This is a genomic window from Streptomyces caeruleatus (assembly GCF_001514235.1).
Classification (GTDB): Bacteria; Actinomycetota; Actinomycetes; order Streptomycetales; family Streptomycetaceae; genus Streptomyces; species Streptomyces caeruleatus.
The window spans coordinates 302027-414554 of sequence record NZ_KQ948932.1 but is presented as its reverse complement, the minus strand read 5'-3'; the positions used below and the strand labels follow the sequence as shown (position 1 = coordinate 414554).

104 protein-coding genes and 2 pseudogenes (1 of these 106 only partly in view) are annotated in these 112528 nt (G+C 70.6%); 52 read left to right on the top strand and 54 right to left on the bottom strand.

Features of this window, described 5'->3' with window-relative positions; translation table 11 throughout:
- Nucleotides 1-1315, bottom strand: the 5' portion of a protein-coding gene (locus AQJ67_RS27665) for a thioredoxin domain-containing protein (RefSeq protein WP_062721998.1). Its footprint begins 719 nt before the window's first position; 1315 of the gene's 2034 nt are visible here — the first part of the coding sequence; the start codon lies at nucleotides 1313-1315; the stop codon falls past the left edge of the window.
- A gap of 153 nt (nucleotides 1316-1468) precedes the next feature.
- On the opposite strand from AQJ67_RS27665, the gene AQJ67_RS27660 reads away from it, so the two are divergent.
- The gene (locus AQJ67_RS27660; protein WP_062721997.1) at nucleotides 1469-4678 is read left to right on the top strand and encodes a tetratricopeptide repeat protein; all 3210 of its coding nucleotides are present in this window, start codon (nucleotides 1469-1471) and stop codon (nucleotides 4676-4678) included.
- Nucleotides 4679-4778: 100 nt separating this feature from the next.
- On the top strand, nucleotides 4779-5402 hold the full coding sequence (locus AQJ67_RS27655; protein WP_244190614.1) for a hypothetical protein: 624 nt from the start codon (nucleotides 4779-4781) through the stop codon (nucleotides 5400-5402).
- A gap of 21 nt (nucleotides 5403-5423) precedes the next feature.
- Here the strand turns inward: AQJ67_RS27655 and AQJ67_RS27650 are convergent, their stop codons facing one another.
- The 3 genes from AQJ67_RS27650 to mca all read right to left on the bottom strand — a co-directional run bounded on the left by AQJ67_RS27650 (nucleotide 5424) and on the right by mca (nucleotide 7722).
- Nucleotides 5424-6563: a Fic family protein gene (locus AQJ67_RS27650; RefSeq protein WP_062721996.1), complete on the bottom strand. Its 1140-nt coding sequence runs from the start codon at nucleotides 6561-6563 to the stop codon at nucleotides 5424-5426.
- A gap of 63 nt (nucleotides 6564-6626) precedes the next feature.
- Nucleotides 6627-6869 carry a hypothetical protein gene (locus AQJ67_RS27645; protein WP_079056208.1) on the bottom strand — a complete coding sequence of 81 codons (243 nt, stop codon included), beginning with the start codon at nucleotides 6867-6869 and terminating at the stop codon, nucleotides 6627-6629.
- The gene (gene mca / locus AQJ67_RS27640) at nucleotides 6862-7722 is read right to left on the bottom strand and encodes a mycothiol conjugate amidase Mca (protein ID WP_062721994.1); all 861 of its coding nucleotides are present in this window, start codon (nucleotides 7720-7722) and stop codon (nucleotides 6862-6864) included. Before mca ends, AQJ67_RS27645 begins: the two co-directional genes overlap by 8 nt.
- Before the next feature lie 171 nt (nucleotides 7723-7893).
- On the opposite strand from mca, the gene AQJ67_RS27635 reads away from it, so the two are divergent.
- Nucleotides 7894-8292, top strand: coding sequence for a DUF4307 domain-containing protein (locus AQJ67_RS27635; RefSeq protein WP_062721993.1), 399 nt, complete (start codon nucleotides 7894-7896; stop codon nucleotides 8290-8292).
- Between the two features lie 255 nt (nucleotides 8293-8547).
- Nucleotides 8548-9048: a transcription elongation factor GreA gene (gene greA, locus AQJ67_RS27630; RefSeq protein WP_062721992.1), complete on the top strand. Its 501-nt coding sequence runs from the start codon at nucleotides 8548-8550 to the stop codon at nucleotides 9046-9048.
- Nucleotides 9049-9118: 70 nt separating this feature from the next.
- On the opposite strand, the gene AQJ67_RS27625 is transcribed toward greA, so the two are convergent.
- From AQJ67_RS27625 to ilvA, 4 genes are all read right to left on the bottom strand, one after another.
- Nucleotides 9119-9925 (bottom strand): ABC transporter permease, encoded by an 807-nt coding sequence (locus AQJ67_RS27625; RefSeq protein WP_062721991.1) that lies wholly within the window; start codon nucleotides 9923-9925, stop codon nucleotides 9119-9121.
- Nucleotides 9922-10125: an integral membrane transport protein gene (locus AQJ67_RS50790; RefSeq protein WP_079056207.1), complete on the bottom strand. Its 204-nt coding sequence runs from the start codon at nucleotides 10123-10125 to the stop codon at nucleotides 9922-9924. Before AQJ67_RS50790 ends, AQJ67_RS27625 begins: the two co-directional genes overlap by 4 nt.
- Nucleotides 10122-11102, bottom strand: a complete 981-nt coding sequence (locus tag AQJ67_RS27620; RefSeq protein ID WP_062721990.1) for an ATP-binding cassette domain-containing protein — start codon at nucleotides 11100-11102, stop codon at nucleotides 10122-10124. The genes AQJ67_RS50790 and AQJ67_RS27620 overlap by 4 nt, the downstream gene beginning before the upstream one ends.
- 175 nt (nucleotides 11103-11277) lie before the next feature.
- Nucleotides 11278-12507 carry a threonine ammonia-lyase gene (ilvA, locus tag AQJ67_RS27615; RefSeq protein WP_062721989.1) on the bottom strand — a complete coding sequence of 410 codons (1230 nt, stop codon included), beginning with the start codon at nucleotides 12505-12507 and terminating at the stop codon, nucleotides 11278-11280.
- Nucleotides 12508-12670: 163 nt separating this feature from the next.
- Here ilvA and AQJ67_RS27610 point away from each other — a divergent pair, with 163 nt between their 5' ends.
- The 3 genes from AQJ67_RS27610 to AQJ67_RS27600 all read left to right on the top strand — a co-directional run bounded on the left by AQJ67_RS27610 (nucleotide 12671) and on the right by AQJ67_RS27600 (nucleotide 14014).
- Nucleotides 12671-13177: a MarR family winged helix-turn-helix transcriptional regulator gene (locus AQJ67_RS27610; protein ID WP_079056206.1), complete on the top strand. Its 507-nt coding sequence runs from the start codon at nucleotides 12671-12673 to the stop codon at nucleotides 13175-13177.
- A 109-nt stretch (nucleotides 13178-13286) separates the two neighbouring features.
- The gene (locus tag AQJ67_RS27605) at nucleotides 13287-13769 is read left to right on the top strand and encodes a sigma factor-like helix-turn-helix DNA-binding protein (RefSeq protein ID WP_062721988.1); all 483 of its coding nucleotides are present in this window, start codon (nucleotides 13287-13289) and stop codon (nucleotides 13767-13769) included.
- Nucleotides 13766-14014, top strand: a complete 249-nt coding sequence (locus tag AQJ67_RS27600) for a hypothetical protein (RefSeq protein WP_062721987.1) — start codon at nucleotides 13766-13768, stop codon at nucleotides 14012-14014. The genes AQJ67_RS27605 and AQJ67_RS27600 overlap by 4 nt, the downstream gene beginning before the upstream one ends.
- 10 nt (nucleotides 14015-14024) lie before the next feature.
- Here the strand turns inward: AQJ67_RS27600 and AQJ67_RS27595 are convergent, their stop codons facing one another.
- Entirely contained in the window at nucleotides 14025-15179 is a 1155-nt protein-coding gene (locus AQJ67_RS27595; protein ID WP_062721986.1) for a cystathionine gamma-synthase, read from the bottom strand.
- A 154-nt stretch (nucleotides 15180-15333) separates the two neighbouring features.
- On the opposite strand from AQJ67_RS27595, the gene AQJ67_RS27590 reads away from it, so the two are divergent.
- From AQJ67_RS27590 to AQJ67_RS27580, 3 genes and pseudogenes are all read left to right on the top strand, one after another.
- Nucleotides 15334-16452 (top strand): hypothetical protein, encoded by a 1119-nt coding sequence (locus tag AQJ67_RS27590; protein WP_062721985.1) that lies wholly within the window; start codon nucleotides 15334-15336, stop codon nucleotides 16450-16452.
- 137 nt (nucleotides 16453-16589) lie between these two features.
- Complete coding sequence (gene msrA / locus AQJ67_RS27585; RefSeq protein ID WP_062721984.1) at nucleotides 16590-17255, top strand: peptide-methionine (S)-S-oxide reductase MsrA; 666 nt, start codon at nucleotides 16590-16592, stop codon at nucleotides 17253-17255.
- Nucleotides 17256-17355: 100 nt separating this feature from the next.
- A pseudogene (locus AQJ67_RS27580) lies at nucleotides 17356-17820 on the top strand (SRPBCC family protein).
- 126 nt (nucleotides 17821-17946) lie between these two features.
- Here the strand turns inward: AQJ67_RS27580 and AQJ67_RS27575 are convergent.
- Nucleotides 17947-18891, bottom strand: coding sequence for a helix-turn-helix domain-containing protein (locus AQJ67_RS27575; protein ID WP_062721983.1), 945 nt, complete (start codon nucleotides 18889-18891; stop codon nucleotides 17947-17949).
- Nucleotides 18892-19063: 172 nt separating this feature from the next.
- On the opposite strand from AQJ67_RS27575, the gene AQJ67_RS27570 reads away from it, so the two are divergent.
- Complete coding sequence (locus tag AQJ67_RS27570; RefSeq protein ID WP_062721982.1) at nucleotides 19064-20104, top strand: NAD(P)-dependent alcohol dehydrogenase; 1041 nt, start codon at nucleotides 19064-19066, stop codon at nucleotides 20102-20104.
- Nucleotides 20105-20152: 48 nt separating this feature from the next.
- Here AQJ67_RS27570 and AQJ67_RS27565 read toward each other — a convergent pair whose 3' ends face one another.
- The 3 genes from AQJ67_RS27565 to AQJ67_RS27555 are packed head-to-tail and all read right to left on the bottom strand — an operon-like array spanning nucleotide 20153 to nucleotide 23225.
- Nucleotides 20153-21187, bottom strand: a complete 1035-nt coding sequence (locus tag AQJ67_RS27565) for a FecCD family ABC transporter permease (RefSeq protein WP_062721981.1) — start codon at nucleotides 21185-21187, stop codon at nucleotides 20153-20155.
- Nucleotides 21184-22170: a FecCD family ABC transporter permease gene (locus AQJ67_RS27560; protein ID WP_062721980.1), complete on the bottom strand. Its 987-nt coding sequence runs from the start codon at nucleotides 22168-22170 to the stop codon at nucleotides 21184-21186. Before AQJ67_RS27560 ends, AQJ67_RS27565 begins: the two co-directional genes overlap by 4 nt.
- Nucleotides 22167-23225 carry an ABC transporter substrate-binding protein gene (locus tag AQJ67_RS27555; protein WP_062721979.1) on the bottom strand — a complete coding sequence of 353 codons (1059 nt, stop codon included), beginning with the start codon at nucleotides 23223-23225 and terminating at the stop codon, nucleotides 22167-22169. The genes AQJ67_RS27560 and AQJ67_RS27555 overlap by 4 nt, the downstream gene beginning before the upstream one ends.
- Before the next feature lie 214 nt (nucleotides 23226-23439).
- Here AQJ67_RS27555 and AQJ67_RS27550 point away from each other — a divergent pair, with 214 nt between their 5' ends.
- Nucleotides 23440-23823, top strand: a complete 384-nt coding sequence (locus tag AQJ67_RS27550; protein ID WP_062721978.1) for a VOC family protein — start codon at nucleotides 23440-23442, stop codon at nucleotides 23821-23823.
- A gap of 21 nt (nucleotides 23824-23844) precedes the next feature.
- On the opposite strand, the gene AQJ67_RS27545 is transcribed toward AQJ67_RS27550, so the two are convergent.
- Nucleotides 23845-24615 (bottom strand): group II truncated hemoglobin, encoded by a 771-nt coding sequence (locus AQJ67_RS27545; RefSeq protein ID WP_062721977.1) that lies wholly within the window; start codon nucleotides 24613-24615, stop codon nucleotides 23845-23847.
- Nucleotides 24616-24677: 62 nt separating this feature from the next.
- Complete coding sequence (locus tag AQJ67_RS27540; protein WP_062721976.1) at nucleotides 24678-27947, bottom strand: S8 family peptidase; 3270 nt, start codon at nucleotides 27945-27947, stop codon at nucleotides 24678-24680.
- Nucleotides 27948-28455: 508 nt separating this feature from the next.
- On the opposite strand from AQJ67_RS27540, the gene AQJ67_RS27535 reads away from it, so the two are divergent.
- On the top strand, nucleotides 28456-32940 hold the full coding sequence (locus AQJ67_RS27535) for an nSTAND1 domain-containing NTPase (protein WP_063807375.1): 4485 nt from the start codon (nucleotides 28456-28458) through the stop codon (nucleotides 32938-32940).
- Here AQJ67_RS27535 and AQJ67_RS27530 read toward each other — a convergent pair.
- Nucleotides 32925-33293, bottom strand: coding sequence for an ATP-binding protein (locus AQJ67_RS27530; RefSeq protein ID WP_062721974.1), 369 nt, complete (start codon nucleotides 33291-33293; stop codon nucleotides 32925-32927). The two genes, AQJ67_RS27535 and AQJ67_RS27530, sit on opposite strands and share 16 nt — an antisense overlap.
- Nucleotides 33290-33499, bottom strand: a complete 210-nt coding sequence (locus AQJ67_RS27525; protein WP_062721973.1) for a hypothetical protein — start codon at nucleotides 33497-33499, stop codon at nucleotides 33290-33292. Before AQJ67_RS27525 ends, AQJ67_RS27530 begins: the two co-directional genes overlap by 4 nt.
- A 119-nt stretch (nucleotides 33500-33618) precedes the next feature.
- Between AQJ67_RS27525 and AQJ67_RS27520 the strand changes: the two genes are divergently transcribed.
- Complete coding sequence (locus tag AQJ67_RS27520; RefSeq protein WP_208615053.1) at nucleotides 33619-34482, top strand: helix-turn-helix domain-containing protein; 864 nt, start codon at nucleotides 33619-33621, stop codon at nucleotides 34480-34482.
- A complete protein-coding gene (locus AQJ67_RS27515) occupies nucleotides 34454-34747 on the top strand; it encodes a DUF397 domain-containing protein (RefSeq protein ID WP_062721972.1) in 294 nt (97 codons plus the stop codon). The genes AQJ67_RS27520 and AQJ67_RS27515 overlap by 29 nt, the downstream gene beginning before the upstream one ends.
- A gap of 540 nt (nucleotides 34748-35287) precedes the next feature.
- On the opposite strand, the gene AQJ67_RS27510 is transcribed toward AQJ67_RS27515, so the two are convergent.
- A complete protein-coding gene (locus AQJ67_RS27510; RefSeq protein WP_062721971.1) occupies nucleotides 35288-36538 on the bottom strand; it encodes a L,D-transpeptidase in 1251 nt (416 codons plus the stop codon).
- Between the two features lie 220 nt (nucleotides 36539-36758).
- The gene (locus AQJ67_RS27505; RefSeq protein ID WP_062721970.1) at nucleotides 36759-37112 is read right to left on the bottom strand and encodes a hypothetical protein; all 354 of its coding nucleotides are present in this window, start codon (nucleotides 37110-37112) and stop codon (nucleotides 36759-36761) included.
- Between the two features lie 151 nt (nucleotides 37113-37263).
- On the opposite strand from AQJ67_RS27505, the gene AQJ67_RS27500 reads away from it, so the two are divergent.
- Entirely contained in the window at nucleotides 37264-37560 is a 297-nt protein-coding gene (locus AQJ67_RS27500; protein ID WP_062722078.1) for a hypothetical protein, read from the top strand.
- Between the two features lie 42 nt (nucleotides 37561-37602).
- A complete protein-coding gene (locus AQJ67_RS27495) occupies nucleotides 37603-38364 on the top strand; it encodes a hypothetical protein (RefSeq protein WP_208615052.1) in 762 nt (253 codons plus the stop codon).
- Between the two features lie 55 nt (nucleotides 38365-38419).
- Here AQJ67_RS27495 and hutH read toward each other — a convergent pair whose 3' ends face one another.
- From hutH to AQJ67_RS27480, 4 genes and pseudogenes are all read right to left on the bottom strand, one after another.
- On the bottom strand, nucleotides 38420-39958 hold the full coding sequence (gene hutH / locus AQJ67_RS27490) for a histidine ammonia-lyase (RefSeq protein ID WP_062721968.1): 1539 nt from the start codon (nucleotides 39956-39958) through the stop codon (nucleotides 38420-38422).
- Nucleotides 39959-40219: 261 nt separating this feature from the next.
- A pseudogene (locus AQJ67_RS50785) lies at nucleotides 40220-40417 on the bottom strand (cobyrinate a,c-diamide synthase); the annotation flags it as partial.
- Nucleotides 40327-41472 carry a GGDEF domain-containing protein gene (locus AQJ67_RS27485; RefSeq protein ID WP_062721967.1) on the bottom strand — a complete coding sequence of 382 codons (1146 nt, stop codon included), beginning with the start codon at nucleotides 41470-41472 and terminating at the stop codon, nucleotides 40327-40329. The gene AQJ67_RS27485 and the pseudogene AQJ67_RS50785, both read right to left, overlap by 91 nt.
- Nucleotides 41473-41579: 107 nt before the next feature.
- Entirely contained in the window at nucleotides 41580-42386 is an 807-nt protein-coding gene (locus tag AQJ67_RS27480; RefSeq protein ID WP_062721966.1) for an enoyl-CoA hydratase/isomerase family protein, read from the bottom strand.
- 215 nt (nucleotides 42387-42601) lie between these two features.
- Here AQJ67_RS27480 and AQJ67_RS27475 point away from each other — a divergent pair, with 215 nt between their 5' ends.
- On the top strand, nucleotides 42602-43219 hold the full coding sequence (locus tag AQJ67_RS27475; protein WP_062721965.1) for a hypothetical protein: 618 nt from the start codon (nucleotides 42602-42604) through the stop codon (nucleotides 43217-43219).
- 106 nt (nucleotides 43220-43325) lie between these two features.
- Here AQJ67_RS27475 and AQJ67_RS27470 read toward each other — a convergent pair whose 3' ends face one another.
- Both AQJ67_RS27470 and AQJ67_RS27465 read right to left on the bottom strand, forming a co-directional pair.
- The gene (locus AQJ67_RS27470) at nucleotides 43326-44459 is read right to left on the bottom strand and encodes an adenylate/guanylate cyclase domain-containing protein (RefSeq protein ID WP_062721964.1); all 1134 of its coding nucleotides are present in this window, start codon (nucleotides 44457-44459) and stop codon (nucleotides 43326-43328) included.
- A 113-nt stretch (nucleotides 44460-44572) separates the two neighbouring features.
- Nucleotides 44573-45433 (bottom strand): biotin--[acetyl-CoA-carboxylase] ligase, encoded by an 861-nt coding sequence (locus tag AQJ67_RS27465; RefSeq protein ID WP_062721963.1) that lies wholly within the window; start codon nucleotides 45431-45433, stop codon nucleotides 44573-44575.
- 110 nt (nucleotides 45434-45543) lie between these two features.
- Between AQJ67_RS27465 and AQJ67_RS27460 the strand changes: the two genes are divergently transcribed.
- Together AQJ67_RS27460 and AQJ67_RS27455 are read left to right on the top strand one after the other, a co-directional pair.
- Complete coding sequence (locus tag AQJ67_RS27460; RefSeq protein WP_062721962.1) at nucleotides 45544-47157, top strand: acyl-CoA carboxylase subunit beta; 1614 nt, start codon at nucleotides 45544-45546, stop codon at nucleotides 47155-47157.
- A 17-nt stretch (nucleotides 47158-47174) separates the two neighbouring features.
- Nucleotides 47175-47384, top strand: coding sequence for an acyl-CoA carboxylase epsilon subunit (locus AQJ67_RS27455; RefSeq protein ID WP_062721961.1), 210 nt, complete (start codon nucleotides 47175-47177; stop codon nucleotides 47382-47384).
- A gap of 14 nt (nucleotides 47385-47398) precedes the next feature.
- Here the strand turns inward: AQJ67_RS27455 and AQJ67_RS27450 are convergent, their stop codons facing one another.
- Nucleotides 47399-48610, bottom strand: a complete 1212-nt coding sequence (locus AQJ67_RS27450; protein WP_062721960.1) for a GDSL-type esterase/lipase family protein — start codon at nucleotides 48608-48610, stop codon at nucleotides 47399-47401.
- 120 nt (nucleotides 48611-48730) lie between these two features.
- Between AQJ67_RS27450 and mmpB the strand changes: the two genes are divergently transcribed.
- Both mmpB and AQJ67_RS27445 read left to right on the top strand, forming a co-directional pair.
- Complete coding sequence (mmpB, locus tag AQJ67_RS50240; RefSeq protein WP_093747104.1) at nucleotides 48731-48859, top strand: morphogenic membrane protein MmpB; 129 nt, start codon at nucleotides 48731-48733, stop codon at nucleotides 48857-48859.
- Between the two features lie 31 nt (nucleotides 48860-48890).
- Nucleotides 48891-49511, top strand: coding sequence for a Maf family protein (locus AQJ67_RS27445; protein WP_062721959.1), 621 nt, complete (start codon nucleotides 48891-48893; stop codon nucleotides 49509-49511).
- On the opposite strand, the gene AQJ67_RS27440 is transcribed toward AQJ67_RS27445, so the two are convergent.
- The gene (locus AQJ67_RS27440; protein ID WP_062721958.1) at nucleotides 49480-49986 is read right to left on the bottom strand and encodes a hypothetical protein; all 507 of its coding nucleotides are present in this window, start codon (nucleotides 49984-49986) and stop codon (nucleotides 49480-49482) included. The two genes, AQJ67_RS27445 and AQJ67_RS27440, sit on opposite strands and share 32 nt — an antisense overlap.
- A gap of 360 nt (nucleotides 49987-50346) precedes the next feature.
- Between AQJ67_RS27440 and AQJ67_RS27435 the strand changes: the two genes are divergently transcribed.
- Both AQJ67_RS27435 and AQJ67_RS27430 read left to right on the top strand, forming a co-directional pair.
- Entirely contained in the window at nucleotides 50347-52119 is a 1773-nt protein-coding gene (locus AQJ67_RS27435; protein WP_062721957.1) for an acetyl/propionyl/methylcrotonyl-CoA carboxylase subunit alpha, read from the top strand.
- Nucleotides 52120-52298: 179 nt separating this feature from the next.
- Nucleotides 52299-52946, top strand: coding sequence for a TetR/AcrR family transcriptional regulator (locus tag AQJ67_RS27430; protein WP_062722077.1), 648 nt, complete (start codon nucleotides 52299-52301; stop codon nucleotides 52944-52946).
- On the opposite strand, the gene AQJ67_RS27425 is transcribed toward AQJ67_RS27430, so the two are convergent.
- Complete coding sequence (locus tag AQJ67_RS27425; RefSeq protein ID WP_079056203.1) at nucleotides 52943-53884, bottom strand: DeoR/GlpR family DNA-binding transcription regulator; 942 nt, start codon at nucleotides 53882-53884, stop codon at nucleotides 52943-52945. The two genes, AQJ67_RS27430 and AQJ67_RS27425, sit on opposite strands and share 4 nt — an antisense overlap.
- 166 nt (nucleotides 53885-54050) lie before the next feature.
- Nucleotides 54051-55514, bottom strand: a complete 1464-nt coding sequence (locus AQJ67_RS27420) for an NAD(P)H-quinone dehydrogenase (protein ID WP_279616904.1) — start codon at nucleotides 55512-55514, stop codon at nucleotides 54051-54053.
- 81 nt (nucleotides 55515-55595) lie between these two features.
- On the opposite strand from AQJ67_RS27420, the gene AQJ67_RS27415 reads away from it, so the two are divergent.
- From AQJ67_RS27415 to AQJ67_RS27395, 5 genes are all read left to right on the top strand, one after another.
- Nucleotides 55596-56033 carry a gamma-glutamylcyclotransferase family protein gene (locus AQJ67_RS27415; RefSeq protein WP_062721955.1) on the top strand — a complete coding sequence of 146 codons (438 nt, stop codon included), beginning with the start codon at nucleotides 55596-55598 and terminating at the stop codon, nucleotides 56031-56033.
- A 6-nt stretch (nucleotides 56034-56039) separates the two neighbouring features.
- Nucleotides 56040-56351: a hypothetical protein gene (locus AQJ67_RS27410; RefSeq protein WP_062721954.1), complete on the top strand. Its 312-nt coding sequence runs from the start codon at nucleotides 56040-56042 to the stop codon at nucleotides 56349-56351.
- A gap of 104 nt (nucleotides 56352-56455) precedes the next feature.
- Nucleotides 56456-57280, top strand: coding sequence for a purine-nucleoside phosphorylase (locus AQJ67_RS27405; RefSeq protein WP_062721953.1), 825 nt, complete (start codon nucleotides 56456-56458; stop codon nucleotides 57278-57280).
- Between the two features lie 413 nt (nucleotides 57281-57693).
- Complete coding sequence (locus AQJ67_RS27400) at nucleotides 57694-59325, top strand: phospho-sugar mutase (protein ID WP_062722076.1); 1632 nt, start codon at nucleotides 57694-57696, stop codon at nucleotides 59323-59325.
- 183 nt (nucleotides 59326-59508) lie between these two features.
- Complete coding sequence (locus AQJ67_RS27395) at nucleotides 59509-60693, top strand: hypothetical protein (protein WP_062721952.1); 1185 nt, start codon at nucleotides 59509-59511, stop codon at nucleotides 60691-60693.
- Between the two features lie 40 nt (nucleotides 60694-60733).
- On the opposite strand, the gene AQJ67_RS27390 is transcribed toward AQJ67_RS27395, so the two are convergent.
- A complete protein-coding gene (locus AQJ67_RS27390; RefSeq protein WP_062721951.1) occupies nucleotides 60734-61411 on the bottom strand; it encodes a PH domain-containing protein in 678 nt (225 codons plus the stop codon).
- A 342-nt stretch (nucleotides 61412-61753) separates the two neighbouring features.
- Here AQJ67_RS27390 and deoC point away from each other — a divergent pair, with 342 nt between their 5' ends.
- Genes deoC through AQJ67_RS27375 form a run of 3 tightly spaced genes read left to right on the top strand, consistent with a single transcriptional unit; the run spans nucleotide 61754 to nucleotide 65044 of the window.
- Nucleotides 61754-62716 carry a deoxyribose-phosphate aldolase gene (gene deoC / locus AQJ67_RS27385; RefSeq protein ID WP_062721950.1) on the top strand — a complete coding sequence of 321 codons (963 nt, stop codon included), beginning with the start codon at nucleotides 61754-61756 and terminating at the stop codon, nucleotides 62714-62716.
- 5 nt (nucleotides 62717-62721) lie between these two features.
- On the top strand, nucleotides 62722-64158 hold the full coding sequence (locus AQJ67_RS27380) for an aldehyde dehydrogenase family protein (protein WP_062721949.1): 1437 nt from the start codon (nucleotides 62722-62724) through the stop codon (nucleotides 64156-64158).
- The gene (locus AQJ67_RS27375; RefSeq protein WP_062721948.1) at nucleotides 64151-65044 is read left to right on the top strand and encodes an aldehyde dehydrogenase family protein; all 894 of its coding nucleotides are present in this window, start codon (nucleotides 64151-64153) and stop codon (nucleotides 65042-65044) included. The genes AQJ67_RS27380 and AQJ67_RS27375 overlap by 8 nt, the downstream gene beginning before the upstream one ends.
- A 124-nt stretch (nucleotides 65045-65168) precedes the next feature.
- Here the strand turns inward: AQJ67_RS27375 and AQJ67_RS27370 are convergent, their stop codons facing one another.
- On the bottom strand, nucleotides 65169-65906 hold the full coding sequence (locus AQJ67_RS27370; RefSeq protein ID WP_062721947.1) for a TetR/AcrR family transcriptional regulator: 738 nt from the start codon (nucleotides 65904-65906) through the stop codon (nucleotides 65169-65171).
- A 128-nt stretch (nucleotides 65907-66034) separates the two neighbouring features.
- On the opposite strand from AQJ67_RS27370, the gene AQJ67_RS27365 reads away from it, so the two are divergent.
- The 3 genes from AQJ67_RS27365 to AQJ67_RS27355 are packed head-to-tail and all read left to right on the top strand — an operon-like array spanning nucleotide 66035 to nucleotide 68944.
- Nucleotides 66035-66634, top strand: a complete 600-nt coding sequence (locus tag AQJ67_RS27365) for an NADPH-dependent FMN reductase (RefSeq protein WP_062721946.1) — start codon at nucleotides 66035-66037, stop codon at nucleotides 66632-66634.
- Between the two features lie 26 nt (nucleotides 66635-66660).
- Nucleotides 66661-68187: an MDR family MFS transporter gene (locus AQJ67_RS27360; protein WP_167366228.1), complete on the top strand. Its 1527-nt coding sequence runs from the start codon at nucleotides 66661-66663 to the stop codon at nucleotides 68185-68187.
- A 52-nt stretch (nucleotides 68188-68239) separates the two neighbouring features.
- Nucleotides 68240-68944: a uridine kinase gene (locus tag AQJ67_RS27355; protein ID WP_079056217.1), complete on the top strand. Its 705-nt coding sequence runs from the start codon at nucleotides 68240-68242 to the stop codon at nucleotides 68942-68944.
- Between the two features lie 195 nt (nucleotides 68945-69139).
- On the opposite strand, the gene AQJ67_RS27350 is transcribed toward AQJ67_RS27355, so the two are convergent.
- On the bottom strand, nucleotides 69140-69910 hold the full coding sequence (locus AQJ67_RS27350) for a SigE family RNA polymerase sigma factor (protein WP_062721943.1): 771 nt from the start codon (nucleotides 69908-69910) through the stop codon (nucleotides 69140-69142).
- 276 nt (nucleotides 69911-70186) lie between these two features.
- Here AQJ67_RS27350 and afsQ1 point away from each other — a divergent pair, with 276 nt between their 5' ends.
- From afsQ1 to AQJ67_RS27325, 5 genes are all read left to right on the top strand, one after another.
- Nucleotides 70187-70864 (top strand): two-component system response regulator AfsQ1, encoded by a 678-nt coding sequence (gene afsQ1 / locus AQJ67_RS27345; protein ID WP_062722075.1) that lies wholly within the window; start codon nucleotides 70187-70189, stop codon nucleotides 70862-70864.
- Nucleotides 70861-72423 carry a sensor histidine kinase gene (locus AQJ67_RS27340; protein ID WP_062721942.1) on the top strand — a complete coding sequence of 521 codons (1563 nt, stop codon included), beginning with the start codon at nucleotides 70861-70863 and terminating at the stop codon, nucleotides 72421-72423. The genes afsQ1 and AQJ67_RS27340 overlap by 4 nt, the downstream gene beginning before the upstream one ends.
- On the top strand, nucleotides 72423-73028 hold the full coding sequence (locus AQJ67_RS27335; protein ID WP_062721941.1) for a hypothetical protein: 606 nt from the start codon (nucleotides 72423-72425) through the stop codon (nucleotides 73026-73028). The genes AQJ67_RS27340 and AQJ67_RS27335 overlap by 1 nt, the downstream gene beginning before the upstream one ends.
- 295 nt (nucleotides 73029-73323) lie before the next feature.
- The gene (locus tag AQJ67_RS27330; RefSeq protein WP_062721940.1) at nucleotides 73324-73875 is read left to right on the top strand and encodes a VanZ family protein; all 552 of its coding nucleotides are present in this window, start codon (nucleotides 73324-73326) and stop codon (nucleotides 73873-73875) included.
- Nucleotides 73876-73983: 108 nt separating this feature from the next.
- A complete protein-coding gene (locus AQJ67_RS27325; protein ID WP_062721939.1) occupies nucleotides 73984-74190 on the top strand; it encodes a PspC domain-containing protein in 207 nt (68 codons plus the stop codon).
- A gap of 59 nt (nucleotides 74191-74249) precedes the next feature.
- On the opposite strand, the gene AQJ67_RS27320 is transcribed toward AQJ67_RS27325, so the two are convergent.
- Nucleotides 74250-75524: an MFS transporter gene (locus AQJ67_RS27320; protein ID WP_062721938.1), complete on the bottom strand. Its 1275-nt coding sequence runs from the start codon at nucleotides 75522-75524 to the stop codon at nucleotides 74250-74252.
- Between the two features lie 63 nt (nucleotides 75525-75587).
- Here AQJ67_RS27320 and AQJ67_RS27315 point away from each other — a divergent pair, with 63 nt between their 5' ends.
- On the top strand, nucleotides 75588-76541 hold the full coding sequence (locus tag AQJ67_RS27315; protein ID WP_062721937.1) for a LysR family transcriptional regulator: 954 nt from the start codon (nucleotides 75588-75590) through the stop codon (nucleotides 76539-76541).
- 94 nt (nucleotides 76542-76635) lie between these two features.
- Here the strand turns inward: AQJ67_RS27315 and AQJ67_RS27310 are convergent, their stop codons facing one another.
- Nucleotides 76636-77391, bottom strand: a complete 756-nt coding sequence (locus tag AQJ67_RS27310) for an alpha/beta hydrolase (protein WP_062721936.1) — start codon at nucleotides 77389-77391, stop codon at nucleotides 76636-76638.
- A gap of 161 nt (nucleotides 77392-77552) precedes the next feature.
- Here AQJ67_RS27310 and AQJ67_RS27305 point away from each other — a divergent pair, with 161 nt between their 5' ends.
- The 3 genes from AQJ67_RS27305 (at nucleotide 77553) to AQJ67_RS27295 (ending at nucleotide 80470) form a co-directional block, all read left to right on the top strand.
- Nucleotides 77553-78716 (top strand): adenosine deaminase, encoded by a 1164-nt coding sequence (locus AQJ67_RS27305; RefSeq protein WP_062721935.1) that lies wholly within the window; start codon nucleotides 77553-77555, stop codon nucleotides 78714-78716.
- A gap of 138 nt (nucleotides 78717-78854) precedes the next feature.
- Nucleotides 78855-79253 carry a hypothetical protein gene (locus AQJ67_RS27300; protein ID WP_062721934.1) on the top strand — a complete coding sequence of 133 codons (399 nt, stop codon included), beginning with the start codon at nucleotides 78855-78857 and terminating at the stop codon, nucleotides 79251-79253.
- A 200-nt stretch (nucleotides 79254-79453) separates the two neighbouring features.
- Complete coding sequence (locus tag AQJ67_RS27295) at nucleotides 79454-80470, top strand: sigma-70 family RNA polymerase sigma factor (protein WP_062721933.1); 1017 nt, start codon at nucleotides 79454-79456, stop codon at nucleotides 80468-80470.
- Here AQJ67_RS27295 and AQJ67_RS45655 read toward each other — a convergent pair.
- Nucleotides 80354-80740 carry an STAS domain-containing protein gene (locus AQJ67_RS45655; RefSeq protein WP_159058838.1) on the bottom strand — a complete coding sequence of 129 codons (387 nt, stop codon included), beginning with the start codon at nucleotides 80738-80740 and terminating at the stop codon, nucleotides 80354-80356. The two genes, AQJ67_RS27295 and AQJ67_RS45655, sit on opposite strands and share 117 nt — an antisense overlap.
- Before the next feature lie 171 nt (nucleotides 80741-80911).
- Between AQJ67_RS45655 and AQJ67_RS27285 the strand changes: the two genes are divergently transcribed.
- Nucleotides 80912-81832, top strand: coding sequence for an AEC family transporter (locus AQJ67_RS27285; protein WP_062721931.1), 921 nt, complete (start codon nucleotides 80912-80914; stop codon nucleotides 81830-81832).
- Nucleotides 81833-81835: 3 nt separating this feature from the next.
- On the opposite strand, the gene AQJ67_RS27280 is transcribed toward AQJ67_RS27285, so the two are convergent.
- The 9 genes from AQJ67_RS27280 to AQJ67_RS27240 all read right to left on the bottom strand — a co-directional run bounded on the left by AQJ67_RS27280 (nucleotide 81836) and on the right by AQJ67_RS27240 (nucleotide 92353).
- The gene (locus AQJ67_RS27280; protein ID WP_062721930.1) at nucleotides 81836-82420 is read right to left on the bottom strand and encodes a Uma2 family endonuclease; all 585 of its coding nucleotides are present in this window, start codon (nucleotides 82418-82420) and stop codon (nucleotides 81836-81838) included.
- Between the two features lie 95 nt (nucleotides 82421-82515).
- Nucleotides 82516-83793, bottom strand: a complete 1278-nt coding sequence (locus tag AQJ67_RS27275) for a thymidine phosphorylase (RefSeq protein ID WP_208615055.1) — start codon at nucleotides 83791-83793, stop codon at nucleotides 82516-82518.
- Between the two features lie 99 nt (nucleotides 83794-83892).
- Entirely contained in the window at nucleotides 83893-84300 is a 408-nt protein-coding gene (locus AQJ67_RS27270; protein WP_079056201.1) for a cytidine deaminase, read from the bottom strand.
- Entirely contained in the window at nucleotides 84297-85562 is a 1266-nt protein-coding gene (locus tag AQJ67_RS27265; RefSeq protein WP_062721928.1) for an ABC transporter permease, read from the bottom strand. Before AQJ67_RS27265 ends, AQJ67_RS27270 begins: the two co-directional genes overlap by 4 nt.
- Nucleotides 85559-86683, bottom strand: a complete 1125-nt coding sequence (locus tag AQJ67_RS27260) for an ABC transporter permease (protein ID WP_062721927.1) — start codon at nucleotides 86681-86683, stop codon at nucleotides 85559-85561. Before AQJ67_RS27260 ends, AQJ67_RS27265 begins: the two co-directional genes overlap by 4 nt.
- On the bottom strand, nucleotides 86683-88317 hold the full coding sequence (locus tag AQJ67_RS27255) for an ABC transporter ATP-binding protein (protein ID WP_062721926.1): 1635 nt from the start codon (nucleotides 88315-88317) through the stop codon (nucleotides 86683-86685). The genes AQJ67_RS27260 and AQJ67_RS27255 overlap by 1 nt, the downstream gene beginning before the upstream one ends.
- Nucleotides 88318-88491: 174 nt before the next feature.
- Nucleotides 88492-89541, bottom strand: coding sequence for a BMP family lipoprotein (locus tag AQJ67_RS27250; RefSeq protein ID WP_062721925.1), 1050 nt, complete (start codon nucleotides 89539-89541; stop codon nucleotides 88492-88494).
- 262 nt (nucleotides 89542-89803) lie between these two features.
- Nucleotides 89804-90856 carry a BMP family lipoprotein gene (locus AQJ67_RS27245; RefSeq protein ID WP_062721924.1) on the bottom strand — a complete coding sequence of 351 codons (1053 nt, stop codon included), beginning with the start codon at nucleotides 90854-90856 and terminating at the stop codon, nucleotides 89804-89806.
- A gap of 267 nt (nucleotides 90857-91123) precedes the next feature.
- On the bottom strand, nucleotides 91124-92353 hold the full coding sequence (locus AQJ67_RS27240; RefSeq protein WP_062721923.1) for a M20 family metallopeptidase: 1230 nt from the start codon (nucleotides 92351-92353) through the stop codon (nucleotides 91124-91126).
- 405 nt (nucleotides 92354-92758) lie between these two features.
- Between AQJ67_RS27240 and AQJ67_RS27235 the strand changes: the two genes are divergently transcribed.
- Complete coding sequence (locus AQJ67_RS27235) at nucleotides 92759-93523, top strand: hypothetical protein (protein WP_159058834.1); 765 nt, start codon at nucleotides 92759-92761, stop codon at nucleotides 93521-93523.
- A 16-nt stretch (nucleotides 93524-93539) separates the two neighbouring features.
- Entirely contained in the window at nucleotides 93540-94229 is a 690-nt protein-coding gene (locus AQJ67_RS27230) for a class I SAM-dependent DNA methyltransferase (protein ID WP_062722073.1), read from the top strand.
- Here the strand turns inward: AQJ67_RS27230 and AQJ67_RS27225 are convergent.
- The 4 genes from AQJ67_RS27225 to AQJ67_RS27210 all read right to left on the bottom strand — a co-directional run bounded on the left by AQJ67_RS27225 (nucleotide 94226) and on the right by AQJ67_RS27210 (nucleotide 99175).
- Nucleotides 94226-95296 carry a hypothetical protein gene (locus AQJ67_RS27225; RefSeq protein WP_062721921.1) on the bottom strand — a complete coding sequence of 357 codons (1071 nt, stop codon included), beginning with the start codon at nucleotides 95294-95296 and terminating at the stop codon, nucleotides 94226-94228. The two genes, AQJ67_RS27230 and AQJ67_RS27225, sit on opposite strands and share 4 nt — an antisense overlap.
- A 146-nt stretch (nucleotides 95297-95442) precedes the next feature.
- On the bottom strand, nucleotides 95443-96381 hold the full coding sequence (locus AQJ67_RS27220) for an N-acetylneuraminate synthase family protein (RefSeq protein WP_062721920.1): 939 nt from the start codon (nucleotides 96379-96381) through the stop codon (nucleotides 95443-95445).
- 13 nt (nucleotides 96382-96394) lie between these two features.
- A complete protein-coding gene (locus AQJ67_RS27215; RefSeq protein WP_062721919.1) occupies nucleotides 96395-97699 on the bottom strand; it encodes an N-acylneuraminate cytidylyltransferase in 1305 nt (434 codons plus the stop codon).
- A gap of 162 nt (nucleotides 97700-97861) precedes the next feature.
- Entirely contained in the window at nucleotides 97862-99175 is a 1314-nt protein-coding gene (locus tag AQJ67_RS27210; RefSeq protein WP_062721918.1) for a DUF6716 putative glycosyltransferase, read from the bottom strand.
- A gap of 198 nt (nucleotides 99176-99373) precedes the next feature.
- Here AQJ67_RS27210 and AQJ67_RS27205 point away from each other — a divergent pair, with 198 nt between their 5' ends.
- From AQJ67_RS27205 to AQJ67_RS27195, 3 genes are all read left to right on the top strand, one after another.
- Nucleotides 99374-100354: a glycosyltransferase family 2 protein gene (locus AQJ67_RS27205; protein ID WP_062721917.1), complete on the top strand. Its 981-nt coding sequence runs from the start codon at nucleotides 99374-99376 to the stop codon at nucleotides 100352-100354.
- Nucleotides 100354-101724: a polysialyltransferase family glycosyltransferase gene (locus tag AQJ67_RS27200; protein WP_062721916.1), complete on the top strand. Its 1371-nt coding sequence runs from the start codon at nucleotides 100354-100356 to the stop codon at nucleotides 101722-101724. Before AQJ67_RS27205 ends, AQJ67_RS27200 begins: the two co-directional genes overlap by 1 nt.
- A 125-nt stretch (nucleotides 101725-101849) precedes the next feature.
- Entirely contained in the window at nucleotides 101850-103004 is a 1155-nt protein-coding gene (locus AQJ67_RS27195; RefSeq protein WP_208615051.1) for an acyltransferase family protein, read from the top strand.
- A gap of 92 nt (nucleotides 103005-103096) precedes the next feature.
- Here AQJ67_RS27195 and AQJ67_RS27190 read toward each other — a convergent pair whose 3' ends face one another.
- The 3 genes from AQJ67_RS27190 to AQJ67_RS27180 form a co-directional block, all read right to left on the bottom strand.
- A complete protein-coding gene (locus AQJ67_RS27190; RefSeq protein ID WP_062721915.1) occupies nucleotides 103097-104437 on the bottom strand; it encodes an alpha-2,8-polysialyltransferase family protein in 1341 nt (446 codons plus the stop codon).
- Nucleotides 104434-105417, bottom strand: a complete 984-nt coding sequence (locus tag AQJ67_RS27185) for a glycosyltransferase family 2 protein (protein WP_079056199.1) — start codon at nucleotides 105415-105417, stop codon at nucleotides 104434-104436. The genes AQJ67_RS27190 and AQJ67_RS27185 overlap by 4 nt, the downstream gene beginning before the upstream one ends.
- Before the next feature lie 119 nt (nucleotides 105418-105536).
- A complete protein-coding gene (locus AQJ67_RS27180; RefSeq protein ID WP_062721914.1) occupies nucleotides 105537-106187 on the bottom strand; it encodes a TetR/AcrR family transcriptional regulator C-terminal domain-containing protein in 651 nt (216 codons plus the stop codon).
- 72 nt (nucleotides 106188-106259) lie between these two features.
- Here AQJ67_RS27180 and AQJ67_RS27175 point away from each other — a divergent pair, with 72 nt between their 5' ends.
- Nucleotides 106260-107672 carry an FAD-dependent oxidoreductase gene (locus tag AQJ67_RS27175; protein WP_062721913.1) on the top strand — a complete coding sequence of 471 codons (1413 nt, stop codon included), beginning with the start codon at nucleotides 106260-106262 and terminating at the stop codon, nucleotides 107670-107672.
- Between the two features lie 29 nt (nucleotides 107673-107701).
- On the opposite strand, the gene AQJ67_RS27170 is transcribed toward AQJ67_RS27175, so the two are convergent.
- Complete coding sequence (locus AQJ67_RS27170; RefSeq protein ID WP_062721912.1) at nucleotides 107702-109282, bottom strand: acyl-CoA mutase large subunit family protein; 1581 nt, start codon at nucleotides 109280-109282, stop codon at nucleotides 107702-107704.
- A 149-nt stretch (nucleotides 109283-109431) separates the two neighbouring features.
- Between AQJ67_RS27170 and AQJ67_RS27165 the strand changes: the two genes are divergently transcribed.
- Nucleotides 109432-110298: a L,D-transpeptidase family protein gene (locus tag AQJ67_RS27165; protein ID WP_062721911.1), complete on the top strand. Its 867-nt coding sequence runs from the start codon at nucleotides 109432-109434 to the stop codon at nucleotides 110296-110298.
- A 213-nt stretch (nucleotides 110299-110511) separates the two neighbouring features.
- On the opposite strand, the gene AQJ67_RS27160 is transcribed toward AQJ67_RS27165, so the two are convergent.
- Both AQJ67_RS27160 and AQJ67_RS27155 read right to left on the bottom strand, forming a co-directional pair.
- Nucleotides 110512-111642 (bottom strand): hypothetical protein, encoded by a 1131-nt coding sequence (locus AQJ67_RS27160; protein WP_062721910.1) that lies wholly within the window; start codon nucleotides 111640-111642, stop codon nucleotides 110512-110514.
- The gene (locus AQJ67_RS27155; protein WP_062721909.1) at nucleotides 111642-112304 is read right to left on the bottom strand and encodes an RNA polymerase sigma factor; all 663 of its coding nucleotides are present in this window, start codon (nucleotides 112302-112304) and stop codon (nucleotides 111642-111644) included. The genes AQJ67_RS27160 and AQJ67_RS27155 overlap by 1 nt, the downstream gene beginning before the upstream one ends.
- Nucleotides 112305-112528 lie beyond the last annotated feature (224 nt).

Here is a 112528-nt window from a genome sequence, read left to right as displayed (position 1 = left end):
CGCCGAGCGCGGCCTCCACCAGGTCGGGGCGGTCGAAGTAGGCGCCGGTCTCGGCGAGGGCGGCGACCGCGAGGCCGTTCCAGGCGGCGACGATCTTGTCGTCCCGGCCGGGTGCGGGGCGCGTGCCGCGCTGCCGGAGCAACCGCTCATGGATCGAGGCGACCTTCTCGGCGTCGAACAGCCCGTCCTGCTGCGGCAGTTGCAGCACGGACGCGCCCTCCTCGAAGGTGCCCTCCTCGGTGACGCCGAAGTACCGGGCGGCGAGCTCGGCGTCCTCCTCGCCGAGCACCTCGCGCAGCTGCTCCGGCGTCCACACGTAGTACGCGCCCTCGACGTGCCGGCCGGTCCCGTCGTCGCTGTCGGCGTCCAGCGCGGAGGCGAACCCGCCCTCGTCGGTGCGCAGTTCCCGCACCATGAAGTCGGCTGTCTCCAGCGCGACGCGGCGGGCGAGCTCGGAGCCGGTGGCCCGCCACAGGTGGGCGTAGACGCGGCACAGCAGGGCGTTGTCGTACAGCATCTTCTCGAAGTGCGGCACGACCCAGTCGCGGTCGACGGAGTACCGCGCGAACCCGCCGCCGAGCTGGTCGTAGATACCGCCCCGGGCCATGCGCTCGCAGGTGTCCTGGGCCATCTGCAGCGCCCCCTCGGCACCGGTCCGCGCATGGTGGCGCAGCAGGAACTCGATCACCATGGACGGCGGGAACTTGGGCGCGCCCCCGAACCCGCCGCGCTGCGGGTCGTACTCCCGCGTCAGCCCGAGCAGCGCCTGCGCCAGCTCCTCCTCACCGGGAGCCTCACCGCCGCCGTAGGAGATCTCCCGCTCCGCGAGATCCCGGGTGATCTTCCCGGCGACGTCGGCGACCTCGTCCCGCCGGTCCACCCAGGCGCTGCGCACCCCCTCCAGCACCTGCCGGAAGGACGGCATGCCCTGCCGGGGGGCGGGCGGGAAGTACGTGCCGAAGTAGAAGGGCTCGGCGTCCGGGGTGAGGAACACCGTCATGGGCCAGCCGCCCTGGCCGGTGGCCGCCTGGACGGCCTCCATGTAGACGGCGTCCACGTCGGGACGCTCCTCGCGGTCGACCTTGACGCTGATGTAGTGCGCGTTGAGGTAGTCGGCGGTCTCCTGGTCCTCGAAGGACTCGTGCGCCATGACATGGCACCAGTGGCAACTGCTGTACCCCACGCTCAGCAGGACCGGTTTGCCACTCCTACGGGCCTCTTCGAAGGCCTCGGCCGACCACGGCCACCAGTCGACGGGGTTGTCCGCGTGCTGGAGGAGGTAGGGGGACGTCTCGTGAGCCAGTCGGTTCGGCATGGGGTCCATCCTGCCGCAGTACCCGCCCGGGCAGGTCACCGCCACACGCCGCACCGCCACCCGCCCCGCACGCCCGCCCCGCCCCCTCCCCACAGCGCCCCATCCACAGCACACTTGACCAGGAACGCCGTTGCCGCCGGAGGGGGACGTGACATGCGGGACAGCCATCGGGCCGAGGCCGAGCGGCTGTTGGGCCGGGCCGTGGAGGAGGAAGTGCGGCGCTCGGGCGGGCGGGTCGACGGGCCGGTGCTGCTGTCGCGGGCGCGCGGGGCGCTGGACGCCATGGCGACGGCGGCGGCCGAGGAGTACGAGGCGTATACGCGGGCGCTGGACGAGGCGGAGGCCGGCCGGCTGACGTTCGGGCAGCGGTTCGCGCGGGAGGGCGGCGCCACGCCGCTGATGGTGGCGGGCGTCGCGGCGGTCGCGGCCGCCGTGTCCGACCTGGCGCTCGGCACCGGCGCGGGCACCGCGCTGGGCGCGGGCGTGACCGTCGGTGTCGTGGGCGCGGCGGCGACGGTCGTGAAGGTCGCCGGCACGCATCTGCCCGCCGCCCACCACCGGGCGGGCGCCGTCGGCCAGCCCGGCGGCCCGCAGCAGCTGCGGCTTCAGTGGCTGACGGCGCTGGAGGTACGGGGCATCCGCCCGTACCTCGACCAGCAGCGGGTGCTGAGCGTGTCCACCGGCCCGAAGCAGTCCGGGCCGCGGCTGCGGGGCGCGGACAAGAGCGCGGCGGCCCGCGGCCGGAGCGTGCTGGAGCAGTCGTTCGGTCAGCTCCCGGAGCCGATGGGCCCGTTCGCTGGCCGACGGCAGGAGATGACCCGGATCCGGCAGTGGGTGCAGGCGGCGCGGGCGAGTACGGAGACGAAGCCGACGGTCGTCGTCCTGCACGGGGCGCCCGGCGGCGGCCGTACGGCACTGGCGGTCCGTGCCGCCCATGATCTGAAGGACCAGTTCCGCGGGGCGTGCGTGGTGGATCTGCGCGGCGACACGACGGAGGAGGCACCGCTGTCGACGAGGGACGCGCTGCTGCATCTGCTGAACCGTTTGGGCGCCCCGCGCGAGCAGCTCCTGTTCCGTGAGCGTTCGTCGGCGGACCAGCAGGTCAAGCGGCTGAGCGAGCTCTACCACCAGCACCTCGCCGGCCTGCCCGTCACGGTCGTCCTGGACGACGCCTCGGACGCGGCACAGGTCCGCACCCTCGTCCCCGAGCGCTCCGACAGCCTGGTCCTGGTCACCGCCCGCGAGCCCCTCGACCTGCCCGCCGATCTCGCCGCCCGGGTGCACCAGTTGCCGGTCGAGCCCCTGGACGCGGCCGGCGCGGAGGAGCTGCTGAGCGCGGCGGCGGAGGATTCCTCGGCGCCCTACGACGCCGAATCCGCCGACCTGATCCGGCGGTTGTGCGGCGGACTGCCACTGGCGCTGCGCATCGCGGGCTCGTCGCTCGGCCCGCGTTCACCGCGCACCCTGGCGACCGACCTCGGCGCTTACGGCCCGGTGGAGCCCGTCGAGCGGGTGCTGTGGCTGCGCTACACCGACCAGTCGGAGGCGGCCCGGCGCCTGCTGCGCAGACTGGCCCTGGCCGGGCGCGCCTCGCTGGGCGCGGCAGCGGCGGCGGCGCTCCTGGCCACCGACGAGGCCGAGGCGACGCGCCACCTTCAGGCCCTGTCCCGGTCCGGCCTGATCGACCAGGTCCGCGGCAACCGCTACCGCCTGCACGACCTGGTCCGCGCCTTCGCCCACGCCCGTCTCCTCGACGAGGAGGAGGCGGCGGAGCGTACGGCGGCGCAGGAGCGGCTGATCGTGAACTACGCCGACCTCGCGGAGTCGGTGCTGCGTCTGGTCGACGGCAACATGTCGACCCGCTCGGACCGCTTCAGCCCGCACGGATTCACCTCGCTGGACGACGCGCTGCGCTGGCTCGACGACGAGTCCAGCTTCATCACGGCGGCGCTGCGGCACGCGGAGGACGTCAACCAGGCGGCCGTCCTGAGCCTGCTGGGCGCCCTGTGCGACTACTGCCTGCTGCGCGGCGACCTCTACCGCCTCGGCGAGATCAGCGAGCTCGCCCAGGCCGTGGACCAGGGCCTGCTGGTGCGCTCGGTGCAGTGGCGCACCGGCATCGCGGCCCGCCAGCTCGGCGAGCTGGACAAGGCCCGCACGACCCTGACCTCGGTGGTCGACCTCTATATGGAGGCCCACCACGACGCCGGCGCGGCCCGCGCGCTCTGCTCCCTCGGCATCACCCTGCACCACCAGGGGAACCTCACCGAGGCGGTGGCCAAGCTCCGCGAGGCCCTCGACCTCCAGTCACCGCCCCAGCTGGCGACGGACCGCGCCTGGACGATGCACGCGCTGGCCGCGGTGGAACGGGACCGGGGCCGCGTGCCGGAGGCGATGGCCCTGCTGACCGAGTCCCTGGTCCTGCACCGCGCCGGCGAGTCCGTGCACGGCGAGGCATGGGCCCACTTCCAGCTGGGCCAGCTGAGCCTGCGCAGGGGCGACGTGCCACGCGCGGAGTCCGAACTGCGCGAGGCCCTCGAACTGTACGGCCGTACCCGCGACGCCCGCGGGGAGGCCTGGGCGATGACCCAGCTGGCCCGTGCCCGCCTGGTCGCCGGCGACCCGTCCACGGCGGTGGACGGACTGCGGCAGGCGGCCGCCCGCCATCGCGACAACGAGGACGCGCGCGGCGAGGCCTGGTCCGTCTACTACCTGGGGCAGGCCCTGGAGGAGACGGGCAGCCTGGACGTCGCGGTACGCGAGCTGGAGCGTTCCCGCACGATGTTCTCCCGCATGCAGGACGTCTACGGCCTCGCCTGCGCCCGGCACCACTCGGCCCGCGTGACCCGGGACCAGCGGGCCGTCCAGACCGGCTCCCTGAAGAACTCCGGCTTCGCCCGTCAGCTCCTCGTGGACGCCCGCGCCAACTTCCAGCGCATCGGGGTCGCCCACGGCGAGGCGTGGACCTGCCTGGAACTCGCCGTGGTGGACGCCGGGAACGCCCGCACCCCGCAGGCACTGGCGCTGTGCGACGACGCGGTGGCGTTGTTCACGTCGTACGGCGACCGAAGAGGCGAGGACTGGGCCCGCTTCCTGCGCTGCACCTTGCTGCCGTACGCGGCGCCGGGCGGCGTCGAGGTCGGCACGGCGGTGGCCCAGGAGGAACTGGCACAGCTGCGCCGCGACGGGCACGCGCTGCGGGACGGGAAGCTAGGCGACTACCTGGAGGCGTACCAGCTGCTGCTCGAACGCGGTGTGGACCTGGAGGCCGGGTGGCAGGCTTGGCGCTTGGGCATGGTGCCTGACCGGCACGCGCGGGAGGTCATGGGGGTGGCGGTACCGGTGGGGGACGTGCAGGGGTGAGGGCTTTCCGGCACGGGTGGGCTCTACGCCGGGTGCGGGACGGAGGGGGACATGGCCGTTCCTGCGCGGCTGTCGCCGTATCCGCGACCGCGCGCCCACGATGAGCACGGAGGGCCATGCGGCCCGCGTCCTCGGTCGCCTCCTCGGCTGTCTGGACGCCCACCGCCCCGATCCGGCCGCCCCGCCCGTGCTCGCCAACCGGGAGGGCCAGTACCTGCACCTGGTCGGCCACTCCTTCGGCTGCCGGTTCCTGTGCGAGGCCGCACAGTGGGCGGCGGGTGACGAGCCGCTCACCCTGGGGTGGAGTACGCCCCGGCCGCACGATCGGCCCTTCACCGTGGACTCGATGCTGCTGTTCCAGATGGCCGCCCCGCGCGACGCCTTCGCCGCCACTTTCACCGCGCTCGCCGAGGCACCGGTGCGCGGGCCGGTCGTCGCGACCTACTCGCCGCACGACCGTGCCACCGGCTTCTGGCACGTGCGGGCGGAACGGCGGTCCGGCATCGGGTACGCGGGTATCGGGACCGCGCCCGTACCGGTCTCGTCGATCCGGACGCTGCCGCCGGACGAGCCGTATCCGCTCTCCGCCCTCGACCACCGGTTCGTCAGCGTCGACGCCAGTGACCTCTTCGTCCGCGGGGCCGGCCTCGCCGGCGCGCACTCGGACCACCTGCGGCCGGAATCCGCCCATCTGCTGTTGTCCCTGGCCGACCACTGCCGGTAAGCACTCAGGGGGTGCTGACCCTCAGTCCTCGTACGGATCCACGAGCCGGATCGGCCGGCGGACCGCCTCCAGCACCTCCGGCGGGAAGTTGGCCCCGGGGACGTAGTAGCGGGCCTTGGTGTTGCCCACTGCCTCCAGCAGACCCGCCTCGGTCAGGGCGCGAACATCGCGCACCGCCTGCTGGTTGCTCAGGTTCTCGGCGCGCTGGTAGCGGGCGCGGCGGACGCGGCCGGCCAGGGCGGCGGCGTGGAGAGCGGTGACCTGGCGTTCGTCGATGCCGTGGTGCTCCGCGTACTCGGTGAGGTCGATCCAGCAGCGGTTGGACCGGGTGATGCGGTGCTGAACCGACTGGGACTGCTGGTGGTAGGCGAGAAGGTTGAAGCGGATCCAGGGGGCGGTGTCCCGGTCGGGGGACCACTCCTTGCCGCCTACGCGGCTGAGGATCTTGTAGTACTCCCAGGTGTTGACCGGCGCCCCCAGCCAGGACTCGATGGACGAGAACTCGGGGGCGAGAACACCGCCACGCGCGATGAGGAGCGTCTGGAGCGAGCGGGACATACGGCCGTTGCCGTCCGCCCAAGGGTGGATCTTGACCAGGATGAGATGGGCCATGGCGGCGCGGACCAGCACATGGCCGTTCGGATCGCTCTCGTTGAGCCAGGTGACCAGCTCGTCCATCAGTGCGGGGATCCGGTCCGCGTCGGGAGCGACATACGCGGCCTCCTGCGGCCTGCCCGGCTCGTTGATCCACACCCCGTCCCTGCGCCACTGGCCCGCGAGCTTGCGGGGGTGGTGATGCCCCTGGAGCATCCAGTGCAGGGCGTTCAGCAGCGACTTGGAGTACGTGAAGTCCGCGACGTCGTGGAGCGACTGGACGTACGTCATGGCGTGCTGGTACGCCAGCGTCTCCGCCTTGTTCTCCTCCGACGCGGCCACTTCCAGCTCGCCGTCCAGAAGATCCTCGGCATCGACGGAATCGACCTTGTAACCCTCGATGGTGTTGGAGCCGGCGATGGCCTCGGCGGTCAGCGTCTTACGCAGCCCCGCCGTCCACTTGGTGGGCGTCTGCAGGACCTGGTGCCGCAGCTCATGGCGCATCTTGTCGATGCTCTCCAGCACTTCGCGGTCCTTCGAAGCGAGGGCAGGGGTGCGATACAGCATGACCCCATGATACCCACAGGGCATCACGAAATCATGCCGTCATCGCATCGCCTCGCCTCGCCGTCAGCCCTTCGTGGCCGCGTCCTCCGACACCCCGGTCTCCGCCTTCGGATCCGGAGCCTCCTTGAAGTCGACCTTGCTCATGTGGCGGTTCATCGACTTCATCAGACCCCAGACCGCCAAGGCCATCACCGCGAAAACGATGAAGCCGAGGACGCCGGGGGTGACCTTGTCCTCGTCCACCTCCTTGGCGAGGGTGGCGAGCTGTGTCATTGCCAGGCTTGCGCTTGCGCTCATGTCAGGCATTGTCGCGGATGCCCGCAAAGAGGTCGTCCTCGGGGAGGGAGGTATCGACGAGGGACTTCGCCAGCTCGTACTCCTCCGTCGGCCAGACCTCCCTCTGGAGCTCCAGCGGCACCCGGAACCAGCCGCCGTCGGGGTCGATCTGCGTGGCGTGCGCGATGAGCGCCTTGTCGCGGATCTCGTAGAAGTCACCGCACGGAACATGCGTGGTCAGCGTGCGCTGCTTCATCCCGAAATCGTCCCAGCGCTTGAGCCAGTCCCCGTACGGGGACTCCAGGCCGCGGTCGAGCATGGCCTGGTGCAGCGCCTCGGTGCGAGGGCGGTTGAAGCCCTGGTTGTAGTAGACCTTCTGCGGCTGGTACGCCGGGCCGTACTCCGCCTCCGGGTACTTCTCGGTGTCCGCCGCGCCCTCGAACGCCACCATCGAGATCTTGTGGGTCATGATGTGGTCGGGGTGCGGGTAGCCGCCGTTCTCGTCGTAGGTGGTGATCACCTGCGGACGGAACGAACGGATCTGCTTCACCAGCTCACCGGCCGCCTTGTCGACGTCCTCCAGTGCGAAGCAGCCGTCGGGGAGCGGCGGCAGCGGGTCACCCTCGGGCAGTCCGGAGTCGACGAAGCCGAGCCACTCCTGCTTGATCCCGAGGATCTCGCGGGCCTCGTCCATCTCCTTCTTGCGTACCTCGTGGATGTGCTCCTCGATGTACTTGTCGCCCTGGAGCTTCGGATTGAGGATGGAGCCGCGCTCCCCACCCGTGCAGGTCACGACCAGCACGTCCACCCCCTCGGACACGTACTTCGCCATGGTCGCCGCGCCCTTGCTCGACTCGTCGTCGGGGTGGGCGTGCACGGCCATCAGTCGCAGCTGGTCAGTCAAGACTCAATCCTCGTAAGTCGGCGCCCCCCGGTGTCTTCGAGGGCGAACGGCGGCTTCTATAGTGACCGAATCGGGGGGCGGATAATTCCGGGGTACGGCCCGCAGGCCCCGTTTCGGGACATCGAGTCCCGCCCGGCCGAGAGGACGATCATGAGTACGGCGAGCACGCGGCTGCCCGAGAGCCGCTACGGCCGCTCCTCGGACGAGCGCGCCGACCGCACGCTCAAGGTCGTCGGCGCCGTCCTTGGGACGGTGCTGCTGGCGGTGATCGGCTACTTCGGCTATCACTACGTCGGCCAGAACAAGATCAGCGCCGAGGTGATCGAGTTCGACGCGGGCAAGGACGCGGTGAAGGTGCACCTGGAGGTCCGCAAGGACTCCGGCACCTCCGGCTACTGCACGGTGCGCTCCCAGGCGGAGAGCGGCGCCGAGGTGGGCCGGGCCGACTTCCGCTTCGCCGGCGACGCCACCCGTATCGACAAGGTCGTCACCCTGCGCACGACGTCCCAGGGAACGACGGCCGAGCTGCTCGGCTGCCACGCCGGCTGATCGCCACCGCCGGCAGCGCGACCGCACCGCCGGTCATGCGCCGATCACAGTGACCGAAACCGACCGGCCCTGATCGACACCGACCGGCAGTGTCTGGATTACATACGCGCTGACCTGCGTTGACGTGATTCTGATGGCTTATGTCCTCCCCCTTCGGCCATTGAATTGTTAGGCTCGTGGTTTCGCCCATCCGTGAAGGAACATCCTTCTGGGTAGGGCGATGCTTTGTATTCCCAGTACCTACGAGGAGCACCTGTGACCCAGACCAGCGAGAACGTCACCTGGCTGACCCAGGAGGCGTACAACCAGCTCAAGGCCGAGCTGGAGTACCTGTCTGGTCCTGCGCGCACGGAGATCGCCGCCAAGATCGCGGCCGCGCGCGAGGAGGGCGACCTGCGCGAGAACGGCGGGTACCACGCGGCCAAGGAGGAGCAGGGCAAGCAGGAGCTCCGAGTGCGCCAGCTGACCCAGCTCCTGGAGAACGCCAAGGTCGGCGAGGCGCCGGCGTCGGCGGACGGCGCGGTGGCGCCCGGCATGGTCGTGACGATCGCCTTCGACGGCGACGAGGACGACACCCTGACCTTCCTGCTCGCCTCGCGCGAGTACGCCAGCTCCGACGTCGAGACGTACTCCCCGCAGTCCCCGCTGGGCTCCGGCGTGATCGGCCACAAGGTCGGCGAGGACGCCGAGTACGAACTGCCGAACGGCAAGACGGCCTCGGTGAAGATCCTCAAGGCCGAGCCCTACAACGGCTGACCCCGACCTCGGGACCTCCAGCACCGGCCTTCCACGAGCCCCCGGCCGCCTCCCGGCGCCGGGGGCCTCGTCATGCGGTCGCGGAGCGGTACTTGCGGACCGCGAGGGTGCGGAACACGATGATGATCAGGACCGAGTAGATCAGCGAGGCCCAGACCGGGTGCTGCATGGGCCAGGCGCTGGACTGGGACAAGCCGGGGTCACCAAAAAGCTGGCGGCACGCCTGAACGGTGGCGCTGAAGGGGTTCCAGTCCGCGACGTGCCGAAGCCAAGGGGTCATCTGGCTGGAATCCACGAAGGCGATCGAAATGAACGTCACCGGGAAGAGCCAGATCAGTCCGCCGGAGGTGGCTGCCTCCGGGGTACGGACGCTCAGGCCGATCAGGGCGCCGATCCAGGTGAACGCGTACCCGAGCAGGAGCAGCAGGCCGAAGGCGCCCAGGATCTTCCCGAAGTTGGTCGGCTCCGCAGAGCCGGGCCGCCAGCCCACGATCAAGGCGACGATCGCGAGGACGAGCAACGTGACGGCCGTCTGCACCAGGTCAGCCACGGTGCGACCGGTGAGGACAGCGCCGCGCGCCATGGGAAGTGAGCGGAAGCGGTCGATGAGCCCCTTGTGCATGTCGTCCGCGATACCAGCTCCCGCCCCTGCGGTGGCGAAGGTGACGGTCTGGGCGAAGATGCCCGCCATCAGGAAGTTCTTGTAGACCTGCGGGTCCGTGGTGTTGCCGATCTTCATCGAGCCGCCGAAGACGTACGTGAAGAGGACCACGAACATCACTGGCTGGATGACCCCGAAAAGGATCATCTCGGGAATCCGGGTCATCCGAATCAAGTTCCGGCGGGCGATGACCAGGGAATCGTTCACGGCACTCACTTCGGCTGCCCCTTCCCACCACTCACTCGCTGGCCATGGGCTCGCGGCGAGCTGAATCGAATCGAAGCTCCGTGAACAGGATTCGGGATCCGCGACATCCTGATCAGATTGCGCTTGGCGACGACCATCGAGTCCCGGACGGACTGGCTGAACGGGTTCGCGGCCGGCGCGACCCGCACGGCGTCGGTGACGGCGCTCACTTCGCGGCCTCCTTCTTGTCGCTCTCCTCGTTCCCGACCTCCGCGAGGTGGCCCGTCAGGGACAGGAACACGTCGTCGAGGGTCGGGCGGCGCAGGCCGATGTCGTCGATCTCGATGCCGCGGGTGTCGAGCTCGCGGATGACCTCGGCGAGGAGCTTCGCGCCTCCGGTCACGGGAACGGTGAGCTTGCGCATGTGGGCCTCGACCGTCACGTCGCCCTTGCCGAAACCGCGCAGCACCTCCGAGGCGGGCCGGATGTCGTCGCTCTCGTGCACCACGACCTCGACGCGCTCGCCGCCGGTGCGGGCCTTGAGCTGGTCGGAGGTGCCCTGGGCGATGAGACGGCCGTGGTCGACGACGGCGATGTCGTGTGCGAGGTGGTCGGCCTCTTCGAGGTACTGGGTGGTCAGCAGCAGGGTCGTACCGCCGGAGACCAGCTGTTTGATGACCTCCCAGAGCAGCTGGCGGTTGCGGGGGTCGAGGCCGGTGGTCGGTTCGTCCATGAACATCACGGGTGGGGAGACGACCAGGGCGGCGGCCAGGTCCAGGCGGCGGCGCATGCCGCCGGAGTAGGTCTTCGTGGGGCGGTCGGCGGCGTCGGCGAGGTCGAACTGGGCCAGCAGTTCGTCCGCGCGGGCCTTCGCCGGCTTCGCCTTCATCTGGTAGAGCTGGCCGACCATCTGCAGGTTCTCACGGCCGGTGAGGTACTCGTCGACAGCCGCGAACTGGCCGGACAGGCCGATGGAGCGGCGGACGGCGTCGGGATGCTTGAGGACGTCGATCCCCGCGACGACCGCCGAGCCGCTGTCGGGGCGCAGCAGGGTCGTGAGGCAGCGGACGGCGGTCGTCTTGCCCGCGCCGTTCGGACCGAGCAGGCCCAGGACCGTGCCCTCGGGGACATCGAGGTCGACGCCGTCCAGAGCCCTTACGTCACCGAAGGTCTTCACCAGGCCTTCGGCATAGATGGCGCCTGGCATATGAATCTCCACGTCGTCGGGGAAACTTCGGAAAGCCTAGGTTTGCACTTTTCGTTCCGCCGGGTGGCGGAATCACGAGACACACCATAACGCGATGTATCGCGTCTCACAACGGACTTGCCCGAAGGAGTGACAAGGAGTGACAAGGGTGGCGGGCGGCCGGGTCTCCGGGGCTTCAGCCGATGACGGTGTAACCCGCGTCGCGCAGGGCCCGGCCGACCTCGACGCAGTGCGTGCGGCCCTTCGTCTCCAGGTGGAGCTCGACCTCCGCCTCGGTGAGCCCGAGCCGTGGGTCGGTCCGCACATGGCTCACGTCGAGGACGTTGGCGTCGACCGCCGACAGCACCCCCAGCAGCGTGGCGAGCGCGCCCGGCCGGTCTGTCAGCCGCAGCCGTACGGCCAGGTAGCGGCCCTGCGCGGCCATGCCGTGCCGCAGGACGCGCTGGAGCAGCACCGGGTCGACGTTGCCGCCGGACAGCAGCGCGACGACCGGGCCCTCGAAGGATCCGGGTTCGCTGAGCAGCGCCGCGACGGGGCTGGCGCCGGCCGGTTCGACGACCAGCTTGGCCCGCTCCAGGCACAGCAGCAGGGCGGTGGCGATCTCGTCCTCGGTGACGGTGCGGACCTCGTCGACCAGGTCGCGGACGAGGCGGAACGGCACGTCACCGGGCCGGCCGACCTTGATGCCGTCGGCCATCGTCGCCGGGTTGTCGACGGCGACGGGGTGTCCGGCCGCCAGCGAGGGCGGGTACGCGGCCGCGCCCGCCGCCTGCACGCCCACGATCCGCACGTCGGGCCGCAGCGTCTTCACCGCCGTCGCGATGCCCGCCGCGAGCCCGCCCCCGCCGACACCGACGACGACCGTGCGTACCTCGGGGCACTGTTCGAGGATCTCCAGACCGACCGTGCCCTGGCCCGCGATGATGTCGGGGTGGTCGAAGGGGTGGATGAAGACCGCGCCCGTCTCGGCGGCGTACTCCTGCGCCGCGGCGAGCGTCTCGTCGACCACCTGACCGTGCAGCCGCACCTCGGCGCCGTAGTCCCGGGTGGCGCTGATCTTCGGCAGCGGGGCGCCCTTCGGCATGAACACGGTCGAGCGGACGCCGAGCAGCGACGACGCGAGCGCGACGCCCTGCGCGTGGTTGCCGGCGCTCGCGGCCACGACCCCCGCGGCCCGCTCCTCCGGCAGCAGCCCGGCGATCCGCACATAGGCGCCGCGCAGCTTGAACGAGCCCGTCCGCTGGAGGTTCTCGCACTTGAAGTGCACCGGCGCGCCCACCAGCTGGGACAGGTGCCTGCTGCCCTCCATGGCCGTCACCCGTGCCACGCCCGTCAGCATCTTCTGGGCGCCCCGTACGTCGTCGAGCGTGACGGGAGGCAAGGAGTCAGCCGTGCTGTAGCTCATGACACAAGTCTCGCAGTTCACAGGCGCAAGGCCCTGTTGTGACCAAGCACCGAGATGGGTTTGCGCAGCGCCGGTACGCCCCGGGTCCGGGCCGCGTACCCTGTCCCCCAACCCAGCACCCCCTTCATGAAGTGAGCCTCCGGCCATGCCCACAACACCTGAAATGTCGATGGACATGACGACCGTCGCCGACAGCGGTCTCCTCGACACGCTGCAGCACGAGGTGGCGGTCTTCGCCCGCCGTGCCGAACAGACCCGGCTCGGTGGCGTGGGTCAGGTGCGCAACTCCATGGACCGCGCCGCGTATCTGCTGCTCAACCGCCTCGACAAAGAGGGCCCCATGGGGGTCAAGGCGCTGGCGGCGAGCATGGGGATCGACTCCTCGACGGTCACCCGGCAGGTGGCGCCGCTGGTCGACACGGGTCTCGTCAAGCGCACCTCGCACCCCGAGGACGGCCGGGCGGTGGTGCTCCAGCTCTCCCCGCGCGGGCAGTCGCGACTGGAGGAAGTGCGCTCGTCCCGGCGTCAGTTGATGGCCGAGCTGACGCACGACTGGGCCCCGGAGGAGCGCGAGGCGTTCTGCTCGCTCCTGACCCGCTTCAACACGGCGCTCTCCTCGCGGATGGCGGCGCAGGGGATCTCCGGCGCGGAGACGCCCACGGCGTCCTGAGGGTGATCCGGTCCGGGCTCTTGACCCGGGCCCCCTGCTGGCCTCATATGAAACCGGGTCCGCCTCGTGCGGGGCCCGGTTCCTCGGGGTCGGTCAGGCGGGAGGGACGGTGGGACGACGACGTGTGGTCCAGGACGCCCGCCGGGACCGCGAGTTCAAGGCGTTCGTCGCGGGTGCGGCCGGACGGCTGATGCATGCCGCCACGCTGCTCACCGCCGAGCCACCCGATCGCAACCCGCGCGCGCGGCGCCTGCTGGCGCTGTCCCTGGCGCACACGTACGCGTGCTGGGACGCACTGCGCGGCGAGGACCCGTACGACCGCACCCGCGGCCATCTGGCCACCCACTTCGCCCGTTCCATCTGGCGCCGCCCCCACCCGCACCCCGACAGCCCACTGGCCCGGCTCTCCCCGCAGGAACGCCTGATCGTGGTGCTGCGGCTGTACGAGGGAGTCGCCGAGGAACAGGCGGCGGCGCTGCTCGGTCTGCCCCGGGAACGCGTCCAGACGATCTGCGACCGGGCGACAGCGCATCTGCTGCATCCGCGCGGCGCCCCGCCGGCCGTGCCGGTCGCGAAGGCGGTGTCGCCGTGAAGCGCGCCGAGCGCGAAGCGGCCGCACGCCGGATCATGGAACGCGCGCCGACCCCGGTCCCGCCTGAGCTGTACCCGGAGGTCCTGCGACGCGGGCGTCGCATGCTGCGCCGCAGAAGGGCCACCGCGCGGCTGATGTGGCTGCTCCTGCTCGCGGCCACGGCGGCGTTCGTCATCTGGGCGCTGACGGCCCGCCCCTGGGTGGAGCCGCCGTCGGAGACGACCCCACCCCTGACGGGCTGGTGAGCCGGGAGGGCTAGCCCAGCGCCTGCTGAAGGTCCTCGACGAGGTCCTCGACGTTCTCGATGCCCACGGAGAGCCGGACAAGGTCGGCGGGGACCTCCAGGGCGGAGCCGGCCACGGAGGCGTGGGTCATGCGCCCCGGGTGCTCGATGAGCGACTCGACACCGCCCAGGGACTCGCCGAGCGTGAACACCTTGGCGCGGTTGCAGACCTCGACGGCCGCCTCCTCGCCGCCCTCGACCCGGAAGGAGACCATGCCGCCGAACGCCTTCATCTGCTTGGCGGCGACCTCGTGACCGGGGTGGTCGGGCAGGCCCGGGTAGAGCACCCGCGTCACGCGCGCGTGCCGGGTGAGCATGTCGGCGATCTTCGTGGCGTTCTCGCTGTGCCGGTCCATGCGCACCGACAGCGTCTTCGTCCCCCGCAGCACCAGCCAGGAGTCGAAGGGCCCGGCCACGGCACCCATGGCGTTTTGGTGGAAGGCCAGCTCGTCACCCAGGTCCGGGTCGCCGACGATCAGCGCGCCGCCCACGACGTCCGAGTGGCCGCCCATGTACTTGGTCAGCGAGTGCACGACGACGTCCGCGCCCAGCGACAGGGGCTGCTGGAGATACGGCGTGGCGAAGGTGTTGTCGACGACGAGCTTCGCTCCGGCGTCCCGGGCGATCTGCGCGACGGCGGCGATGTCGGTGATCCCCAGCAGCGGGTTGGAGGGGGTCTCGACCCACACCACCTTGGTCTTCGGGGTGATGGCGGCCCGTACGGCGGCCGGATCACTGGTGTCGGCCACCGACCACTCCACCCCCCACCGCGCGACGACCTTGGCGAACAGCCGGAACGTGCCGCCGTACGCGTCATTGGGGATGACCACATGGTCGCCGGGGCTGAGCAGCGTACGCAACAGGCAGTCCTCGGCCGCCAGTCCGGACGCGAACGCGAGGCCGCGGCGACCGCCCTCCAGGGCGGCGAGGTTCTCTTCCAGGGCGGTCCTGGTCGGGTTGGCGCTACGGCTGTACTCGTAACCGCCGCGCAGCCCCCCGACGCCGTCCTGCTTGTAGGTCGAGACCTGGTAGATCGGCGGGACGACCGCGCCGGTGAGGGGATCGGCGGTGTTGCCCGCGTGGATCGCCAGGGTCTCGAAGTGCTGACTGATGTGCCTGTCACTCATGGGCACCGAGCGTAGTCCGCGAACGAGGGGGATGCGCCACGGCGAGGCGGCGGCGGCCGCGCCCACCGCAACGGGCCGCCGCCGGCGTCCCGCCCGCCGAACCGTCGGCGACACCCGTTGGCCAATTGTCAGCGCCGTCTGGAACGCTTGAGGCATGGAGATTCTCTGGGTCCTGATAGCGCTGGTCATGCTCGGCTTCGTGGTGCTGCCGTTCATGCGGCGCCGACGGGGCATGATCGAGCAGGTCCCGCCGGGCCACCCCGACGCCGCGGACCCGGCGAACTACGGCTTCGTACGCCAGGAGGAGCTGGACGTCCGGATGCCCGGCCCCGACCAGGATTTGCTGGACGTCCTGGACCTGGTGCAGCGCACGCAGGACTACAAGGCGGCCTCTCAGCTCCTCGCCGGCACCGAGACGGAGGGCGAGCTGCGCTGGCAGCGCGTGCAGGCCTTCGCCGGAGCCGCGTCGCTGGAGCTGCAGCAGCGGCCCGGCGGGGTCAGCGAGTCGCCGGGCGGCCAGTGGCTGCGGGTGTGGCGCACCGAGCAGCCCAAGGACGCGGGCGGCGCGGCCGTGCACGCGGAGTTCCTGGTGCAGCAGGCGTGGCGGACGGCGACGCCGGGCACGGACGAGTTCCGGATCATCATGGAGGAGGCCAGGTCGGCCTGCGGTGACGCGGCGCTGCTGGCCCCCGGGGACCCGATCCCGTACATCATCGAGCTGTCGGTGGCCCGCGGACTGGCCTACCCCCGCCCGGAGTTCGAGCAGCTCTGGCTGAAGATCCTGGACCGGGCCCCGGCCCACATGGGCGCGCATCTGGCGGCCCTGCACTACTGGTGCGAGAAGTGGCACGGCTCGCGTCAGCTGGCGTACGACTTCGCGGAGGCGGCTGCGGCCCGCGCGCCCCAGGGCTCCCTGCTCGCCGCGATGCCGCTGTTCGCGGTGTTCGAGCACCTGCCCGAGGTGAACCTGGTCAGCGGCTTCTACCAGAGCGAGGTCGTGACGAAGGCGATACACGGCGCGCTGTTCGCGGTGCACGCGGCCCGCCAGGACGACCCGATGCTGGCGCACGTGCGGCATCTGCTGGTCTTCTTCCTGGTCCGCGGCGAACGCTGGGCGGAGGCCATGGACCAGCTGGTCCACGTCGACGGCCACGTCGGCGCGCTGCCCTGGACGCTCTCCCCGGACCCGGCGGCGGAGTTCGCGGTGTACCGCGCGCTGGCGGTGGCGGGATACGAGGCGAACGGCGGCAGCCCGGCGACGCTCCCGCACTGAGTCCCCTCCGTCCCGCGACCGCCGCGAACCCCCGCGAGGGCGCGGGGCGGAATCTGCGGGACGGAATCTGCGGGACCGGCCGTACGTTGAACGGGGTGCCGCCCGGTTGGGAGGTGCCCCACGAGGAAGGAACCCTCATGCTCTTCGGCCGTACGCCCGTCCTGCCCACCCCCGAGCAGGCACTGCAGGGCCGTCCGGAACCGATCTTCACGGTCCCCGACCACCACACGGTCCTCGGCAACCCGCTGCTCGGCCCCTACCCCGAGGGCCTGGAGACCGCCGACTTCGGGCTGGGCTGCTTCTGGGGCGCCGAGCGCAAGTTCTGGCAGCTCCCGCGAGGCGTGTGGACGACCCTGGTCGGCTACCAGGGCGGCTACACCGAGCACCCCACCTACGAGGAGGTCTGCTCGGGCATGACCGGCCACACGGAGGTCGTCCGGGTGGTCTTCGACCCGAGCGTGATCTCGTACGAGCGGCTGCTGAAGACGTTCTGGGAGGCCCACGACCCCACCCAGGGCTTCCGCCAGGGCAACGACGTGGGCACGCAGTACCGCTCGGCGATCTACACGCACACCCCGGCCCAGGCGAAGACGGCCGAGGCCTCCCGTGAGTCGTACCAGAAGGTCCTCACGGGCTCCGGCTACGGCACGATCAGCACGGAGATCCTCCCGGCTGAGGGCCGCCCCTTCTACCCGGCCGAGGGCTACCACCAGCAGTACCTCGACAAGAACCCGGCGGGCTACTGCGGGATCGGCGGCACGGGCGTCTCGTGTCCGATAGGTGTGGCCAGGGCCGACGGGTGAGCGACGGCGTCGCACCGCCGCGGTTCGGGAACGGCACCGGGTCACCGGTCCAGGCCCGGTCGTCGGGCGGCGGGCGGCCCCGGCTGCTTTCATGGAGGGCATGACCAGCAGAAGTGTCGTCGTGGAGCGGCGCATCGCCGCAGGCCAGGGGCCCGTGTAGGAGTCCTTGACCGATCTGCGGGGCATGGAGCGGTTGCTCAGCGGGGTCACTCGCGTCGACGTGCTCACGGCCGGGGGCTTCGACGTCGGCACGCGGTGGCGGGAGACGCGGCGCATGTTCGGCAAGGAAGCCACCGAGGAGATGTGGGTGACGGCCTGCGAACCGCCCGAGCGCTATGTGGTGGAGGCCGAGTCGCACGGCACTCGCTACGTCTCGGAGTGGCGGCTGCTGGCGGACGGTCCGACGGCGACGACGGTCCGGATGACGTTCACCGGCGTGGCCTCCGGCGGGGTCACGGGCCTGCTCGCCAAGGTTCTGGGCGGCGTGGGTGCCCGGGCGGTGAGCAAAGCCGTCGCGAGGGACCTGGACGACGTCGCCGTGGCGGTCGAGGGACGCAGCCGCTGACCGCACGTCCGGCACCCGTGCACCCCTGCACCCCTGCACCCCTGCACCCCTGCACCCCTGCACCCGTCCACCCCTGCACCCCTGCACCCCTGCACCCGGCCGGCTCGTGCGGGCCGCACCTCACACCTACGCCCCCGAAGCCCCGACGCCGGGCCCAGACCCCGACCCCGAGCCCGCCTTCGTCGCGTCGGCCCCCCAGCTGGCCAGCAGCCGCAAGGCCTCCGCCGAGGGCGACCCCGGCTCCGCGTGGTGCGTGATCAGGACCTGTTCCGTGCCGTCGCCGAGGCGGAACGACTCGAAGTTCAAGGTCAGCTCGCCCACCAGCGGATGCCGCAGGTGCTTGACGCCGTACGTCTTCTCCTTGACGTCGTGTGTGGCCCACAGCCGGCGGAACTCCTCGCTCTTGAGGGAGAGTTCGCCGACGAGGGCCGACAGGCGCGGGTCGTCGGAGTGGCAGCCCGCGTCCATGCGCAGATAGCTGACGATGTCGGACGCCTTTTGGTCCCACTCCACGAACAGCTCGCGGTACTCGGGCCGCAGGAACACCAGCCGCGCCCAGTTCCGCTCCTGCGCCGGCAGCTCCGACCAGTCGCCGAAGAGCGCCGCCGCCATCCCGTTCCAGGCGAGGATGTCCGAGCGCCGGCCCGAGATGTACGCGGGCACGCCGTCGATCGAGGCCAGCAGCTGCCGCAGCGCCGGCCGTACCTGCTCGGGCCGCGCGACCTGCCTCTTCTTGTGCTGCTTCGGCTTCGCGAGGTGCGTGAGGTGCGCGTGCTCGGCGTCGCTCAGCCGCAGCGCCCGGGCGATGGCGTCAAGGACCTCCGCCGAGACGTTCCGCCCGTTGCCCTGTTCCAGGCGGGTGTAGTACGCCACGGACACCCCGGCCAGCTGCGCCAGCTCCTCGCGTCGCAGCCCCGGCACCCTGCGGTGCCGCCCGAAGTCCGGCATCCCGACGTCCTCCGGCTTCAGCCGGGCTCGCCGGGTGCGCAGAAACTCGCTGAGCTCGGCACGCCGGTCGAGGCCGGCACCGGTGTCGGCGGGCCCGGATGCGGATTCGGGGGTTTCGTCCATGCCTCAAGTATTCCCGGTCGTACGCCCACGATCCTGACCCCACCAGTGGTAGGACCGGCGAACGTACGCAGAACCGTGGCCTGGGTAGCTTCCCGAACTCCAGGCAGGCTGGACACCGCGCCTAGGCCAGAAGGCAGCCGGGCGCAACACCCCCTGCTAGGAGAACCCCGGCATGACCACTGTCGCTGCGTACGCCGCACCCGCCGCCAAGGCTCCGCTGGAGCGCACCACCATCGAGCGCCGTGCCGTCCGCGAGCACGACGTGCTGATCGACATCAAGTTCGCGGGCATCTGCCACTCCGACATCCACCAGGCCCAGGAGGGCTGGGGCCAGGCCACCTTCCCGATGGTCCCCGGCCACGAGATCGCGGGCGTCGTCTCCGAGGTCGGCCCGGGCGTCACGAAGTACCAGGTCGGCGACCGCGTGGGCGTCGGCTGCCTGGTCGACTCCTGCCGTGAGTGCGACAACTGCAAGGCCGGCGCGGAGCAGCACTGCACCGGCGGTTCCGTCGGCACGTACAACGCCGTCGGCAAGGACGGCGAGATCACCTACGGCGGCTACTCGCAGAAGGTCGTCGTCGACGAGAACTTCGTCGTCCGCATCCCCGACGGCCTGTCCCTGGACGTCGCCGCACCGCTGCTGTGCGCGGGCATCACCACGTACTCGCCGCTGAAGCACTGGGGAGCGGGCCCGGGCAAGAAGGTCGCCGTGATCGGCCTGGGCGGGCTCGGGCACATGGGCGTGAAGATCGCGCACGCGCTGGGCGCCGAGGTCACCGTCCTCTCCCAGTCGCTGCGCAAGAAGGACGACGGCCTGAAGCTGGGCGCCGACCACTACTACGCGACCAGTGACCCGAAGACGTTCAAGGAGCTCGCCGGCTCCTTCGACCTGATCCTGTCCACGGTGTCCGCGCCGCTGGACTTCGGCGCCTACCTCAGCCTGCTGAGGACGGGCGGCGCCCTGGTGAACGTGGGCGCCCCGGAGGAGCCCATCGCCCTGAACCTGTTCTCGCTGATCGGCGGCAACAAGACCCTCGCCGGCTCGGCGATCGGCGGCATCGCCGAGACCCAGGAGATGCTGGACTTCTGCGCCGAGCACGGCTTCGGCGCCGAGATCGAGCTGATCAACGCCGACCAGATCAACGAGGCGTACGAGCGTGTGCAGAACAGCGACGTGCGCTACCGGTTCGTGATCGACACGGCGACGATCTGACGTCCCGCCGCTGCCCGAGGGCCCCGGAGCCGCACTGCTCCGGGGCCCTCAGCGTGTCGCCGTACGCCGCCCCAGCAGCCACAGCAGATACGGCCCGCCGACCAGCGCGGTGAGCGCGCCGACCGGGATCTCCAGCGGGGGCAGCAGGGTCCGGGCCACGAGATCGGCGGCGACCAGGACGACCGCGCCCGTCAACGCGGCGTTGAGGAGCGGCAGTTGGGGCGTACGGGTGAGCCGTCGGGCCAGCTGCGGCGCGGTGAGCGCCACGAACCCGATCGGTCCGGCGGCGCCGGTCGCCGTGGCGGCGAGGACGACGCCGAGGACGGTGAGCCCGAGCCGGACCCGGTCGACCCGTACGCCGAGCCCGGCCGCGGTCTCGGGATCGAGCGCGAGGGACCGCAGCGCCCGGCTCGCCCACACCAGGGCGGGCAGGGAGAGACCCAGTACGACGGCGGGCGGCCCCGCCTGCTCCCAGCCGCGGCCGTTGAGGCTTCCGGTCAGCCACAGCTTGACCTGCTCGGCGGCCTCCAGCTCGCTGTCGGTGAGATAGAGCTGCACCACGGCCGACAGCGCGACGCCGATGCCGACGCCGGTGAGCACGAGGCGGCTCGGCTGCATTCCGCGCCGCCAGGCCAGTACGTAGACGAGGGCGGCCGCGCAGAGCCCGCCGAGCACGGACACGACGGGGAGGGCACCCGGCGAGCTGCCGACGCCGGTCGCCAGGGCGAGCACGGTCGCGGCGGCGGCCCCGTGTCCGACGCCGATGACGTCGGGGCTGGCCAGCGGGTTCCGGGTGACGGTCTGCACCAGCGCCCCGGCCAGCCCGAGCGCGGCACCGACGAGGGCGCCGACGGCGATCCGGGGGACGCGCAGTTCGTTGACGACGAGGTCGTACGGGCCGGATCCGGTGCGCAGGGTGCGCCAGACCTCGGCGGGCGGGAGGTACGTCTGGCCGGCACAGGCCGAGGTCAGCGCCACGGCGACGAGGATCCCCAGGAGGACGAGGGCCACGGCGGCGGAACGGCGGTGGAGGAGGAGGGAGACGCGGGGGTGGGGGCGCAGAAGGGTCGTGCCGGTCCTCAAGAGACCGCCCCTTTCCTCCGTACCAGCACCACCAGCGCCGGCACCCCCACCAACGCCGTCATCACCCCGGCCGGCACCTCCGCCGGCGCCCGCACCACGCGTCCCACCACATCGGCGCCCAGCAGCAGCGCGGCGCCCAGCAGCCCGGACAGCGGCAGCACCGCCGGGTACCCGCCGCGCACCAGCCGGCGGGCGAGATGCGGCACCGCCAGCCCCACGAACGCCACCGGCCCGGCCGCGGCCACCGCGGCGGCGGTCAGCAGGGTCGCCCCGGTCGCCGCGACGCCCCGCACCACCGACACCCGGTGCCCCAGCGCCCGAGCCGTCTCGTCGCCCAGCGCCAGCGCGTCCAGCCCCCGGGCGCAGGCCAGCACCAGGGCGGCCCCGACCAGGAGGAACGGCAGCATGCGTACGACCGTGTCCGCGTCCCGTCCGCTGAGCGCCCCGACCTGCCAGAACCGGAACTGGTCGAGCGTGGCCGAGCTGGAGGTCAGGACGACCGTCGTGGCGCCGGCCGTCATCGCCGACAGCGCGGTCCCCGCGAGGGCCAGCTTCACCGGCGACGCGCCGCCCCGCCCCCGGGCCGCGATGCCGTACACGAGACACGCGGCGACGACGGCACCGGCGAAGGCGTACCAGACGTAGCCGCCGAAGCCGTTCGCGAGGCCGAAGGCGATGGCGAGGACGACGCCGGCCGCGGCTCCCTGGCTCAGCCCGAGGATGCCGGGGTCGGCGAGCGGGTTGCGGGTGACGGCCTGGAGCGCGGCCCCGGCCGTCCCGAGCGCGGCGCCGGCCGCGAGCCCCACCTCGGTGCGCGGCAGCCGCAGCGACCGCACGACGAGCGCGTCCGGTGAACCGCCGCCGTGCAGCAGGGCGTCGAGCACGGCGGACGGCGGCACCGCGCGGGTGCCGACGGCGAGGCTGAGCACGGCCGCGGCGGCCACCGCGAGACCGGCTGCCGCGAAGGCCAGAGGGGACCTCACTTGCCGATGTGCTCGGCGAGCTGTCGTATCACCAGGCGTGCGGCGGTCGGACCGGCGTTGAGGTACCACGGGTCGTCGTCCACCCGCACGGCGTGCCCGGCCTTGACCGCCTTCATCGACTTCCACAGCGGCCCGGCGACGACGCTCGCCGCATCGGTCTTCGCCGCGTCCCCCTGCACGGAGTAGAAGATCCAGTCGCCGTCGGCGGTGTCGACGCTCTCGGGTCCGATGTCCTCGGAAATGGCGTGGAACCGCTGGGACTCGGGCCGCTTCAGCCCCATGTCCACGGCGATGGACCCGGTGAAGGACGAGACGCCGAACATCCGGGTCCGGTCCGGTGTGAACCGCACCATGGAGACGGCGGGGTCCCCTTCGACGGCCTGCCCCTGCTTCCCCGCGTCGGCGACGATGTCGTCCAGCAGTTTCCGCGCCTGCTGCCCCTTGCCGACGGCCTCGCCGACGAGCAGCAGGTCGCGCTTCCAGTTGACGCCGTTGCCGGCGGTGATCACGGTGGGCGCGATCTTCGACAGCTTGGGGTAGAGGTCGCCGAGCGAGTCGTTGGCGAGGATCAGGTCGGGCGCCGCGGCGGCCAGCGATTCGAGGTTGGGCGCCTGCCGGGTGCCCGCGTCGGTCATCCCGGCGAGCCGCGCCTTGTCCTCGGGGTAGGCGTCGGCGAGGTAGTCCGGCACGAGCCCGGCGTTGTCGGCGCGGGTCGTGGCCGTGGGGACGATGCCCAGGGAGAGCAGGTCGTCGAGCTGTCCGGTGCTGAGGACGGCGATCTTCTCGGGTGCGGCCTTGAGGGTCGTACGGCCCTGGAAGTGCTTGACGGTGCGCGGGAAGAAGCCGTCCTTGTCGGTGTCGGCGCCCATGCCGTCGGCGAGGGCGCTGGGCGCGGCGGAGGGTCCGTCGCCCTCGGCGGCGCCGATCACCTGGCTGCGCGAGCCGTCCTCCTTCGCGGTGCCGCCGCCCCCGCCGTCCGACGCGGCCGAACAGCCGGCGAGCAGCCCTCCGACGACGGCCGTGGCCAGGACGGCCCTCATTCCGACTGCACGCATGCCTGCACGCACCACTGCTCCCACCCGATCACGACCACTAAGGCGAGCCTTACCTTATCCCGGCCGGGCTCATGCGGAACGCGCGACTCCGGGGAGGCCGAGTACCGCGGCAGTAGAACCACCCCCGACCCAGGACCGATGCGCCGCACCACGGCCCTTGCCTAGCGTGGGATCAGGAGCCCGTCCGAACCGTGCACACGAGGAGGCAGCCCCGATGACCGTCCGGCTCAACCACACCATCGTCGCCGCGCACGACAAGCAGGCCTCGGCCCGGTTTCTCGCCGGCATCCTGGGCCTGGAGGTGAGCCCGCAGTACGGCCCGTTCATCCCGGTCGAGATCCCGAACGGTGTGACCCTGGACTACGCGGACTCCCCCGACGCCATCACGCCGCAGCACTACGCGTTCCTGGTCTCGGAGGACGACTTCGACACGATCTTCGGCCGGATCCGGGAGGCCGGTCTGACGTACTGGGCCGACCCGTACCACCGCCGCGCCGGCGAGATCAACCACAACGACGGCGGCCGCGGCGCCTACTTCGAGGACCCGAACGGCCACAACCTGGAGATCCTCACCAGGCCGTACGGCAGTGGCGGCTGACACCCTCGCAACCCCTGGACGTCACCCCTGGTACGGCGGCGCCGCCCCCCAGTTCCACCGCGGCACCGGCTGCTCCGCCGGCGGCACCGCGTCCGGCCCCGAGAAGTACACGGCCAGCCGCGTGCCCCACTCCACATACGCCAGGAACGCCGAGCGGAACTCCGCGTCCGTCGGCAGCCCCGCCTCGTCCGCCGCGTCCTGGATGAGGTCGACCCAGCGGCGTCGCTGGCGCTCGGTGATGCCGCGGCCCATGTGCCGGGCGACCATGTGGCCGTGCCCGCCCTGTGTCTCGGAGTAGCCGGGCGGGCCGCCGAAGACCTCGCCGAGCCAGCGGGCCACGTGTTCCGCGTGGGCGGGGTCCAGGTCGGCGAAGAGCGGCGCCAGGAGGTCGTCCTTGCGGACCTTGTCGTAGAACACCGAGGTCAGACGGTCGAAGGCCGCCCCGCCGCCCGCCCAGGCGTACAGCGACGGCACCGACGCGCCCGCGCCGCGGACCGTCGTCGGCTTGTAGTGCCGCATCTCCTGGATGTACGGGAGGTAGGGCCGGATCTCGGCGAGGAAGTCGGGAAACAGCTCCGACTCCCGGAAGCCCTCCATGTGGTCCCGCGTCGAGGTCCAGGTGATGCGCAGGACGTAGTGCTCGAAGTCGTCCTCGCAGCGTGCGAGTTCGTAGTCGACACAGTGCGGGGACGCGGCCAGCTGGGCCGCGGCGCGGGTGTAGGCGGCGAGGAACTCCGCCGACTGCTGCTCGGGAATGCGGTACCGGATGTATTCCACCGTGTGAGCCGTCATGGCCTCACGGAAACACGAACGCCCGCCGGAAGCTGCACTTCCGGCGGGCGTTCGCTGACGGCCTATTTCCCGTAATACGCGTGGTAGATCGAGATCGTCGACTTGTTGCCCTTCTTGTCGGCGATCTTGGCGTGGAAGGAGACGGCCTTCCCCTTCGCCGGGTTCTTCACGGTGATCCTGCCGTTCCTGACGTCGAGTTTCTTCCAGGTCTGGCCGTAGTCGTACGACACGTACACGTGCAGCGACTTCAGGTTGCTGCCCGCCGCCGCGCCCTCGACGGTGACCGGGAACGTCACCTTCCTGTCGGCCTCGACCCGGCTGTCCAGGCCCGTCTTCGCGTGGAAGCGGACTGTGGAGGCCGGGAGCACCGCCTGCTCGGTGGACGGCTTCTTGGAGCGGAAGGTCCAGCTCGCGTCGATCCGCGTGGAGGCGGCCGCGACCTTGACGCTCCGCTTGACCGAGGTCGTCAGCCTGTACTCGGCGTCCCCGGCCGGGACCTTGAACGTCCCGCCGCCGAACACCGTGTCGTCGTAGCTGCCGATCTTGGTGCCGTTGCGGTACAGGCTCGTGGTCGCCGAGGTGAAGACCGAGGAGCCCGCGTGCTTGCCGGCGTCCGCGAACACCGGCAGCTGGCCGTAGATGTCGTTGCCCTCACGGAAGAGGCCGTACTCCTTGTCGACGCGCGGGCCGAAGACCGCCGTGTTGAAGGTGTTGGAGTAGCTCTGGCCCGCCTTGTAGGTCCGCGACTCGCCCAGGGAGTAGGACGCGTCGATCACCGGGAGGCCGTCCGCGTCCCGGCCGGCGTACTGCTCGAAGTCGAACGACCACTGGATCTTGTCGGACGTGGACAGGTACACCGTCCGCGTGCCCGGCAGCTTCTGCTCGACCGGGTCGCTGACGATGCCGCCGTCGGGGAAGCTGCCCGCGGTGAGCAGCCCGCCGGTCTTGCCGGGGGCCGCGGCGCCGAGGCCGTTCTTCACCTTGGCGAGCTCACTCGCCTTGAAGTGGCGGACCTTGTCGCCCTGGATCTTCTTGACCCTGGCCACCGTGGCCACGTTGTACTCGGTGTCCGCGCCCTTGGTCCACTGGCCGTTCCAGGTCTGGCTCAGGCCGCTCGCGACCGCCGGACCGACGTGTGCCATGCGCAGGTTGGCGAAGGTGTCGACGCTGATGCCGAGGCCGATGCCCGCCGGGTCGTAGAAGTAGTCACCGCCGGCGGCCACCTGCTTGGCCCGCGCGTCCGGCACGGTGATGTCGGCCGCCCTGGTGGTGCGGGCGTCGATCGTCACGGAGGTGTTCCCGGTGAGGTCCAGCTTCGGCTGGACCAGCCAGTCGAGCCCGCCCTCGAAGGACTCCGGGTCCTTGTCGACGTAGGCGTTCAGCAGATACGAGCCCCTGGGCAGCCGCAGCTTGGTGATACCGGACTCGGTCACCGGCACCTTCTGGTCCAGGTTCGTCGCCAGGCCCGAGTACCCGAACAGGGTGGTGTCGTACTCGGAGGCCGGCTTGCCGTCCCGGCCGATGTGCTTGACGGTGACGTCGTACGACTCCACCTCGCGCTGCACCGCGGCGGCCGTACGGACGCTCTGCCCGCCGCCCGTCGCCGTGACGTACGCGGAGTAGGCGCCGTCGAGCGTGCCGCCCAGCCTGGTGTTGACGGTGAGGTCGACGGCGGCCTCCTTGCCCGCCGGAACCGTCACCTTCGCCGCCCCCAGCTTGAAGTAACCCTCCGGAGCCGGCCGGCCCTTGGGGTCCGTGGCCGTCACGGCGAGGGCGAGCGTGACGTCCTGGGTGCCGAAGTTGCGGTAGGTCAGCTTCCTGGTGTCCGGCTTGTCGTCGGTGTGCGGCCACTGCTGCACACCGAAGCTCACCGACGCCGGTTCGGCGATCACGGTCTGCTTGATGGCCCTGTCGACCTGGATACGGCCCGAACCCTGCTGGAACGGCGTGTACTTGCCGCCCTTGGCGGACCCGGTCAGCGCGCCCTTGAGTTCGGCGTACGTCCAGTCCGGGTGCTGCTGCTTGAGGATCGCCGCCGCGCCCGCGACATGCGGGGTCGCCATCGACGTGCCCTCGATGGTCAGGTAGCCGGGCGGGTTCTCGCCGACCTCCTGCTCGATGAGGCTGCCCTTGGCGGACGCTGCCGTGATGGCGACGCCCGGCGCGGTCACGTCCGGCTTGACGGCGCCGTCCCCGAGCCGGGGGCCGGTGCTGGACCAGGGCGCGAGCACGTCCTTGTCGTCGACGGCTCCTACGGTGAGCGCGGCCTCCGCGCTGCCGGGTGAACCGAGGCTCTCCGGGCCGGCATTGCCCGCCGCGATGGCGAAGAGGATGCCCTTCTCGGCGGACAGCTTGTTGACCGCTGCCTCCAGCGGGTCGGTCTCCGGGGTGTCGGCGCCGCCCAGGCTCATGTTGACGACCTGGGCGCCCTGCTCGGCGGCCCACTCCATGCCGGCGAGGATGCCGGAGTCGTCGCCGAAGCCGTCGTCGTCGAGGACCTTGCCGCTGATGAGGTCGGCGCCGGGTGCCACACCCTTGTACTTGCCGCCCGACTTGACGCCGGTGCCCGCCGCGATGGACGCGACGTGCGTGCCGTGCCCGTACTTGTCCTGCGCGGTGGCGGCAGGGGTGAAGTTCTTGGCGGCGACGACCTGGTCCTTGAGGTCGGGATGGGTCGCGTCGACCCCGGTGTCCAGGACGGCGATCTTGACGCCCTTGCCGTCGTAGCCGGCCGACCACGCCTTGGGGGCGCCGATCTGGGCCACTGACGTGTCGAGGCTCGCCTTGCGGACGCCGTCGAGCCAGACGTGCGCGATGCCGGAGGCGGTCCGGTCACCGTTGGTGAGCGCGTCCCACAGATCGGGCGTGTCCCGCTGCGAGGTCTGTACCGCGTCCGCGTTCAGGGACGTCAGGGTCCGGCGCAGCTTGCCGGCGTCGCGGACGTCCGCCTTGGCGCCGGTGGCGGCGCCCTTGTAGCCGACGATGACCTTCAGGCCCTTGGCCTGGGAGGTACGGATCGCGGACCTGGTCAGTTCGGTGAGGTCGAACAGCCGCTGGTCGAGCTTGCCCGCCGCGACCAGCCGGGCCGCGTCGGCCGGGATCACGAGGGTGTGCCCGCGGATCTCGCGGATCTGGACGGGTATGTGCCCGCGCCCCTTCGCCCGCTCCAGGCCGACCACCCGGCCCTTGGAGTCGACGGCGACCCGGTCACCCGTGATCAGGGTGACGCGGTGGGGGGAGGCGGGTGAGTGAGCGGTGCCGGAGGCGCTCTGCTCCGGTTCGGCCGACGCCGGGCTGGTCATTCCCGAGGCGAGGGCCACGGCGGCCGCCATGGCGACGGAGGCCGCACATACGCTTTTGAGTTGTCTGCGCAAGATTCCCCCTTGCAGATGGTCCGGGCGAATTCCCCTTCACCCGGCAGGGGGAGGTCACGTACGCATTACACGTCACCCCCCGGAATACGCAGTATGCCGAGGGGTGATCAGGGGCCTCAATAGATGAGAAGAGGGTAAGAAGCCCGCCGGTCAACTGTTACGCGGCGGCGAGAACTCCGTTACACATCGCTCAAGTTACGCTCCTGCGTTTTCCTTGACACTGATGCGCCGCGGGTGAGGAACGTGGCCGCGCTGTCAGCGGCCGGAGCCTCCAGATGTGGTGCTCCGGTGAAAATCAGCTGCCTCACGAGCTGACGGACACCATGTGCGTACATGGTTGAAGGTGGCATCTCTTGATGTGAACTAGGCCTGAGGCAAGGCAAGTTGATGCAGGGATTGCTGCGTGTACCGCAGCTGTGGCAGAACAGGGGGACCGACGTTGACACCTCCGGTTGAGGACGGGGACGTGACGGCGGCGGAGGGTCCGGTGTGGGGAAGTGGCAGTGGTCGTGAGGCCGTGAGGGCCGCCACTGCCAAGGTCCTCAAGGCCGACGGCAGTGTCGCCGGCGCGAGCTTTCTGGTCCATGAGGACTTGGTCGTCACCTGTGCGCACGTCGTGGAGGCCGCCGGGCAGGGCCCCGACGGGCAGGTGCGCCTCGCCTTCCCTCATCTGCCGGACCAGCCCGAGAGGACCGGGCTGGTGCTGGCCGACCGGTGGCGGGCATCGGAGGCGGAGGACATCGCTGTCGTACGGCTGGAGAGTGCCCTGCCGGGTGCCGTGCCGTTGCCGATGAGGTCGGCGCGGGGGCGTCAAGGCAATGACGTGTTCTCGTTCGGGTTCCCCTCCCAGGCGATAGCGGACGGCCACTACGGCTATGCCAAGGCCGGTGACGTGACCCACTCCGAAGGTGTGGGCGACTTGTTGCAGCTGTCCGACGGCAACAGCCTGACGACCGGGTTCAGCGGTGGACCGGTCGTGGACGAGCACACGGGTCTGGTGATCGCCATGGTCAACTCGATCACCCCGACGGACGCCCACTCCAGAGGGCAGAACATGGCCTACGGCACGCCCACCGATGAACTGCGCAAGGTGTGCCCGGAGTTGGTCTGGACCCAGGTGCCTCCCTACCGGGGGCTGGAATCGTTCGACGCGGAACACGCGAAGTTGTTCAAAGGCCGGGACTCCGCTGTGCGGATCGTGACGGCAGCCCTGGAACAGCACCCTCGCGCGCTCTTGCTCCTCGGCCCATCGGGCGCCGGCAAGTCCTCCTTGATCAACGCCGGAGTGCTCCCTGCCCTGGTCAAGGGAGGCATCCCAGGCAGTGCCCAGTGGTCACACGTGGTCGCCCGGCCAAACCAGGACCTGCTCACCGCACTTGAGGATGCCGGACTGCCCGGGGCCGCCACCGACGGCATTCTGCCCGCGGTCAAACGCCGTCTGGCGGATGAGGGCTGCGCTCGTCTGGTCCTGGTCATCGACCAGTTCGAGGAGTTGCTCACCCAGCAGCCGACGCCGGCAGAGGGAGCCCCCGCCTCCGACAGACGTACGGCTGTCGCCGGTCAACTCGTCGAACTGATCCGCTCACGCGTGCCCGTGAGCCTGATCCTGATCATGCGCAACGACTTCTACGCCCCCCTTGAGGCCCTGGCCCCCGACCTCATGAACACCGTGCTGCCCGGCCTGGTCAACGTCCCCCGGACGCTGACCACCGAGGAGCTCGAAGAGATCATCACCGGGCCCGCCAACGAGGTCGGCATCGGCGTCGAGAGCGGCTTGGCGGACTTGATCGTCCGGGACATCCTCCACACCGCCGGTACCGCCAACGACCAGGTGCCGGTCACTCTGCTCCCGCCCCTGGAGCTGGCACTGAGCCAACTGTGCGAAAAGCTCGACGAGCACGACGGCCGCCTCACGCGCCAGGGCTATCGCGATCTCGGCACCGTGACCGGCGCCTTGAAGAACTGGTGCAACGGCGCCATCGACGAGTTGGAGAACGACGCCCAGGGCGCGATGGCCCAGAGGATCCTGACCGCGCTCGTACGGCCCGCGGACGACGCCAACGGCATCCCGGCGACACGCCGTCAGGTCCCCCTCACCCGACTACGCGCGCTGGCAGCGGCCCCCAAGCCCGAGAAACCCGCTCCCGAGACCAGCTCCGCCGAGGCACCACCCCCAGTCCCCGAAGCCGGGGAACCCGCTCCCGAGGCCGACTTCGACAAGGTGCTGGCCGCCCTGACCAGCCACCGCATGATCGCCATCGGCACCATGCCGAAACCCGGACAGAGTCCCGGCGAACCGGCGGCGGAGCTCATCCACGATGCCCTCATCCGCGACTGGGGCGAACTGCGCGACTGGGTCGACGAGGACCGCCAGTTCCAGGTCTGGCTGGACCGCGCCACAGAACAGGCGAAACTGCACGCTCAGAAACAGCTTCCCGGAGACCTGCTGGACGGAAGCCTCCTGAGCGAAGGGCTTGAGTGGCACCGCAAGCGCTCACTCCCGCAGGACGTCGCCGCGCTCCTGACCACGAGCGAACAACACCAGAACGCCGCGCTCCGCCGCACCCGGCGCTTCAACGCCATCCTCGCCGGCGCGCTCGCCCTCGCCCTGATCGCGGCGGGGGTGGCCTTCGTCTCGCGGCAGAATGCCATTGCCGCGCAGCAGCAAGCGGAATCACGACAACTCGCCGCAGAGTCACGGCAGATCGCAGCCGAATCGACCAACCGGCTGAGCACGGATCCTGACCTGGCTTCCCTGCTGGCGGTCAAGGCGTACAGGCTGAGCCCTACCGATGAGGCGAAGGGCGCTCTCTACGCGGTCGCGGACATTCCGTTGCGACGCATACTCACCGCGCCCGGCGACGGCAGGATTTCCGAGGTTGCGTTCAGTCATGACGGCAAGACCCTCGCCACCGGCATCAACGACGTCACGGGACGCGTAGAGCTGCTGGATCCACTCTCCGGCAAATCCCGCGCCACGTTCCGAGGAGACGACGACCACCCGTACGCGATGGCGTTCAGTTCCGATGGAAATACTCTCGCCACCGTCAACTTCGGCGCTGCCGGCCGCACGCTGCGGGTGTGGGATGCGGCTTCCGGACGTTCCCGCACCACACGGGGTCTCACCTATAAGGTCACGGGATCAACGGTGTTCAGCCCTGACGGCAAGACCGTCGCATACGGCAATGAGAACGGCGACGCAGAACTGTGGGATGTGGCCTCCGGAGCAATCCGCGCCAGACTTCATAGCCCCGGTCGCCATGTCTACCGCGTGGCCTTCAGTCCTGCCACCAAGAGCCTCGCCACCCTCGTGTTTGATCCGGACGACGAGAGTGACACCGCCGTGCAGCTATGGGTCATGCATTCTGGCGAGTTCCGCCCCAAGGGCAAGCGTTTCCCTGTCAACGGGTTTTCGATCGCGTTCAGCCCCGACGGCAAGACCGTCGCTGTCGACGGCGAGGATGACAACGTCCAGCTGTGGGACATCGCTTCCGGTAAGGCCCGACGCACGATCAAGGGCGGCGGCAATGTGAAAGTGCTGAAGTACAGCCCCAACGGCAAGACCCTCGCCATCGGTAGTGACGACGGCAGCGTGCGGCTCTGGGACACCGTTTCCGGTGAAGTCCGCGCCACGCTCAAGGGCCACACCAGCGAGGTGGACTCGATGGTGTTCAGCCCTGACGGAAAAACCCTGGCCACCACGAGCGAGGGGGGCGAGGTGCGGCTATGGGATATGACCGCACACGAATCTCGGCACGTTCTCAGAAGTGACCAGTTTGTAAACTCCCTGACGTTCAGCCCCGACGGCAGGACCCTCGCGACCGGAACGATGGAGGAGCTCTATAACCCGCAGCCCAACGTCGGCATTACCGATGATCTGTGGGACGTGACTTCTGGCAAGCCCCCGTACACGTTGGCGGATCCCATTGACCCCCTTGATCCCTTTGACAACCACAGCGGCAGCGACTGGTACTTGGCTGCTTTCAGCCCAGACCGAAAAACACTCGCTACCGACGACCGTAACGGCGCTGTGCGGCTGTGGGACGCGACCTCCGGAAGACCTCTGTACAAGACGGCGGATTACGACTCGCTTGACTTCATGATATTTAGCCCGGACGGCAAGACACTCGCGTTCGGCGACGACGCCGGTACCGTGCGGCTATGGGATACGGCTTCCCGCCAGACCCGCGCCTCCTTCCACAGCGACAACGCCTCCGCGGCCTGGGTGGCGTTCAGCCCTGATGGAAAGAGCCTCGGTGTAGTCAGTGAAAGCGAGGACGATCTGAGAATTTGGGATGTGGCCACCGGCAAGTCACGGTTCACGCTGAAGGATGCCGTTGAGGGGACGATGATGTTCAGCCCAGACGGCAAAACCCTCGCCACCGGCGACGGCGACGGCGACGGCGACGGCACCGTGAAGCTATGGGACATGACAACCGGAAAGTCGCGGCACCTGGTAACGGATCCCCTCGGGCTGAACTCCATGGCGTTCAGCCCCGACGGCGAGATCATCGCCATCGGCGGCGAGGACGGCACCGTACGCCTGTGGGACGCGGCCTCGGGCCAGTCCCGCACCATGCTCAGGGGCCATACGGCCGACGTGACCACGGTGGTGTTCAGCCCGGACGGCAAGACCCTTGCCACCGCCGGCGACGAGGAGACTGTACGCCTGTGGTACGTGGCATCCGGTAGCTCCCGCGCCGTTCTCAAGGGCCACACCGATCTGGTGACAGCGATGGCTTTCAGCCCAGACGGCAAAACCCTTGCCACCGCTGACGATGACCACACCGTACGCCTGTGGAATGTGGCTCTCCCCGAAGCCGACCAGATCGCCCGGAACGTCTGCCGAATCATCGACCGGAATTTCACCAAGGACGAGCAGTCCATGTATCTGCACAGCCAGGCATCCGACCCGGTGTGCCCGGATTCCGCGGCTTACACAGAGCGCTGAAGGCATTCCCCCAGCTCGCACCAGACTGTCTTACGGCCCGCCTCCCGTTCCACGCCCCAACGCCGGGCCACCGCGTCGAGGAGGGCAAGGCCACGGCCGGACTCGTCCGTGGGGGTGGCCCGGAGCAGGACCGGCCGGGAACCCGGCTCCGGGTCGGTCACCTCGACCCGCGTCCACCCGTTGCCCGTGCCCAGAACCCGGACCGTCACCGGGGTGCCCTCCCCGAGATGGTCGATGACGTTCGTCAGCAACTCGCTCGCGCACAGGCGGACGTCGAAGCTGTGGTGCCGGAGGTGATGGCGCAGTTCGGGCACCGACTTGGGGGTGGCGAGGAGACTCAGCTCGAAGGTCACCGTTCGGCCGCCTCACGGAGTACGGCGGCCAGGGCGCGGGCGGTCGCGGTGTTGCAGTTCCCGAGCGCGACGAGGGCGGCGGGGGGCGAGTAGGAGCCCGCGAAGGTCGGCAGGTCCGCTCGGAGTGAGGGGAGCGTGATGCCGCGCAGGGCGAGGGCGGCGCGGAGCTCCTCCGCGCAGAGGGTCGTGTCGCAGGGGGTGGGCATCGAGTGAGGGCCTTTCTGTGGCTCGTTGCGTTCAGTGACGAATCGCTCACAGATTGGCGTGTGGCTGGCTACCGTAAAAGAGGCTTCGCGTTCGCGAGCTGGGCTGCGGAAGGTGAACGATGGCACAGCGCAAGGACATTGACGGCTCGATGAGCGTCCCGACGTTCTACGGCAAGGAGTTGAGGTGGAAGCGGGAAGCGGCAGGGCTGTCCCTGGAGGGGCTGCTCGAAGGCAGCTTCTACGGCAAGACGTACCTCAGCGACATCGAGCGCGGGGAGCGGCGGATGCCGTTGGATCTGGCTCGGCATGTGGATCGGGTGCTGAGGACTGACGGCTACTTCGAGCGGAACTGCGAGGATGTTCGGAAGGCGCGGCGGGCGGGGCACGCCGGGTACTTCGAGAAGGTCCTGGAGGCGGAGAAGCACGCCCTCACCATCGAGGAGTGGTGCCCCACGCTCTTGCCGGGGCTGCTTCAGACTCCGGCCTACGCGCGGGCCGTCATCCTGGCAGGTCTCCCGCTCTCCCTCGACACCGAGGTGGAGGAGAAGGTCAACGCCCGAATGGCGCGCGCCGATCTCTTCGAGGCGGACCACCACAATCCGGAGTACTGGGTGATCCTGCACGAGTCGCTGATCACCGAACCGTTCCTGGAGAACCAGGACATGGCCACGCAGCTCGACCACATTGCGGAGTTGGCGGACCGACGCCGGATCACTCCGCAGATCATTCCGCGGAAGCAGAGGGCGTACCCCCTGATGGCCGCCTCGGTCATGACCATGACGTTTCCGGACGCGCCGCCGCTGGTGTACACCGAGGCGTCCTACACCGGTGACACCATCGATGATCCAGTCTTCGTGGACCAGTACCGCAAGGCATACGATCGGCTCAGGGCCGTCGCGCTGTCACCAGACACGTCCCTCGCCATGATCAAGGCTGCGGCAGAGGATTACCGAAATGGCAAGCAACCGGATCGACTTGAGTGACGCTCTCTGGTTCAAGAGCAGCTACAGCAACGAAAGCGGCGGCAACTGCGTCGAGATCGCCAGCGACTTCCCCGGCGCCGCCCTCTGGCGCAAGTCGAGCTACAGCAACGGCAGCGGCGGCGACTGCGTCGAGGTCGCCGACAACATCCCCGGCCTCGTCCCCGTACGCGACTCCAAGGCCCCCGACGGCCCGGCCCTGCTCCTCACCGCCCACGCCTGGACCCCCTTCGTCACCGGGCTCAAGGGCGACGTACGGCCGCTCTGAACTCCCCCACCTCACCCCTCCTTGACGAGTCCGAGCGCACGCGGCCGAGTCAGGCTTGCGGCGAGTACCGACGGTGTACTTTCCTAGATGGAAGAAGCCCCCGCCACGGCGGGCACCGTGACAGGGGCTTCAGCTCAACAGGCGCTTTGGTGGAAGGCCCCTAATTTGGCTGGGGGCCTCCCGCTACCTGGCGAGCAGCCAGAGCCACCACCTCCTCACGTGCTTGGCCCACCTTTCCGGCAGGCACCGGATGATCCGGCACACGAGAGTCGGTTTTGGCTTGGCATGACGTCCCACAGGGTGCGCCTCCCTTTCCATAGGGAGGCGGCCTTTTTCATTGCCCGGAACCGCCCCGCTTCGGGCCGGGCCCCGATGGGGAGGGGCCCGGAACAAGGGAGGCGCACCCGAAGGCGCGTCACATGCCGGACTTTACCGGCAACTCCCTTGTGCGAAGCGAAACTTGAAGGCGGCCACCCGATCGGGTGGCCGCCTTCATCAGCTCATGTCAGCGCCCCAGGGCGCCCCCTGCCCCAGCAGCCGTCAGACCGCCGAACCGGCCTTCCACTGCGCCCAGTCCATGTTCCAGCCGTTGAGGCCGTTGTCCGGGGCGATGGTCTTGTCGCCGGTGTTCTCGACGACCACCACGTCGCCGACGATCGAGTTGTTGTAGAACCAGTAGCCCGCGGTGCCCTTGTCGTTGGCGCCCTTGGTGTCGGACAGGCCCACGCAGCCGTGGCTGGTGTTGACGCTGCCGAAGATGGACTTCGCGCCCCAGTAGTTGCCGTGGATGAAGGTGCCGGAGCTGGACAGACGGATGGCGTGCGGCACGTCCTTGATGTCGTACTCGCCCTTGCCGTCGTCGTCCGTGAAGCCCACGGTCGCGCCGTTCATGCGCGTCTCCTTGAACTTCTCGGACATCACCATGACGCCTTCGTAGGTCGTGTTCTCCGGGGAGCCCGCGGAGATCGGGATGGTCTTGATGGTCTTGCCGTCCTGCGTGACCTTCATCTGCTTGGTCTTCGCGTCGACGTACGAGATCTGGTTGCGGCCGATCTTGAAGGTGACCGTCTTCTCCTGGACGCCGTAGACACCGTCGGCGCCCTCGACCCCGTCCAGGGCCATCTTCAGGGTGACGGTCGAGCCGCCCTTCCAGTACTCGTCGGGCCGGCAGTCCATGCGGGTGTCGTTGAACCAGTGGCAGACGACTTCCTGGCCGCTGGTCGAGGTGACGGTGACGCCCTTCTGGACGGCCGCCTTGTTGGTGATCGACTTGTCGAAGTTGATCGAGACCGGCATGCCCACGCCGACCGTGGAGCCGTCCTCCGGCGTGAAGTAGCCGAGGAAGCTGTTCTTCGGGGAGACCGTGGTGAAGGAGGCGTTCTCGTGGGCCTCCAGGCCCTTGGCATCCTTCGCGGTCACGGCGACCTTGTAGGTCGTGGAGCGCTCCAGCTGGGCGTTGGGCTTCCAGCTGGTCTTGTCCGCGGATATCGCGCCCTCGACCACGGCGCCCTCGGCGGTCGTCATCGTCACCTCGGTGAGCGTGCCCTTGCTCACGGTGACGGCGGCGGAGTTGTTGATGGAGGCGTTGTCGGTGCCGTCCTCGGGCGTGATCTTGATCTGCGCCGCGGAGGTCTCCTTGGCCGCCGCCTCGTCGACCTTGGACTGCGAGCTGTCCCCGCCGTCGCTGCCTGAGGCGCTGTCGTCGCCGCCGGAGCAGGCCGAGAGCACCAGGACACCGCCGAGCAGTGCGGACGCGACCGTCAGGCCCTTGCGCCGCTTACTGTTCGTCATCACACGCTTCTCCATTGTTCCCGAATCCCCAAAACGCCCGAGAGTCCCCGTCAAGGATCTTCAACGCTACGACCGGTTCGTCCCGTTCCACATCCCATGCACGTGTGGGGCACACCACGCCTTCGAGGCCGGTGGTGCGGGTGTCGGTCAGTGCGCCCCATGAGACGACGAAACCCCGGGCGGCGGTTGCCGCCCGGGGTCACGATTTCCCCAAGAAGCCTCAGCCGGCCCGCCCGGCCCCTTCGCCGTCGAAGTCCTCGCCCTCATCATCCTCGTCGAGGTCCCACTCGGGCGAATCCGGGTCGTACTCGACGTGCTCGCTGGACCAGGAGGCCTGCGCGAGGTCGACCCCGGGTACCTCGCTGACCAGGTCGAACGGGTCGACGAGATAGGCGAGGGCCTCCGCAGTGTCTTCCGTCACAGCGGCCTCGGCGTGGGTCCGCTCGTCGTCCGGCACGGTCGTGTCGTCGGCGATCCGCCGCAGCGCGGCCTTGGTGACGGCGTCCTGGTCGTCCACTTCGAGGACGAGTTCCACGCGAAGCCGTACAAAACGTGAGGTTTCTGGAGTGCTCATGCCCGGAGCGTACGGCCCTTTTCTCCCGTGACTTTCCCGTGACCCGCGACTTTCACTAACATCGCCCCACACGGCCAATTCGCCAGCGCCACAAGGGGATCGATATTCCGTGTCCGCCGCTCACCGATCGTCGTCCACCGCACGCCGATCGCTGCTGACCGCCACCGCCGCGGGAGCCCTGCTGGGCGCCCTGTGGTTCGTGCCCTCCGCGAACGCGACGGGCGACGATCCGGCCAGAGCAGAGCCTTCGGCGAGCCCCACGTCACAGGTCACCCAGCAGGCGCGGGTCACGTCCGAGGGCACGCGGGACACCACCGCGAACGGCACCCGGCTCGCCGACACCGGCAGCTTCGACACCACGCCGTACATCGTCGGCGGGACCGTCTCCCTCGCGCTGGGCGCGGGCTTCGTCGCGTATTCGGTTCGCCGGGAACGTCTCGGTTTTTGAAATAACTTGACGCTCCCTTCACCCGGGCTTCATAGTCCGCCCATGAAGAGATCATCGGGCGTGCGTGTAGCCGCCACGGTTGCCGTGAGCGCGCTGTCGCTCGCCCTTGTCACGGGTTGCGGGGGTGACTCCGGCGGTTCCGACGCGAAGGCGCTCTCGGCCGCGGAGTTGAAGAAGTCGATCATCGCTCAGGGCGATGTCGACGGTTACAAGGTGGACGCCTCCGGCAAGCAGCTGCCGAAGTCCAAGGACCAGGTCAAGAGCAGCGACGAGAAGTGCGCGCCGCTCGCCTACGCGATGGGCGGTCTGGCGCCGGGTGACGCGGCCTCGAACACGGCCGTGATGACCACCGAGGACAAGAAGAAGCCCACCGACAGTGCCTCCAAGTCGCTGGAGGACCTGACCGAGGGCGAGATCGAGGACTCGCTGACCGACGCGATGAGCCTCAACATGACGGTCGTGGGCCTGTCGTCGTACGACGGTTCCGGCGCCGAGGACACCTTCAAGTCCGTGTCGGACGCGGTGAAGAGCTGCTCCGGCGGCTTCCCCGTCGTCATGCAGGGCGCCGACCAGAAGCTCACCAAGATCACCTCGGAGAAGGCGTCCGGGGCCGGTGACGAGTCGGTGGCGTTCGCCGCGGTGAGCGACAACGACGGCGACGTGGGCACCACGCACGTCGAGGTGGTGCGGCACGGCAGCACCATCGCCACGTACTACACGATCAACCTCGGTCTGATGATGACCGACAAGGCGTACGACGTCCCGTCCGCCCTCATCGAGGCGCAGGCCGCCAAGCTGAAGTAACCCGTTCCGACCGCATCGGGGGCCCTGTCGGCCGTACGGCAGGGCCCCTCTCGCGTCACTGGAGCGGCCCGGTGACCTTCTCCGCCGCCGCGACCAACTCCCCGCCGCGCACGAACGCGTCGGCCGCAGCGAGGTCGGGCGCCAGGAACCGGTCCGGTCCGGCGCCCTGGACCCCGGCGGCCCGTACGGCGTCGATGACGGCCTGCGAGGCCGGCGCGGGGGCGAGCCCCTCCCGCAGCTCGATGGCCCGGGTGGCGGCGTACAGCTCGACGGCGAGCACACGCGTGAGGTTGTCGACGGCGGTACGGAGCTTGCGCGCGGCCGACCAGCCCATGGAGACGTGGTCCTCCTGCATGGCGGAGGACGGAATGGAGTCGGCGGACGCGGGCACGGCCAGCCGCTTCAACTCGCTGACCAGGGCGGCCTGGGTGTACTGGGCGATCATCAGGCCCGAGTCGACACCCGCGTCGTCGGCGAGGAACGGCGGCAGCCCGTGGCTGCGGTTCTTGTCCAGCAGCCGGTCCGTGCGCCGCTCGGCGATGGAGGCGAGGTCGGCGACGGCGATGGCGAGGAAGTCGAGGACGTAGGCGACGGGCGCCCCGTGGAAGTTGCCGTTGGACTCGACACGCCCGTCAGGCAGCACAACGGGGTTGTCGACGGCCGAGGCCAGCTCCCGCTCCGCGACGACCCTCGCGTGCGCCAAGGTGTCCCGCCCGGCCCCGGCGACCTGCGGAGCGCACCGTACGGAGTACGCGTCCTGCACGCGCGGCGCGTCGTCCTGGTGATGCCCGGTCAGCCCCGAACCCTTCAGCACAGCCAGCATGTTGGCGGCGGAGGCGCCCTGCCCCGGGTGCGGCCGGATGGCGTGCAGCTCGGGGGCGAGCACCTTGTCGGTGCCGAGGAGCCCTTCGAGGCTCAGCGCGGCGGTGACGTCGGCGGACTTGTAGAGGAGGTCCAGATCGGCGAGGGCCATGACGAGCATCCCGAGCATGCCGTCGGTGCCGTTGAGGAGGGCGAGCCCTTCCTTCTCACGCAGCTCGACCGGCGCGATGCCATGCTCGGCGAGCAACTCCCCGGCGGGCCTCACGTCCCCCTCCGGCCCCTCGGCGTCCCCCTCGCCCATCAGCGTGAGGGCGCAGTGCGACAGGGGAGCGAGGTCACCGGAGCAGCCCAGCGAGCCGTACTCGTGGACGACGGGGGTGATACCGGCGTTGAGGATGTCGGCCATGGTCTGCGCGACCTCGGGCCGCACGCCCGTGTGCCCCGAGCAGAGGGTCTTGAGCCGCAGGAACATCAGCGCCCGTACGACCTCCCGCTCCACCCGCGGCCCCATCCCGGCGGCGTGCGAACGAACGATGTTCCGCTGCAACTGGGCCCGCAGCTCCTGGCTGATGTGCCGGGTCGCCAGGGCCCCGAAGCCGGTGGAGACGCCGTAGACGGGGTCCGGCTTGGCGGCCAGCGCCTCCACGACCTCCCGCGCCGCACCGAGCGCCGCGACGGCCTCGCCGGACAACTCGACCCGGGCTCCGCCCCGCGCCACGGCAAGAACGTCGGACGCGGTGACCCCGGACGTCCCCACCACCACAGTGTGCATATCCATATTCAGGAGCGTACGCAGTGAAGACGAAGATGTCACTAGTGGGTGGGCCGTACACCCCTTACAGCGTGCACGCCCCGCTTGTAGTGCCGCGCTGTGTCGTGCCTCGTCCGCGGCGGCATCGTGGCCGCTCGCGCAGTTCCCCGCGCCCCTTACGGCTCCGCCGCCCAGGCACCTCCAGCCCGTCCAGCGCTTGAGGACGAACCACCACCGCCCCAACCCCCACCCACCCGCAGAGGGCTACGCCGGCCCAGACATCTTCAGCCCGTCCGGCGTTTGAGGACGAGGCCCGCAGGGCCGATCAGGGGGGTCTGGGGGCGCAGCCCCCAGGGATGGGACGGGTAGGGGCGGCGGGGGCGAGGAACTCACGGCAGCCGGCCACGGAAGCGGCGCCGCTCCGCGCTCCCCTCCCCGAAGGGCTCGTCGGCGAGCCGCACCACAGGATCGTCCGGCCCCTCCCGCCCCGCCACCACAGGCCGCCCGGCCCGCACGGCCTTGGCCCGGTACTGCGCGGCATCAGCCAACCGGAACAACCGCCGCGCGGACCGCACCACCCCGATCGCGTCCTCGGTGGAAGCCACCCCACACGCGACCCCCTCCCCCAACTCCAACTCCCCCGCCCGCCGACACAGTTCATCAGCGGCCTTCACCACCTCGTCCGCGGCCGACCCCACGGCCAGCAGACAGAACTCGTCCCCCCCGAGCCGCGCGGCCAACGCCCCCGGCAACATGGCCCCGCACACCGACAGCACCGACCCGAACCGCTCCAACAGCCGATCCCCGACCGCATGCCCCTGAGTGTCGTTGACCCGCTTGAGCCCATTGAGGTCACAGACGACGAGGCTGACCACGACCCCCTCACTGCGATGCCGCTCGACCGCCTCCTCCAACCGCACATCGACGGCCCGCCGATTCGCCAGCCCGGTCAGCGCGTCGGTGAACGCCAACCGCCGCGCCTCCTCCAGCCGCTCACTCTGCGCAAGCCCCGCCGCCACCACGGAGGCGAGCACGGTGGCGAAATCGGCGTCCCCCCGGTCGAAGACGGGCGCACCGGCGGGACGGGCGACATAGAGCTCCCCCCAGGCCCGCCCGTGCAGCACGAGCGGCGCGACCACACAGCACCCCCGCCCACGCCGCCGAAGAGCGGCGACCCGCTGATGGCAGTACCCGGGATGCCCGGTCGCCGGCCCCTCGGCCGTCTCCACCCAGGCGTTGGGCTCACCCCCGGCGGCCCACCGCTCGTGCAGGAACTCGGCGATCTCCGGGAACTGATGCACCGGATAGGCCTCGTCCCCCGGGAACTCCTCCTCGCCCTCCGCGCGGTCCCCCACGTTCACGAGCACCCGCAACCGCCCGAGCTCCCGCTCCCACACCGACAGCGCGGCAAAACTCCCGGCCAACGCCCGACACGCCCCGAGCGCCGCCGCCCGCCAGGACTCACGCGGGGTGTGCGCCGCCGCCATCCCCTGCGCCAGCGCCACCACGGCCGCGAGCCGTCTGTCCTCACCCATCACTCCAGGCTAGGGAGTTTTACCCCGATTTGGGACGTTGGTGTGGCGAACGGGGAGATCACGGCCCGGACGACCGGGAGGTCACCGGCACAGGCATCGGCGCCCCTCTACTCCCCCGGCCACTGCGGCCTCCGCTTCTCGTTGAACGCCGCCACCCCCTCCGCCCGGTCCCCCGAGAACGCCGTGGCCCGCCACGCCGAGTCCTCGACCTCAAGACCGGCCCGCAGATCCAGCCCGTGCCCGAGCCGCAGCGCCCGCTTGGCATTGCGCAACCCCACCGGCGAGTTCACGGCGATCCGGGCCCCCAGCGCCAGCGCCTCCTCCCGGTCCCGCCCCGCCTCGACCAGCTCGTCGACCAGCCCCAGCTCCCGCGCCTCGACGGCCTCGACCCGCCGCGCGGTGAAGATCAGCTCGGCCGCCCGCGCGGCCCCCACCCGCCGCGGCAGCAGCTGCGTACCCCCGCCGCCCGGAATCACCCCGACCGACACCTCGGGCAGCCCCACCACGGCCGTACGGTCCGCCACAATCACATCGCACGACAAGGCCAGCTCGAAGCCACCCCCCAACGCGAATCCGTGCAACGCCGCGATCGTCGGCACCGGCAGCTCCAGCACCCCCGTGTAGGCCCCCCGCGCCACAGGCCGCTGCCGCACCAGATCGGCGTCACTGAACGAGTTCCGCTCCTTCAGATCCGCCCCCACACAGAACGCCCGTTCATGGGTCGAGGTCAGCACCACCACCCGTACGTCACGGTCCGCACCGAGCGCCGCACACGCCCCCGCGATCGAACGGGCCATCTCCGTCGAGACGGCGTTCATGGCCTTGGGCCGGTCGAGGACGAGTTCCGCAACATGCCCGACGCCGTCAGCGTGCCGCCGCACCAGCACGAACTCCCCGTACCGCTCCTCGCTCATGACACCCTCCGGTTAACGCGGGTTAACAACACTCGCCCCGATCATCGCAGCCGGGCCCCTCCGGGGAAAGAGCCACCGTCAGCGATCCCCGGGTCGAGCCCCGACACCCCGTTCGAGTGACATCACCCCCAACTCCCGGCATACCGCCGACGCCGGCGCATAGCGTGCGCGAGCCACGGCGTGTCGGGGGCGCGAGCGGGCGGGGAGGGGTCGTGATGAGCGGAACGACGAGAACAGCGACGAGAACGACAGAAGCGGAGGCGGTCGATGAGGACGGCCAGACCGGCACCCGCCTCTTCGGCTCCCGAGGCCGCCACCGCCGCCCCCGCCCCCGCAAGGTCCTCCTGGCGGCAGGCGGCCTCGCCCTGGCGGCCGGTGCACTGAGCCTCGTACGCCTGACCCCGGACGCGGAGGTCACCGGCCTCGGTGCAACGGAAACGGAGCCCGCCCCGGACTCCGACACGATCACCGACACAGCCGCGGACACGGGCGCGAACACGGACACGGACCGCTCGGCGAACGCCGCAGCCACCGTCCCGACCACGAGCCCGTCCGCGACCTCGGCCATGGGCGGCCTGAGCGCGACACCGACAGCGACGACGATCGTCGTACCGACCACGATCCCGAGCGCACCACAAAGCCCCGCCACGACGCCGGCGGTCCCTCCGAAACCCAGCCCGCCAGCACCGACCGACGAGGTCTCCCGACCAACCCCGCCCCCCAGCCAACCGACGGCAAACCCGCCGACCCCCCAGCCGGATCCCCCCGCCAAGGACCCAGTCTGCGTACCGATCATCGGCCTGTGCGTGGACCGCGTGACAAACGGCGACTAAAACCCCCAAGGGGCGCGGGGCTGTATCAATATGCGGCTCCGCCGCGTGGGCGCGACCAGCCACAACGCACTCGCACCCGAAAGAACCACCGCCACCCCGACGGCGCTCACTCGCCCCCGGCGGCAGCCCTCCGCGTCAACAACCACGGCTCCACCACGCCCAACCCCCGCACCGGCCGCTGCCACATCGGCTGCAACGCGAACCGATACACCGGCGCTTCCTCCCCCTCCTTCTCGGCAGCGGCAGCCGCCTCGGCCGCCTCCGCCTCCGACGCCGGCGCCTCACCCGTTCGGATGAGTTCCTCGGCGAACGCGCTGTCGACGAGCACGGCGTCACGCGGAGCTATCGACGTCAGCCGGGAGGCGAGGTTCACGGTCGTACCGAACACGTCGCCCATGCGCGTGGTCACCGTGCCGAACGCGATGCCGACCCGCAGCTCGGGCATCGTCTCGTCGCCCGCCATCGTCTCGATGAGCCGCAGGGCGATCTCCGCGGCGACCCCCGCGTCGTCGGCCGCGTACAGGACCTCGTCACCGAGCGTCTTGATCAGCCGGCCGCCGCGCGCGGCCACCAGGTCCGCCGCCGTGGTCTCGAAGGCCTCGACGAGTTCGCCGAGTTCCTCCTCCTCCATGCGGCGGGTCAGCCGGGTGAAGCCGACCAGGTCGGCGAAGCCGACGGCCAGGCGCCGGTCGACCATCTCCTCGTCGTCGGCGGCCTGGATGACCCGGCCGGCGGAGGCGGCGAGCTGGCGGCGCCAGACGTAGACGAGGAACTCCTCCAGCTCGGGCAGGAGCAGCTCGATGATCGGGTACGTCACCTCGGTCCGGGTCATCCCCGGCTCCGGTGGCTCGGTCAGGCCCTCCAGGAAGGAGTCGATCTGCCACTCGGCCAGCCGGGCGGTGGTCTGTCCGGTGGACCTGGCGACCTGCACGGCCATGGCCTCGCTGAGCAGCCCCGCCTCGACGAGACCGGCGAGGCGCCGGAGCGCCAGTACGTCGGCCTCGGTCAGCGCCTTGGCCTGCCCGATGTCGGCGAAGCCCATGGCCCGCCAGAAGCGGGACGCCAGCTCCATGGAGACACCGGCGCTGCGGGCCGCCTGAAACGGTGTGTAGCGCCGCTCGGCGCCGAGAATGAGCCCTTCGAGGCGCAGGGCGAGTGGATTGTCCTCGCCTGGTTCGGCGGCATGGGGGTCCACCCGGCCGTCCGCGCCCGTGCCGGAGCCCGTGTCGTCGACGGTCACGCCTGCTGCCCTTCCGATCTGCCGCGGTCAGTAATCGACCGGCCTTCACTTTACGGCAGGTGTGTGCCACCTCACTCCGGAAGGCCGGGGAGTCGAACTCACGCCCACCGAACTCATGCCGACCGCAGGTGCACGATGTCCCCCGCGCCCACGGGTTCCTGCACGCCTTCCCCGGTGGCCAGCACCAATCGCCCGTCACCGTCGATCGCGACGGCCTCGCCGGTGATCGACCGGTCTCCCGGCAGCTCGGCCCGTACGACCCTCCCCAGCGTCGCGCAGCCCGCCGCGTACGTCTCCTGGAGCTCGCTCACCACCGGGTCACCGGCGGCGGCCCGCCAGCGCCCGTACCACTCCTCCAGCGAGCGCAGGATGCCCCGCAGCAGCGGATCGCGGTCGGTGCTGACGGCTCCGGCGAGGCCCAGTGAGCCCGCCTGGGGCACCGGCAGCTCGTCCTCACGCAGGGTGACGTTGATGCCGACGCCGATGACGACGCCCGCGTCCGCGGCCCGCTCCGCCAGGATGCCGCCGGCCTTGCGTTCCTCGCCGCCCACGGTCACCAGCAGGTCGTTGGGCCACTTGAGTGCCGTGTCGACGCCCGCGGCACGGGACAGCCCCGTCGCGACGGCGACGCCCGTGAGCAGCGGGAGCCAGCCCCAGCGGGCCGCCGGGACCTCGGCCGGGTTCAGGAGCACGGAGAAGAACAGTCCGGAGCGGGCCGGCGCCGTCCACTGGCGGTCCAGGCGGCCCTTGCCGGCCGTCTGCTCCTCGGCGACGAGGACGGCGCCCTCGGCGGCCTTGCCCGCGGTCGCCAGGGCCACCAGGTCGGTGTTGGTGGAGCCGGTGCTCTGCACGACCTCCACCTCGCGCCACAGCCCGCCCTCCCGCACGAGGCCGCGCCGCAGCGCGGCGGCGTTCAGCGGCGGACGGTCCAGGTCGGACCAACGGCTGTCGTCTGATGCATCTCGCGGCGTCATGCAAGCCACCCTAGGTGTGTGAAACGCCGCACTGCTGTTTCGTAGGGCCCCCACTACTCTACGGATGAGTAACCGTCCCCCCTTTTGAGCAGGCAGGGAGCGCCATCCCGATGTCCGAGCCGGAAGAGCGTCACGAGATCCCAGGGATCGACATCCACACGACCGCGGGCAAGCTCGCGGATCTCCAGCGCCGTATCGAGGAAGCGACGCACGCCGGCTCCGCTCGCGCCGTCGAAAAGCAGCACGCCAAGGGCAAGTTGACGGCCCGTGAGCGCATCGAGCTCCTCCTCGACGAGGACTCCTTCGTCGAGCTCGACGAGTTCGCCCGGCACCGCTCCACCAACTTCGGCCTGGAGAAGAACCGCCCGTACGGCGACGGTGTCGTCACCGGGTACGGCACGGTGGACGGCCGCCCCGTCGCCGTGTTCTCCCAGGACTTCACCGTGTTCGGCGGTGCGCTGGGCGAGGTCTACGGCCAGAAGATCGTCAAGGTCATGGACTTCGCGCTGAAGACCGGCTGCCCGGTCATCGGCATCAACGACTCCGGCGGGGCCCGCATCCAGGAGGGTGTGGCCTCGCTGGGCGCGTACGGCGAGATCTTCCGCCGCAACACGCACGCCTCCGGTGTCATCCCGCAGATCAGCCTGGTCGTCGGCCCGTGTGCGGGCGGTGCGGTGTACTCCCCCGCCATCACCGACTTCACGATCATGGTCGACCAGACCTCGCACATGTTCATCACCGGCCCGGACGTCATCAAGACGGTCACCGGCGAGGACGTCGGCTTCGAGGAGCTGGGCGGCGCCCGCACCCACAACTCCGCCTCCGGTGTGGCGCACCACATGGCCGGCGACGAGAAGGACGCCATCGAGTACGTCAAGCAGCTGCTGTCGTACCTGCCGTCCAACAATCTGTCCGAGGCCCCGGCGTTCCCGGAGGAGGCGGACCTCGCCGTCACCGACGAGGACCGCGAGCTGGACACGATCGTGCCGGACAGCGCGAACCAGCCGTACGACATGCACACGGTGATCGAACACGTCCTGGACGACGCCGAGTTCTTCGAGACGCAGCCGCTGTTCGCGCCGAACATCCTCACCGGCTTCGGCCGGGTCGAGGGCCGTCCGGTCGGGATCGTCGCCAACCAGCCGATGCAGTTCGCCGGCTGTCTCGACATCCAGGCCAGCGAGAAGGCCGCCCGCTTCGTGCGCACCTGCGACGCCTTCAACGTCCCGGTGATCACCTTCGTCGACGTCCCCGGCTTCCTTCCGGGCGTCGACCAGGAGCACGACGGCATCATCCGCCGCGGGGCCAAGCTGATCTACGCCTACGCCGAGGCGACCGTCCCGCTGATCACGGTCATCACCCGCAAGGCCTTCGGCGGCGCCTACGACGTCATGGGCTCCAAGCACCTCGGCGCCGACATCAACCTCGCCTGGCCCACGGCCCAGATCGCCGTCATGGGCGCCCAGGGCGCGGTCAACATCCTGCACCGCCGCACCATCGCCGAGGCGGAGGCGAACGGCGAGGACCTGGAGGCGGTGCGCGCCCGGCTGATCCAGGAGTACGAGGACACGCTCCTCAACCCCTACATCGCGGCCGAGCGCGGCTACATCGACTCGGTGATCATGCCGTCCGACACCCGCCGCCATGTCGTGCGCGGCCTGCGTCAACTGCGTACGAAGCGGGAATCCCTGCCTCCGAAGAAGCACGGCAACATCCCCCTCTAGGCCTGTTGGGAGCCGTCATGAACATCAAGGTCATACGGGGCAACCCGACACCGGAGGAGCTGGCCGCCGCCCTGGCGGTGGTCCGCGCCCGCGCCGCGGCGGCGGCAGCCACGCCGTCCGGCGCGCCCAAGCCGCGGGACGGGTGGTCGGACCCGTCCCGCATCGCCACACACCGGCTGCCGCAGCCTGGGCCGACGACATGGGCCCGTACTTACTGGCCCAGCTAGCAAAAGCGCCCCTTTCAGGGGCGCGGGGCTGTATCGATATGCGGCTCCGCCGCGCGGGCGCGACAGCCCCCATCGGCCCGCGGCTGCAAACGGCGCGCCACGACCTCGGCCATCAGTCCGTACCCCACATCATTGGGGTGCAAGTGATCGCCGAGGTCGTACGCCGGCCGCAGCCGATCCGGGTCCTCAGGATCGGCCAGCGCCCGGTTCAGATCCACCACCACGTCGTACCCCCCGTCGCACTCCCCCGAGCAGCGGATCCACTCGTTCAGCTCGTGACTCACCTTGGCCGCCCGCTCCCCCCAGTGGTCCGAGCCCCCGAACGGCAGCAGAGTCGCCCCGACGACCCTCAGCCCCGCCGCCCTGCCCTGCCGTATCAACTCCCGGTGCCCGGCGATGAGTTCCCCCGCCTCCACCACCGGCGCCGGCTTGTACGTCGGCTGCTCGTCGGTCTCGCTGAAGCCGATGTCGTTCAGCCCGAGGAGCACGACGAGCGTGTCAATGCCGGGCCGGTCGAGGACGTCCCGGCGCAACCGGCGGACGCCGCCGTCGCCGTACCAGGCGGAGTCGTTGAGCAGCAGGTTCCCGCCGATCCCCGCGTTCAGGACGGGCCGCCCCGTGCGGTCGGCGAGGGCGTCGGACCAGCGCCGGTCCGCGCCCGGCGTCGAACCGAACCCGTCCGTGATCGAGTCCCCGAAGAGCGCGACGCCGTCGCCGCGCCCGGAGTCGACCTCGACCGCCGACAGGAAGTACCAGGACTCGGTCGCGGCGTCGAAGCCCTCGCCGCCCGTGGCCCCCGACAGGTCGCCCTCGCCCCGGTAGCCGGGGGTGAAGGCCTGGGCGTGGAAGGTCGCGGGGCCGGTGGTGGTGTCGAAGTACAGGGTGACGGTCACCGATTCCCCGGCGGCGACGGCGAGCGGGACGTCATCGCTGACCAGCTCCCCGCGCGCCGGTATCTCCGCGTCCGCCGCGTCCCCGAAGGTCAGCCGCACGAGCGAGCCCGGCTCCACGGCGGCCCCCGCGGCCGTACGCCCGACGCTCGCGGCCGCGATCCGGACGGGCGAGGCCCCGTACGCGTGGGACAGCCGCACCCGCACGCGGCCACCTCCCGCCGACAGCCGTACGACCTGCCGCAGTGACTGGCGCCAGAAGCCCTCGCGGGACCAGTTGGGCGTGAAGCCCTCGCTGGGCAGCTGAGGTGACGCGATCCAGGACGCGGTGAACACGGCACATCCTCCAAATGGAACTATGGACCCTTTAGCTAATGGAACAGTAGCACCGTTTACTGGAAAGTTGAGTATGCGTACTCAGGCGCCGCCGCGGACCCCCGGCCGACGATGGAAGGCATGCTGTGGTCCGACCCCGAGAACGAGCCGCCCAAAGAACTGCGCGACATGCAGGAGATGTTGCGGCGGCTGGGCGTTCTCATGGCGCTGGCCATGGTGCTCACGATGATCGTGCTCGGGCTGAGGTGAGCCCGGCCGGGCGCGCCGATACGCTGGCCGCATGACTGATCAGCCCCGCCGCCGACTCGTCCTGGCCTCCCAGTCCCCCGCCCGGCTCAACCTGCTGCGCCAGGCCGGCCTGGACCCCGAGGTCATCGTGAGCGGCGTCGACGAGGAAGCCGTCACCGCACCCACCCCCGCCGACCTGGCGCTGGCCCTCGCCGAGGCGAAGGCCTCCGTCGTGGCGGCCAGGCCCGAGGTCAAGGGCGCGATCGTGATCGGCTGCGACTCGGTCCTCGACCTGGACGGACAGGCCCTGGGCAAGCCGGCCGACGCCGAGGAGGCCACGGCGCGCTGGAAGTCGATGCGCGGCCGGGCGGGCACGCTCCAGACCGGCCACTGCGTCTACGACACCGTGACCGGCCGGTACACCTCCGCCACCGCCTCCACGGTCGTCCGGTTCGGCGAGCCGACCGACGAGGAGATCGCCGCGTACGTCGCCTCGGGCGAACCGCTCTACGTCGCCGGAGCGTTCACCCTCGACGGCCGCTCGGCCCCGTTCATCGACGGCATCGACGGCGACCACGGCAATGTGATCGGCATCAGCCTGCCGCTGGTGCGACGACTGCTGGGGCAACTGGGCATCGGCATCACGGAGTTGTGGGCGCCGGCGGAGAGCTGACCGGGGAGCCGCCCGCCGGGGAACCGCCGCCGCCCGCGCCCCCGTCGGGGGCGGCGTCGGCGGGCTCCGCGGAGCCGGGTGCGGCCTGGGCGTCGTACGTCATGAGCAGCAGCACTATCAGGCCCAGCACGACGACCATGAGCAGGAACGCCGTCCAGCCCACGAGCCCCCAGGCGAACGCGCCCAGCAGCCCGTGCACCACGGCTGCGCTGATCAGCAGGATGCGCCCGAAGCCGGCCGGGGCGCGGTCCCGCAGGGCCACGAGCAGGGCGACCAGCCCGCACAGCGCGAAATAGGCGCCGAAGACGACCCCGCCGATCTTCGAGGACAGCGACATCACGTCCGGGTCGAGGCCCGCCAGGGACATGTCCTGACGGTCGACGACGACACCGAGGAACCACTGAAGCGCCGCGACGCCGAGCCCTTCGACGAAGAGCACCACCGCCACCACCCACGCCACCGGCCTGCGCACCACCGGCCCCCACCTACTTCCGAGCGCTCTGTTACTCCAAGTACGGACGAGACATCGCGAACGCTACTAACGGGTAAACCCCGGGACAAGGGTTCGGGCGCCGGCAAAGAATCATTGGGCCATTCGTAGGGATTCCACAAAGAAACCGAGTGGCCCGCAGCACGTGATGACAGAGACCTTGACCACAGCGGAGGGCTAGGGTTTTCCGGGAGAGACCTGCGTGCCGGGGCGCGACATGGGATTTCGCAGGTCGAACGGACCTGGAATCACGCTCCGTGTGGGCAAGCTCACCACTGGGGACGGGTCGATGTGGCGTGTCGGCAGTCCCTAAACTCGGCTTGTTTCAAGGAGGGAGCCTCAATCGTGCGCAAGGTGCTCATCGCCAACCGTGGCGAAATCGCTGTCCGCGTGGCCCGGGCCTGCCGGGATGCCGGCATCGCGAGCGTGGCCGTATACGCCGACCCTGACCGGGACGCTCTGCATGTCCGCGCCGCGGATGAGGCGTTCGCCCTGGGTGGTGACACTCCGGCGACCAGCTACCTGGACATGGACAAGGTGCTGAACGCCGCGCGCGAATCGGGCGCGGACGCCATCCACCCCGGCTACGGCTTCCTGTCGGAGAACGCCGACTTCGCCCAGGCCGTCCTCGACGCCGGCCTCATCTGGATCGGCCCGCCGCCGCAGGCCATCCGCGACCTCGGTGACAAGGTCGCCGCCCGGCACATCGCCCAGCGCGCCGGTGCCCCGCTCGTCGCCGGCACGCCCGACCCGGTGTCCGGTGCGGACGAGGTCGTGGCGTTCGCCGAGGAGCACGGCCTGCCGATCGCCATCAAGGCGGCGTTCGGCGGTGGCGGCCGTGGTCTGAAGGTGGCCCGGACCCTGGAAGAGGTCCCCGAGCTGTACGACTCGGCGGTCCGCGAGGCGGTCGCCGCCTTCGGCCGCGGCGAGTGCTTCGTCGAGCGCTACCTCGACAAGCCGCGCCACGTCGAGACCCAGTGCCTCGCCGACACCCACGGCAACGTGGTCGTCGTCTCCACCCGTGACTGCTCCCTCCAGCGCCGCCACCAGAAGCTCGTCGAGGAGGCCCCCGCGCCCTTCCTCTCCGAGGCCCAGGTAGCCGAGCTGTACTCCTCCTCGAAGGCGATCCTGAAGGAGGCCGGCTACGTCGGCGCCGGCACGGTCGAGTTCCTGGTCGGCGCGGACGGCACGATCTCCTTCCTGGAGGTCAACACCCGCCTCCAGGTCGAGCACCCGGTCACCGAGGAGGTCGCCGGCATCGACCTCGTGCGCGAGATGTTCCGCATCGCCGACGGCGAGGAACTCGGCTACGGCGACCCGGTCCTGCGCGGCCACTCCTTCGAGTTCCGCATCAACGGCGAGGACCCGGGCCGTAACTTCCTGCCCGCCCCCGGCACGGTGACCGCCTTCGCCCCGCCGACCGGCCCCGGCGTCCGCCTGGACGCGGGCGTCGAGTCCGGCAGCGTGATCGGCCCGGCCTGGGACTCCCTGCTGGCCAAGCTGATCGTCACCGGCGCCACCCGGCAGCAGGCCCTCCAGCGCGCCGCCCGCGCCCTGGAGGAGTTCCAGGTCGAGGGCATGGCCACCGCCATCCCCTTCCACCGCGCGGTCGTCACGGACCCGGCCTTCGCACCGGAACTGACCGGCAGCCAGGACCCCTTCACGGTCCACACCCGCTGGATCGAGACCGAGTTCGTCAACGAGATCAAGCCCTTCGCGGCCCCCGCCGACACCGAGACGGACGAGGACCCGGACCGCGAGACGATCGTCGTCGAGGTCGGCGGCAAGCGCCTGGAGGTCTCCCTCCCGTCCTCGCTCGGCATGTCGCTGGCCCGCACCGGCCTCGCCGCCGGAGCCAAGCCCAAGCGGCGCGCGGCCAAGAAGTCCGGCCCCGCGGCCTCCGGCGACACCCTCGCCTCCCCGATGCAGGGCACCATCGTCAAGGTCGCCGTCGAGGAAGGCCAGGAGGTCAAGGAAGGCGACCTGATCGTCGTCCTTGAGGCGATGAAGATGGAACAGCCCCTGAACGCCCACAAGTCCGGCACCGTCAAGGGCCTGTCCGCCGAGGTCGGCGCCTCCCTCACCTCGGGCGCCGCGATCTGCGAGATCAAGGACTGACGCATACGGCATCCGGGGCGCCCGGCGGACTGAGCCAACAGTCCGCCGGGCGTCTCGTCTTTTCCGGGTGGCATCCTGGAGACACACCCGGGTACGGGAGAGGGCAGGTGAGAGCGATGGTCAGCGCGACCTCACGCGAGGGCGCGGAGAGCGGGAGCGCGTCGGCCTCACCGCGCGCCATGCGCGCCGACGCCCGCCGTAACTACGAGCGTCTGCTGACCGAGGCGCGTTCCGCCTTCGCCGAACACGGCACCGCCGCGTCCCTGGAGGACGTGGCCCGCCGAGCGGGCGTGGGCATCGGCACGCTGTATCGACACTTCCCCAACCGCGACGCCCTGTTGAGCGCGGTCTTCGAAGACGCGGTCGGCGACCTCCTGACCCGCTCCCACGAACTCCTCGACGCCCCCGAGCCCTGCGCGGCCCTGGTGACCTGGCTACGCGAGATGGTCACTCACGCCGGCGAGTACCGCGGCCTGGCCAGGTCCCTGATGTCCGTCACCACCGACCCCACCTCGGCCCTGTCCAACTGCAGCGGCCCGATCAGGGAGGCGGGCGGCGCACTACTGGCCCGGGCCCAGGAGGCGGGCACAGTCCGGCACGACGTGGCGATCACCGACCTCCTCCAACTCACCCATGCCATCGCACTGGCGGCGGAGGAATCGCCGGGTGACCCGGACCTGGCGGACAGACTGCTACACCTGACGCTGCGCGGCTTGAAGGCGCCTGAGGGCAGCCAACCTCAGGGGCGCGGGGAACTGCGCGAGCAACCACGCACGACCCGCACCCGCACGACAGCACGAACCCCTACGGCGAACAGGCGAACCTAACGCCGTCGCAGATCCGCAACCCGGGCCCGCTCCCGCTCCCTCTCCGCCGTCCCCTGCTCACCGAGCACCGCCGCAGCGGACCGCAACCCCTGCCCCCGCCTAGGCCCCGGCAGGGAACGACGCCGCGCCGGGACCTCGTCACCCCCCGGGCTCCCACTCGCCCCGGCCACGGCGATCTGCACCCCCTGATCGGCGAGGGCCTGCAGCTCGGTGTGGGCACGGTCGTCGTGGACCGGCGGTTCGTCGGTGACCAGCCGCGTGATGACATCGGTGGGCACCGTCTGGAACATCGTGTCCGTACCGAGCTTCGTGTGGTCGGCGAGGACGACGACCTCCGCGGCCGCCTGCACCAACGCCCGGTCGACGGACGCGGAGAGCATGTTGGACGTGGACAGCCCGCGCTCGGCGGTGAGTCCGCTCCCGGAGATGAAGGCCCGCGACACCCGCAGTCCCTGGAGGGACTGTTCGGCGCCGCTGCCCACCAGCGCGTAGTTCGACCCGCGGAGCGTGCCGCCGGTCATAACGACCTCGACCCGGTTGGCATGGGCCAACGCCTGTGCCACCAGGAGGGAGTTGGTGACGACGGTCAGTCCGGGGACGCGAGCGAGCCGACGGGCCAGCTCCTGCGTGGTGGTCCCCGCCCCGACGACGATCGCCTCGCCCTCTTCCACGAAATTCGCGGCGAGGTCGGCGATGGCCGTCTTCTCGGCGGTCGCGAGATGTGATTTCTGCGGAAAGCCGGACTCCCGCGTGAACCCGCCCGGCAATACCGCACCGCCATGCCGGCGGTCGAGGAGTCCTTCTGCCTCCAGTGCGCGCACGTCCCGCCGTACGGTCACTTCGGAGGTCTGGACGACGCGGGCGAGCTCACGGAGCGACACGGCCCCGTTCGCTCGCACCATTTCGAGGATCAATTGGCGACGTTCTGCAGCGAACACGAAACTGACAGTAACCCCAACGACCGTCTGCTTTCAGCAGTTTGCGCCGAATAACAGAAGTTGTTCGTACGCAAGGGCGAGAAGTGGTATAGGGCCTAGTCCTGCCGCCTATGCCGCACGCATGCTCGACAACTCCCCGTGACCAGCGGGGAGTTGGTTTCGGCCGTCAGAGTTCGCCGCCGGACTTCCGGGTGTGCAACTGCCGTGCCACCTCGGCGATCGAGCCCGAAAGGGAGGGGTACACGGTGAAGGCGTTCGCGATCTGTTCGACCGTCAGATTGTTGTCGACCGCGATCGAGATCGGATGGATCAGTTCCGAGGCGCGCGGCGACACGACCACGCCGCCGACCACGATGCCCGTACCCGGACGGCAGAAGATCTTGACGAAGCCGTCCCGGATGCCCTGCATCTTGGCGCGCGGGTTGCGCAGCAGCGGCAGTTTGACGACCCGGGCGTCGATCTTGCCCGCGTCCACGTCGGCCTGGGAGTAGCCGACGGTGGCGATCTCGGGGTCGGTGAAGACGTTGGAGGACACGGTCTTGAGGTTCAGCGGGGCCACCGCGTCGCCGAGGAAGTGGTACATGGCGATACGTCCCTGCATCGCGGCCACCGAGGCGAGGGCGAAGACGCCGGTGACGTCACCGGCGGCGTACACGCCCGGCGCGGTCGTCCTGGACACCTTGTCGGTCCAGATGTGCCCGGACTCGCGCAGCTTGACCCCGGCCTCCTCCAGGCCCATGCCCGCGGAGTTCGGGATGGCGCCGACGGCCATGAGGCAGTGGCTGCCGCTGATGACACGCCCGTCGGCGAGGGTGACCTCGACGCGGTCGCCGACCCGCTTGGCGGCGGCGGCGCGCGAGCGGGCCATGACGTTCATGCCGCGGCGCCGGAAGACGTCCTCGAGGACGGCCGCGGCGTCGGGGTCCTCGCCCGGCAGCACGCGGTCCCGGGACGAGACGAGGGTGACGCGCGATCCGAGCGCCTGGTAGGCGCCGGCGAACTCGGCACCCGTCACACCCGACCCGACCACGATGAGCTCCTCGGGCAGCTCGGTGAGGTCGTAGACCTGGGTCCAGTTGAGGATGCGCTCGCCGTCGGGCTGGGCGTCCGGCAGCTCGCGGGGGTGACCGCCGGTGGCGATGAGGACGGCGTCGGCGGTGAGGGTCTCCTCGGTGCCGTCCGCGGCGCGCACCACGACCTTCCTCGACCCGTCGAGGCCCTGCATGCCCTCCAGCCGGCCGCGGCCGCGCAGGACCCGGGCGCCGGCACGGGTGACGGAGGCGGTGATGTCGTGGGACTGGGCGAGCGCGAGCCGCTTCACACGCCGGTTGACCTTGCCCAGGTCGACGCCCACCACCCGGGCGGGCGTGTCGATGTGCGGCGTGTCGTCGGCGACGATGATGCCCAGCTCCTCGTACGAGGAGTCGAAGGTGGTCATCACCTCGGCCGTGGCGATGAGAGTCTTCGACGGCACGCAGTCGGTGAGCACCGACGCCCCGCCCAGACCGTCGCAGTCGACGACGGTCACCTCCGCGCCGAGCTGGGCGGCCACCAGGGCCGCCTCGTATCCGCCGGGTCCGCCACCGATGATCACGATCCGAGTCACGTACTCCATTGTCCCGCACGCCACACGGTGCCACTGCGTGGGGGCCCGCCCGAGACACCACTGTTACGGGAGGGACGGACGATTCCGCTGCCGTACCCTCTCCCCATGTCGCTCTACGCCGCGTACGCCGGCAATCTCGACGCGCGGCTGATGACCCGCCGCGCCCCCCACTCGCCGCTGCGCGCCACCGGCTGGCTGAACGGGTGGCGACTGACGTTCGGGGGCGAGCAGCTCGGCTGGGACGGCGCGCTGGCGACGCTCGTCGAGGAGCCGAAGGAGCAGGTCTTCGTCGCGCTGTACGACATCGCCCCGATGGACGAGGAGTCCCTGGACCGCTGGGAGGGCGTCGGCCTCGGCATCTACCGGCGGCTGCGAGTGCGGGTGGACACGCTGGAGGGCGAGGAGCCGGCGTGGGTCTACGTGCTGAACGCCTACGAGGGCGGGCTGCCGGCGGCGCGGTACCTGGGCGAGATCGCGGACGCGGCGGAGTCGGCGGGAGCGCCACACGATTACGTGATGGAGCTGCGGAAGCGGCCGTGTTGAGGGGGGATGCACGGAGAATCCGTACGTGATCCCGTCCTAACCGCCCCCCGCGCCCTCGAACCCCTGTACACCGAGCAGGCCGCGACTGTCCGCGACGGGCTCGACGACCTGCGACGCGCCGCGTTCGACAGAGGACTCGCCGCCCTTGCCCAGGACCCGTTTCCTTCCGTGTCCCGGGCGAGCGACCCTGCGGGGACCACCCGTCGGGTCCGGCTCACCAGGGACGTCCTGGTCGAATACACGATCAGTCTGCGCCGCCTGATCGTCATAGAGGTGACGGTTCTCGACGACTCCGACATCCTCGTCCCGGACACCTGAGCCCCGGAGGGGAACCCCTTCGTCGGAAACAACAAGACAACGATCGCCATCCCGTGAGCTCTGTCATCTACGCGCGTAGGCCCAAACCGGCTACCCTCAGTCGCGTGAACGCATCTCTTCTTCCGGACGACATCCAGGGCGACCCCCACGCCGCCGCCGACGCCGCCGCCGCGCGCCTGCGCGAACTCACCGGCGCCGAGACCCACGACGTCGCCCTCGTGATGGGCTCCGGCTGGGCGCCGGCCGTGGACGCCCTCGGCGCACCCGAGGCCGAGTTCCAGGTCACCGAGCTGCCCGGCTTCCCGCCGCCGGCGGTGGAAGGGCACGGCGGCAAGATCCGCTCGTACCGGATCGGCAACAAGCGCGCCCTCGTCTTCCTGGGCCGCACCCACTACTACGAGGGTCGCGGCGTGGCGGCGGTGTCCCACGGCGTACGCACCGCGGTGGCGGCCGGCTGCAAGACGATCGTCCTCACCAACGGCTGCGGCGGCCTGCGCGAGGGCATGCGGCCCGGACAGCCGGTCCTGATCAGCGACCACATCAACCTCACGGCGACGTCCCCGATCATCGGCGCGAACTTCGTCGACCTGACGGACCTGTACTCGCCGCGTCTGCGCGCCCTGTGCAAGGAGATCGACCCCACGCTGGAGGAGGGTGTCTACGCCCAGTTCCCCGGCCCGCACTACGAGACGCCGGCGGAGATCCGGATGGCTCGGGTCATCGGGGCGGACCTCGTGGGTATGTCGACGGTGCTCGAGGCCATCGCGGCGCGTGAGGCGGGTGCGGAGGTGCTGGGCATCTCCCTGGTGACGAACCTCGCCGCCGGGATGACGGGCGAGCCCCTCAACCACGAGGAAGTCCTTCAGGCCGGGCGCGACTCGGCGACGCGGATGGGGTCGCTGCTGGCGCAGGTACTCGGGCGGCTGTAGGCCGTTTCCTCGCCCCCGGTTGTCTTTCGGGTGCGGGCCGGTGGGGGCTGGTCGCGTCCACGCGGCGGAGCCGCAAATCGACACAGCCCCGCGCCCCTTCTGGGGCTCCGCCCCAGACCCCGCTCCTCAAACGCCGGAGGGGCTGGAATTGCCGGGGCCGGGCTGGATCTTTCAGCCCGTCCGGCGTTCGAGGACGAGCCACCACCGTCCCCAACCCCCACCCACCCGCAGAGGGCCACAGCCGGCCCAGGCACCCCCAGCCCGTCCGGCGTTTGAGGACGAGGCCCGCAGGGCCGATCAGGGGGGTCTGGGGGCGCAGCCCCCAGGGATGGGACGGGTAGGGGCGGCGGGGGCGAGAGAAGACACCCGGACCCGCCCCGCTCCCGAACCACACGAACGAGAGGTTGACCGACGTGCACGACGATCTCATCGCCCGGGCCCAGGCCTGGCTCAGCGAGGACCCGGACCCGCAGACCCGCGACGAGCTCGCCAGGCTCATCGAAACAGCCGACACCGAAGAGCTCACCGCACGCTTCAGCGGCACCCTCCAGTTCGGCACAGCGGGACTGCGAGGCGAACTCGGCGCGGGCCCGATGCGCATGAACCGCACGGTCGTCATCCGCGCCGCCGCAGGCCTCGCCGCGTATCTCAGGAAGCAGGGCCACGAGGGCGGCCTCGTCGTCATCGGCTACGACGCCCGCCACAAGTCGGAGGACTTCGCCCGCGACACGGCGGCGGTGATGACGGGCGCGGGCCTGCGCGCAGCGGTACTGCCGCGCCCCCTGCCCACCCCGGTCCTGGCGTACGCCATAAGGCACCTCGGCGCGGTCGCCGGAGTCGAGGTCACCGCCAGCCACAACCCGCCCCGCGACAACGGCTACAAGGTCTACCTCGGCGACGGCTCCCAGATCGTCCCGCCCGCGGACATCGAGATCGCGGAGGAGATCGCCGCCGTACCGTCCCTGACCGTCGTCCCCCGCCCCACGGAGGGCTGGGAAACCCTCGACGACAGCGTCCTGGACGCCTACCTCGCCCGCACGGACGCGGTCCTCGCGCCCGACTCCCCGCGCACCGCCCGCACCGTCTACACGGCGATGCACGGCGTCGGCAAGGACGTCCTCCTCGCCGCCTTCGCCCGCGCCGGCTTCCCCGCCCCGGCCCTCGTCGCCGAGCAGGCCGAGCCCGACCCGGACTTCCCCACCGTCGCCTTCCCCAACCCGGAAGAGCCCGGCGCGATGGACCTGGCCTTCGCCAAGGCCCGCGAGACCGACCCCGACCTGGTCATCGCCAACGACCCCGACGCCGACCGCTGCGCCGCGGCCGTCAAGGACGGGGACGCCTGGCGGATGCTGCGCGGCGACGAGGTGGGCGCGCTGCTCGCCGCGCACCTCGTACGCCGCGGCGCGCGGGGCACGTTCGCCGAGTCGATCGTCTCCTCCTCCCTCCTCGGCCGTATCGCCGAGAAGGCGGGCCTGCCCCACGAGGAGACCCTCACCGGCTTCAAGTGGATCGCCCGCGTCGACGGCCTGCGCTACGGCTACGAGGAGGCCCTCGGCTACTGCGTGGACCCCGAGGGCGTACGCGACAAGGACGGCATCACCGCCGCCCTGCTGATCACCGAGCTGGCCTCCGCCCTCAAGGCCGAGGGCCGCACGCTCCTCGACCTGCTCGACGACCTCGCCGTGGAGCACGGCCTGCACGCCACCGACCAGCTCTCGGTCCGCGTCCAGGACCTGTCGGTCATCGCGAACGCCATGCGCCGCCTGCGCGAGCAGCCGCCGACCGAGCTCGCCGGTCTGGCCGTCACCCGCGCCGAGGACCTCACCCGGGGCACCGAGACGCTCCCGCCCACGGACGGTCTGCGGTACACCCTCGAAGGCGCCCGCGTCATCGTCCGGCCCAGCGGCACGGAGCCCAAGCTGAAGTGCTACCTGGAGGTCGTCGTCCCGGTCGCCGCGCACGCCGAGCTGCCGGACGCCCGCGCCAAGGCGGCCGGCCTGCTCGCGACGATCAAGCGGGACCTCTCGACGGCGGCGGGCATCTGAGCCGTACGCGGCCGGCTCGGAGTCCTACGACGACTCACTGATCGTTCCCGAGAGGGTGCCCCCATCCGGAGGCACCCTTTCGGGCGATTTCCGCACCGGGGCTGACCCGCGCTCCACGCCCCGCGGCGCCCGCCGGGCAACGGTGGACGGGAGACGCACCACCGATCCGCCTGGAGCCGCGCCGTGTCCACGACCGCATCCCGGCCGACCCCCCGCACGCCCACCGCCCCGGATTCCCGCCCCCCACCGACGGCCCGCCCCGCGCTCCTCCCCGCCCTGCGCCACGCCGCCCCCGCCCTCCTCGCCTACGTCGCCGTACGCGGCACGGGCCTGCTGTTCCTCACCGTCTGGGCGCACCGGCAGGGGCACGGCGTCTGGCCGATCCTGGCGACGCAGTGGGACGCCGACTGGTACCTCGGCATCGCCGAGCACGGCTACGCGCACGAGCTCGGCACCGCGCGCAACGCCAACAACCTGGCGTTCTTCCCGCTCTACCCCACCCTCGTGAAGGCCCTCTCGGTGTTCACCCCGGGCACCCGCGCGAGCACCGGCCTCGGCCTCGCCGTGATCGCCTCCGTGGTCGCCGCGTGGGGAGTCTTCGCGGTCGGCGACCGGCTGTACGGGCGCCGGGCCGGTGTCCTGCTGACCACCCTGTGGGCCGCGCTCCCGGTCGGCCTGGTGCAGTGGATGGGCTACACCGAGTCCCTGTTCACCGCGCTCGCCGCCTGGTCCCTGTACGCCGTGCTCACCGGCCGGCTCCTCGCCGCGGCCTGGCTCGCCGCGCTCGCGGGCCTGACCCGCCCGACCGGCGTCGCGGTGGCGGCGGCGGTCACGACCGCGGCCCTGCTCGCGCTGCGCCGCCGCTTCGGCCTCCGTGCCCTCGCGGCCGCCGTGGTCGCGCCGCTCGGCTGGTGCGGGTACGTCGGCTGGGTGGGCCTGCGGGTGGGGCGCTGGGACGGCTACTTCGCCGTACAGCGGCTGTGGCACAACGAGCTGGACGGCGGCCTCGAAACGCTGCGCCAGATGCGGCGGCTGCTGATCCACGCCCCGAAGCCCGAGCTGTTCCTGGTGATGGTGACGCTGACCCTGATCGCGTCGGTCGTGCTGTTCGGGCTGGCCGTGGCGGACCGGCAGCCGGTCGCGCTGCTGGTCTTCACGGCCGTACTGCTGGCGATCGTCCTGGGCAGCGGCGGCGTCTACTTCCCGCGCGCCCGCTTCCTGCTCCCCGCCTTCCCGCTCCTGCTCCCCCTCGCCATGCACCTGTCCCGCGCGAGCCGTCGCTACCGCGCGCTGGTCCTCGCGGGGGCGGTCATGGGCTCGGCGTACTGCGGCGCGTACATGGCTCTGGTGTATCCGGGAGCGCCCTGACCGCCGATCCCGCGCAGCCCTCAGCCGGTCCCGTCGGCTCTCAGGCCACCGCCAGCAGGATCAGCAGCAGCACGGCCCCCGCGACCGCCGGGCCCATCACCTCGTAGGCCCATCGCACGCTCACCTCGCCCTGGGCGGACTCGGCGTCCCCGTGGTTCTCCAGCAGTTCCCGCAGATCGTCCATGATCTTGTCGGTCTCGGCCCGCGTCGGACCGTTCGCGTCCGCCGCCCCGCGCGACCCACGGAGCCCGCGTCCTCCGCCGCCGCCCCGGCCCGCGGTGTTCTTCTCCGCGGCCGTGCGGTCCGCGTGCTGCGCCGCCTTCTTGCGGGCCCGCAGGGAGACGGGGATCGCCCAGAGCTGGTACTTGGTGCCGGACTGCGCGACGACCTCGTTCGAGTAGCCGGACCGCAGCGAGGCGACCTGTCCCCAGGGGACCACGACGACGCGCAGCGGGTTGCGGATGCGCAGGCGCTCCTCGTTGGCGTACACGGCGGGGCGGAGCGTGAACGCGGACGCCAGCGGCACGATCAGGATCATCGCGGCGAGCGCGAGCCACTGCGTGCGACTCTCGCCGCGTACCAGCGCGTCGACACCGAGCCAGAACACGATGGCGAGCAGCGCGACGCCGCCGAGGATGCCCATGGGCGAGCGGTACACCCGGTCCCTCGATACGGGGTCCGGGGTGGAGGGCTGGTGCTCGGGGTCGGGGGTCGTCATGGGGCCGATTGTGCCGCATGCCTGCCGGCGGCTCGGCGGGGCGCCCGGTCGCCGTGGAGGGTGCGGGGTGCGTGGGCGGGTGCGGGTGCGGGGGGGGGCGAGCGCCCGATCGCCGTCGGGGGCAGATGCCGGGAGGCGAGCGCCCGATCGCCGTGGGGGTGCGGTGTGCGTGGGCGGGTGCGGGTCGGATGGGGCTGGTCGCGCAGTTCCCCGCGCCCCTTGGGGGGTGCGGGTCCCCGGCGTCAGCAGGGTGGCCCCTCCCGTTCCTGTGGGATCCGTGCCTCAGATCCATGTCCTGGGGTGTACAGCCGCTACGCGCGTAGATATGCTCGTCTGGTGACCATGCCCACCAATGCATCTGCCGCAGCTCACGCACTCACGGACGTCACCGCGTCCGACAGCACGCTGCGCCGCTTCCTTCACGGGCTGCCCGGTGTCGACGCGGTCGGCCTGGAGGGGCGTGCGGCGTCCCTCGGTACCCGTTCCATCAAGACGACCGCCAAGGCGTACGCCATCGACCTCGCCATCTCGATGGTCGACCTGACGACGCTGGAAGGCGCGGACACCCCGGGCAAGGTCCGGGCGCTCGGCGCCAAGGCGGTCCACCCCGACCCGACCGACCGGACGACCCCGGCGACCGCGGCCGTCTGCGTCTATCCCGACATGGTGGCCACCGCCAAGGAGGCCGTCGCCGGGTCCACCGTGAAGGTCGCCTCGGTCGCCACCTCGTTCCCGGCGGGGCGCGCCCCGCTCACCGTCAAGCTGGCGGACGTGCGCGAGGCCATGGCGGCGGGCGCCGACGAGATCGACATGGTCATCGACCGCGGGGCGTTCCTCGCGGGCAACTACATGAAGGTGTACGACGAGATCGTCGCCGTGAAGTCGGCCTGCGGGACCAGCGCCCGCCTCAAGGTCATCTTCGAGACCGGTGAGCTGTCGACGTACGACAACATCCGGCGGGCGAGCTGGCTCGGCATGCTCGCCGGCGCCGACTTCATCAAGACCTCCACCGGCAAGGTCGCCGTGAACGCCACCCCGGCGAACACCCTGCTCATGCTGGAAGCGGTGCGCGACTTCCGCGCCCAGACCGGCATCCAGGTCGGGGTGAAGCCGGCCGGCGGGATCCGCACCTCCAAGGACGCCATCAAGTTCCTCGTCCTGGTCAACGAGACCGCCGGCGAGGACTGGCTGGACAACCACTGGTTCCGCTTCGGCGCCTCCTCGCTTCTGAACGACCTGCTGATGCAGCGTCAGAAGCTGGCCACCGGCCGCTACTCCGGCCCCGACTACGTGACGGTGGACTGATCACCATGGCATCGGTATTCGAATACGCACCGGCCCCCGAGTCCCGCGCAGTCGTCGACATCGCGCCGTCGTACGGCCTGTTCATCGACGGCGAGTTCGTGGAGGCGGCGGAGGGCAAGGTCTTCAAGACCGTCTCCCCGGCCACCGAGGAGGTCCTCGCCGAGATCGCCCAGGCGGGCGAGGCGGACGTGGACCGCGCGGTGAAGGCGGCCCACAAGGCCTTCGAGAAGTGGTCGGCGCTGCCCGGCGCCGAGCGCGCCAAGTACCTGTTCCGCATCGCGCGGATCATCCAGGAGCGCAGCCGTGAGCTGGCCGTCCTGGAGACCCTGGACAACGGCAAGCCGATCAAGGAGACCCGCGACGCCGACCTCCCCCTGGTCGCCGCGCACTTCTTCTACTACGCGGGCTGGGCCGACAAGCTCGACCACGCCGGCTACGGCGCGAACCCGCGCCCGCTGGGCGTCGCGGGCCAGGTCATCCCCTGGAACTTCCCGCTGCTGATGCTGGCGTGGAAGATCGCCCCGGCGCTCGCCACCGGCAACACGGTGGTGCTCAAGCCCGCCGAGACGACCCCTCTCTCCGCCCTCTTCTTCGCGGACATCTGCCGCCAGGCCGGCCTGCCCAAGGGCGTCGTCAACATCCTTCCCGGCTACGGCGACGCGGGCGCCGCGGTCGTCGCGCACCCGGACGTGAACAAGGTCGCCTTCACCGGCTCCACGGCCGTCGGCAAGGAGATCGCGCGGACCGTCGCGGGCACCCGCAAGAAGGTCACCCTGGAGCTGGGCGGCAAGGGCGCCAACATCGTCTTCGACGACGCCCCGATCGACCAGGCCGTCGAGGGGATCGTCAACGGGATCTTCTTCAACCAGGGCCAGGTCTGCTGCGCGGGCAGCCGCCTCCTCGTCCAGGAGTCGATCCAGGACGAGCTGCTGGACTCCCTGAAGCGCCGCCTGTCGACGCTGCGTCTCGGCGACCCGCTGGACAAGAACACCGACATCGGCGCGATCAACTCCGAGGAGCAGCTCACCCGTATCACCTCGCTCGTCGAGCAGGGCGAGGCGGAGGGCGCCGAGCGCTGGTCCCCGGCCTGCGAACTGCCCGAGAGCGGCTACTGGTTCGCCCCGACGCTCTTCACGAACGTCACCCAGGCGCACACGGTCGCCCGCGACGAGATCTTCGGCCCGGTGCTGTCGGTCCTGACCTTCCGTACGCCGGACGAGGCGGTCGCCAAGGCGAACAACACGCCGTACGGACTGTCGGCGGGCATCTGGACCGAGAAGGGCTCCCGGATCCTGGCCGTCGCGAACAAGCTCCGCGCCGGTGTCGTCTGGTCCAACACGTTCAACAAGTTCGACCCGACCTCGCCGTTCGGCGGCTACAAGGAGTCGGGCTTCGGCCGCGAGGGCGGCCGCCACGGCCTGGAGGCGTACCTCGATGTCTGACCGACTGTCTGTCTTCAAGACCTACAAGCTGTACGTCGGCGGGAAGTTCCCGCGTTCCGAGAGCGGCCGGGTGTACGAGGTGACGGACTCGAAGGGCAGCTGGCTGGCCAACGCACCGCAGTCCAGCCGTAAGGACGCGCGGGACGCGGTCGTCGCCGCGCGGAAGGCGTTCGGCGGCTGGGCGGGCGCCACGGCCTACAACCGGGGCCAGATCCTCTACCGGGTCGCGGAGATGCTGGAGGGCCGCAAGGCGCAGTTCGTGCGCGAAGTGGCCGACGCCGAGGGTCTTTCGAAGTCCAAGGCGGCCGAGCAGGTCGACGCGACGATCGACCGCTGGGTCTGGTACGCGGGCTGGACCGACAAGATCGCCCAGGTGGTCGGCGGCGGAAACCCGGTCGCGGGCCCGTTCTTCAACCTGTCCTCCCCCGAGCCGACGGGCGTGGTGGCGGTCCTGGCCCCGCAGGACTCGTCGTTCCTGGGCCTGGTCTCGGTCGTCGCCCCGGTCATCGCGACGGGCAACACGGCGGTCGTGGTGGCGTCGGAGAAGTCCCCGCTGCCCGCCCTCTCCCTCGGCGAGGTCCTGGCCACCTCCGACCTGCCCGGCGGTGTGGTCAACGTCCTGTCCGGCCGTACGGCGGAGATCGCGACGCCGCTCGCCGCGCACCAGGACGTCAACGCGATCGACCTCGCGGGCGCCGACGACGTCCTGGCGAAGGAACTGGAGATCGCCGCGGCGGACAACCTCAAGCGCGTCCTGCGTCCACAGCCTGTGGATGAGGTGGACTGGTCGGCCGACCCCGGCATCGACCGCATGACGGGTTTCCTGGAGACGAAGACGGTCTGGCACCCGACGGGGTCGCTGGGCGCGTCCGGCTCGTCGTACTAGCCGGTACCGCGCCGCACGTCCGCCGTACCGCCCCGATACGGAAGCCCCGGTCCTCCTCCGTCCAGGAGGGCCGGGGCTTCTTCCGTGCCCGTGTGCGCGGCCTGTGTGGGCGCTGGTGCCTCCGTCAGATCCCGAGGCGCTGTCCGATGCCGTCGAGCACACAGTCGAGGCCGAAGGTGAACTCCCAGGCCCGGTCGTCCTTGCGGGTCGCGGTGAGGGCGTACTTCTCGAAGACGGGGTAGCGGCCGGTGCCGATCAGATAGCGCATCTGCGGGGCGAGCGCCTCCCGCGTCTCGTCGCCGCTGGTCCAGCCGTTGCGTTCCTGGTAGTCCCGCATGGCGATCTCGGTCTGGGCCGAGCCGTGCACGAAGGAGGTGACGGCCCGCAGGGCGGCCATCACCGAGTCGGCATCCAGATCGTGGGCGTCGAGCGCGGACAACCCCCGCTCGGCCACCGCCATCCGGGCCGGGGTGAGCAGGACGATCGAGGTGGGCATGAGCGCCGTCCACGGGTGGGCGAGCATCAGCTCCCGGGTCTGCAGGGCGTAGGAGCGCAGCACCCCCCGCCAGTCCCCGGCGTCGTCGGGTAGGGCGAGGTCCCGGGACACGCGGTCGATCATGAGCGCCCAGAGGTCGTCCTTGCCGGACACATGCCGGTAGGCGGCCATGGGGGTGACCCCGAGCTTGGTGGCGAGGCGGCGCATGGTGACGGCGGCGCCGCCCTCCTCGTCGGCGATCTCGACCGCGGCGGCGGCGATCCGCTCCAGGGTCAGGGACGCGCGCGGGACCGGGGCGGGCTGTTCCAGGCGCTCCCAGAGCGAGGGTTCCGCGACCTCGCCCTCCTCGTGCTTCGCGACCGCCATGGCGCACTCCTCTCGGTCGATGCGTGTACAGCGTATCGCCAGTAGACGGCGTACACACAGATGTGTACGTTGTAATCACAGGAATACGTCGTACACATCGGCACTCGGACGCAACTCAAGGGAGCCTCATGTCCACCCCACCCGCCGAACCCCTCCACGTCGCCGTCCTCGTCGGCTCGACCCGGGAGGGACGCTTCGCGCCGGTCGTGACGAAGTGGCTGGCCGGGCATCTGGAGCAGCGCGACGACCTGCGGGGCGATGTCGTCGACCTGGCGGAGACACCGCTGCCGACGGTGTTCCCGGCCTTCGGTCAGCCGCTTCCGTCCGGCGCCGAGGAGCAGCTGGCCCTCGTCTCGCCACGGCTCGCGGCGGCCGACGCCTTCGTCCTCGTCACGCCCGAGTACAACCACAGCTTCCCGGCGTCGCTGAAGAACGCGATCGACTGGCACAACGAGCAGTGGCACGGCAAGCCGGTCGCCTTCGTCTCCTACGGCGGCCGCTCCGGCGGGCTGCGTGCCGTGGAGCAACTGCGCGTCGTCATGGCCGAGCTGAACGCGACGACCATCCGCAACACCGTCAGCTTCCACGACGCGTGGAGCCGCTTCGACGCGGACGGCAGCTGCACGGACCCGGCCGCCGACACGGCCGCGAAGGCGCTCTTCGACCAGCTGGCCTGGTGGGGTCACGCGCTGCGGGACGCCAGGTCCGTCCGCCGCTACGTCGCCTGACCGCCGGCCTCGGACGAGGGGGAACCATGGACACATCCACCGGCAAAACCGGTACGCAGGAGCCACGCCCGCAGACCCGGCCGGCCGCCCCGCCGTCCCGGCCGGTCATCCTCGGCCTGCTGCTCGGCATCGTGCTCGCCACGCTCGACGGCACCGTCGTCGGCACCGCGCTGCCGACCATCGTCGGCGACCTGGGCGGCCTCGACCACCTGTCCTGGGTGCTCACCGCCTATCTGCTCACCACGGCCGTATCCACCCCGATCTGGGGCAAACTCGGGGACCTGTACGGCCACAAGGGCAGCTATCTCACCTCCATCACCGTGTTCCTGGCCGGTTCGGTGCTGTGCGGACTCGCCCAGGACATGGGCCAGTTGATCGCCTTCCGGGCACTGCAGGGCATCGGCGCGGGCGGCCTGTTCGTGGGTGCGCTCTCGCTCATCGGCACCCTGCTCACCCCGGCGGAGGCCGGCCGCGCCCAGTCGCTGATCGGGGTGCTGCTGCCGGCCGCGCTGATCGGCGGACCGCTGGCCGGCGGCTTCCTCACGGACCAACTGGACTGGCGCTGGGTGTTCTACGTCAACGTCCCCGTCGGCGCCGTGGCCCTCGCCCTCGTGGGCCTCGGGGTACGGCTGCGCGCGCCGCGGGTCAGGGCACGGATCGACCTGGCCGGGGCCGGGCTGCTGACCGGTGCGATCCTTGCCCTGACGCTGCTCGCGAGCTGGGCCGGGACGACGTACCCCTGGTCGTCGCCGCGGATTCTCGGGCTCGCCCTGGTCGCCGCCCTGGCGCTGGCCGCCTTCGTACGGGTCGAGCGGCGCGCCCCGGAGCCGGTGATCCCGCCCCGGCTGTTCCACGACCGCAACTTCACGGTGGCGCAGGTCATCAGCTTCGTCACGGGCGCGGCGATGCTGGCGGCGGCGAGCTATCTGCCGCAGTACATGCAGTTCGTCCGGGACATGTCGGCCACCGAGAGCGGGCTGCTGCTGCTTCCGCTGATGCTGGGCATGATGGGCGCCCAGCTCGTCATCGGGCGACGGGTCGGCGACGGCGGGCGCTATCGCGGCTACCCCGTCGTGGGCGGCGCGCTGGCCGCGGCGGGGGCGCTGGCCCTGCTGACGCTCGGCACGGACACGTCGGCGCCCGTGGCCTCCGGTCTGACCCTGGTGCTCGGTGTGGGCATCGGCTGTCTGATGCAGCCGACGATGCTCATCACGATGAACAGCGCCGAGCCGCGCGACATGGGCGCGGCCAGCGGCACCCAGACGCTGCTGCGCACCATCGGCGGCTCGCTCGGGGTCGCCGTCCTCGGGTCCGTGTACACCCACCGGCTGGCGGCGACCGTCACGGACCGGCTGGGGGCCGACGGCACACGGCTGACCGAGGCGGAGCTCACCCCCGAGCTGCTGCGTGAGCTGCCCGCCCCGGTCCGGCACGCCTTCCGGACGGGGGTCGTCGACGGCCTGCACGGTGTCGCGCTCGGCACGGCCGCGCTGTGCGCCGTGGCGTTCGCGGTGTCCTGGCTGATCCGGGAGGTCCCCCTGCGCACCCGCTGAACCGGCCCGCGTGCACAGGGTGACCGGGCGGGGCAAGAGGGAGCTCTCCGGTGTGACGCACACATCAAAGCCGCACCGCGGGGTCGTTGAGGGACCCGGCGATGCCTCACACTGGTGTCCCGTGAGTTCCCAACCGCCCATACCGACGCGAGTCGTGCTGCTCTGCGGCCCCTCCGGCTCCGGCAAGTCCCTGCTCGCCGCCCGCTCAGGACTTCCGGTCCTGCGGCTCGACGACTTCTACAAAGAGGGCGACGACCCGACGCTGCCGCAGGTCCCCGCGAGTTCCGACATCGACTGGGACCACCCCGACTCGTGGGACGCCGACGCGGCCGTGGCGGCCATCGTGGAGCTGTGCCGCACGAGCCGTACGAACGTTCCGCTGTACGACATCTCGCTCAGCGCCCGCACCGGCGAGGAGAGCGTGGACATCGGCCGTACCCCGCTGTTCATCGCGGAGGGCATCTTCGCGGCCGAGATCGTGACCCGCTGCCGGGAACTCGGCGTGCTGGCCGACGCGCTGTGCCTGAGCCGCGGCCCGGTGAAGACGTTCCGCCGCCGCTTCCTGCGCGACCTGCGGGAAGGCCGCAAGTCGGTGCCGTTCCTGCTGCGCCGCGGCTGGCGACTGATGCGCCTGGAGCGGTCGATCATCGCCCGCCAGAGCGCCCTCGGCGCCTACGCCTGCGACCGGGACGAGGCCCTCGGCCGCCTCACCGCGGCCGCCGCGGGCCGCTGCCCCGCGGCTACTTCGGCCCGCTGAGCGCACAACAAGAACGGGACTGGATGGACCCCCCGGCCCTCCAGCCCCGCTCTTGCCGTGCTCCCCCGATTCCCCCGTGGGAGCATCCCCCGTGTTTCCCCCGATCGGTCCCCCGTGGGCCCCCCGGCCCCCGTGGGTCCCCCCACTTCCTACCGCTCCCCCGTTACCGATCCCCCTCGGCTTCCCCCCGTACCCTCAGGCGACAAGCTCCCCGAAGGCGTCCTCCTCGTCACGGCCGAAGCTGAGGACCTCGTCCTCGCGCAGCCGGCGGAGCGACCGCCAGATGCTGGACTTCACCGTGCCGACACTGATGTCGAGGATCTCCGCGATCTCCGGGTCGGTGCGGCCCTCGTAGTACCTCAGGACCAGCATCGTGCGCTGGAGTTCGGGGAGCCGGGCGAGCGCCTGCCACAGGACGGCGCGCAGCTCGGTGCCGCGCATCGCGTCCGTGTCGCCGGGCGTCTCCGGCAGCTCCTCGGTCGGGTATTCGTTCAGCTTGCGGCGGCGCCACGCGCTGATGTGCAGGTTCGTCATGGTGCGGCGGAGGTAGCCCCCGACCGCGGCCTTGTCGCTGATCCGGTCCCAGGCCCGGTACGTCGAGAACAGCGCGCTCTGCAGCAGGTCCTCGGCCTCGAAGCGGTCACCGGTCAGGTGGTAGGCGGTTGCGTACAGGGAGGCGCGGCGCTCCTGGACGTAGGCGGTGAACTCCGCCTCCGACAGCGAGCGACGCCGCTCCCCCGAGCCCTCCCTGTACGCGGCTCCCCCGGCCGTACCCATAGCGGCCACCGCCGCGGGTTCCCCCGTGAAACCGTCAACCACCGTCATGTACGCGGTGTGCTGACGCCCGGTGCCGCGAGCGCACCCCCGCCCGCTCACGGCACCGGACTTCTCCGAACCCCGGCCCCCGTTCACGTCGTGCAGACGCGTGATCACTGCGCTGTTGCTGGTGCCGTGCAGCGTGTTCATCTCGCGCCCCCCGTCGTGGACTTCCGGTGTTCTGCTCGTTCGTCTTGCTGTGGTGATGCTGTGGTGCGACTTGCTGTCTTGCCTGTGCCGAAAAGCTTGCCCGGGCACCTTCATGGCCGTGTCCGCCGACTGTCACAGACCTGTCACAGGGGCCTGTGCCAGAGCCGGCCCCCAGGCGCACGACAGCCCGGACACAGTCATGAGCGCTACGTGCGCGTAGCCGTACAGCTCGTACAGGTGTCGAAAGACCGCCCCGCATGGGCCAGAATGACCCCCGTGCCTTCCCTGTTGCTGATCGAGGACGACGACGCCATCCGTACGGCCCTGGAGCTCTCACTGACGCGCCAGGGACACCGGGTGGCCACCGCTGCCACCGGCGAGGACGGTCTGAAACTGCTGCGTGAGCAGCGGCCGGACCTGATCGTGCTGGACGTGATGCTGCCCGGCATCGACGGTTTCGAGGTGTGCCGGCGCATCCGGCGCACGGACCAGCTGCCGATCATCCTGCTGACCGCGCGCAGCGACGACATCGACGTCGTGGTCGGACTGGAGTCCGGCGCGGACGACTACGTCGTCAAACCCGTGCAGGGACGCGTCCTCGACGCCCGGATCCGGGCCGTGCTGCGGCGCGGTGAACGCGAGTCGAACGACGCGGCGAGCTTCGGCAGCCTGGTCATCGACCGCGCGGCGATGACCGTGACGAAGAACGGCGAGGACCTCCAGCTCACCCCGACCGAGCTGCGCCTGCTGCTGGAACTGAGCCGCCGTCCGGGCCAGGCCCTGTCCCGCCAGCAACTCCTGCGCCTCGTCTGGGAGCACGACTACCTCGGCGACTCACGCCTGGTCGACGCCTGTGTGCAGCGCCTGCGCGCCAAGGTCGAGGACGTCCCGTCCTCCCCCACCCTGATCCGTACGGTCCGGGGTGTCGGCTACCGCCTGGACGCGCCTCAGTGACCAACGCGCAAGGGGGTTTCCGCGGCTGGGTCGCGGCTCGCAAGGGAGTGTGGTCGAGGCTGCGTCTGACCAGTCTGCGACTGCGCCTGGTGGTCGTGTTCGGCCTGGTGGCGCTCACCGCCGCCGTGTCCGCGTCCGGCATCGCGTACTGGCTCAACCGCGAGGCGGTCCTCACCCGCACCCAGGACGCGGTGCTGCGCGACTTCCAGCAGGAGATGCAGAACCGCGCGGGCCTGCTGCCCACGGAGCCGACACAGGACGAGCTCCAGCACACGGCCGGTCAGATGGCCAACAGCAGCCAGCGCTTCAGCGTCCTCCTCGTCGCCCAGGACGCCGAGGGCAAGCCCGCCTACGGCAGTTCCGGCGGCCTGGACGGCTTCACCCTCGCGGACGTGCCCAAGTCGCTGCGCACGGCCGTGAACGAGAAGCAGGAGATCAACTCCTCCAACAAGGCCGAGTACCACCTGTACTGGCAGCGGGTCGTGGAGGACGACACCCCGTATCTGATCGCCGGCACGAAGGTGATCGGCGGCGGTCCGACCGGCTACATGATGAAGTCCCTGGAGCAGGAGGCCAAGGACCTCAACTCCCTTGCCTGGTCCCTCGGTATCGCCACGGGCCTCGCCCTGATCGGCTCCGCACTACTGGCTCAGGCGGCCGCCACGACCGTACTGAAGCCGGTACAACGGCTCGGCGTCGCCGCCCGCCGCCTGGGCGAGGGCAAGCTGGACACGCGGCTGCGGGTCTCCGGCACGGACGAACTGGCCGACCTTTCCCGGACCTTCAACAACGCCGCCGAGGCGCTGGAGAAGCGGGTCGCCGACATGGCCTCGCGTGACGAGGCGTCACGGCGCTTCGTGGCCGACATGTCCCACGAACTGCGCACCCCTCTCACCGCGATCACCGCCGTCACCGAGGTCCTCGAAGAGGAACTGGAAGCGGACTCCGGATCCATGGACCCGATGATCGAGCCCGCCGTACGCCTCGTCGTCAGCGAGACCCGCCGTCTCAACGACCTGGTCGAGAACCTGATGGAAGTCACCCGTTTCGACGCGGGCACCGCACGTCTGGTCCTGGACCACGTCGACATCGCCGACCAGATCACGGCCTGCATCGACGCCCGCGCCTGGCTGGACGCGGTGGACCTCGACGCCGAGCGCGGCATGATGGCCCGCCTGGACCCCCGCCGCCTCGACGTCATCCTGGCCAACCTCATCGGCAACGCCCTCAAGCACGGCGGCTCCCCGGTCCGCGTCTCGGTCCGGGAAGCGGAGGACGCGCTGGTGATCCAGGTCCAGGACCACGGCCCGGGCATCCCCGAGGACGTCCTCCCGCACGTCTTCGACCGCTTCTACAAGGCCAGCGCCTCCCGCCCCCGCTCCGAGGGCAGCGGCCTCGGCCTGTCCATCGCCCTGGAGAACGCCCACATCCACGGCGGCGAGATCACCGCGGCCAACTCCCCCGAGGGAGGCGCGGTGTTCACCCTGCGCCTGCCCCGGGACGCCTCGGAACTGGCGGAACAGACCAACGGCCAGGGCGGGAAGAAGGGCGACGCCTGATGAACGTACGCGGCCTGCTGGCTCTCTCGGCGGTGGGCGCCGCCCTGCTGACCGGATGCGGCATACGGTCCACGGAGGTCCCCACCAACTTCGGCCCCGCCCCCTCACGCGTGCACTGCTCGCTCTCCGAACCGGACGTGTCGACCCAGGCAGCGCGCGGCCTCCCGGTCCAGGTCTTCCTGCTGTGCGGCTCCCAACTGGTGGCGGTCGACCGCACCGTACGCGTCCCCGACGGCACCGCCGACTCGGCCCGCCGCGTCCTGGTGGCCCAGGGCCTCCTCGACGAGCTGGAGGCAACCCCCTCGACCGCCGAAAAAGAGGCCGGCTACACCACGGACGTCCGAGGCGCCATGGGCGTGACGGGCCCCCGCCCGGGCGACCCCGACGAAACCCTCCACCTGAGCACAGCCCCCAACGACCTCACGTCCTACGCCCTGGCCCAGATCGTCTGCACCTTCTCCGACTCCACAGCCGCCGAGGGCGACGGCTCCGTCATCCTGGGCGGCCCCACCACCACTCCCCCCCGCCGCTACGAGTGCACGGACGAGGTCCGCACCAGACCAGGCACCAACGAGCCCCCGTCCACAGACGTATCGGACGCCTGACACACCCCCGCGGACCCGCACTCGCCCACGGCGGCAAGGGGCCGTGTCGGGGGGTGTCCGCCCGCGGAGTCCGGTGTCAAGAAACGACACCTCTCGCGCAAGGCCCACCACCGGACCGAGGACGGACACCCCCGGCGCGGCCCCGACCCACAACGCACGCCCAGGTGCTACGCGAACCCCCACCCACCGCAACGGGCCGCCGCAGGCATACCCGGCCCAACCGCCGGAGGCACCCGCGGGCATCCCAGCCCCCACCGCCGGAACCGTTCCCCCCGCACCACGCGTCTAGGGAGGCGTGCAGCGTCAAGGCTCCATCGGCGGCAGCGCCGCGATCCGCATCCGTGTGACCGGGGGTGTCCTCCTGGTCGCGCACCTCGCGTTCGTCGCCTGGCTCACGCTGCGCCCCCTGGACGTCCCCTGGGTGATGCCCGCCAACCTGCAGCCCTTCGCCGGCATCAGAGCCGACCTGGCGCTCGGCTGGCAGGAGGCGGCCCGCCGCATCGTCGAGGGCCTGGCGCTCCTCGCCCCGCTGGGCGTGCTGATCCCGATGGTCCACGGCAGGACCGACGCCTCCCCCATCGGCTCCCTGGTCCGCACGAGCGCCGCCGGCGCCCTGATCTCCCTGGCCATCGAACTGCTCCAGACGGGCGTACCCGGCCAGACGGTCGACGTCGACTCACTGCTGCTGAACACGGTCGGCGTGGGCCTGGTCCACGCCGCGATCGTCCCCGCCGCCCGGGCCCGGCTCCGCCGCAGGTCCGAGCGCGCCCTGCGGTCGACCCTCCCCCAGGAGGAGCCCTCTCAGGGGCGGACCCCGACGATTCCCAGGGTCGGTATAGCTCCGTAGAGTGACGCTTTGCCCGGTTCGTCGCCGTAGCGTTGATGTCAGTTGAGGAAACACCTCACGAGGCCCCGCCAAGGAGCCTCAGACCGACGCTCGCGAAGGAGCCGCACCATGACCGCGCTCGCCCGACCCACCCACGGCCGCATGATCGGCGGAGTGTGCGCCGCGCTGGCACGGCGCTTCGGCACCTCCGCGACGACGATGCGCGTGATCTTCCTGATCTCCTGCCTGCTTCCGGGCCCGCAGTTTCTCCTCTACATAGCCCTCTGGATATTGCTGCCCTCGGAGGACAAGGCGAAGGCACGCGCAGCCTGGTAACCCACCGGAAAAACCAGTGCGCCCCGCCTCCCCCCCGGCGGGGCGCACGCACGTCCGGCTCAGGCAGCCGTAGCCAGCTCCCGCCGCGCCACCCGGGCCGCCCGCGTCCCGAACACCGTGATCGTCACGACACCGAGCACCGCCAGCAGCCCCACCCCGACGGTCCCGGCCCAGCCACCCGCGTGGAAGGCGACGGCACCGACCGTGCTGCCCGCGCTGGAGCCGATGTAGTAGGCGGACTGGTACAGCGCCGAGGCCTGGGCGCGCCCCTGCGTGGCCGTCTTGCTGACCGCCGAGGACGCCACCGCGTGCCCGGCGAAGAAGCCGCCGGTGATCAGGACCAGACCGAGCAGGACCAGCGGCAGGGACCCCGCCAGGGAGAGCAGCAGCCCCGCTGCCGTCGTGGCGCCCGCCGCGTACAGCGCGCCGCGCCGGCCCAGGCGGCCCACCAGCCGTCCGGCCGTGGACGCCGACACCGTGCCGACCAGGTAGACCAGGAAGATCGAGCCGATGATGCCCTGCGGCAGGGAGAACGGCGCCTCCGTCAGGCGGTAGCCGATCACGGTGTACACGCCGCCGAAGACTGTCATGAACAGGGCGCCGATGGCGTAGAGACGGCACAGCAGCGGGTTGCCGAGGTGGTCACGGACCGTGCGGGCGAGCACCCGCGGTCGCAGCGAGCCCGGCTTGAAGTGGCGCGGCGCGGGGAGCAGCAGCCGGAAGGCGACGGCGCAGGCGACCGCGATCACGCCGATGACCCCGAGGGCGATCCGCCAGCCCCACTCCTGCGCGACCCAGCCGGTGATGACGCGGCCGCTCATACCGCCGACGCTGTTGCCGGCGACGAACAGGCCGATCGCCGTGACCAGCGCCTTCGGCCGGACCTCCTCGGCGAGGTACGCCGTCGCGGACGCCGGGAGACCGGCCAGCGCGGCGCCCTGTACGGCCCGCAGCACGACCAGGGCGGTCAGGTCGGGGGCGAGGGGGACCAGCAGGCCCACGATCACCGCGACGGCCAGCGAGGCCGTCATGACCGTACGGCGTCCGAACCGCTCCGACAGCGCGCTCATGGGGAGGACGAACAGCGCCAGACCGCCCGTCGCGGCCGCCACCGTCCAGCTCGCCTCGCTCGCCGCCACCCCGAACTCACCGGAGATCAGCGGCAGAAGGGCCTGCGTGGAGTAGAGAAGCGCGAAGGTCGCGACACCGGCGAGGAAGAGGGCGAAGCTCATCCGGCGGTAGCCGGGGCCGCCCGGGGCCATGCGGGAGTCGACGACGGGGACTGCGGGTGCGGCGTCCACGATGGTGGACGCCCCGGTACTGGCGGGAGACATGCTTCGAAGTTACGTACGGCCCCACTGATCCGTCCAATGCATGGATTCGCCATAATCGTTCCCATGGCGCATCAGTACAGCTCACAGCCTCGACTGTCACCGTCCAGTGACACAGAAGACATGACGATGTTGCTCGCCCCCCGCCTGGTCTACTTCGCCGGCGTGGCCCGCACCGAACACGTCACCCGGGCCGCGCAGGAGATGCAGGTCCCGCAGTCCACGCTGTCGCGGGCCATGGTCCGTCTGGAACAGGACCTGGGCGTCGACCTGTTCGCCCGCCACGGCCGTACGGTCTCCCTGACCCCCGCCGGCCGCACCTTCCTCACCTCGGTCGAACGCGCCCTCGCCGAGATCGCGCGCGCCGCCGACGAGGTCCGCGCCGACGCCGACCCGGCCACCGGCAAGGTCGCCTTCGGCTTCCTGCACACCATGGGCGCCGAAACGGTCCCCGGCCTCCTCCACGCCTTCCGCGCCGACCACCCCCGCGTCCGCTTCAGCCTGGTCCAGAACTACGGCGAGGCCATGCTCGAACGCCTGCGCGCGGGCGAGCTCGACCTCTGTCTGACGTCCCCCGTCCCGGACGCCCCCGACCTGGTGGCCCGCCGCCTAGACGAACAGAAGCTCCGCCTGGTCGTCCCCGCCGACCACCGCCTGGCCGCCCGCAAGCGCATCCGCCTGGCGGAAGCCTCCGACGAGATCTTCGTGACCCTGGAACCCGGCTACGGCCTCCGCCGCATCACCGACGACCTGTGCAGGGAGGCCGGCTTCAAGCCGAAGATCGCCTTCGAGGGCGAGGAGGCCGAAACGCTGAGGGGTCTGGTGGCAGCCGGGCTCGGAGTCGCCCTCCTGCCTCCTCCGGCGGTACCCCGCCCAGGAGTTGCGGAACTGACGGTCACAGCCCCAAGAGCGGCGCGTGAGATCGGCGTGGCATGGCTGGACGGCCATCCGGACACCCCGCCAGTGGCCGCCTTCAAGAAGTTCCTCTTGTCGAGAAGGGGCAACCTACTGCCGAGTTAGGGGCGCGGGGCGTATCGATTTGCGGCTCCGCCGCGCGGGCGCGACCAGCCCCCACCGCCCCGCGGTCGCCGACGACACGAACACCCCCACGGCGCTACCGCCTCCGCCCGAAGCCGGAGGCCAACGGCATCCGAAGCCCCAGGGGAGGCGGAGCCGCGAACGCATCCTGGACGGGCCGCGAGAACACCTTCCCGAACAGCACCCCCATCACGAAGTCCTCGGCCAGCGCGAGGACTTCGTCCCGATGCTGCTGCAACCCGTGCCGATCGGAGTGCACTTCGAACCGGCACACATCCCGGTTCGCCTTCTTCGCCCGCGTCGCCAGCCGGAACGACAGTTCGGGATCGGTCCGCTCGTCGTTCGTGCCGTGCACGATCATCACCCGCCGCCCCCCGAGCTGCTTCACCGGTTCGGGCGACGCCGCCACATCCTCCTCCGGCAGCCACGGCGCAATCGCCAGCACGGAGTTGACGGCCTCGTGACCCCCCGCGCGCAGGGCGGCCCGCCCGCCCATGTCGACCCCGGCGAGGCACACGGGAACGTCCCCATAGCGCCGTACGACCTCGTCGGCGGCCCACAACGCGTCGCTCACCTGGTTGGCGTCACTGCCGTTCCACCCGCGGAACCGGTAGTGGACGACATGCGTGGCGAGCCCCTCCCCGCGCCCGGCGCGCGTCAGCCGGCGCCCCAGGGGCCGCAGGTAGGAGGGTGCCAACAGCGCCGTCGGCTTGCGATGTGACACTTCGTCACCTGCAGGAAGCAGGAGGACCACTCCGCTCACCGCCGTCGGCTCCGGCCCGATCGCCTTGCCCAGCCGGACCCTGCGCACCGGCGTCACTTGCTGTGCCATGACAGAACAGTGTCAGAAGCAAGGGTGTACGCCACCCGTCCGTGGGGTCACCGTTACGTATCGACGGATGTGTAAAGCGGAAAACGAGACGGGCGACAGCCCCGGGCGAGGAACGGGCGATGCGGCCAGCCCTCTACGCGCGTAGGCGTTAGAGTGCGGAAATGACGAGCCAGACTGCCCAGAAGGCGAACATCCCGAGCTCGGACCAGATCCGCCGGGCGCCGAAGGTTCTGCTGCACGACCATCTCGACGGCGGGCTCCGCCCCGGCACGATCGTCGAGCTCGCCCGCGCGTCGAGCTACTCCCAACTCCCCGAGACCGACCCGGACAAGCTCGGCGTCTGGTTCCACGAGGCGGCCGACTCCGGCTCCCTGGAGCGGTACCTGGAGACCTTCTCGCACACCGTCGGTGTGATGCAGACCCGCGACGCCCTGGTCCGGGTCGCGCGCGAGTGCGCCGAGGACCTCGCCGAGGACGGCGTCGTCTACGCCGAGGTGCGGTACGCGCCCGAGCAGCACCTGGAGGCCGGGCTCAGCCTCGAAGAGGTCGTCGAGGCCGTCAACGAGGGCTTCCGCGAGGGCGAGCGGATCGCGCGGGAGAACGGCCACCGCATCCGCGTCGGCGCGCTGCTCACCGCGATGCGGCACGCGGCCCGCGCGCTGGAGATCGCCGAACTCGCCAACCGCTACCGGGACCTGGGCGTCGTCGGCTTCGACATCGCGGGCGCCGAGGCCGGTCACCCGCCGACCCGGCATCTGGACGCGTTCGAGTACCTGAAGCGGGAGAACAACCACTTCACCATCCACGCGGGCGAGGCGTTCGGCCTGCCGTCGATCTGGCAGGCCCTCCAGTGGTGCGGCGCCGACCGGCTCGGGCACGGGGTGCGCATCATCGACGACATCCAGGTGCATGCCGACGGCTCGGTGAAGCTCGGCCGGCTCGCCTCGTACGTACGGGACAAGCGCATCCCGCTGGAGCTGTGCCCCAGCTCCAACCTCCAGACGGGCGCCGCCGAGTCCTACGCGGACCACCCCATCGGCCTGCTGCGGCGGCTGCACTTCCGGGCCACCGTGAACACCGACAACCGCCTCATGTCCCACACCAGCATGAGCCGGGAATTCGAGCATCTTGTCGACGCATTCGGTTACACGCTCGACGACATGCAGTGGTTCTCCGTCAATGCGATGAAATCATCGTTCATTCCTTTCGATGAACGACTGGCGATGATCAATGACGTCATCAAGCCCGGATTTGCCGAACTCAAGTCCGAATGGCTGTTCCGGCAGACCAGCTCTACCAGCGGTTCTGAGGCCGAGGAGGACTGACCGGGGATCCTCCGCGCACACGGAATGCGGACGCCATTCACAATCCGTCCGCATTTCGATGTTTGCGGTGGCAGGCGGGGCGTGTTTACGGTCGAGAACCGCTCACAACCCCGTAACGAATTTCGAGGACTTACTTTCATGAAGCAGTCTGCTGCCAAGACCCTCGGTGTCGCCGCCCTCGGTGCCGCCTTCGCCGCCGCGGGCGCGGGTGCCGCGAACGCCGCTCCGGTCTCCCCGGACGCCGCGGGCGCGGCGCTGGGCACCGTCACCAGCGCGCTCCCGGCCGAGCAGCTCTCCCAGGCGGGCCCCACCGCCGGGGCGGGCCTTGCCCAGGGTGCCACGGGCCTGGCTCAGGGGCAGGAGGCGCTCGGCGCCGGCGTGGCCGCCGCGCAGCCGGCTGCGGAGCAGGCGCTGGCCGGTGGCCCGGCCCTGCTCGCCGGTGGCCCGGCCGCCGGGGCCGAGGGCCTGCTCGGTGGTCTGCCGGTGCAGGGTCTGCCCACCCAGGGCCTGCCGGTGAACGGCGTTCCGCTGGCCTGATCCACCTGGCTCACACCACGCCGCTGGGGCGCGCCCTTTCCCGAAGGGTGCGCCCCAGCGGCGTCCGCGTCCCGTGCCGGGCGCTTTCGATCTGCGGCTTTGTCGGCTCCGGGGGCCATTGTCAGTGGGCTGCGGTAGCTTCCGAAGTGTTGGGCGCGACGAGGCGTCCGACGGGGTACGGCCACAGGGGTGGGTGGACGATGAGCGACGGCACGGCGACGACGACGGACCTCGACGTCAGGCTGGAGAAACACCGCGTCGAATTGACCGGGTACTGCTACCGCATGCTGGGTTCGTCCTTCGAGGCCGAGGACGCGGTGCAGGACACGATGGTGCGCGCCTGGCGGAGTTACGACAAGTTCGAGGGGCGCTCCAGTCTCCGCTCGTGGCTCTACCGCATCGCGACGAACGTGTGCCTGGACATGCTGACCGCGGGCAACAAACGGGCGCGGCCGATGGACCTCACGGAGTCGACGCCGCTCGCGCAGGCGGCGCTCTCGCCCCGGCCGGACAACACCTGGCTGGAGCCGATGCCGGACAGCCGGGTGCTGCCCACGACGGACGACCCGGCGGAGGCGGCGGTCGCCAAGGAGTCGGTGCGGCTCGCCTTCATGGCGGCCCTCCAGCAGCTGCCGCCCAAGCAGCGGGCGGTGCTGATCCTGCGCGAGGTGCTGGCCTGGAAGGCGAGCGAGGTCGCCGAGCTGCTGGGTACGACGGTCGCGTCGGTCAACAGCGCGCTGCAGCGGGCGCGCGCGACGCTCGCCGAGCAGCAGCAGCCGGGCAGCGAGGCCGCCGCGTCCGATCCGCTGGACGAGGAGCAGCAGAAGCTGTTGGAGCGGTATGTCGCGGCCTTCGAGGGCTATGACATGACGGCGCTCACGGCGCTGCTGCACGAGGACGCCATCATGACGATGCCGCCGTTCGACCTGTGGCTGACCGGCGCCCCGGACATCACCGGCTTCATGACGACGCTCGGCGCCCCCTGCGCGGGGTCACGTCTGGTACCGGTCCAGGTCAACGGGCTGCCGGGCTTCGCCCAGTACAAGCCGGACCCGGAGGCGGGCGGCTTCAGTCCGTGGGCGGTGCAGGTGCTGGAGATCTCAGACGGCCGGATCACCGGGTTCCACTGCTTCCTCGACACCAAGCGCTGGTTCCCGCTGTTCGACCTCCCCCTCCACCTCGAAGCGGAGGCCGACCAGGTCGAGGAGGGCGTGTAGCGCGGGGTCCGGGTCGCGCAGCCGTATCCGGCCGCCGGCCCGACGCGCGGCCAGTTGGAGCCGGGCCAGCAGGTCCACGACGCCCAGTCCCGGTGGCCCGAGGCCTCCGACATCGCACACCACGACTCGTGCCCCGGTGGCCTCCAGCCGGGCCCGCACGGCGTCGCACAGCCCTGCCACCTCGTCCCGGGTGACGGGGCCGGCCAGCACGAGTACAGCGGGTGTCATGGCATCCACGATCGGTAGACCGGACGGGCGGGCGGAACTCATCGGGCCGGTCGCCGGCAGTCGGTTTCCCCTGCTCATCGCGTGTGCGCGAGGTGTCCGCCGACCGAGATCACGTTGACCCGATCCCCTCCTTCCCCGGAGGGTTGCGTGCATGCCCCACGTATCAGCACATCCCCGAATACCGCACGGACTGCTTCCCGCCATGGAGGCGCCGTGCAGGGGGTGCTGACGGGCTTCGCGGTGATCGCGGTCGTCATCGGGGTGGGCTATGTGATCGGCCTGCGCGGCTACCTCGGTGTGCACGGCCGTGAGGTCCTCACCAAGCTGGCCTTCCATGTGGCGTCCCCGGCCCTGCTGTTCACCACCCTCGCGCAGACCGACCTCTCGGTGATCTTCTCCAGCCGCCTCCTGGTCACGGCCCTGAGCACGGCCGCGGCGGCCGGTGTCTTCGCCGCGGTCGGTGTCGCACGGCACTGGGGCACGGGCCGCACCACGATCGGCGCGCTGTGCTCCAGCTACGTGAACTCCGGCAACCTCGGCATCCCGATCGCCGTGTACGTCCTGGGCGACGCGTCACTGGTCGCGCCGGTGCTGCTGTTCCAGCTGATCGGGGTCACGCCGATCGCCCTGACGATCCTCGACCTGTCCGGGGAGGGCGAGAAGGGCCCGTTGTGGCGCCGCCTTTTGACGCCGCTCCGCAACCCGATCGCGGTCGGCTCCCTGGCGGGCGTGGCGGTCTCGGCGGCCGGCGTAAAGGTCCCGGCGCCCGTTCTGGACCCCCTGACCCTGATCGGCGGCATGTCCGTCCCGGCGGTCCTGCTGGCCTTCGGCATCTCCCTGTGCGGCAGCACGATGCCCGGCCGGGGGCCCGAGCGTCAGCCGGTGTTCCTCTCGGTCGCCCTCAAGTCGGTGGGCCAGCCGGCGGTGGCGTGGGCACTGGCGGCGGGCGTGTTCGGCCTGCGGGGCGCTCCGCTGCTGGACGTGGTGGTGACGTCGGCACTGCCTGCCGCGCAGAACCTGTACACGTACGCGTCGAGTTACGGGGTGGGCGAGCGGTTGGCGCGGGACTCGATTCTGCTGTCGACGGTGATTTCGGTGCCGGTGCTGGTGGTGGTTGCGGCCCTGCTGGGCTGACGATCAGTCGACCGGGAACTCGCCGGTGTCGATCGTCACCTCGAACGGGTCCGGAAGCTTGATGGGGTCACCGAACTTCACGGCGCTCAACACCCGGTACACATCGCCCTTCGGCTCTCCGAAGAGCGTGGCGGTGGGGCCTCCGGGGGCCCAGCGGTCGATCAGCAGATAGAGCGGGATCCCGGCGGTGGCGTAGGCGGCGGGCTTGCTGACGCGGTCGTGGTGGGCGTTGGACTTGGAGGTCACCTCGACGACGAGTTCGGCCAAGGCTGCCGGGATGTGGGAGTCCGCCTCCGCGCACTCCTGCACGGGAGCCACGAGCAGGTCCGGGATGAGCATGCCCAGTCGTGATGGCACGGCGATCGCCAGCGTCTGGAAGATCTCCCAGTCCTCGGGGATCACGGAGTAGAGGCGACGCTGGATGCGGGCCGCGATCACGTTGTGGCGGGACGCGGGAGCAGGTGACACGGTGATGATCCCCTCAATGATCTCCACCTTGCTGCCCTCGGGCCATTCCATCTCCTCCCAGTACCGGACGAGGTCGTCCCAGTTCTGGTCGGGGTCCTGGCTCACGGTGAGTGCGCTCATGGCGGCCTCCTATCGGTGCGTCACCGATCCCAGCATGCCGAACGGGACCGGCGCCGGTCCACCGATCCCGTTCAACCGTACGAGGAAACCCCAGGTCAGGCGATACGTTCCAGCACCACTGGCGACGCCGTGAAGTCCGTACCCGCCGCCGCGATGTCGTACGAACCCTCCACCGACTGGAGCGCGTACTCGAAGCGCTCCGGGGTGTCGGTGTGCAGGGTCAGCAGGGGCTGGCCCTCGGTCACCGTGTCGCCGGGCTTGGCGTGGAGTTCGATGCCGGCGCCGGCCTGCACCGGGTCCTCCTTGCGGGCGCGTCCGGCGCCGAGGCGCCAGGCGGCGACGCCGATGTCGTAGGCGTCGAGGCGGGTCAGGACGCCGGAGGACGGGGCCTTGATGACGTGCTGTTCGCGGGCGACCGGCAGTTCCGCGTCCGGGTCGCCGCCCTGGGCCGCGATCATGCGGCGCCAGACGTCCATCGCGGAGCCGTCGGCCAGGGCCTTCGCCGGGTCGGCGTCACGCACGCCTGCCGCGTCCAGCATCTCCCTGGCCAGGGCGATCGTCAGCTCGACCACGTCGGCCGGGCCGCCGCCCGCCAGGACCTCGACCGACTCGCGGACCTCCAGGGCGTTGCCCGCCGTGAGGCCGAGCGGGGTGGCCATGTCCGTGAGGAGCGCGACCGTCTTGACGCCGTGGTCCGTGCCGAGGCCCACCATCGTGGAGGCCAGTTCGCGCGCGTCCTCGATGGTCTTCATGAAGGCGCCCGTGCCGACCTTCACGTCCAGGACGAGTGAGCCGGTGCCCTCGGCGATCTTCTTCGACATGATCGACGAGGCGATCAGCGGGATGGCCTCGACCGTGCCGGTGACGTCCCGCAGCGCGTACAGCTTCTTGTCCGCGGGGGCCAGGCCGTCGCCTGCCGCGCAGATCACCGCGCCGGTGGTGTCGAGGACGTTCAGCATCTCCTCGTTGGAGAGGAGGGCGCGCCAGCCGGGGATCGACTCCAGCTTGTCCAGCGTGCCGCCGGTGTGGCCGAGGCCGCGGCCGGACAGCTGGGGGACGGCGGCACCGCAGGCCGCCACGAGGGGCGCGAGCGGGAGGGTGATCTTGTCGCCGACGCCGCCGGTGGAGTGCTTGTCGGCCGTGGGGCGGGACAGGGACGAGAAGTCCATGCGCTCGCCGGAGGCGATCATCGCGGCCGTCCAGCGGGCGATCTCGCGGCGGTTCATGCCGTTGAGCAGGATCGCCATGGCGAGCGCGGACATCTGCTCGTCGGCGACCTCCCCGCGGGTGTACGCGTCGATGACCCAGTCGATCTGTGCGTCGCTGAGCTCACCGCGGTCCCGCTTGGTGCGGATGACGGAGATGGCGTCCATGGCCATGGCTTGGCTTCCTTCCGAGGGTTCCAGAAGTCGTACGGCCCCTCCGAGCCGGTCGCGTGGAGCAACTCGGAGGGGCCGCACGGGAGTTACGACTTACTTGCGGAGGTGGCCCGGCCCGAAGGCCTGGGGCAGCATCTCCGAGAGCGGCAGGATGCCCGCCGGGGTCTCCAGCAGCAGCTCCGGGCCGCCGAACTCGTACAGCAGCTGGCGGCAGCGGCCGCACGGGACGAGGACGTCGCCCTTGCCGTCCACACAGGTGAAGTGCGTCAGTCGGCCGCCCCCGGTGTTGTGCAGCTCCGAGACCAGTCCGCACTCGGCGCACAGGCCGACGCCGTACGACGCGTTCTCGACGTTGCAGCCGGTGATCGTGCGGCCGTCGTCGACGAGGGCCGCGACGCCGACCGGGTAGCCGGAGTACGGGGCGTAGGCGCGGGACATGGCGTCCCGGGCCGCCGCGCGCAGCTTGTCCCAGTCGACGTCGTGGGAGCCGGGGGACGTCACTTGCCCTGCCCCTTCTTGTACGGCAGACCGTCCGCCTTGGGCATCCGCAGGCGTTGCGCGGACAGGGTGAGGACGACGAGGGTGACGACGTACGGCGTGGCGGAGACGACCTGGTTGGGGACCTCGTTGGTGGTGGCGTACCAGGTGTAGACCAGGGCGCCGATCACCGCGGTGATCATCGACGGGGCGTACTTCTTGCGGACCACCAGCCAGATCGCGCCGATGATCAGCAGCAGCGCGCCGAGCAGCAGCAGGGCGTGGACGTTGGTCGAGCCGCCGCGCAGGTTGAGGCTGTCGGTGTAGCCGAACAGGCCGGCGCCCAGCGCGAGGCCGCCCGGCATCCAGTTGCCGAAGATCATCGCCGCGAGGCCGATGTAACCGCGGCCGCTGACCTGGCCCTCCAGGTAGAACGGGTTGGCCACGATGGAGAGGAAGACGCCGCCGAGACCGGCGAGGCCGCCGGAGATGATCACGGCGATGTACTTGTACTTGTAGACGTTCACGCCGAGGGACTCGGCCGCGACCGGGTTCTCACCGCAGGAGCGCAGGCGCAGCCCGAAGGCGGTGCGCCACAGGATCCACCAGGTCGCCGGGATCAGCGCGATGGCGATCAGGGTCAGCCAGGAGACGTTGGTGACCAGTCCGCCGAGCAGACCGGCGATGTCGGAGACGAAGAACCAGCCGTGGTTGTTCAGGTCCCGCAGTCCGTCGGACAGGCCCGGCACGGTGAAGTGGCCGAGGGAGTCGATCGCCGGGGACTGCTTGGCGGAGCCGCCCGCGTGGCCCTCGAAGGCGAGGGGCGCGAGGTAGCGGGTGATGCCGAGGGCGAGGATGTTGATGGCCACACCGGAGACGATGTGGTTGACCCGGAAGGTGACGGTGGCGATGGCGTGCAGGATGCCGCCGACGCAGCCGCCGATGATGCCGACGACGACACCCGTCCACGGGCCCCACTGGAAGCCGGCCCAGGCACCGAACCAGGTGCCGAGGATCATCATGCCTTCGAGGCCGATGTTGACGACGCCCGCCCGCTCGGCCCACAGACCGCCGAGACCGGCGAGGCCGATCGGCACGGCGAGCTGGAGCGCGGTGGACATCTGGCTGACGTTGGTGATGCCGTCGGCGCCGGTGATGATGCGGACGATCGAGGTCAGCGCCAGGGCTCCGGCGATGACCAGCAGCAGGACGGACCACGACAGGCGGCGGCCCGTCGGTGCCGCGGGCTGCAGCGTGGGCTGGTTGACGTCGGTCGCGGTGGTCATCGGCCAGCCACCTCCTTCGTGGTGTTGTTGTGGGCGCCGAGGACGTGACCGGCGGCCAGTTCCGCGCCGACCCGGCGCTGCTGGCGGCGCAGGCCCCACTCGCGGACGGCCTCGTAGGAGACGACGACCGAGAGCACGATCAGGCCCTGCATGATGACCGCGATCTCCTTGTCGTAGCCGTGGAAGTCCAGCTCGGGCGACGCCTTGTCGAGCCAGGCCCACAGCAGGGCGGCGAACGCGATGCCGACCGGGCTGTTGCGGCCGAGCAGGGCGATGCCGATGCCGAGGAAGCCGATGCCGGTGGGGAAGTTCAGGCTGTACGTGTGGGTGTCGCCGAGCAGGATCGGCAGACCGGCCAGGCCCGCGATGCCGCCGGAGATCAGCATGGCGGTGAGCACCATGCGCTTGGGGTCGACACCGCTGGCCGCGGCGGCCGACTCCGAGGCACCGGAGGCGCGCAGGTCGAAGCCGAACCGGGTGCGGTTGAGGACGACCCAGTAGCCGATGCCGAGCAGCACGGCGAGGAAGACCAGGCCGTAGATCTCGCCGGCGTCGCCCATGTTGATGCCGGGGACCCAGCCGGACTCGTGCATCTCGCCGGTGGTGTTGTTGTTGCCGACCTTGACGCCGAAGACGTCCGGCAGCCACAGGTAGGCGATGACCGAGGTGGCGATGGCGTTCAGCATGATCGTCGCGACGACCTCGCTGACGCCGCGGGTGACCTTGAGGACACCGGCGATGCCGGACCAGAAGGCGCCGGTGCAGACCGCGGTGAGGAGCAGCAGCGGGATCTGGATCACGGCGGGCAGGTCCACATGGGCGCCGACGACGGCGGCCATCATGGCGGCGAGCTGGTACTGGCCGTCGACACCGATGTTGAACAGGTTCATCCGGAAGCCGATGGCCACCGCGAGGGCCGCGATGTAGTACATCGAGGCCTGGTTGATGACCAGCACCTGGATGTCCGAGAAGCCGATCTGCTCGAACATCAGGGCGTACGGCTCGACCGGGCTCTTGCCCGAGGCGAGCAGCACGATCGCGCTGAGCACGAAGGCCACGGCGAGCGCGATGACCGGTCCGGCCACCGCGAGGAGCACACGCTCCTTGTCGAACTTCTTCATCAGCGGGCCTCGTCTTCCGGAGCCTCGGGAGACTTGCGGATCTCGGGGGTGTCTGCGCCGGGCTCGGCGTTCTCGTCGTGTTCCAGGTGGCCGGTCGCGGCACCGGTCATGGCCGAGCCCAGCTCCTCCGGGGTGATGGTGGCGGGGTCGGCGTCCGCGACCAGCTTGCCGTTGTAGATCACGCGGAGGGTGTCGGACAGGCCGATCAGCTCGTCCAGGTCGGCGGAGATCAGCAGCACGGCCAGGCCCTCGCGGCGGGCCTCGCGGATGTGGTCCCAGATCGCGGCCTGGGCGCCGACGTCCACACCGCGGGTGGGGTGCGCGGCGATCAGGAAGCGCGGCTTGTGGCTCATCTCGCGGCCGACGATCAGCTTCTGCTGGTTGCCGCCGGACAGGGAGGCGGCGGTGACGTCGATGCCGGGGGTGCGGACGTCGTACGCCTCGACGATGCGGCGGGTGTCCGCCTGCGCGGCCTTGGGGTCCAGCCAGACGCCCTTGGCGTTGGGCTTCTCGGTGACGTGGCCGAGGATGCGGTTCTCCCAGAGGGGGGCCTCCAGGAGCAGGCCGTGGCGGTGGCGGTCCTCGGGGATGTAGCCGATGCCCTGCTCGCGGCGCTTGCGGGTGGTCCAGGAGGTGATCTCCTCCTCGGCCAGCGCGATGGTGCCGGAGTCGGCGCCCTTCAGGCCGATGAGGGCGTCCACCAGCTCGGTCTGGCCGTTGCCCTCGACGCCGGCGATGCCCAGGACCTCGCCCGCGTGGATGGTGAAGCTGATGTCGTCCAGCAGGGCCTTGCCGCCGGCCGTCTCCAGGCGCAGCTTGTCGACGGAGATGACCGGGCGGTCGGTGACCGTGGACTCGGCGGTCTCCGGCGTGGGCAGCTCGCTGCCGACCATCATCTCGGCCAGCTGCTTCGGGGTGGTCTCGGCGGGGACGGCCGTGCCGACGGTGGTGCCGCGGCGGATGACGGTGATCTCGTCGGCGACGGAGAGCACCTCGCCCAGCTTGTGGGAGATGAAGATGACCGACAGGCCCTCGGCCTTGAGCTCGCGCAGGTTGTCGAAGAGCGCGTCGACCTCCTGCGGCACCAGGACGGCGGTGGGCTCGTCGAGGATCAGCGTGGTGGCGCCGCGGTAGAGGACCTTGAGGATCTCCACGCGCTGACGGGCGGCGACACCGAGCTCCTCGACCAGACGGTCGGGCTGTACGCCGAGGCCGTAGCGGTCGGAGATCTCCTTGATCTTCCGGCGGGCCTTGGCGCCGATGCCGTACAGCTTCTCGCTGCCCAGCACGACGTTCTCGAGGACGGTCAGGTTGTCCGCGAGCATGAAGTGCTGGTGGACCATGCCGATGCCGCGGACGATGGCGTCGGCCGGGGACGAGAAGGTGACCTTCTCGCCGTCGATCGCGATGGTGCCCTCGTCCGGCTTCTGCATGCCGTAGAGGATCTTCATCAGCGTCGACTTGCCGGCGCCGTTCTCGCCGACGAGGGCGTGGACGGTGCCCTTGCGGACGGTGAGGTGGATGTCGTGGTTGGCGACGACACCGGGGAACCGCTTGGTGATCCCGGCGAGTTCGACGGCGGTCGCCTGACCGTTGACCGCCGCGCCGGCCGGAGGGCTGCTGGACGCGTTGATGGCGCACTCTCCTGGGGACGGGGGTCGTCTACGCGCGTAGCGCCCCTATGGCCTGACAGGGGGCCGACGCACCGCGACAACGGGGTACGGGGAAGCCTCCCTCGGGAGCTCCTCCCCGTACCCCGTCGAGCGGACGTAACCCCCGGGGTTACCGCTGCTCAGGGTGTTGCTTGATCAGCTGGACTTGACCTTGATCTCGCCGCTGATGATCTTCTCCTTGGCCGTCTTGATGGCGTCCTGGAGTTCGGTGTTGTCCGCGAACTTCGGGTTGGAGTTCGACAGGCTCACCTCACCCGTCTTCAGATCGCCACGAACGATACCGGTCTCGGGCTTGCCGTCCTCGACCGACTGCGCCAGGTTGTACACCGCCTTGGCGACGTCCTTCATCGCCGAGGTCAGGATGTAGTCCTTGTACTTGGCAAGGGCTTCCTGCTTGTACTGGTCGGAGTCGACGCCGATGGCCCACACCTTGTTGGCGGCGGCGGCCTCGATGACACCCTGGCCGGAGAGACCGGCGGCCGCGTAGACGACGTCGGCCTTCTTCTCGATCTGGCCCTCGGCGGCCGACTTGCCCTTGTCCGGGCTGGAGAAGCCGCCCTCCTCCGCGGTCTGCGTGAGGTACTGGGAGAGGACCTTGACCTTCGAGTTGGTGTCCTTGACGCCCTGCTCGAAGCCCGCCTGGAACTTGTGGATCAGCGGGATGTCCACGCCGCCCACGAAGCCGACGGTGTTCGTCTTGGTGCTCTTGGCGGCGGCGACACCGGCCAGGTACGAGGCCTGCTCCTCGGAGAAGACCAGGTCGGCCACGTTCTTCGACTCGACGGTGGAGTCGTCCACGATGCCGAAGGTGGTGTCGGGGAACTTCTCCGCGGCATCCTTCACCGCGGCGGCGTACGCGTAGCCGACGCCGATCACCGGGTTGTAGCCCTGCTTGGCCAGCGACACCAGTCGCTGCTCCTTGTCCGCGTCCGTCTCGCCCTCGGTGGGCTCGACGTCGGCGGTGTCGTACTGGAACTCCTTCTTCGCCTGCTCCAGGCCCGCGTACGCGGCGTCGTTGAAGGACTGGTCGCCCTTGCCGCCGACGTCGTACGCGATGGCGAGACCCTTGTCGCCCTTCGAGTCCGACGACGAGGCGGAGGTCGAGGTGCCGCCACAGGCGGACAGCGCGAGGGCCAGGGAGGCGGTCGCTGCGCCTGCGACCGTGATCCGGGAAATCCGGCGCATGTGTGGGTGCTCCTTAGTACAAGCGCCGGACGGTACTGCTTCACAGGTGCTGCTTCACAGAACAGGTTCACAGCTACGGCGCTGGCTTTCGTCGCAGATTAACGCGCGTAGACAAGCCTGAAAACCCCTTCTGTCCACCTTGTTATCCGCCCGTGGCCAACAGCACTTCAAGCCTTGACCAAGGGCGGGAAAGAAGGGCAGGAAAGCAAGGGCGGACGGGCACCCCCCGGATGCCCGCCCGCTGTACAGGTGTACGCCGCGACTACTCGGTCTTGACCTTGATGGAGCCGTCGATGATGCCGGCCTTGGCCTTGGCCACGGCCTCGGAGAGGCCGGCGATCTTCGCGAACTCCGGGTTGGACTCGGAGAGGCCGACGCCGTTGACCTTCAGGTCGAAGGTCTGCGTGCCGGTCAGGGGCTTGCCGTCCTCGACGGACTTGGCGAGCGCGTAGACGGCGCCGCCGACGTCCTTGAGGGCGGAGGTCAGGATGTACTGCTTGTAGTTGGCGAGCGCGGCCTGCTTGTACTGGTCGGAGTCGACGCCGATCGCCCAGACCTTGGCCTTCGCGGCGGCCTCGATGACGCCCTGCCCCGACAGACCGGCCGCCTGGTAGATGACGTCCGCGTTCTTCTCGATCTGGCCCTCGGCGGCGGCCTTGCCCTTGTCGGGGCTGTTGAAGCCGCCTTCCTCGGCGGTCTGGGTCAGGTACTGGGAGATGACCTTGACCTTGCCGCCGCTGGTGTCCTGGACACCCTGCTTGTAGCCGGCCTCGAACTTGTGGATCAGCGGGATGTCCACGCCGCCCACGAAGCCGACGGTGTTGGTCTTGGTGGCCTTGGCGGCGGCGACACCGGCCAGGTACGAGGCCTGCTCCTCGGCGAAGACGAGGGAGGCGACGTTGTCACCCTCGACGACGTAGTCGACGATGCCGAAATTGGTGTCCGGGTACTTCTTGGCCACGGCCTCCATCGCGGGACCGTAGGCGAAGCCGATGCCGATCACCGGGTTGTAGCCCTGTTTGGCCAGTGACGCCAGGCGCTGCTCCTTGTCGGCGTCCGTCTCGCCCTCGGTGGGCTCGATGTCGGCGGTCTTGTAGCCGAACTCCTTCTGGGCCTTCTGCAGACCGGCGTACGCGGCGTCGTTGAAGGACTGGTCGCCCTTGCCGCCGATGTCGTACGCGATGGCGGCACCCTTGGTGTCACCGCTGCCGTCACTGCTGCTGCTGTCACTGCTGGTACCACCGCACGCCGTGGCGGCGAGCGCGATCGACGCGACCCCCACCGCGACACGGGTCAGTTTGGATATCCGACGCATCGTGAAGTCCCCATTCTCCAAGCCCCGCAGTGGGTGCTGAGTTCGGCGCACATTAACGCGCGTAGACACTCCTGGGAACGGGGTTTCGTCTTGCCGTTATCCATTCGTGCCGATGGCCGGTTACGCCCTTGTGAACCATCGGATCGAAAGGCGCGCATGGGGCAACCGCACCAGGGGTGCCTTCACCGTGATGGCGCTCAGGACCGTTCGCCATGGGGCCAGAGTCCCCCCGCTGCGGGGGTGCCGCAAGCGGAGGGACGGGGCGGGCTAACCGACGGCGTGCAGGAGGGCCGCCGCCGTGAACAACTCCACGCCCACCGTGATGGCGGACTCGTCCACGTCGAAGTCGCCCTGGTGCAGGTCCCGGCCGATGCGGTCGCCCGGGTGGCGGACGCCGAGGCGGGCCATGGCGCCGGTGACGTGCTCCAGGTACCAGGAGAAGTCCTCGCCGCCGAGGCTCTGCTCGGTGCTCTCGACGGAGTCGGCGCCACGGCGGGCGGTCATGGCGTCGCGCAGCAGTTCGGTGGCATCGGGGTCGTTGACGACGGGCGGGACGCCACGGACGTAGTTGATCTCCGACTTGGCGCGGTGGAGGTTGGCGATCTCGTCGATGGCGGCGACGACGAGGTCGGGGGCCTGCCGCCAGGTGTCGAGGTTCAGGCAGCGCACGGTCCCGGAGAGCTCGGCGCGCTGCGGAATGACGTTGGGCGCGTGGCCTGACTCGATGCGGCCCCAGGTCACGGAGAGGCCGCTGCGGGCGTCGGCGCGCCGGGCGACGATCGCGGGCACGTCGGTGACGACGCGGGCGGCGGCGGTGACCAGGTCGGTGGTCAGGTGGGGGCGGGCGGTGTGCCCGCCGGGGCCGTCCAGGGCGATTTCGAGCCGGTCGCAGGCGGATGTGATCGGCCCGTGACGCAGGCCGATCTTCCCGGCGTCCACCTTGGGGTCGCAGTGCACGGCGAGGATCCGGCCCACCCCGTCGAGCGCCCCGAACTTGATGGCGTCGAGGGCGCCGCCGGGGAGGACCTCCTCGGCGGGCTGGAAGAGCAGCCGGACGGGCCGGGGCAGCCGGCCCTGCTTGTGCAGCTCGGCGAGGACCAGGCCGGCGCCCAGCACGACGGTCGTGTGGACGTCGTGTCCGCAGGCGTGCGCGCGGTCCGGCACGGTGGAGCGGTACGGGCACTCACTCTTCGTGTCCGGGATGGGGAGGCCGTCGATGTCGGCGCGCAGGGCGAGCACGGGCGGCTCGCCGTCCTGCTTCCCGATCTCCCCGATGTCGCAGACGAGCCCGGTTCCGGAGTCGAGCACGCGGGGCTGGAGGCCGGCCTTCTCCAGGCGGCCCTTGATCGCGGCGGTGGTACGGAACTCCTGGTTTCCGAGCTCCGGGTGCATGTGCAAGTCGCGCCGGAACGCGACGAGTTCCGCACGGAGCGCCTCCGGCAGGATGCCGGGAAGTGCGGCTTCCCCGGTGTGATCGACCTCGGACTCTTGGGACATCAGTTGGTTCACCCTCTACAGGGTAGGACGCCGGGGCGGCCAACTCCCCCTCGATCAACAAAAGTTCAACCCCACAGGGGAAGAAAATCCGGCCGCTCGACGCATGGGTGCGGATGGAGATGGGTAGGTAGTTCTTTTCTCTACGCATACCACGTCCCGCGCTCCCCCGGCGGTTCTGTCCACCGGACGGGATCGCGTCCGGAGGGAAGAGGCCCGGGAAGAGGCCCCGGATCCGGCACCTTCGCCCGCGGCGACGGCACGGTCACGCTGTGTGCACGACCTTCCTGGCGGCGACCCGGCCGCTGCTGCGCGGTTGAGCCCCTCGCGCGCTGGGGATTGAGCTTGGACAGGCCTCGCCCGTAGGGAAGTTGGCCTCGTCATGGACGTACGCGACAGTCGGTGGGGGTGTGCATGGCCGGTTCGCGTACCGCGCCGGAGTCGGGGAGCCTGCTGGAGCGCTGGGACCAGCGCGGGCTGGCCATCGCCTGTGTCGTCGCCGTCGGTGGGTCCGCGGCCGCCGCACTCTTCGGGCTGTCCGCCGCCTGGCAGATGCCGTTCCTCTTCACCGCCCTGTACGCGGTTCTGCGCGCCCTTGTCCCGCTGACCGAGTCGCGCCGGGAACTGGCCGGGCTTCGCACCGAGGTCGAATCGTTGCGGCGTGACTTCGATCAGGTGAATTCTTCCCGCATCGAGCATTATCCGGATGCGACGGCGTTCTACCAGGCGGAAATCGACTATCTCCGCAATCGTCGGCCCAGCCATATGGACGCCTGGTACATGCGGCTGGAAACCCCGGATGACTTCAGTGCGTCGACTCCTGCCTTTTCCGAATATTTCCGGGCGGTGCTCGACTGGGCCGACAACGGCGGTTCGGTGCGGCGGCTGTTCTGTCTGGGCTCGCCTCGTGGATATGCGGGCTGGACGGCGCAGCACCGGGAGGACACCCACCACCTGCGCAGTTACAGCATTCGCGAGGTGACCTGGCCCATCAAGGCCGACCTGATGAGCATGGCCATCATGGACACGAGCGCGGTGTTCCTCGCCTTCACCGTCGGCGACCGGGTCCAGGGCATGCGGATCGAGGACAGTGAGGCCGCGGCGTACTTCAAGTCGTACTTCGACCGGCACTGGGAGAATGCCAGAGAGGTGCCACGCGCCCCGGCACGGTGACGTTAGGGTGCGGTCCGTGAACGCCGAGAACCCGGAATTCATACGGGCCACCCGAATCTCGTACGACACGATCGCCGACGCCTATGCCGAGCGCTTCTCGGACTGGCCCGGCGTCCATCCGATGGACAGAGCCCTGCTCGGCGGCTTCGCGGAGCTGGTGGGGGCGCGGGGCGGCGGGCCGGTGGCCGACATCGGCTGTGGGCCGGGGCAGGTGAGCGCCGCGCTGGCCGCGCTGGGGCTGCCCGTGTTCGGGGTGGATCTGTCGCCCCGCATGGTGGAGCTGGCCCGGCGGGCCCATCCGGGGCTGCGGTTCCATGTGGGGTCGATGACGTCCCTGGGGCTGCCGAACGAGACGCTGGGCGGGGTCGTCGCCCTCTACTCGGTCATCCACGTCCCGGACGATCACCTGCCGACGGTGTTCGCCGAGTTCCACCGCGTCCTGGTGCCGGGAGGTCATGTCCTGCTGGCCTTCCAGGCCGGGGACGAAGACGAGGCCGGGCATCTGCACCTCGCGGAGCGATTCGGTCACCCGATCGACCTCGACTACCACTGGCACACCCCGGACACGTTCGCCGAACGGCTGACCAAGGCGGGCCTCCAGCCGGTCGCCCGGGTGCTGCGGGAACCCCAGGGCGAGGAGAAGCGCGCCCGCGCCTTCCTTCTCGCGCGCAAGGGCGACCGGGGGGGTGTTCTGAAAGGCCCCTAGACCGCGCTGACCGCCGAGAGCCGGGTCACATCCCGCGCCGTCCCCGTGACCCCCGACAGGAACCCCTGCGCCCGAGGGGACGCGCTCTCGGTCAGCCACGCCGGGTCGATGTCGCACACCGCGACCCGGACCTCGGTGCCGGACAGCGCCAGCGGCAACGTGTGCACCACCGTCGACGGGAAGCTCAGGATCGTACGGCCGATGGGGCCCCGGCGGGCGATCAGCTCCAGGGGGAGGTCGGGGCGTACGATCTCCAGGCCGGTCTCGACGGCCAGCCGGTGCAGCTTGTCCGTGCTCTCGCGGCGGTGGGCGAAGTAGCGGGTGGCGCCGTGGGTCCTGGCGAGGGAGCCGACGGCCTCCAGGTAGCGGTCGCCGTCCACCACGCCGGTCTCGACCAACGACGTACCGACCATGTCGGCGCCCTTGGTGATGCGGGGCGGGCCGAAGCGGTCGCGGGTCCAGGCGAAGGTGTTGGCGGTGACCGTCACGCCGTCCGGGGTCTCCTCCATCGGCATGGAGGAGAAGATCTCGACCGTGTGCCGCTCACTCGGGGTGAGGCGCTTGCGGGCCGCCGCTGAGATCGGAGCGAAGGCCAGGTCGCGGGGGCTCGGGCGGCCGCCCTTGCGGTGCCAGCGCACCAGGCGTTCACCGCGGGCGAGTTGGGCGACGAACTCCATCGTCGCCGTGCCGTCGTCGACGACGACCAGGTCGCGGGCCTTGGTGATGGTCAGCAGCAGTTGGACGTAGCGGGAGAAGGGGTCGCCCAGGACCACCCTGTCCGCCCGGCGCAGCAGGCCCGCGAGGCCGCCGATGGTCTGGAACGGGGCCGACGCGCCGCCCCGTGCCTCCTCCCAGCGGACCTCATGGCCGTCGTCGCGCGCCAGTTCGGCCATCCGGCGCAGCTGGCCGCGGGTCATGGGGTCGATCGGGGACAGGACGACGAGCGTGAGACCCGGGCCGGCGGCGGGCTCGCGGGCGTGCGCCCACTCCAGCACGTTCAGGAGCTGTACCGGGCTCTCGACGAAGGCGAGAGTGTGGGGGCCGGTGTTCCCGGCGCGGGGGCTCATCGACGTACGACCGTCCCGTCGTAAGGCGCTCATGCGGCGCTCGTGTTCAGCTCGGGTTCAACAGGAACTCGAAGGGCGCCGAGTCCGAGCGCCCCTGTTGGGGAGCACCCGGACATCGGCGCGCGTTCGAACTGGTGCGTTCCGGGTCAGACCTGGACCGGCTCGCCCGCCGCCGCGGCGATCTCCGCCTCGGCGACCACACCGGCGACACGGCGCAGCTTCTTCATCGGGCCGAGCTCGGAGTCGTAGACCTTCTTGACGCCGTCACCGAGGGAGGCCTCGATGGTGCGGATGTCGCGCACCAGGCGGGTGAGGCCCTGCGGCTCGACCGAGGCGGCCTGGTCGGAGCCCCACATCGCGCGGTCCAGGGTGATGTGGCGCTCGACGAAGACGGCGCCGAGGGCGACCGCGGCCAGCGTGGTCTGCAGGCCCGTCTCGTGGCCGGAGTAGCCGATCGGGACGTTCGGGAACTCCTTCTCCAGGGTGTTGATCGCGCGGAGGTTGAGCTCCTCGGCCTTGGCCGGGTAGGTGGAGGTGGCGTGGCACATGACGATGTTGTCGGAGCCGAGGACCTCGACCGCGTGGCGGATCTGCTTCGGCGTCGACATGCCGGTGGAGAGGATGACGGCGCGGCCGGTGGAGCGCAGGGCGCGCAGCAGCTCGTCGTCGGTCAGGGAGGCCGAGGCCACCTTGTGGGCGGGGACGTCGAACTTCTCCAGGAAGGCGACGGCCTCGGTGTCCCACGGGGAGGCGAACCAGTCGATGTTCTTGCTCTTGCAGTACTCGTCGATCTGGCGGTACTCGTCCTCACCGAACTCCACGCGGTGGCGGTAGTCGATGTAGGTCATCCGGCCCCAGGGGGTGTCGCGCTCGATGTCCCACTGGTCACGCGGGGTGCAGATCTCCGGGGTGCGCTTCTGGAACTTCACGGCGTCACAGCCGGCCTCGGCGGCCACGTCGATGAGCTTGAAGGCGTTCTCCAGCTCACCGTTGTGGTTGATGCCGATCTCGCCGCAGATGTAGACGGGCTTGCCCGGGCCGACTTCGCGCGAACCGAAGGAGCGGAGGCGGGAGTAGGTGCTCATGGCAGAGATGTCCTTACTTGGTGAGGGAGTCGAGAGAGGGGCCGAGGATCCAGCTGGCGATCTCTCGGATTGCGCCGTCGCCACCGGGGAGAGTGGTGACCGCGCGTGCGGCGCCGCGCACGACGTCGTGGGCGCTGCCGACCGCCACGGGCCAGCCCACGAGGGCGAAGCACGGGAGGTCGTTGACGTCGTTGCCGACGTAGAGCACGCGCTCGGGCGCGATGCCCTGCTCCTCGCACCACTGCTTGAGTGCGAGGTCCTTCCGGTCGATGCCGTGCAGCACGGGGAGCTTCAGCTTCCGTGCCCGGGCGGCGACGACCGGGTTCTGCTCCGTGGAGAGGATCAGCATCTTCAGCCCGCTCTTGCGCAGGGCGGCGATGCCGAGGCCGTCTCCGCGGTGCACGGAGACGAACTCCTTTCCATCGGCGTCGATCAGCACCCGGTCATCGGTCTGGGTGCCGTCGAAGTCCAGTACGACCGCGTCGATGTCGTCCGTGGTCGGGAGGGCGCCGGGCCGGTCCGCGTCGAACAGCGGCGCCAGCGCGCGGGCGCGGGCCAGGTCGTGGGGATCGTCGATCTCCAGGACCCGGGCGGGGTCGGTGCGCACCAGTTCGGTGCGGCCGAAGAAGCGGTGCTTGTGCTCGCGGAAGCCGCGCGCGTCCATCGCGTAGGCGGCGCCGGTCTCCAGGAAGTCCTGGGGGCGGTCCTGGCGGCGCGGGCGGAAGGACTTGTCGTGGTTGACGCCGTAGCCGCCACCGGAGGCGGTGGTGCGGGTGGCGACCGTGTCGGTGCCGCCCTCGGCCGTCTGGCGCTCGGCGCGTACGGCCGCCGTCGGCTCGTCGTCGCCGTGGCGCCACACGAAGCCGTGGAAGGGCGCGACGGTCAGGGAGGTGTCGGCGCCGTTCGCGACGATCGCCTTGACCACGCCGTCGATGTCCTCGCGGACGATGAACGGGCTGGTGCACTGCACGAGCAGGACCACGTCCACCGGCGAGCCGTGCAGCGCCTCGTGGGCGTCCATGGCGTGCAGCACGGCCGCCTCGGAGGTCGCGGTGTCACCGGCGATGGCGGCGGGGCGCAGCACGACCTCGGCGCCGGCCTGGCGGGCGGCGGCCGCGATGCCCTGGTCGTCGGTGGAGACGACGACGTCCGTGACGAGCCTGGCCGCCCGACACTCGCGCACCGCGCGGGCCACCAGCGGCACGCCGCCGACGGGCATGAGGTTCTTCGCGGGCACGCCCTTGGAGCCGCCGCGCGCGGGGATCACGGCGAGGACGCGGCGTACCGATGCGCCCTCGTGTGACGGGGAGTCAGACATGGATTGCACTCCTTGCGCAGAAGTTCGCAGAGCTAGGGAGGGCGGCGAAGCCGCCCCTCAGGGGCGCGGGGCTGCCTCGATCAGCGGCTCCGCCGCGGGGCGCGACCAGCCCCAACGGCGCCGCAGCCGCCCGACGACCCGAAGCAGCACTCGCGGAGGCGCTCACAGCTCCCCCATCCGCCGGATCACCGGGGCCACCCGCTGCACCCCATGCCGATAAGCCCCCCGAGCGGCCCGGCGCACGATCTGCCGGACAGGCCCCGGCTCCTTGTCGGCCGAGGGTGCCCCCGGCAATACGCTGCCGTCGGGGCCGAGGTGGTGGCGGGCGAGGATGCCGGGCAGATAGCCGGGGGCGGTGGCCGGCGTGTAGTACGGGGTGAGGGCGGGCAGTCCGCCCGGACGGTCGAGCAGCTTGGCGATGCGCTCGCGGGCCGCGTCGAAGGCGCCGGCGTAGGAGCCGTCGGCGCAGACGCCCTGCCGGGACACCCACTCCTCGTCGGGCGTGGGGCGGTGTCCGTCGTCGAGTTGGTCCCAGGAGGCGAGGCAGCCGGAGCCCACGAAGTGGTGGTTGCCGAGCGTCTCGCGCACGCCGAGGTCGGTGAGGACGACGGTGGGGACCCGGCGGTGCAGCGACTCCAGCGCCGCCGTGGAGCTGATGGTGACCAGCAGGTCGGTGCGGTCGAGGACCTCGCCCATGTTGCCGTACACCAGTTTGAAGTTGGCCGGCGGTTCGAGCCGCTGCACCAGCTTCTGGTACGGCAGTTCCTCGATGTGCGTGGTGTGTTCGCCCGGCTTGGAGCGCAGCTTGAGCAGCACCTCGCGCTCGGGGTGCTTGCGGGCGTGCTGGATCAGCCGGTTCAGCAGGTACGTACGGTCCCGGCGGTTGTCCGGCACCGAGGGCTGCGCGGCGAAGACGACCGTGTACGGGTCGTGCTCGCCGGCGTAAGGTTCGCCGCCGAGGAACGGCAGCGCCACCTCGGTCACCGCCGAGGCGTCGGCGCCGACCCCCTCGTACACCGCGCGGAACCGCTCGGCGTCCTGGCGGGAGTTGGCGAGGACCAGGTCCGCGCCGTGCCGCAGCAGCAGGCCGTCGGCGAGCTTCTCGTAGACGACGCCGACATAGCCGGTGACGACGACGGGCCGCCGCGCCTGCCCCTCCCAGACCCGCTTGAGGCCGTGCAGCACGGCCTGCACGCCGCCGCCCACGAGGGCGAGGACCACGACGTCGTACGACTCCTGCGCCATGGCGCGCAGGAACTCGACCGCGGTCACCTCACGGAGGGAGTCGGCGTGGACGCCGACTTCCTGGAGCTGGCGGGGGGTGGGGGTGGCCCGGCCACGCAGGAGATATCCGTCCAGACGGATGTCCGAATTCTCCGGGGCGATACGGTTCGCGGTGAGCGCACCCCATTTCCACCGGGTATCGGAATCCGCGAGTACGGCAACTCGCCGGGTCTTCGTCGCACTTACTGGCACGTCGAAGACGCTAGGAAGCGATTCCGAGGTTCTGCCCAACCCGAATGCAACAAACGGTTAACAGCACATCGACGAACGGCGAATCGGGGTCCGGAGCGGCCGAGAAAAAGTCCGGTTCACGGCATCGCCACGCGTCGTTCACCTGACATCAAGCTCCGGGTAAAGACGGGTGACGGGCCGCCGCCTAACGTCCTTCGCGTGGTCAAGCTCTCCGTCATCGTGCCGTTCTACAACGTGCAGCAATACGCGCCAGACACCCTGAAGAGCCTGCGTGCGAACACACGCGAGGACTTCGAGTTCATCCTCGTCGACGACTGCTCGACCGACGGGACACCGGACCTGCTCGCGCGCGCGGAGCGTGAGCTGCCGGGCGCGGTGGTCGTCAGACACGAGCAGAACGGAGGGCTGGCCACCGCGCGGAACACGGGCATCGACAGGGCGCGCGGCGAGTACCTGACGTTCCTGGACGGCGACGACTGGCTCGCTCCCGGCTACTTCCCGCAACTCCTGTCCGCCATCCAGGAGTTGGGCTGTGACTTCGTCCGCACCGACCATGTGCAGTGCACCGGGCGGGCCCGCAGCGTCCACCGGGTGCCGCACGGCCGGCGCTGGACCGTGCTGAACCCGCGCGAGGCGATCCTGCCCGCCGACCGGTCGACGTCCGTGGACTACGCGTACGCGTGGGCGGGCATCTACCACCGCCGGCTGGTCGACCGCGGAATCCTGCAGTTCACCCACGGGCTGCGCACCGCGGAGGACCGGCCGTGGATCTGGAAACTGCACCGGGAGGCGGAGTCCTTCGCCGCGGTGGGACTGCTCGGCGTCTACTACCGGCGCGGAGTCGCCTCGTCGCTCACCCAGATCGGTGATGTCCGACAGCTTGATTTCATTCGCGCGTTCGACCAGGTAATCGACGAAACCACGGCTGACCCCGAGGCCGATAAACTGCTTCCGAAAGCCGTTCGCACCTATTGCGCGATCATGGCTCATCATCTCGGACAAATCGAGAGGTTCGAACCCGCCGTGGCTCGAAAACTGCGCTCGATGAGCGCCGCCGCCCTGAAGAGAATGCCGCAGGACGTGCTCGCGGAGGTCATGGACTCGATGGACGCCCAGCGCGCCGCCCGGCTGCGGCGGGTGCGCCGCCGCGCGATCGGGGCCCGGACGGTGGCCGCCTGATGCCACGCACCACCCAGATCTTCTGCGCCTCGACGCTGTACGGCGCCGCGACCCTGGCCGCCGCCCTGGACGCCGGGCTCTTCGAACCGGCCGACCGGCGGCTGCTGCTGGTCGCCAATAACGCGACCAACCCCGAGATCACCCCGTCCGTCGACACCATGCCGGGCTTCGACCTGCTGGGTGAGCGGTTCGACGAGGTGCTGTCCTGGAACGCGACCATCTCCCCGTTCCACCCGAGCGGCTGGTCACCGCGCGCCGACGACATCCCCATGTGGGAGCGGTACGTACGGCTGCTGTGGAACCTCGGCGACGACGAGGTGCGGCTGGCCGTCGAGTCGGTCCAGGCCAACCCGGCGCTCGCGCTCTGCCAGCTGTTCACCGGCGCCCCCGTCGACGTCTACGCGGACGGCCTCATAAGCTACGGCCCCACGCGCGACAAGATCGACCCGCTGGTCGGCACCCGTATCGGCCGGCTGCTGCACCTCGATCTCGTCCCGGGCCTCACCCCGCTGCTGCTCACCGAGTTCGGCGTCCCGACCGAACTGGTGCCGTCCGAGGCGTTCCTGAAGGTGCTCGGCGAACTCGCCGCGGACCAGGACGACCTGGCCGACGGCCCCTCCTCCTCGGCCGCGGACGGCAAGCCGGCCCTGCTGCTCAGCCAGTACCTCTCCGCGCTCGGCATCCTGAGCGACGCCGAGGAGGAGGACCTGCACCGGCAGATGGTGCGCGGCGCCGTCGCACTCGGCCACCGCAGGCTCGTGTTCAAGCCGCACCCCGTCGCACCGGCCCGCTGGTCGCGGCTCCTGGAGGACGAGGCGACGAAGCTGGGCGCCGAACTGACCCTGCTGGACCGGCCCGTCCTCGCCGAGGTCGCCTTCCAGCGGCTGCGGCCCGCACTAGTCGTCGGCTGCTTCTCCACCGCGCTGCTCACCGCCGCCGCTCTGTACGGCCTCCCGGTCGCGCGGGTCGGCACCGACACGGTGCTGGCCCGGCTCGCGCCCTACCAGAACAGCAACCGCGTACCGCTGACCATCGTCGACGCCCTGCTCCCGGACATCGCGGACGGCTCGGCGGTGAACAGCTGGACGATGCCCCCGCGCGAACGGGTGGCCGAACTGTCCGCGCTGCTCAAGGCGGTCGGCTTCGCGATGCAGCCGAAGATCTACCCCGGGCTGCGCGGCGCGGCCGAGACCTACCTCTCCAGGCACCTCAACCCGCACACCTGGCGCTACTTCAAGCGCAAGCGCCTGACCTCGCTGGCCCTGCCGGGCGCCGTACCGGCCCAGCTGTCCTTCATCCCGCGCAACGCGACCGTACGCCGACTGGCGCGCCGGGCACGGGCCCTGAAGCAGGTGGCCGTCAGGAAATAGGACAGGCCGATGTTCATCAGGGGGACATCTTGGAGCCCTCTGTGCGTCAGCCGTCACTCACCTTTCACCCGTCGGAGGTACGTAGCGTTCGAATACGCAACGACTCCGAGGAGAAGGGCCCCAGGATGAGCGCGGCTGACCAGGCCACGGCACCGCCGCCGGTACCGGCGACACCCCGGCTGAACCAGGTGCTCGCCGAACGGCCGCCGGTCCGGGCCCGGGGCGAGAGCCGGCTGCGGGCCCTGGACGGTCTGCGGCTGATGGCCGCGCTGATGGTGTGCATGTACCACTTCACCGGCAAGAACGGCGAGATCGCCACCTCCTGGCACCAGTCCCCCGGCGTCATGTTCCCGACGCTGTCGCAGCTGTCCACCTACGGCAGCCTGGGCGTCCAGTTCTTCTTCGTCATCAGCGGCTTCGTGATTTGCATGAGCAGCTGGGGCCGCAGCCTCGGCGACTTCTTCCGCTCCCGGATCTCCCGCCTCTACCCGGCGTACTGGGTGGCCATCGTCATGGTCACCGGCGCCGCGGTGCTGCTGCCGGTCGTCGTCCACCCGGTCCGCCCCGACGAGCTCCTGGTCAACCTGACGATGATGCAGCAGCCGCTGGGCGTGCCGCGGGTGCTCGGCGTCTGCTGGACGCTGTGGGTGGAGCTGAAGTTCTACGTGCTCTTCGCGCTGTTCGTGATCTGGAAGGGCGTCACCTACAAACGGGTCGTCACCTTCTGCATCCTGTGGACGCTGGCCGGTGCCTTCGCCCGGGTCGCCGACAACCCGCTGACCGACGAGCTGGTGATGCGCGACCACGCCCCGTTCTTCATCGGCGGTCTCGCGCTGTACCTGATCCACCGCTTCGGCAGCGACATGCTGCTGTGGGGGATCGTCGGCATGTCCTTCCTGCTGGGCCAGCGCTACTCGGTCACGGCGCTGTGGCACCCGGGCGAGCAGGGCGACTTCCACCGCGATCCGCTGGTCATCCAGGCCATCGTCTTCTGCGCCTTCGCCGCCGTGGCCGTGGTGGCGCTGGGCTGGACGCGCTGGGCCAACTGGCGCTGGCTGACGGTGGCGGGGGCGCTGACGTACCCGTTCTATCTGATCCACGAGCACCTGGGCTGGTTCTTCATCCGGGTCCTGCACCGGGGCCTGGGCCTCGGCTCCTACCTGACGCTGGCGCTGTCCGTGCTGAGCCTGCTGGGGCTGGCCTGGCTGATGCACCGGTTCGTGGAGAAGCCGTTCGGGCCTCGGCTGAAGCGAGCGCTTCCAGCGGTGCGGCCGGGTTAGGTCGTTGTTCGGGTGCGGGTAGGCGGGGGCTGGTCGCGCGGTTCCCCGCGCCCCTGGGGGGTGGGGGCCGCGCCCCCACCCCCCACCTGCTGCTAGCGCGCCGTCTGTCGTAGGCGCCGTACCGCCTTGCGTACTGCCGGGTGCTTGCGCAAGGCCTCCGCGCGTACCGCGCTGCCGCCGGGCAGGCGCAGGCTGGTGAGGCGGCGGCGCTTGAAGTAGCCCTGGTGCGCGGCCAGGTTGGCGGCCAGCCAGGCCGTGACCTCGTCGCGCAGGGCGTGGTGCTTGCGGGACTGCATGCAGTAGCCGACGCTGCGCACCAGCGGGGCCAGCCCTTCGGCCATGCCGGCGAGTTCGAGCTGCGAGCCGAGCTCGGCGTGCTCCGCGTCCGGCAGGGCCGCGTCGATGATGGTCAGCGGGATGCGGTTGCTGTTCTCGTACGGCGTGATGCGTTCGAGGAGCAGGTCCGTGCCGACGCGGGCGACGGGGATGCCGTAGAAGGCGGCGGCGGTCATCAGCGCGGTCGAGAAGCAGCCGATGACGAGCTTGGGCTTCAGGAAGGCGAAGACGGTCTCGGCGAGGACGGGCTCGTTCAGGACCGTGAGCCTCACGCCGAGTTCGTCGGCGACCGCTTCCAGGGACTCGTTGAAGACGGCGGGCGCGCTCGGGTGCGGCTTGAACAGGACGTCCTGGTGACCGGCGCGGGCGGCGGCGCGCAGCATGCGGATGTGCAGCTGCTCCTCCTCGTCCTGGGTGATCAGGTCGATCGCCGAGAGGTACTGGCCGAGGAGGACGGCGGTGGGCGGGTTGTCGGCCGGGAGGCGTTCGGCGAGGAGGCCGGCGCCGGACTCGCCGATCTGGGCGAGGACGTCGACGATCGCGTCGTTCGGCACGGCCTCGGGCGTCACCCCGTACTCGGCGAGGAGCATGGGCGTAAGGCCCGGCACCAGGTCCAGGTGCAGGACGCGCTTGATGCGGCTGCTCATGCCGTGCGGGATGCGGTTGCGGGTGGGGCCGTAGCTCATCAGGCCGTCCGCGTACACATGGATCGGGCTGTCCGCGAAGATGTCGGCGACCGCGCGGGAGGGGTTGGCCTGGATGGACTCGCAGGCGATCTCGACGGGCTCGTCGCCCAGGTTCCAGGCGAGGCGTACGGCCTTCTCCCACAGCAGGGTGTCCTGCCCCCGGGGCGACCAGCCGGCCGGGTGGTGCGGGGAGATGAACTCGTTCCAGGAGCGCACCTCGTCGAACTCGGGGCGCAGCTTCTCGAAGCCGGCCATCCGGTCCAGCGGGGTGCCGACCTCGGGGATCGCGGCGGTGTTGCTGACGACGAGGATGCGGCGGACGCCCTCGCGCGGGCCGAACTGGCCGGCCCGTATGGCGGCGGTGACGGTCGCGGCCGCGTACTGCGTGGCCGAGAAGAAGATCTGGATCATGCCGCCACTCCCTTCATGCCACCCCGTATCCGGCGCAGCATGTACACGCGCTCCTCGCCCATCCCGACGAGGGCCTCTTCCAGTTCGTCCTCCGACATCCTGCCCAGTGCCTCGGCGGCCATCTGCTTCAGTCGGGCGGCGATGCTGCGTTCGAACCTGCCCCGGCCGATGAGCTGATGGGCGATGACGACGCAGTAGTTGCGCAGCGCCTTCTTGCGCAGGCGGCCCACCTCGGGGTCGTCGGCGAGCTCGGCGAGGACGAGGTCGAAGGAGCGGAAGAAGTCCAGCTGACGGACGTCACCGATCTGGGTGAGCGAACTGGCCACGCCCCGGCGGTAGAAGACCCCGCGCAGGCTGGCGACTGCGTAGGAGTCGGCCCTGCGGTGCAGGTCCCAGATCCAGGGGCGGTCCTCGGCGGTCTTCAGTCCGTCGTGGAAGCGCAGCATGCCCTTGTCGAGGAGCCGGCGGTGGTAGACGCCGGCCCAGGCGTAGGGGTAGTCGACCATGGTCGTGTCGTCGACCGGGAGGATCGAGGTGCGCGGGTCGAGGGCGATGTGCCGACGTCCTTCGGGTGCCCGGTGGACGGTCCGCTCGATGCCGGTGACCTGCACATGGTCGGTCCGGACGAAGTCGACGTCGAACCTCTCGACGGCGTCGACGAGATCCGCGAGATAACCCGGCGCCAGCCAGTCGTCGCCGTCGAGGAAGGTGAGGTAGCGGCCCTCCGAGGCGTCGATGCCGGTGTTGCGCGCGGTGGCCAGTCCGCCGTTCTGCTCGTGCCGTATCACCCGGCTGTTCCTGAGTCTCTTCGTCAGCGTCAGCAGCGCTTCGTACGTCTTGTCCTTCGTGGACCTGTCCTCGACGAAGATGAACTCGAAGTCGTCCCGTGCGTTGTTGACCAGGCTGGTCACGGTCTCGGGTACATACGACTCGATGTTGTAGCAGGGGACGATCACGGACAGGGCGGGTTGGTTGGCCACGTGTGCACACCTGGATTCTCAGCGGGAAATCTCCGAGATCCTAGGAACCGACGGGCTGCCTGAACACGACACCTCGCCGACCTCCAGGTGAACTCGGCATGACATCACCATGCCGGGTCCTACCCGGCCCGGTAGCGCGCCTCGATCCCGGCGATCACCACCGCCAGCCCCTCCTCGAAGTGCCGGTCGTAGTCGGTGAAGATCTCCGCGCCGGCCTGGGCCGACAAGGGAAAGTCGGCCATCAGGCGGGCGCGTTGCTCGATGTCGTAACCCTCGCGGCGCTCCCCCGCGACCGGCTCGACGCCCTGTTCCTCGGTGACGAACCCGAGGGTGTAGGCGTACGTCGTCGAGGTCGCGCGGACCGCCTCGGCGAGGGTGAAGCCGGCGGCCGTGAGCAGGCGCAGGTTGGCCTCCATCTGCTCGGCGTGCTCGATGCCGGTGAAGCGTGAGCCGCTGAAGACCTTGGCGCCGTCGCGGTAGCCGAGGAGGGCGGCACGCAGTCCGCGGTTGGACCTGAGCAGACGCTCCTGCCAGGTGTCCGCCGGGTCGAGGGGCGCCCCGGCGACCATCCGGCGGTACATCTCGGTCGCCATCTCGTCGAGCAGTGCCTGTTTGTCCTTGAAGTGCCAGTACAGGGCCGGCGCCTTGACGTCCAGCTCCTTGGCGATGGCGCGCAGGGTCAGGCCGTCCAGACCGACCTCGTTCAGCAGCTTGAGGGCGGTGTCCGCGACGCGTGTGCGGTCGAGGGGCGCCCGGCGTTCCGTAGTCACGCTTGACAGCTTAACGGCGTTAAGGCCACCCTTGCACTCCAGGGGACTTAACAGCGTTAAGGAGAGTGGATCATGACGGTACGGACCGACGTACTGATCGTGGGCGCGGGGCCGACCGGCCTCACCCTCGGCATCGACCTCGCCCGGCGCGGGGTGGACGCGCTGGTCGTGGAGCGGGCCGACGGGCTGTTCCCGGGGTCGCGGGGCAAGGGGATCCAGCCGCGCACGATGGAGGTCTTCGACGACCTGGGCGTGCTGGACGCGATCCGCGCGGCGGGCGGCGGCTATCCGGTCGGGATGATCTGGCAGGACGGCGAGCGGGCGGGCGAGCACCGGATGTTCGACCCGGCCGAGGTGACGGAGGACTCGCCGTACAACGAGCCGTGGATGGTGCCGCAGTGGCGGACGCAGGAGATCCTCTTCGCACGGCTCGCGGAGTTGGGCGGAAGGGTCGCCTTCGGCCGGGAGGCGGTCGGGATCGCGCAGGACGCGGACGGGGTGACGGTCCGCTTCACAAACGGGGCGAGCGTGCGCGCCCGGTACGTCGTCGCCGCCGACGGCGGCCGTTCGGCGGTACGGCGCGCCCTCGGCATCGGGATGACCGGGGAGACCGTCGATCCGAACCCGGTCCTGGTCGCGGACGTCAGGATCACGGGCCTGGACCGGGACAACTGGCACATCTTCCCGCCGCGTGGGGAGGGCGACGGCTACCTGGCCGTCTGCCCGCTCGCGGGTACGGAGGACTTCCAGGTCGTGGCCCAGTTCGCGGAGGGCGCCCCGGTGGACGTCTCCCTGGAGGGCGTACGCAAGGTCGTCGCCGCGCGGTCGCACCTCGCGCCGCAGGACGTGACCGAGCTGCGGTGGGCGTCGGACTTCCGGCCACGGGCGGCGCTCGCGGACCGGTTCCGGGACGGGCGCGTCTTCCTCGCGGGGGACGCCGCCCACGTCCACTCACCGGCGGGCGGCCAGGGGCTCAACACCAGCGTGCAGGACGCCTACAACCTGGGGTGGAAGCTCGGGGCGGTGCTGCGGGACGGGGCGGACGCGGGGCTGCTGGACACGTACGAGGAGGAGCGGCGGGCCGTGGCGGCCGACATGCTGGGCCTCTCGACGGGGGTGCACCGGGGAGAGGTCCGGCGCGGGGAGGCGACGCGCCAACTGGGGCTCGGCTACCGCGAGTCGTCGCTCACGAAGGAGACCCGGGCCACCCCGGGCCCGGTACGGGCGGGTGACCGCGCCCCCGACGGGGCCCTGGACGGCGTACGCCTCTTCGACACGTTCCGGGGGCCGCACTGGACGGTGGTGGCGGTGGGGGTGGAGGTGCCGGGGGTGCCGGATGCGGTTCGGGTGGTCCGCGGGCGGGTGCAGGAGTCGTACGGCTCCGGGCTGTTCCTGGTGCGTCCGGACGGCTATGTGGGGTGGGCCGGGGACCGGGCGGCCGGGCTCGTCGACCAGCTGGCCCGGTTCGGGGTCCGCCAGTCGTAGCCGTCCTGAGGCGGTCCTGAGGCGGTCCCTCAGAAGGCGTCCGACGGCACGTACGTCCCCCAGACCTCCCGAAGGGCGTTGCACACCTCCCCCACCGTCGCCCGGGCCCGCAACGCCTCCTTCATCGGGTACAGCACGTTGCCCTCCCCCTCGGCCGCCTTCTTCAGCGCCGTCAGGGCCGGGTCCACCGCCCCCTGGTCCCGCTGTGCCCGTAGCTTCGCCAGTCGCTCCGCCTGCTGGGCCTCGATGGCGGGGTCCACGCGGAGCGGCTCGTAGGGCTCCTCCTCGTGCAGTTGGAAGCGGTTGACGCCGACGACGACCCGTTCGCCGGCGTCCGTCTCCTGGGCGATCCGGTAGGCGCTGCGCTCGATCTCGTTCTTCTGGAAGCCGTGCTCGATGGCCGCCACCGCGCCGCCGAGGTCCTCGACCTTCCGCATGAGCTCCAGCGCGGCCGCCTCCACGTCGTCCGTCATCCTCTCGACGACGTACGAGCCCGCGAAGGGGTCGACCGTCGCCGTCACGTCCGTCTCGTACGCGAGGACCTGCTGGGTCCGCAGGGCGAGGCGCGCGCTCTTGTCCGTCGGGAGTGCGATGGCCTCGTCGAAGGAGTTGGTGTGCAGGGACTGGGTGCCGCCGAGGACCGCGGCGAGGCCCTGGACGGCGACGCGGACCAGGTTCACCTCGGGCTGCTGGGCCGTCAGCTGTACGCCGGCCGTCTGGGTGTGGAAGCGCAGCATCAGCGACTTGGGGTTCCTGGCGCCGAACTCCTCGCGCATCACCCGGGCCCAGATGCGGCGGGCGGCGCGGAACTTGGCGACCTCCTCCAGGATCGTGGTCCGGGCGACGAAGAAGAAGGAGAGGCGGGGCGCGAAGTCGTCCACGTCCATGCCGGCCGCGACCGCCGTACGGACGTACTCGATGCCGTCGGCGAGGGTGAAGGCGATCTCCTGCGCGGGGGAGGCGCCCGCCTCGGCCATGTGGTAGCCGGAGATCGAGATGGTGTTCCACTTCGGGATCTCGGCCCGGCAGTACTGGAAGATGTCGGCGGTCAGCCGCAGGGACGGCTTCGGCGGGAAGATGTACGTGCCCCGCGCGACGTACTCCTTCAGCACGTCGTTCTGGATCGTGCCGGTGAGCCGGTCGGCGCCGACGCCCTGTTCCTCCGCCACCAGCTGGTACAGCAGGAGCAGCAGTGCGGCCGGGGCGTTGATCGTCATCGACGTCGACACCTGGTCCAGCGGGATCCCGCCGAACAGCACCCGCATGTCGTCGATGGAGTCGATGGCCACGCCCACCTTGCCGACCTCGCCGTGCGCGATCGGCGCGTCGGAGTCGTGGCCCATCTGGGTGGGCAGGTCGAAGGCGACGGACAGGCCCGTGGTGCCGTGGGCGATCAGATCGCGGTAGCGGGCGTTGGACTCCGTGGCCGTGCCGAAGCCGGCGTACTGGCGCATCGTCCAGGGGCGGCCGGTGTACATGGACGGGTAGACGCCACGGGTGAAGGGGTAGGAGCCCGGCTCGCCCAGCTTCTCGGCCGGGTCCCAGCCGTCCAGCGCGTCCGGCCCGTAGACCGGCTCGATCGGCAGTCCGGACTCCGACTCACGCGCCATGGTGATCCTCCGTGTCCCGGTTCACTTCTGTCTCCCACCATGCCGCGTAGTTCGCAACCGGTCACGCGCGGGGAACATCTCAGGTGACATCAGGGCCGCCAGGGGGCGGCCGCGGTGAGCCGCCGGGGGTCGGGATGCGTACCAGGGGCATGGGGAGATCTACCGCCGTACTCGCCGCGGGCGCGGCGCTCGCCGTCCTGTGCGGCTGTACGGTGCAGGCGTCCGGGGACGACCGGCACTCGCCGGTGCGCATAGAGCTGCCGAGCGGCACGCCGTCCGCGAAGTCCGAGCCGCCCGAGAACGATGCCGACGGCGACGGCGACGGCGACGGCGGCAGCGACGACAAGCCGGGCGGGACGGCCACGACCGCGCCCGCGGCGCCCGCCGCCGTGCTGTGGTCGCGGGGTGACGAGGGCCGTGACATACGTGAGCTGCAGGCCCGGCTGCGGCAGATCGCCTGGCTCTTCGACGGGCCGACCGGGACCTACGACGACCTGACCGAGCAGGCGGTCCGGGGCTTCCAGGGCAAGCGCGGGCTGCCGAGGACGGGGAAGACCGACGAGGTCACCTGGGAGCGGCTGCTGAGCATGACCCGCGAGCCCGGCAAGTGGGATCTGTACCTGATGGGCGGCCAGCCGGCCGACGCGCCGGACGCGCGGTGTCTGACCGGCCGGGTGCTGTGCATCAGCAAGTCGAGCCGGACCCTGCGCTGGATGATCGACGGGCGGACCGTTCTGACGGTGCCGGTGCGGTTCGGGTCGCAGTACACACCGACCCGGGAAGGTGTGTTCAGCGTCTACTGGAAGTCCCGGCACCATGTGTCGACGCTCTATGACTCGCCGATGCCGTACGCCATGTTCTTCAGCGGCGGCCAGGCGGTGCACTACTCGTCCGACTTCGCGGCGACCGGTTACGCCGGGGCCTCGCACGGCTGCGTCAACGTACGGGACGAGCGGGCGATCTCGGAGATGTTCGCCCAGGTGCGGACCGGCGACAAGGTCGTCGTGCACTGGTGAGGCGCGGGGCGCCGGGCCGGGAGGTGGGTGTGGGGCGCGGGCGGGACCGGGGGAACGTGTCCCGCCCGCGCCGATGCACGAGCCGCAGGTACGGGGGGAACCCCGGCTCTGTGCGATGGCCGATGACCAGTCGGCTCACTCAGATCAGCGCCGTGGCGGTCGAAAGTGTCACTCCTGCCGCGAAGAAATTTCCACGAATCACGAATCCGCAGGTCAGCGGCGTGTGAGCGGAGTGAGGCGAGGGAGGATCCGGTTCGTCAGAAGGTCGGCCACGGCCGACGGGGCGACGGCGGCGCCGTCCACGCGGTGGTCGTTGCCGTGGCCGTCACGGCTTCCGTTTCCGTGCCGGTCGCCGTGGTCGCCGCCGTACCGGCCGCCTCGGCCGTCGGGGTGCCGGTCGGCACGGTCACCCTCGTCGTCGTCCTTCTCCCGGCCCTTGGCCTTGTCCCGGGTCCTGTCCTTGTCCTTGTCCTTGCCGTTGCCCGGCTTGCTCCAGGTGCCGTCGCCGGTCGCCTTGAGGACGTTCTTGCAGTACTTCCGCACGCGCTCGGAGCCGCCCGCCGCGCCCTCCAGGGTGCGGCGGTGGTCCTTCGACAGCTGCTTGCCCTCGCGCAGGTCACGGCAGTACGAGGTGACGGCCTTCCACCAGCCGGCGGAGGGCTGGACCCGGTCGTCACCGGCGGACTCGCGGTCCGTGGCCGGGCCGCCGGGTGCCGTGTCGTGGGTGCTGCCCGGGTCCGCGGAGGCCGTCGCGTCGTCGTCCGGCGTGGGGTCGCCCTGCACCCGGCTCTCCGGGGAGGGCGAGACGAACGGGCGGTCCGAGGGCACCGGCGCCGAGACCGAGGCGGCCGGGCGGCCCCCTTCGTCCCCGCCGAACGGCGTAGGCAGGAGTCCGGTTCCGGCCGCCACGGCGACCCCGCCGACCATGCCGACGGCCAGCGCGGCGGCGAGACCGAGCCGTACCGGACGGGCCCAGCGGGGGCGACGGGTGGCACGGGCGGGGCCGCCGATCCGGACGAGCCCCACGTCGGCGGGGTGCTCGGGGTGGGCCCCGGCGCCGGGGCCGTCGCTCACGATGATGTCGTCACAGTCGTCCCGGTCGGCGCGGGCCGCGCGGAACGCCGCCAGCGCGGCGGTCTCTCCGGGGAGTTCCGCGCTGCTCAGCGGGGGTTCGACGGTCAGTGCCTCAAGGGTCTTGGCCAGGCGTTCGGCCTCGTCGCGGTCGGCCGCGTCGACGGCTTCGAGTGACTCTCCGCGCAGCAAACGCTCCGCCGTCTCGCGGTCCAGCCACTGGCCGGGGGTCCGGGGGTCGGCCCCCGGAAAGTCACAGCGCTCGTCGGCCATCACACATCCTTCTGCGTCCGCGAACGCATATGCGTCACACTCGCGGACGTCACCGCACGGCCCCGCGGTTCTCGCTGGGGAGGCAGGGCGTCGAGCACCCCGGTCGATTCCGGATCGTCGCCGAGCAGCTCGGCCAGCCGCTTCAGACCCCGGTGCGCGGCGGTGCGTACGGCACCCGGACGCTTGCCCAGCGTCTCCGCGGCCGTCTTGGCGTCGAGCCCCACGACCACGCGCAGGACGACCGCCTCGGCCTGGTCCTGGGGCAGCCGCGAGATGAGGGAGAGGGTGCCGTCGGTGGCCATGGCCTCCATGGCCTCGCCCGCGGTGTCGGACTCGGCGGCCTTCCCGGTCAGCTCCGTCTCGTCGCCGCCGATCGCGGGGCGGCGGCCGCGCATGCGTATGTGGTCCAGCGCCCGGTTGCGGGCTATGCGGGCGGCCCAGCCGCGGAAGCGGTCCGCGTCCCCACTGAAGCGTCCCAGGTCACGGGCTATCTGGAGCCATGCCTCCGACGCGACGTCCTCGGCGTCCGGGTCGCCGACCAGCGTCCGTACGTACCCGAGCAGCCGCGGGTGCACGGAGCGGTACACAGTCCGGAACGCACTCTCGTCCCCGTCCTGTGCGGCAAGCACCGCGGCGGTCAACTCCGCGTCGTCCCCCAGCACTGGTACCTCAATTGGTGGTTGCGGTTGCGAGACCGCAGGTCGTTGCGGTGGTCATACGCCCTCCGCGTCCGGCGCGCAAGGCACGTTACGGCCTGAAAGCGCTGCTCGTCCATGTCCGTACAACATGCAACTACCCGGGATTCCGCGAATGTGTCCAGCGGGGTGTGACAGAAAACGCAGTCATGACGCTGTAGAAAGTACGGGCCGCCGCGCGGCCCGTGCCG

Excerpts from the sequence above, each read along its gene's own strand:
- AQJ67_RS27660 (WP_062721997.1), top strand. The coding sequence starts at position 1,469 with ATGCGGGACAGCCATCGGGCCGAGGCCGAGCGGCTGTTGGGCCGGGCC.
- AQJ67_RS27655 (WP_244190614.1), top strand. The coding sequence starts at position 4,779 with ATGAGCACGGAGGGCCATGCGGCCCGCGTCCTCGGTCGCCTCCTCGGC.
- AQJ67_RS27650 (WP_062721996.1), bottom strand. The coding sequence starts at position 6,563 with ATGCTGTATCGCACCCCTGCCCTCGCTTCGAAGGACCGCGAAGTGCTG.
- AQJ67_RS27645 (WP_079056208.1), bottom strand. The coding sequence starts at position 6,869 with ATGCCTGACATGAGCGCAAGCGCAAGCCTGGCAATGACACAGCTCGCC.
- mca (WP_062721994.1), bottom strand. The coding sequence starts at position 7,722 with ATGGCCGTGCACGCCCACCCCGACGACGAGTCGAGCAAGGGCGCGGCG.
- AQJ67_RS27635 (WP_062721993.1), top strand. The coding sequence starts at position 7,894 with ATGAGTACGGCGAGCACGCGGCTGCCCGAGAGCCGCTACGGCCGCTCC.
- AQJ67_RS27620 (WP_062721990.1), bottom strand. The coding sequence starts at position 11,102 with ATGCCAGGCGCCATCTATGCCGAAGGCCTGGTGAAGACCTTCGGTGAC.
- ilvA (WP_062721989.1), bottom strand. The coding sequence starts at position 12,507 with ATGAGCTACAGCACGGCTGACTCCTTGCCTCCCGTCACGCTCGACGAC.
- AQJ67_RS27610 (WP_079056206.1), top strand. The coding sequence starts at position 12,671 with ATGTCGATGGACATGACGACCGTCGCCGACAGCGGTCTCCTCGACACG.
- AQJ67_RS27595 (WP_062721986.1), bottom strand. The coding sequence starts at position 15,179 with ATGAGTGACAGGCACATCAGTCAGCACTTCGAGACCCTGGCGATCCAC.
- AQJ67_RS27590 (WP_062721985.1), top strand. The coding sequence starts at position 15,334 with ATGGAGATTCTCTGGGTCCTGATAGCGCTGGTCATGCTCGGCTTCGTG.
- msrA (WP_062721984.1), top strand. The coding sequence starts at position 16,590 with ATGCTCTTCGGCCGTACGCCCGTCCTGCCCACCCCCGAGCAGGCACTG.
- AQJ67_RS27575 (WP_062721983.1), bottom strand. The coding sequence starts at position 18,891 with ATGGACGAAACCCCCGAATCCGCATCCGGGCCCGCCGACACCGGTGCC.
- AQJ67_RS27570 (WP_062721982.1), top strand. The coding sequence starts at position 19,064 with ATGACCACTGTCGCTGCGTACGCCGCACCCGCCGCCAAGGCTCCGCTG.
- AQJ67_RS27555 (WP_062721979.1), bottom strand. The coding sequence starts at position 23,225 with ATGCGTGCAGTCGGAATGAGGGCCGTCCTGGCCACGGCCGTCGTCGGA.
- AQJ67_RS27550 (WP_062721978.1), top strand. The coding sequence starts at position 23,440 with ATGACCGTCCGGCTCAACCACACCATCGTCGCCGCGCACGACAAGCAG.
- AQJ67_RS27545 (WP_062721977.1), bottom strand. The coding sequence starts at position 24,615 with ATGACGGCTCACACGGTGGAATACATCCGGTACCGCATTCCCGAGCAG.
- AQJ67_RS27540 (WP_062721976.1), bottom strand. The coding sequence starts at position 27,947 with ATGGCGGCCGCCGTGGCCCTCGCCTCGGGAATGACCAGCCCGGCGTCG.
- AQJ67_RS27525 (WP_062721973.1), bottom strand. The coding sequence starts at position 33,499 with ATGCCCACCCCCTGCGACACGACCCTCTGCGCGGAGGAGCTCCGCGCC.
- AQJ67_RS27520 (WP_208615053.1), top strand. The coding sequence starts at position 33,619 with ATGGCACAGCGCAAGGACATTGACGGCTCGATGAGCGTCCCGACGTTC.
- AQJ67_RS27515 (WP_062721972.1), top strand. The coding sequence starts at position 34,454 with ATGGCAAGCAACCGGATCGACTTGAGTGACGCTCTCTGGTTCAAGAGC.
- AQJ67_RS27510 (WP_062721971.1), bottom strand. The coding sequence starts at position 36,538 with ATGACGAACAGTAAGCGGCGCAAGGGCCTGACGGTCGCGTCCGCACTG.
- AQJ67_RS27505 (WP_062721970.1), bottom strand. The coding sequence starts at position 37,112 with ATGAGCACTCCAGAAACCTCACGTTTTGTACGGCTTCGCGTGGAACTC.
- AQJ67_RS27495 (WP_208615052.1), top strand. The coding sequence starts at position 37,603 with ATGAAGAGATCATCGGGCGTGCGTGTAGCCGCCACGGTTGCCGTGAGC.
- hutH (WP_062721968.1), bottom strand. The coding sequence starts at position 39,958 with ATGCACACTGTGGTGGTGGGGACGTCCGGGGTCACCGCGTCCGACGTT.
- AQJ67_RS27485 (WP_062721967.1), bottom strand. The coding sequence starts at position 41,472 with ATGGGTGAGGACAGACGGCTCGCGGCCGTGGTGGCGCTGGCGCAGGGG.
- AQJ67_RS27480 (WP_062721966.1), bottom strand. The coding sequence starts at position 42,386 with ATGAGCGAGGAGCGGTACGGGGAGTTCGTGCTGGTGCGGCGGCACGCT.
- AQJ67_RS27475 (WP_062721965.1), top strand. The coding sequence starts at position 42,602 with ATGAGCGGAACGACGAGAACAGCGACGAGAACGACAGAAGCGGAGGCG.
- AQJ67_RS27465 (WP_062721963.1), bottom strand. The coding sequence starts at position 45,433 with ATGACGCCGCGAGATGCATCAGACGACAGCCGTTGGTCCGACCTGGAC.
- AQJ67_RS27460 (WP_062721962.1), top strand. The coding sequence starts at position 45,544 with ATGTCCGAGCCGGAAGAGCGTCACGAGATCCCAGGGATCGACATCCAC.
- AQJ67_RS27455 (WP_062721961.1), top strand. The coding sequence starts at position 47,175 with ATGAACATCAAGGTCATACGGGGCAACCCGACACCGGAGGAGCTGGCC.
- mmpB (WP_093747104.1), top strand. The coding sequence starts at position 48,731 with ATGCTGTGGTCCGACCCCGAGAACGAGCCGCCCAAAGAACTGCGCGAC.
- AQJ67_RS27445 (WP_062721959.1), top strand. The coding sequence starts at position 48,891 with ATGACTGATCAGCCCCGCCGCCGACTCGTCCTGGCCTCCCAGTCCCCC.
- AQJ67_RS27430 (WP_062722077.1), top strand. The coding sequence starts at position 52,299 with ATGCGCGCCGACGCCCGCCGTAACTACGAGCGTCTGCTGACCGAGGCG.
- AQJ67_RS27415 (WP_062721955.1), top strand. The coding sequence starts at position 55,596 with ATGTCGCTCTACGCCGCGTACGCCGGCAATCTCGACGCGCGGCTGATG.
- AQJ67_RS27410 (WP_062721954.1), top strand. The coding sequence starts at position 56,040 with ATGCACGGAGAATCCGTACGTGATCCCGTCCTAACCGCCCCCCGCGCC.
- AQJ67_RS27390 (WP_062721951.1), bottom strand. The coding sequence starts at position 61,411 with ATGACGACCCCCGACCCCGAGCACCAGCCCTCCACCCCGGACCCCGTA.
- deoC (WP_062721950.1), top strand. The coding sequence starts at position 61,754 with ATGCCCACCAATGCATCTGCCGCAGCTCACGCACTCACGGACGTCACC.
- AQJ67_RS27380 (WP_062721949.1), top strand. The coding sequence starts at position 62,722 with ATGGCATCGGTATTCGAATACGCACCGGCCCCCGAGTCCCGCGCAGTC.
- AQJ67_RS27375 (WP_062721948.1), top strand. The coding sequence starts at position 64,151 with ATGTCTGACCGACTGTCTGTCTTCAAGACCTACAAGCTGTACGTCGGC.
- AQJ67_RS27370 (WP_062721947.1), bottom strand. The coding sequence starts at position 65,906 with ATGGCGGTCGCGAAGCACGAGGAGGGCGAGGTCGCGGAACCCTCGCTC.
- AQJ67_RS27365 (WP_062721946.1), top strand. The coding sequence starts at position 66,035 with ATGTCCACCCCACCCGCCGAACCCCTCCACGTCGCCGTCCTCGTCGGC.
- AQJ67_RS27360 (WP_167366228.1), top strand. The coding sequence starts at position 66,661 with ATGGACACATCCACCGGCAAAACCGGTACGCAGGAGCCACGCCCGCAG.
- AQJ67_RS27350 (WP_062721943.1), bottom strand. The coding sequence starts at position 69,910 with ATGAACACGCTGCACGGCACCAGCAACAGCGCAGTGATCACGCGTCTG.
- AQJ67_RS27335 (WP_062721941.1), top strand. The coding sequence starts at position 72,423 with ATGAACGTACGCGGCCTGCTGGCTCTCTCGGCGGTGGGCGCCGCCCTG.
- AQJ67_RS27325 (WP_062721939.1), top strand. The coding sequence starts at position 73,984 with ATGACCGCGCTCGCCCGACCCACCCACGGCCGCATGATCGGCGGAGTG.
- AQJ67_RS27320 (WP_062721938.1), bottom strand. The coding sequence starts at position 75,524 with ATGTCTCCCGCCAGTACCGGGGCGTCCACCATCGTGGACGCCGCACCC.
- AQJ67_RS27315 (WP_062721937.1), top strand. The coding sequence starts at position 75,588 with ATGGCGCATCAGTACAGCTCACAGCCTCGACTGTCACCGTCCAGTGAC.
- AQJ67_RS27310 (WP_062721936.1), bottom strand. The coding sequence starts at position 77,391 with ATGGCACAGCAAGTGACGCCGGTGCGCAGGGTCCGGCTGGGCAAGGCG.
- AQJ67_RS27305 (WP_062721935.1), top strand. The coding sequence starts at position 77,553 with ATGACGAGCCAGACTGCCCAGAAGGCGAACATCCCGAGCTCGGACCAG.
- AQJ67_RS27300 (WP_062721934.1), top strand. The coding sequence starts at position 78,855 with ATGAAGCAGTCTGCTGCCAAGACCCTCGGTGTCGCCGCCCTCGGTGCC.
- AQJ67_RS27295 (WP_062721933.1), top strand. The coding sequence starts at position 79,454 with ATGAGCGACGGCACGGCGACGACGACGGACCTCGACGTCAGGCTGGAG.
- AQJ67_RS45655 (WP_159058838.1), bottom strand. The coding sequence starts at position 80,740 with ATGAGTTCCGCCCGCCCGTCCGGTCTACCGATCGTGGATGCCATGACA.
- AQJ67_RS27280 (WP_062721930.1), bottom strand. The coding sequence starts at position 82,420 with ATGAGCGCACTCACCGTGAGCCAGGACCCCGACCAGAACTGGGACGAC.
- AQJ67_RS27275 (WP_208615055.1), bottom strand. The coding sequence starts at position 83,793 with ATGGACGCCATCTCCGTCATCCGCACCAAGCGGGACCGCGGTGAGCTC.
- AQJ67_RS27265 (WP_062721928.1), bottom strand. The coding sequence starts at position 85,562 with ATGACCACCGCGACCGACGTCAACCAGCCCACGCTGCAGCCCGCGGCA.
- AQJ67_RS27260 (WP_062721927.1), bottom strand. The coding sequence starts at position 86,683 with ATGAAGAAGTTCGACAAGGAGCGTGTGCTCCTCGCGGTGGCCGGACCG.
- AQJ67_RS27250 (WP_062721925.1), bottom strand. The coding sequence starts at position 89,541 with ATGCGCCGGATTTCCCGGATCACGGTCGCAGGCGCAGCGACCGCCTCC.
- AQJ67_RS27245 (WP_062721924.1), bottom strand. The coding sequence starts at position 90,856 with ATGCGTCGGATATCCAAACTGACCCGTGTCGCGGTGGGGGTCGCGTCG.
- AQJ67_RS27240 (WP_062721923.1), bottom strand. The coding sequence starts at position 92,353 with ATGTCCCAAGAGTCCGAGGTCGATCACACCGGGGAAGCCGCACTTCCC.
- AQJ67_RS27225 (WP_062721921.1), bottom strand. The coding sequence starts at position 95,296 with ATGAGCCCCCGCGCCGGGAACACCGGCCCCCACACTCTCGCCTTCGTC.
- AQJ67_RS27220 (WP_062721920.1), bottom strand. The coding sequence starts at position 96,381 with ATGAGCACCTACTCCCGCCTCCGCTCCTTCGGTTCGCGCGAAGTCGGC.
- AQJ67_RS27215 (WP_062721919.1), bottom strand. The coding sequence starts at position 97,699 with ATGTCTGACTCCCCGTCACACGAGGGCGCATCGGTACGCCGCGTCCTC.
- AQJ67_RS27200 (WP_062721916.1), top strand. The coding sequence starts at position 100,354 with ATGCCACGCACCACCCAGATCTTCTGCGCCTCGACGCTGTACGGCGCC.
- AQJ67_RS27195 (WP_208615051.1), top strand. The coding sequence starts at position 101,850 with ATGAGCGCGGCTGACCAGGCCACGGCACCGCCGCCGGTACCGGCGACA.
- AQJ67_RS27190 (WP_062721915.1), bottom strand. The coding sequence starts at position 104,437 with ATGATCCAGATCTTCTTCTCGGCCACGCAGTACGCGGCCGCGACCGTC.
- AQJ67_RS27175 (WP_062721913.1), top strand. The coding sequence starts at position 106,260 with ATGACGGTACGGACCGACGTACTGATCGTGGGCGCGGGGCCGACCGGC.
- AQJ67_RS27170 (WP_062721912.1), bottom strand. The coding sequence starts at position 109,282 with ATGGCGCGTGAGTCGGAGTCCGGACTGCCGATCGAGCCGGTCTACGGG.
- AQJ67_RS27165 (WP_062721911.1), top strand. The coding sequence starts at position 109,432 with ATGGGGAGATCTACCGCCGTACTCGCCGCGGGCGCGGCGCTCGCCGTC.
- AQJ67_RS27160 (WP_062721910.1), bottom strand. The coding sequence starts at position 111,642 with ATGGCCGACGAGCGCTGTGACTTTCCGGGGGCCGACCCCCGGACCCCC.